Below are 112841 nucleotides of genomic sequence, written 5' to 3'. Positions count from 1 at the left end.
CAGTGACGGGCAGATTGTCCTGAACATTTCGCCGAGTGCCGTGCGGCACTTGCACATGGACAACGACGTTGTGACCTTCGAAGGTCGCTTCGGTGGCGTCCCGCACAGTCTGTACGTGCCGATTGCTGCAATCCTGGGGGTCTATGCCCGGGAGAACGGTCAAGGCATGGTGTTCGATCTGGAGTCGCCGATGGATGACGAAGACGAGATCGATCAGGATGACGATGTTCCGCCACCGGACAGCGAGCCACCGCGCCCAAGCGGCCGGCCAAGCCTGAAAGTGGTGAAGTAATAAAAAAGGCGATCCGGTTGGATCGCCTTTTTTGTGCCTGCGTTTTGCGGTCAGTCGATGTATTCGAACAGCTTCACAATCTTCTGCACACCGGAAACGCCCTGCACCAGATTGGTCGCCTGGGCGGCTTCCTGTTTGGTCAGCAGGCCCAGCAGATAGACGATGCCGTTCTCGGTCACGACCTTGATCCGCGAGCCGGGAATGCTGGCGTCGGTGAGCATCTGGGTCTTGATCTTGGTGGTCAGCCAGGCATCGTTCTGGCGGGCCAGCAGGGAGGAGGGCTGCAACACTTGCAGTTCGTTATGGACCTTTTTCACGCGCTGAACGTTGGCGGCGGCCTGTTCGGCCTTTTCCTTGAGGTCTGCGCGCGGGGTCTGGCCAGCCAGCAAAACGACGCCGTTGAAGCTGGTGACGACGATGTGCGAGTCGTTGTCCAGGGCCGGATCGGCCTTGGCCACGTTGACGCCGACTTTGGTTTCGATCAGCGAGTCATCGATCTTGCTGCCGAAAGTGCGGGTGCCGCGGTCGTCTTCGATCGGCGCTTCACGGCTGGCATTCACCACCGAGGTGCAGCCGCTGATGCCGAGGCACAGGGTCAAGGCCAGAAGGCCAAGGCGATTAGGGGTCATTCTTCACTCCCGAACAGTTGGCTGTCGATCAGATCGCAAAGGCAATGGATCGCCAGCAAGTGGACTTCCTGAATACGTGCGGTGACGTTGGCCGGTACGCGAATCTCGACGTCTTCGGGCAGCAGCAGCGAAGCCATGCCGCCGCCATCGCGTCCGGTCAATGCTACGACAATCATTTCGCGATCATGTGCGGCCTGGATCGCCTGAATAATGTTCGCCGAGTTGCCGCTGGTCGAAATCGCCAGCAATACGTCACCCGGCTGGCCGAGTGCGCGGATCTGCTTGGAGAACACTTCGTTGTAGCTGTAGTCGTTGGCGATCGAGGTGATGGTCGAGCTGTCGGTGGTCAGCGCGATCGCCGGCAGGCTAGGGCGCTCACGCTCGAAACGGTTGAGCAGCTCCGAGGAGAAGTGCTGGGCATCGCCGGCCGAGCCGCCGTTGCCGCACGAGAGCATTTTCCCCTCATTGAGCAGTGCGTTGACCATCACCTGGCTGGCTTGCTCGATGTGCGGTGCAAGTACGTCCATCGCCTGTTGCTTGGTGTCGATGCTGGCCTGGAAAAGCTGGCGAATTCGGGATTGCATGTCCATCTGTGTGACCTTAATTAGCGCGGCTGTCCGGCACGTGAATGTGCAGCCCGCAAAGCAAAGAGCAAAAGTGTTGAGTGAAAGTGTCCGGGTCGGAGCAGGCGGTCAACTGTCGAACGCATTCTGCAACCAGTTCAGCTGACCCTGGTGGCTGTCGATGGCCACCACGTCGAAGCGGCAGGGGGAATTGGCCCAACGCGACTCGCGCTGAAGAAAATACTGTGCGGCGAAAATCAGTTTCTGCCGTTTGCGCCCATCGATGCTGTCGAGTGCGCCACCCCATTGAGTGTTCTTTCGGTAACGGACTTCGACGAATACTACTGTATCGCCATCAAGCATGACCAGATCAAGCTCACCGCGTTTACATAACCAGTTCTGCGCCAGCAGGCGCAGACCCTGGTGTTGCAAATGCTCGAGCGCCTGACGCTCGGCATCCTTGCCGCTTTGCAGGTGTGACCTGTCGGGCATCAGCGTGGAGTGTCCGGCAGGCGCTGGATTTGACCGCTGACGAACTGTGCCCATGGCAACTGACGGACGACGCGTTGGGACTGGGTCATTCCCAGGCTGCCCGACTGGCCTTCGATGCGGCTGTCCGGCAATGCTTTCAGTTGATCCAGACGTGGCGCCAGACGATAGGCATCGACGCCCATCGCATACAAGCGACCGAGGCTACCGGCAGCTTGTGGCCATTGCGCGGTGACCTGCTGACGCAGCGGATCGCTGGTTTCCAGCAGCCACGGGGTTTCGCAGAAGCGCACGCCGTTCATGTCGTTGTACTGGTTCACGTCACCGCTGGCGCTGAACACGTGGGAGGTCGCATAGACCGGCACGTCACCGGCGTACTGAAAGTTCAGGGTCGGCTTGATCTGCTGCGCCTGCTGAGGAGTGGCGGCGAGGAAGATGAATTCGATGTCCTGGCGACGCGAAGGCTGGGCGGCAACGTTGGTGCCGGCAGCATTCTGCAGGCTCTTGGCGCGAGCTTCGCTCTGACGCAGCTGGAACATGTCGGCGATCTGCTGGGCCAGTTGCACCGGCTGGTCGACGCGTTCGGTGGCGACAATGCTGCCGCCGTTGGCTTGCCAGTCCTGGCTGAAAGCACGCAGGACGCGGTCGCCCCATTCGCCTTTCGGCACCATGATGGCGGCGCGATGCAGACCGTCGGCACGGGCGCGGCGTGAGACTTCGCGGGCTTCGTCTTCAGCGGCCAGACCGAACTGGAACAGCTGCGCCGGACCTTGATCGCCTTCGCTGTAGTTCAGGGCGAGGGTGGTGATCGGCAGTTGCGGGCGAGTGCTCAACTGTTTGACCAGCGGTTTCTCCAACGGGCCGACGACCAGTTGCACGCCATCGGCCTGGGCCTTGCGGTAGAACTCGTCGAGGTTGGTCAGTTTCGAGCTGTCATAGAACTCGATGGCCGGCGGTTTCTGACCGGCTTGCTGAGCCTGATAGTGCGCGGCCATGAAGCCGTCACGCAGGGCCTTGCCGACCGAGGCCAGTTGGCCGTCCTGCGGCAGGAGCAGGGCGATCTTGCTCAGGGGCTGGCTGGCCAGTTCCTTGAGTTTGGTCAGTGGCAGCGGCAGGTTGATTGCGGCTGGATGCTTTGGATGCTGGTTGCGCCAGTTGTCGATGGCGGCTTGCTGCTGTTCCAGAGTGCCGGCGGTTTTCACTGCCAGGGCCAGGCTCATCCAGCCGCCGAGGTCATCGGTGGTGTTCGCTTGCAGTTGATCGGCCGGCAGTGACGCAATCAGGGTCCAGATCGCTTCGTGGTTCTTGCTGGCAGCTTCGCCTTCCAGCATCGGCGCGATGAAGATGCGCTCGCGGGCGGCGGCCAGGGTCTGACCGTCGGCTTCAAGGGCGCGGGCGTGAACGGTGCCGGCGCGAACTTGCAGCGGTACCGACATTTCGCTCAGGCGTTGCAGGCTTGGATGGCTCAAGGCAGTCAGCGCGGCTTTCGGCTGGTTGCGAGTCATGGCCAGCTCAGCAGACAGCGTGCTGGCAAATGCCTGCTGGCCCGGCTGGAGTTGCTCCATCGGCACTTGCTGCAGGATTTGCGCGGACTGTCCGGCATTGCCCTGGCGGTATGCCATGTCTGCCGCACTCAGGCGCAGCAGAGCAGCCTTGTCCGGCGATTTGGCCTGGGCAGCCTGTTCGAGCAGTTGCTCGATGGTGGCATCCGGGGTCCGTGGAAGTTCGCCAAGGCTGGAGGAAGGGGAGCTGGCGCAAGCCGCCAGCAAGGCAGCGAGGCAGAGGGCAGTGAACAGCCGCAGGCAAGCGATCATGTAAGTGTTCCTGATACTCGATCAAATTAGCGTCGAATTGTACCCAAGCACTGGCCGGGGCGCGATGTTACTGGCGTGAAACCGTCAATTTAGCTGATACAAAGAGTGCGCAGCCTCACAATGGTGCGACAAACCGTGTCCGACCCGGACGCGTCGACCGGCGCACGACGCGCTACAATGGCGGCTTTTACCGATCATGAGGTGTGCGCTTTGACTGCTCCAGGTCCTTTGAATTCCGCTGCGGGCTCGCTTTATGTGGTGGCGACGCCCATCGGCAACCTGGATGACATCAGCGCCCGGGCGTTGAAGATCCTGCGCGAGGTGGCGCTGATCGCCGCCGAAGATACGCGCCATTCCCAGCGCCTGATGCAGCACTTTGGCATCTCCACGCCGCTGGCAGCCTGTCATGAACACAACGAGCGGGATGAGGGCAGTCGCTTCATTACCCGTCTGTTGGCGGGCGACAACGTCGCACTGATTTCTGATGCCGGTACGCCGCTGATCTCCGATCCCGGTTATCACCTGGTGCGTCAGGCGCGTGCGGCCGGGATCAATGTGGTGCCGGTGCCAGGTGCGTGCGCGTTGATCGCGGCGTTGTCGGCTGCCGGTCTGCCATCCGACCGCTTTATCTTCGAAGGTTTTCTGCCGGCCAAGGCTGTGGGGCGCAAAGCACGCCTGGAAGCCATTAAAGAAGAGCCGCGCACGCTGATTTTCTACGAGGCGCCGCATCGCATTCTGGAATGTCTGCGGGATATGGAAGCGGTGTTCGGCGCTGATCGTCCGGCATTGCTCGCTCGTGAAATCACCAAGACCTTTGAAACGCTCAAGGGCTTGCCGCTGAGCGAGTTGCGGGCATTCGTCGAGGCCGACAGCAATCAGCAGCGTGGCGAATGCGTCGTGGTGGTGGCGGGCTGGACCGCGCCGGAGTCTGAAGATGCCGTCAGCAGCGAGGCGATGCGCATCCTCAACCTGTTGCTGGAAGAGATGCCGCTCAAGCGTGCGGCGGCTCTGGCGGCGCAAATCACCGGTGAGCGCAAAAACGTGCTGTATCAGGTGGCGCTGGACCGGCAAAAAGACGCGTAACCCGTCGCGCAGACCGGTTTGCGGGCTATTAGCGCTTGTTCTTCGGCCGCTCTGCCGTTAACCTGCGCGGCGGAGAGTCGATCGGACAGTCGCTGCCCTCTATGAAAATTAGGGGGGGGAGGAAAGTCCGGGCTCCATAGGGCGAAGTGCCAGGTAATGCCTGGGAGGCGTGAGCCTACGGAAAGTGCCACAGAAAATAACCGCCTAAGCGCTTCGGCGCCGGTAAGGGTGAAAAGGTGCGGTAAGAGCGCACCGCACGTCTGGCAACAGTTCGTGGCTAGGTAAACCCCACTTGGAGCAAGACCAAATAGGGTCCCAAGGCGTGGCCCGCGCTGGGACCGGGTAGGTTGCTAAAGATGTCCAGTGATGGCCATCGTAGACGAATGACTGTTCAAGACAGAACCCGGCTTACAGATCGACTCTCCACCTTTTTCTTTTCCCTGCTTGAATTAAAGGCGACAGGGCTGTTTATTATCAGCAGGCCTGCGCTGAAACCGGCAGCGGCAAACGCAGTAATAGCCATTTCCCACCGTGCTTCAATCAACAGCAGAAGCGCTTTTGTAATACCGAAAAAATCTTACTCTTAACAAATTACTTTAACTTTCGAGCGCAGCTTTCAGTGCTGCTTCAAGTTATTGGATAAAAGCATCCGCCAGATTCTCGTTGCTCCTCCTTTTATGCTCCTAAATCTCCGTTCTGTAAGGGTTTTCCTTTAATCCGCGCCTTGACGGTGTGGTGGGCGCATTCCTATAGTGTGCGCAAGTGGCGGAAAGTGGCATGAAGTGGGTTTTTTGAGCTCAAAACGATAAAAATTGGAGAAACGCAGACGTGTTTCGCGGAGCTAACGCTATCAGTCTCGACGCAAAGGGCCGTCTCGCCATGCCGAGCCGGTACCGTGACGAGCTCGATTCGCGCAGTTCCGGCCAGTTGATCGTGACCATTGATGCCGTTGATCCATGTTTGTGTGTCTACCCGCTCGATGAGTGGGAAATTATTGAAACCAAGTTGCGCGCGCTCCCTTCGCTTCGCGAAGAGAACCGTCGTCTGCAACGTTTATTGATTGGTAATGCCGTTGACCTCGAGCTCGACGGCAGTGGTCGTTTCCTGGTGCCGCCGCGCCTGCGCGAATACGCGAAGCTCGACAAGCGCGCGATGCTGGTGGGCCAACTGAACAAGTTCCAACTGTGGGACGAAGATGCCTGGAATGCGGTTTCTGCCGCTGACCTGGCTGCCATACAACAACCGGGCGCCATGCCTGACGAACTGCGTGATCTGATCCTGTGACTATTGATAGCGGCTTTAACCACATCACCGTACTGCTTGACGAAGCCGTCGAGGCTCTCGCCGTACGTCCTGATGGCTGCTATCTGGACGGCACGTTCGGGCGCGGCGGGCACAGCCGGTTGATCCTGAGCAAGCTCGGGCCGGATGGTCGGCTCATCGGATTCGACAAGGATCCTCAAGCGATTGCAACCGGGCAAACGCTGGCGGCCGAAGACGGCCGCTTTGTCGTTGTGCAGCGCAGCTTTGCCGAGCTCGGTTCGGTGGTTGCCGAACAGGGGCTGGCCGGCAAGGTCAGCGGCATTCTGCTGGATCTGGGCGTCTCTTCGCCGCAGCTCGATGATGCCGAGCGTGGCTTCAGCTTCCTCAACGATGGCCCGCTGGACATGCGCATGGATCCGTCCCGTGGCATCAGCGCAGCCGAGTTCGTCAATACCGCGCCAGTGGAAGAAATCGCCCGTGTTTTCAAGGAATACGGCGAAGAACGTTTCTCCGGCCGCATGGCCCGTGCCGTGGCCGAACGCCGTGACATCACGCCGTTCGAGCGCACCGCCGATCTGGCCGAAGTCCTGAAAGTCGCCAACCCGGCGTGGGAGAAGGGCAAGAACCCGGCAACCCGCGCTTTCCAGGGCCTGCGCATTCACGTCAACAACGAACTGGGCGATCTGGAAGCGGGTCTTGTAGCCGCGCTCGAATGCCTGGAAGTGGGCGGCCGTCTGGTCGTGATCAGCTTCCACTCGCTGGAAGACCGTATCGTCAAACTGTTCATGCGCAAGCTGGTGAAAGGCGAAGCCGACAACCTGCCGCGCAACCTGCCGGTTCGCCACGTTGCGTTCGAACCGAAAATCAAAGTCCATGGCAAAGCGCAGACGGCCTCCGACGCCGAACTCAAAGCCAACCCACGTTCCCGTAGCGCCGTCATGCGCGTCGCGGAGAAGCTGCGGTGAGCAAGCTTTTCGCCAAGCCACTGCCCGGCGGCAGCTTTTTCATGCTGCTGCTGTTCATCGGCGTGCTCGTGTCGGCCATCGGCGTGTCTTACAGCGCCCACTGGAACCGGCAGTTGCTCAACACCCTTTACAACGAACTGAGCGTGCGCGACAAGGCGCAGGCCGAGTGGGGGCGCCTGATTCTGGAGCAAAGCACCTGGACCGCCCACAGCCGGATCGAAGTGCTGGCCACCGAACAACTGAAGATGCACATCCCAGGCGCAGCTGACGTGAAGATGGTGGCGCCATGATGAAACTCGAGGGGGCTCTCTTCCCGTGGCGCTTCCGTTTGATGGTGGCACTGCTCGGCGTGATGGTCGCGGCGATCTGCTGGCGCATCATCGACCTGCAAGTGGTTGACCGTGACTTCCTCAAAGGTCAGGGCGATGCGCGCAGTCTTCGGCACATTCCGATTCCGGCTCACCGTGGTCTGATTACCGACCGTAACGGTGAGCCTCTGGCCGTGAGTACCCCGGTAACCACGCTGTGGGCGAACGCCAAGGAAATGCAGACCGCCAAAGAGAAGTGGCCTGCGCTCGCTGCCGCGCTGGGGCAGGATCCGAAAGCCCTGGCCGAACGTCTCGAGGCCCAGGCCAACAAAGAATTCATTTATCTGGTGCGCGGGTTGACCCCTGAGCAGGGCCAGGCCGTGCTCGACCTGAAAGTGCCGGGCGTCTACGGCATCGAAGAATTCCGCCGGTTCTATCCGGCCGGTGAAGTGACGGCGCACATGGTCGGGTTCACCGACATCGATGACCACGGTCGTGAAGGCGTCGAACTGGCCTACGATGAATGGCTGGCCGGCGTGCCCGGCAAGCGGCAAGTCATCAAGGATCGGCGCGGACGGCTGATCAAGGATGTCCAGGTCACCAAAAACGCCAAGGCCGGCAAGCCCTTGGCGTTGTCGATTGACCTGCGTCTGCAATACCTGGCCAACCGCGAGCTGCGCAACGCGATCATCGAGAACGGCGCCAAGGCCGGCAGTCTGGTGATCATGGACGTGAAGACCGGCGAAATCCTCGCCATGGTCAACCAGCCGACCTACAACCCGAACAACCGTCGCAACCTGCAGCCGGCGATGATGCGTAATCGCGCGATGATCGACGTGTTCGAACCCGGTTCGACCATGAAAGCGATCTCGATGAGCGCCGCGATCGAAACCGGCCGCTGGAAACCGAGCGACACCGTCGAGGTGTATCCGGGCTCCCTGCAGATCGGCAAGTACACCATCAAGGACGTATCGAAGACCGAAGGTCCGGTGCTCGACCTGACCGGCATTCTGATCAATTCCAGTAACGTCGGCATGAGTAAGGTCGCGTTCGATATCGGCGGCGAAACCATTTTCCGCCTCGCACAGAAAGTCGGCCTCGGCCAGGACACCGGCCTCGGCTTCCCGGGCGAACGTGTCGGCAACCTGCCGAACTACCGCGAGTGGCGCAAGGCCGAGACCGCAACGCTGTCGTACGGCTACGGTATTTCGGTGACGGCAATTCAGCTGGTGCACGCGTTCTCGGCGCTGGCCAACAACGGTCGTCTCGCACCGCTGACTCTGATCAAAACCGACAAGGCGCCGCAGACCACCCAGGTGCTGCCGGAAGCCGTCGCGAAAACCATGCAAGGCATGCTGCAACAGGTGATCGAAGCCCCGCGCGGCGTGTTCCGTGCGCAGGTGCCGGCGTATCACGTGGGTGGCAAGTCCGGTACCGCGCGTAAAACGTCGGTCGGCACCAAGGGCTACGCCGAAAACTCTTACCGCTCGCTGTTCGCCGGTTTCGGCCCGATGAGCGATCCACGTTATGCAATCGTCGTGGTGATCGATGAACCGACCAAGGCCGGTTACTTCGGTGGTCTGGTCTCGGCGCCGGTGTTCAGCCGTGTGATGTCGGGCACTCTGCGCCTGATGAACGTCACCCCGGACAACCTGCCGACCACACAACAGGCCAACGCCACCCCGGCCGTTCCGCTGAAAGCCAATGGAGGGCGCGGCTGATGTCTCTGAGTCTGAACAAGATTTTCCCCCACGCCGGCCACGATCTGTTGATCCGTGAACTGGCGCTCGACAGCCGTAACGTTCGCGCGGGTGACCTGTTCCTCGCCGTGCCGGGCGGCAAGTTCGACGGGCGTGCGCACATCGCCGACGCCTTGCAGCGCGGTGCTGCTGCCGTGGCTTATGAAGTGGAAGGCGCCACCGTGCTGCCGATCACCGAAGTGCCGCTGATTCCGGTCAAGGGCCTGGCAGCGCAGCTGTCGGACATCGCCGGGCGTTTTTACGGTGAGCCGAGTCATCATCTGAATCTGATCGGCGTCACTGGCACCAACGGCAAGACCAGCGTGACTCAACTGGTGGCGCAGGCGCTGGACCTGCTCGGCCAGCATTGCGGCATCGTCGGCACTTTGGGTTCCGGTTTTCATGGCGCGCTGCAAAGCGGCCTGCACACCACGCCGAATCCGATTGCCATGCAAGCGACCTTGGGCGACCTGAAAAAGGCCGGCGCCAAGGCCGTGGCCATGGAAGTCTCGTCCCACGGTCTGGATCAGGGCCGGGTCACCGCGCTGGCGTTCGACGTGGCGGTGATGACCAACCTGTCCCGCGATCACCTGGATTACCACGGCACCATGGAAGCGTACGCCGAGGCCAAGGCCCGGCTGTTCGCCTGGAATGACCTGAAGTGCCGCGTGGTCAACCTCGACGACGATTTCGGCCGGCAACTGGCCGTTGAAAAGCGCGAATCGCGGCTGATCACTTACAGCCTCCTCGACAGCAGCGCCTACCTCTATGTGCGTGAAGCGCAGTTCGACGACCATGGCGTGCGCGCCACGCTGGTGACGCCGCAGGGCGAGCACCATCTGCGCAGTACACTGCTCGGTCGTTTCAACCTGAGCAACGTACTGGCCGCCGTCGGCGCCTTGCTCGGTCTGGACTACGCCCTCGACGAAATTCTCAAGGTGTTGCCGAAGCTCGAAGGCCCGGCCGGACGCATGCAGCGTCTCGGCGGTGGCACCCAGCCGCTGGTGGTGGTCGATTACGCCCACACCCCGGACGCGCTGGAAAAAGTGCTGACCGCGTTGCGCCCGCACGTAAAAGGCCAGCTGCTGTGCCTGTTCGGCTGCGGCGGTGACCGCGATCGCGGCAAACGTCCGCTGATGGCCGAAGTGGTCGAGCGTCTGGCCGACCGCGTGCTGGTGACCGATGACAATCCGCGCACCGAAGATCCGGCGGTGATTTTCGATGACATCCGCGCTGGCTTCACGGCTGTGGATAACGTGACGTTCGTGGCCGGCCGTGGCCAGGCCATCGCGCAACTGATTGCCGGCGCTTCGGCGGATGACGTGATCGTTCTGGCCGGCAAAGGTCACGAGGACTATCAGGAAATCAACGGCGAGCGCCATGCGTTTTCCGATCTGGTCGAGGCTGATCACGCCCTGACCGCGTGGGAGGTGGCCCATGCTTAAGGCCCTGAAACTCAGCGAACTGACCAACGCGCTTGACGCCCGTCTGGTCAGCGCCGACGCCAGTTTTGACGGCGTGAGCATCGACAGCCGCGCGATCAAGGCTGGCCAACTGTTTATTGCCCTGACCGGCCCGCGTTTCGACGGTCATGACTATCTGAATGAAGTCGCCACCAAAGGCGCCGTTGCGGCGTTGGTCGAGCGCGAAGTCGCCGACAGCACACTGCCGCAATTGCTGGTCAAGGACACCCGCCAGGCCCTCGGCCAGTTGGGTGCGCTGAACCGTGCCGCGTTCACCAAACCGGTCGCGGCCGTTACCGGTTCCAGCGGCAAGACCACGGTCAAGGAAATGCTCGCGAGCATCCTGCGCACGCGCGGCTCGGTGCACGCGACCCGTGGCAACCTGAACAACGACCTCGGCGTACCGCTGACCCTGCTCGAACTCGCCCCGGAACACAGCGCGGCAGTGATCGAACTGGGTGCCTCGCGCCTGGGTGAAATCGCTTACACCGTAGGGCTGACCAAGCCGCACGTGGCGATCCTCAACAACGCCGGGACCGCCCATGTCGGTGAGTTCGGCGGGCCGGAGAAAATCGTTGAAGCCAAAGGCGAAATCATCGAAGGGCTGGCGGCCGACGGCGTCGCCGTGCTGAACCTTGATGACAAGGCGTTTGGTATCTGGAAGACCCGCGCCGGCGCCCGCAAGGTGCTGACGTTTGCCTTGAGCAACACTCAGGCGGATTTTTACGCCAGCGACCTGGCCACCGATGCCCGCGGCTGCCCGGCGTTCAACCTGCACAGTCCTGAAGGTGTGGAACGGGTTCAGCTGAACCTGCTCGGCACCCACAACGTCGCCAACGCCCTGGCCGCCGCCGCTGCCGCTCACGCACTGGGCGTGTCGCTGTTCGGCATCGCCACCGGGCTTGGCGCGGTACAACCGGTCAAGGGTCGCACCGTCGCGCAACTGGCGAAAAACGGCATGCGCGTGATCGATGACACTTACAACGCGAACCCCACCTCGATGTGCGCGGCCGTTGATATACTCGCCGGCTTTTCCGGTCGCACCGTCCTGGTGCTCGGGGATATCGGCGAGTTGGGCGACTGGGCGGAGCAGGGGCACCGCGACGTGGGCGAATACGCCCGAGGCAAGGTTTCCGCGCTATACGCCGTCGGGCCGAACATGGTCCACGCCGTGAACGCATTCGGTAACGAGGCGCATCACTTCGGCACCCAAGCCGAACTGATCCAGGCCCTCGACGCCGAGCAGGACAAAAACACCACCATTTTGATCAAGGGTTCGCGCAGCGCAGCGATGGAAAACATCGTTGCGGCCCTGTGCGGGTCCAGTCTGGAGAAACATTAATGCTGCTGCTGCTAGCGGAGTATCTGCAACAGTTCTACAAAGGTTTCGCGGTCTTCCAGTACCTGACCCTGCGCGGGATCCTCGGTGTGCTGACCGCGCTGGTCTTGTCGCTGTGCTACGGCCCGTGGATGATCCGCACCCTGCAGAACCGTCAGATCGGCCAATCGGTTCGTAACGACGGCCCGCAATCGCACCTGTCCAAATCCGGTACGCCGACCATGGGTGGCGCGCTGATTCTGTCGTCCATCGGCGTCAGCACCCTGCTGTGGGCTGACCTGAGCAACCGCTACGTGTGGGTCGTGCTGCTGGTGACCCTGCTGTTCGGCGCCATCGGCTGGGTCGACGACTACCGCAAGGTTATCGAGAAGAACTCTCGTGGTCTGCCGAGCCGCTGGAAATATTTCTGGCAGTCGGTATTCGGCCTCGGTGCGGCGATCTTCCTTTATATGACTGCTGCCACTCCGGTGGAAACCACCCTGATCCTGCCAATGCTCAAGGACTACAGCATTCCGCTGGGCGCCGGCTTCATCGTGCTGACTTACTTCGTGATCGTTGGCTCGAGCAACGCGGTCAACCTCACTGACGGCCTCGACGGTCTGGCAATCATGCCGACCGTGATGGTCGGCGGTGGCCTGGGCATTTTCTGCTACCTCTCGGGTAACGTGAAATTCGCTGAATACCTGCTGATCCCTTACGTACCGGGCGCAGGCGAACTGATCGTGTTCTGCGGCGCACTGATCGGTGCCGGCCTGGGCTTCCTGTGGTTCAACACCTACCCGGCGCAAGTCTTCATGGGCGACGTCGGCGCACTGGCGCTGGGCGCGGCCCTGGGCACCATCGCGGTGATCGTCCGTCAGGAAATCGTCCTGTTCATCATGGGCGGCGTGTTCGTGATGGAAACCCTGTCAGTCGTCATTCAGGTTGCGTCCTTTAAGCTGACCGGTCGCCGTGTGTTCCGCATGGCACCGATTCACCACCACTTTGAACTCAAGGGCTGGCCCGAGCCGCGCGTGATCGTCCGTTTCTGGATCATCACCGTGATTCTCGTGCTGATCGGCCTTGCCACCCTGAAGCTGAGGTAGAACGAGTGTCTCTGATCGCTTCTGACCACTTCCGCATCGTTGTCGGCCTCGGCAAGAGCGGCATGTCCCTGGTTCGCTTCCTGGCGAACCGGGGCGTGGCGTTTGCCGTGGCCGATACGCGGGAAAATCCACCGGAACTGGCCACGCTCCAGCGTGACTATCCGCACGTGGAAGTGCGTTGTGGCGAGCTGGACGTCGAATTCCTGTGCCGTGCCGATGAGCTCTACGTGAGCCCCGGCCTGGCGCTGGCGACCCCGGCCCTGCAAGCCGCCGCGGCCCGTGGCGTGAAGCTGTCCGGCGACATCGAGCTGTTCGCGCGTAACGCGAAGGCCCCGATCGTGGCCATCAGCGGTTCCAACGCGAAAAGCACCGTCACCACCCTGGTCGGCGAGATGGCGGCTGCGGCCGGCAAGCGCGTGGCCGTGGGCGGCAACCTCGGTACGCCGGCGCTGGATCTGCTCAGCGATGACGTCGAGCTGTACGTGATGGAGCTATCGAGCTTCCAGCTGGAAACCACCGACCAGCTCAACGCCGAAGTGGCGACCGTGCTCAACATCAGCGAAGACCACATGGACCGCTACAGCGGTCTGCCGGCCTATCACCTGGCCAAGCACCGGATCTTCCGTGGTGCGAAGCAGTTCGTGGTCAACCGTCAAGACGCCTTGACCCGGCCGCTGATGGGCGAGGGCCAGCCGTGCTGGACCTTCGGCCTGACCAAACCCGATTTCAAGGCATTCGGCCTGCGTGAAGAGAATGGCGAGAAATACCTGGCCTTCGAATTCCAGAACCTGATGCCGGTGCGCGAATTGAAGATTCGCGGCGCCCACAACCAGTCCAACGCCCTGGCGGCGCTGGCGCTCGGCCACGCGGTCGGGCTGCCGTTCGACGCCATGCTGGCAGCGCTGCGCACCTTCGCCGGTCTCGAACACCGTTGCCAGTGGGTGCGTGATCTGGACGGCGTCGGTTACTACAACGATTCCAAGGCCACCAACGTTGGCGCCGCACTGGCTGCCATCGAAGGCCTGGGTGCGGACATCGACGGCAAGGTCGTGCTGATCGCCGGTGGCGACGGCAAGGGCGCCGACTTCAAGGACCTGCGCGATCCGGTGGCGGCCCATTGCCGCGCCGTGATCCTGATGGGCCGCGATTCCGACAAGATCGGCGAAGCGATCGGCGATGCCGTGCCGCTGATTCGCGCGACCACGCTGGTCGATGCGGTCGCCCAATGCCGCGCCGCCGCCCAACCGGGTGACGTCGTGCTGCTGTCGCCGGCCTGCGCCAGTTTCGACATGTTCAAAAACTACGAAGACCGTGGTCACCAGTTCGTCCGCGCCGTGGAGGATCTGGCATGAGCTTGAGAAACATCATCAAGCCATACCCGTCGCCGCTGATCACCGGACGCGGGATCGACCTCGACTTCCCGATGCTCGCCGGTTGCCTGGCGTTGCTCGGTCTGGGCCTGATCATGATCGCTTCGGCATCGACAGAAGTCGGCGCGGCGCAGTCGGGCAGTGCTCTTTATTACATGACCCGTCACCTGATCTACGTGGTGCTGGGCCTGGGCGCGTGCGTCGTCACCATGATGATCCCGATCGCCACCTGGCAGCGGCTGGGCTGGCTGATGCTGATCGGTGCGTTCGGTCTGCTGGTGATGGTGATCATCCCGGGGATCGGCCGTGAGGTGAACGGCTCGATGCGCTGGATCGGTTTCAGCTTCTTCAACGTTCAGCCGTCCGAGATCGCCAAGGTGTTCGTGGTGATCTACCTCGCCGGTTATCTGGTGCGTCGTCAGAAAGAAGTGCGCGAGAGCTGGATGGGCTTCTTCAAGCCGTTCATCGTGCTGCTGCCAATGGCGGGCCTGTTGCTGATGGAGCCGGACTTCGGTGCCACCGTCGTGATGATGGGCGCTGCGGCGGCGATGCTGTTCCTCGGCGGGGTCGGGCTGTTCCGGTTCTCGCTGATGGTGGTGCTGGCCGTCGGTGCGGTGGTATTGCTGATTCAGATGCAGCCCTACCGGATGGCGCGTCTGACCAACTTCGCCGACCCGTGGGCCGACCAGTTCGGCGCCGGTTATCAATTGTCGCAAGCCTTGATCGCATTCGGTCGCGGTGAATGGCTGGGCGTCGGCCTGGGCAACAGCGTGCAGAAGCAGTTCTACCTGCCGGAAGCGCACACCGACTTCGTGTTCTCGGTTCTGGCCGAAGAGCTTGGCGCCGTGGGTTCGCTGTGCACCGTGGCGCTGTTCGTGTTCGTGTGTATTCGCGGCATGTACATCGGTCTGTGGGCCGAGAAAGCCAAACAGTTTTTTGCCGCTTATGTTGCCTACGGCCTGTCGTTCCTGTGGATCGGCCAGTTCCTGATCAACATCGGCGTGAACGTCGGCCTGCTGCCGACCAAGGGCCTGACCTTGCCGTTCCTCAGTTATGGCGGCAGTTCCCTGGTGATCTGCTGCGCCTGCCTTGGCCTGTTGCTGAGGATCGAGTGGGAGAGTCGGACCCACCTGGGCAGTGAAGAGATGGAATTCCATGAGAGCGACTTCGCCGAGGAGCCGAACCATGGGCGCTAACGTATTGATCATGGCCGGCGGCACCGGTGGCCACGTGTTCCCGGCGCTGGCCTGTGCCCGCGAATTCCAGGCGCGCGGCTATACCGTGCACTGGCTCGGCACGCCGCGCGGGATCGAAAACGATCTGGTGCCGGCGGCGGGTCTTGAACTGCACCGTATCAACGCCACTGGCCTGCGCGGCAAGGGCAAGCTGTCGCTGCTCAAGGCGCCGTTCATGCTGCTGAAATCGGTGTGGCAGGCGCGGGCGATCATTCGCCGCTTGCGTCCGGTGTGCGTGGTCGGATTCGGCGGCTATGTGACCGGTCCCGGTGGTCTTGCCGCCAAACTGGCCGGCGTGCCGGTGATCGTTCATGAGCAGAACGCCGTGGCCGGCACCGCCAATCGGTTGCTGGTGCCGTTCGCCGCCCGGGTGTGTGAAGCCTTCCCCGACACCTTTACCCTGTCGGACAGCCGCCGTACCACCGGTAACCCGGTGCGCAGCGAGCTGTTCCTCGAAACACCGCGCCCGGCCCTGGCCGGACGCAAGGCGCGTTTGCTGATCCTGGGCGGAAGCCTGGGCGCAGAGCCGTTGAACAAGTTGCTGCCTGAAGCCCTGGCACAAGTCGCTGCCGACTTGCGTCCGGAAGTGTTCCATCAGGCTGGCAGAAACCACGATGAAGTGACTGCAGAGCGCTACCGCGCCGCCGGCGTGGATGCGCAGGTGCAGCCGTTCATCAAAGACATGGCCCAGGCCTATGGCTGGGCTGACCTGGTGGTGTGCCGCGCCGGCGCATTGACCATCAGCGAACTGGCCGCCGCCGGTCTGCCCTCGATGCTGGTGCCGTTGCCCCATGCGATCGACGATCACCAGACCCGCAACGCCGATTATTTGGCCCGTGAAGGCGCTGCCTTCCTGATGCCGCAAAGAACGACTGGTGCCGCGGACCTTGCCGCGCGCCTGACAGAGGTCTTGATGCAACCGCAACGACTCGAACAAATGGCCCAAGCGGCCCGCCGTCTGGCGAAACCCGAAGCCACCCGTAGCGTGGTCGATACCTGTCTGGAGGTGGCCCATGGTTGAGAATCAGAAAGCCATGCCGCAACCGGAAATGCGCCGCATCCGTCGCATCCACTTCGTCGGGATCGGCGGCGTGGGCATGTGCGGCATCGCCGAAGTGCTGCTGAACCTGGGCTATGAAGTGTCCGGTTCCGACCTGAAAGCTTCGCCGGTGACCGAGCGCCTGGAATCCTTCGGTGCGCAGATCTTCATCGGCCACCGTGCCGAGAACGCCGCTGCCGCCGATGTGCTGGTGGTGTCGAGCGCCGTCAATACTTCCAACCCGGAAGTGGCGACTGCGCTGGAACGCCGCATCCCGGTGGTGCCGCGTGCCGAAATGCTCGCCGAACTGATGCGCTACCGTCACGGCATCGCCGTCGCCGGTACTCATGGCAAGACCACCACTACCAGCCTGATCGCTTCGGTGTTCGCGGCCGGTGGCCTGGATCCGACTTTCGTCATCGGTGGCCGTCTGAATGCCGCGGGCACCAATGCCCAGCTCGGCACCAGCCGTTACCTGATCGCCGAAGCCGATGAAAGCGACGCAAGCTTCCTGCACCTGCAACCGCTGGTGGCCGTGGTCACCAACATCGACGCCGACCACATGGCGACTTACGACGGTGACTTCAACAAGCTGAAGAAAACCTTCGTCGAGTTCCTGCACAACCTGCCGTTCTACGGTCTGGCGGTGATGTGCCTGGACGATCCGGTGGTGCGTGAAATCCTGCCGCTGGTCAAGCGTCCGACCGTGACCTATGGCTTCAGCGAAGACGCCGACGTGCGCGCGATCAATGTTCGTCAGCAGGGCATGCAGACCTTCTTTACCGTGCTGCGCCCTGATCGCGAGCCTCTTGATGTGTCCGTGAACATGCCGGGCAATCACAACGTGCTCAATTCCCTGGCGACCATCTGCATCGCCACCGACGAAGGCGTCAGCGACGAGGCCATCGTTCAGGGCCTGTCCGGGTTCCAGGGTGTCGGCCGACGCTTCCAGGTCTACGGCGAACTGCCGGTGGACGGCGGCAGCGTGATGCTGGTCGACGATTACGGTCACCACCCGACCGAAGTCGCAGCCGTGATCAAAGCCGTGCGCGGTGGCTGGCCTGAGCGCCGCCTGGTGATGGTCTACCAGCCGCACCGCTACAGCCGCACCCGCGACCTGTACGACGATTTCGTCAATGTACTGGCCGATGCCAACGTGCTGTTGCTGATGGAAGTTTATCCGGCCGGCGAAGAGCCGATCCCGGGTGCCGACAGCCGCAAGCTGTGCAACAGCATCCGTCAGCGCGGTCAGCTCGATCCGATCTACATCGAGCGCGGCGTCGATCTGGCGCCGCTGGTCAAGCCGCTGCTGCGCGCCGGCGACATTCTGTTGTGCCAGGGCGCCGGTGATATCGGCGGCCTCGCACCGAAACTGTTGAAAAGCGAGTTGTTCGCCGGTGCCGTGGCGGCATCGGTCGAGGGGAAGTTGAAATGACTGCTGCCTACGCCAACCTGTTCTCCACCATCGCCCCGAAGGACTTCGGCCGTGTGGCCGTGCTGTTCGGTGGCCTGAGTGCCGAGCGTGAAGTCTCGCTGAAGTCCGGCAACGCCGTGCTCACCGCGCTGCAAAGCGCGGGTGTGGACGCGTTCGGCATCGACGTCGGCGCCGATATCCTGCAGCGCCTGCTGAGCGAAAAGATCGACCGCGCGTTCATCATCCTCCACGGTCGCGGCGGTGAAGACGGCAGCATGCAGGGCCTGCTCGAAGTGGCCGGCATTCCGTACACCGGCAGCGGCATCCTGGCTTCGGCGCTGGCGATGGACAAGCTGCGCACCAAGCAGGTCTGGCACACGCTGGGGATTCCGACGCCGCGTCACGCCGTGCTGCGCAGCGAGGCCGATTGTATTTCGGCAGCGACGGAACTGGGCTTCCCTTTGATCGTCAAACCGGCGCATGAAGGTTCAAGTATCGGGATGGCCAAAGTGAGTTCTGCGTCCGAGTTGATCGACGCATGGAAAGCGGCCAGTACCTACGATTCGCAAGTGTTGGTCGAGCAATGGATCCACGGTCCGGAGTTCACCATCGCCACCCTGCGTGACCAGGTGTTGCCTCCTATCGCCCTGGGTACGCCACACACGTTCTACGACTACGACGCCAAGTACATCGCCAACGATACCCAGTATCGGATTCCGTGCGGGCTCGATGCCGCCAAGGAAAAAGAACTCATGGACCTCACGGCGCAAGCCTGCGAGGCGCTGGGTATTGCCGGTTGGGGCCGGGCGGACGTGATGCAGGACGCCGACGGCAAATTCTGGTTCCTGGAAGTCAACACCGCTCCCGGCATGACCGATCACAGCCTGGTACCGATGGCGGCGAAAGCGGCCGGTCTGGATTTCCAGCAGCTGGTCCTGGCCATTCTGGCCGCCAGTGTCGATGCCGACGGCAAGAAAGAGGCGCGAGGTTAAGACCATGCAAGGCGCACAGCTCAGACATCAGCCACCCGCACCCGGCCGCAAGCCGGTGCCGCGGGGTGCCAGCCGAATGGTGGCCAAAGAGCCGATGTCCGCGCGCCTGCCAAAAGCCAACTTCGGCTTTTTGAAAGGTCTGTTCTGGCCGGTGCTGCTGGTGGCCCTGGGGTTCGGCACTTACGAAGGCGCACAGCGTTTGCTGCCGTACGCCGACCGGCCGATCACCAAGATCGCGGTGCAGGGCGACCTGAGTTACATCAGCCAGCAGGCGGTGCAACAGCGGATCGCCCCTTACGTGGCGTCGAGCTTCTTCACCATCGATCTGGCGAGCATGCGCACCGAGCTTGAGCAGATGCCGTGGATCGCCCACGCCGAAGTACGTCGGGTGTGGCCGGACCAGGTGGTGATCCGCCTCGAAGAGCAACTGCCGGTGGCGCGTTGGGGTGACGAGTCGTTGCTCAACAACCAGGGCCAGGCGTTCACGCCCAAGGAACTGGCGAATTACGAACACCTGCCGCAGCTGTTCGGTCCGCAGCGGGCCCAGCAGCAAGTGATGCAGCAATACCAGGTGCTGAGCCAGATGCTCCGGCCACTGGGCTTCTCGATTGCGCGGCTCGAGCTGCGTGAACGTGGCAGCTGGTTCCTGACCACCGGTGCCGGCAGTTCCGGCCCCGGGATCGAGCTGCTGCTGGGACGCGGCAACCTGGTGGAAAAGATGCGCCGCTTCATTGCCATCTATGACAAGACGCTCAAAGAACAGATTACGAACATTGCGCGCATCGATCTGCGCTACGCCAACGGCCTCGCTGTTGGCTGGCGGGAACCAGTAGCGCCGACGACAGCCCAACCCGCTGTCGCAAAGAATTAAGAAGAGGCAGGACCCATGGCAAACGTGCAAAGCGGCAAAATGATCGTCGGTCTCGATATCGGCACCTCCAAAGTGGTGGCGCTGGTCGGCGAGGTTGCGGACGACGGCTCGCTGGAAATCGTCGGGATCGGCACTCATCCGTCCCGCGGCCTGAAGAAAGGCGTGGTGGTCAACATCGAGTCCACCGTGCAGTCGATCCAGCGCGCGATCGAAGAAGCCCAACTGATGGCGGGCTGCCGCATTCACTCGGCGTTCGTCGGCGTGGCGGGCAATCACATTCGCAGCCTGAACTCCCACGGCATCGTGGCGATTCGTGATCGCGAAGTCAGCTCGGCTGACCTGGAGCGGGTACTCGACGCCGCCCAGGCGGTAGCGATCCCGGCCGACCAGCGTGTGCTGCACACCCTGCCGCAGGATTACGTGATCGATAACCAGGAAGGCGTGCGCGAGCCGCTGGGCATGTCCGGCGTACGTCTGGAAGCCAAGGTTCACGTGGTCACCTGCGCCGTCAACGCCGCACAGAACATTGAAAAATGCGTGCGTCGCTGCGGTCTGGAAATCGACGACATCATTCTCGAGCAACTGGCCTCGGCCTACTCGGTCCTGACCGACGACGAAAAAGAGCTGGGCGTGTGCCTGGTCGACATCGGCGGCGGCACCACCGACATCGCGATCTTCACCGAAGGCGCGATCCGCCACACGGCCGTGATCCCGATTGCCGGTGACCAGGTGACCAACGACATCGCCATGGCGTTGCGCACCCCAACCCAGTACGCCGAAGAGATCAAGATCCGCTACGCCTGCGCCCTGGCCAAACTGGCCGGTGCCGGGGAGACCATCAAGGTGCCGAGCGTCGGCGACCGTCCGCCGCGCGAACTGTCCCGTCAGGCCCTGGCCGAAGTGGTCGAGCCGCGTTACGACGAACTGTTCACCCTGATCCAGGCCGAGCTGCGTCGCAGCGGCTACGAAGACCTGATCCCGGCCGGCATCGTGCTCACCGGTGGTACCTCGAAGATGGAAGGCGCCACGGAACTTGCCGAAGAAATTTTCCACATGCCGGTCCGCCTGGGCGTGCCGCATGGCGTGAAAGGCCTGGATGACGTGGTACGCAACCCGATTTATTCCACTGGCGTTGGCTTGTTGATGTACGGCCTGCAGAAGCAGTCCGACGGGATCTCGTTCTCGGGCATCGGCAGCCGCGACAGCTACAGCAACGATGAGCCGCAGGCGCCGTTGCTGGACCGTTTGAAGAAGTGGGTTCAAGGCAACTTCTAACGCTTTACCGCAACACCGCAACAAACAGCAGTAGGCGAAAAAACTAGAGAATGTAAGGAGAGGGAAAATGTTCGAACTCGTAGACAACATCCCCGCAAGCCCGGTAATCAAAGTTATCGGTGTTGGCGGTGGCGGCGGCAACGCTGTCAATCACATGGTCAAGAGCAACATCGAAGGCGTGGAATTCATCTGCGCCAACACCGATGCTCAAGCGCTGAAAAACATCGGCGCGCGCACCATTCTGCAACTGGGCACCGGTGTGACCAAAGGCCTGGGCGCCGGCGCCAACCCGGAAGTCGGCCGTCAGGCTGCGCTGGAAGATCGCGAGCGCATCGCTGAAGTGCTGGCCGGCACCAACATGGTGTTCATCACCACCGGCATGGGCGGCGGTACCGGTACCGGTGCGGCGCCGATCATCGCCGAAGTGGCCAAGGAAATGGGCATCCTGACCGTTGCGGTCGTGACCCGTCCGTTCCCGTTCGAAGGCCGCAAGCGTATGCAGATCGCCGATGAAGGCATCCGCATGCTCTCGGAAAGCGTCGACTCGCTGATCACCATTCCGAACGAAAAACTGCTGACCATCCTCGGCAAGGACGCAAGCCTGCTGTCGGCTTTCGCCAAGGCTGACGATGTACTGGCCGGTGCCGTTCGCGGTATCTCCGACATCATCAAGCGTCCGGGCATGATCAACGTCGACTTCGCCGACGTACGCACCGTGATGAGCGAAATGGGCATGGCGATGATGGGCACTGGCTGCGCCAGCGGTCCGAACCGTGCACGTGAAGCGACCGAAGCGGCCATCCGCAACCCGCTGCTGGAAGACGTGAACCTGCAAGGCGCACGCGGCATCCTGGTGAACATCACTGCCGGTCCTGACCTGTCCCTGGGTGAGTACTCCGACGTGGGTTCGATCATCGAAGCCTTCGCTTCCGAGCACGCGATGGTCAAGGTCGGTACCGTTATCGATCCGGACATGCGCGACGAACTGCACGTGACCGTGGTTGCCACTGGTCTGGGCGCGAAAATCGAGAAGCCTGTGAAGGTCATCGACAACACCGTTCACACCTCGATGGCGGCTGCTCAGGTGCAGCAACCGGCACCCGCTCGTCAGGAGCAGCCAGCGGTGAATTACCGTGACCTGGACCGTCCGACCGTCATGCGCAACCAGGCTCAGGCCGGTGCTGCGACTGCCGCGAAGATGAATCCGCAAGATGACCTGGACTACCTGGACATCCCGGCTTTCCTGCGTCGTCAGGCCGATTGATGAAATGTATCAGGGGTATTCAGGTGATTGGTGTTCAGCAAAGGCTCGGTCTGCTATCATCGCCAGCCTTTGTTGATACCAGTTCGCAATTTGCGCTGAAGCGGCCCATGCCATGATTAAACAACGCACACTGAAAAATATTATCCGTGCCACCGGTGTAGGTCTGCACTCCGGGGAGAAGGTTTACCTGACCCTCAAGCCTGCACCTGTCGACACCGGGATCGTCTTTCGTCGTGCCGATCTCGATCCGGTTGTCGAGATACCGGCTCGTGCGGCCAACGTCGGCGAGACAACCATGTCGACGACGCTGGTCAACGGTGACGTGAAGGTAGACACGGTGGAGCACTTGCTCTCGGCCATGGCTGGCCTGGGCATCGATAACGCCTACGTCGAGCTCTCCGCGTCTGAAGTCCCGATCATGGATGGCAGCGCAGGACCTTTCGTATTCCTGATTCAATCGGCTGGCCTGGAAGAACAGGACGCCGCCAAGAAATTCATCCGCATCCTGCGTGAAGTGACAGTGGAAGACGGCGACAAGCGCGCCACTTTCGTCCCTTTCGAAGGGTTCAAGGTGAGCTTCGAGATCGATTTCGATCACCCGGTTTTCCGGGACCGCACCCAAAGTGCAAGCGTGGATTTTTCCAGCACTTCGTTCGTAAAAGAAGTCAGCCGCGCCCGTACTTTCGGTTTCATGAGTGACATCGAGTACCTGCGCAAGCACAACCTCGCACTCGGCGGCAGCGTGGAAAACGCGATCGTGGTCGATGCCGATGGCGTACTGAACGAAGACGGCCTTCGCTATGAAGACGAATTCGTGAAGCACAAGATCCTCGATGCGATTGGCGACCTGTACCTGCTGGGCAACAGCCTGATTGGTGAGTTCAAGGGCTTCAAGTCCGGCCACGCACTGAACAACCAGCTGCTGCGCAAGTTGATTGAGCAGAAAGATGCCTGGGAAGTCGTGACGTTCGAAGACGCCAGCACTGCACCAATCTCTTACATGCGCCCGGTTGCGGCGGTGTAAGTAAAAAACCTCTCTAGTTTTTTGAAGGCCACCTTTGGGTGGCCTTTTTTTATGCCTGTTTTCAGGCCACGACGACCCGGTTTCGCCCACCTTCCTTGGCCTGATACAACGCCCTGTCCGCCGCGAACAACAACTGCTCCAGGCTGATCTCGCTCGTCGCCGTCCAGGTGCTGATGCCGATGCTTACGGTCATAGGTGACTGGTCTTCATTCACGCTTGGCAGTTGTTCCACCGCTGCGCGAATGTGCTCGGCGATCTGCTGCGCCCCGACGCTGTCGGTTTCCGCGAGGATCACCGAAAACTCCTCACCGCCATACCGCGCCACCAGATCCGCCGGACGCCGCACATTGGCGGTGATCACTCTCGCCAGTTCACGCAACGCCTGATCCCCGGCCTGATGCCCGTGGCGGTCATTGAATGCCTTGAAGTGGTCCGCATCGATCATCAGCAATGACAGGGGTTGGCCCGAGCGTTGGGCGCGGAACCACTCGTGGCGCAGCGACTGGTCGAGCATCCGCCGGTTGGCGACCCCGGTCAGGGCATCGGTCGCCGCCAGTTGCGCCAGTTCGTGTTCGGCCCGTTGCCGCAGTCGCAGCTCCCGGGCCAGCAGCCAGGTCAGCCACAGCAGGCCGGCACACAGCACGCCGGTGGCGCCGCTGATCAGGATCGCCGTGCGTCGCCACGCGCCGAACACTTCCTCGCTGGACAGGGCAACGATCACCGTCAGCGGCAGATTGCCGACCCGCGAATAGGTGTACAGCCGTTGCTGATAATCCATGCTCGAAATGCTGTTGAAACTGCCATTGCCGTTGCTGTCGCGCAGAATCCGCACCACATTGGGCCGGGCAGCAAAGCTCTTGCCGATCGAATCGCTCTGCAGATAAGGCTTCTGCGCCAGCAGGATGCCGTCGTTGTTGATGATGTTGAGGGTGCTGTCGATGCCGATGTCGAGACTGTTGAACAGCTGATCGAAGTAATCGAGTTTCATCGACGCCACGGCCACGCCCAGAAACTCGCCGGTGTCCGAAGAGATGCGCCGGCTGAAACTGATCCGCCACTGGTTCGCGTCATCGCAGTCGCAGCGGGGTTTGAACGGACGGCTGATGAACATGCCGGTGTCGCGGTTGAAGGCGTGGGCGAGGAAGTAGTCGCGGTCGGCGAAATTGCCTGGCAGCGGATCGACCCGCGAGGAATCGGCGATCACCTCGCCATGCTTGTCGAGCAACAGGATGTCGCCCTTGAAGCGCGCGGTAGTAGAGCGATCGAACAACGCCAGATGGCGAATCTGCGGTGACACATCTTTCAGGTCGTCACGCTGGGCGGCAGCGATCAGCCCTTGCAGCGTCAGGTCATACAGCTCGACGGTGCGCAGCACGTCGGCGTCGATCAGCTGGGCGATGGTGGTGGCGCCGCGGGTGGCTGATTCCTGCGCGTTGGCGTGTTCGCGGATCAGCAGAAACGTCACGATGCACACAATCGCGATCACGCTCAGCAGACTGCCGAGGATCAGCAGCAGCTCGGAGCGTCCGGTCGTGCCGGGAACGGTAGGGGTGCGGCTCGCGATCATGGTTCGGTTTCGGTAAGGGATTCTTGTAAGCGTAGTCGTACCCGCTTCGCTGCCACAGGCAAGAAAAAGGCCAGCGCATCAGGCTGGCCTTTTACTGTAGCGCCGATCTTAGAAGACGTTGATCGGGTAGTCGATGATCACACGGTATTCATCTGTGTCCGTATCCAGCGCGCCGTAACCGTTGCCGCCACGGTTGGTCGCCCATTGCAGATGCACCGCGAGGTCTTTGGCCTGGCCGCTCTGCACCACGTATTTAAGATCGATGTCCCGCTCCCAATGCTTGGCGTTGCGGCCTTCGGCGCTGTACCAAAAGGCGTAACCTTTGCTGCCCGGATCGACCTTGGTCAGGTCCAGCGTGCCGCGCGAGTAAGACAGCGCCGAGGTCAGGCCCGGCAGGCCGACGCCGGCGAAATCGTAGGCGTACTTGAGTTTCCACGAGCGCTCGTTCGGGCCGTTGAAGTCCGAGTATTGCTGCGAGTTGTCGAGGTAAACGCTGTCACCCTGGCTGATGTAATCGAACGGCGTGTTGCCGTTGACCCGCTGGTATGCAGCGGTAACGCTGTGGTTGCCGATACCGACGGTGAAATGCAGGCTGTAGGTGTTGTTGTCGATATTGCCCAGCAGCGCGTCGCCGGTGTCTTGGGTGTGATAGAAGTGCAGGCCCGGGTTGAGGGTCACCCGATCATTCAGCGCCCAGGTGTAGTCGAGGTCGTAGTAGTACTGGTTCCAGATGTCCTTCAGCTCGGACGCGTACAGGCTGCTGGTCAGGCCTTCGACGCCGCTCCAGGCCACGCCGGCCCAGTTCAGGTGCTGGCTCTTGTCGCCGTCGGCGAGGGTGCCGTAAGAGGTGCCGATGCGTTTGTGGCCGCTCTGGTTGTAGGGCTTGGTGAAGCTGGCCTGGCCGCCTTCGATCATCCAGCCATCGAAGCTGTGGTTGGTCAGGCTGAGGCCGCGAAAGGTCTGCGGCAGCATGCGCGTCTCGCCACCGGCGATCACCGGGTTGGCGAGGAACAGATCGCCGGCCTTCAGCTCGGTATCGAACGCACGCATTTTCAGAGTGCCGCCCGCCGTGGAGAACGAGCCCGGCGCTTTGCCGCTGCCGTCACTGACCGGCAGGATGCTGGAGTTGTCGGTGCCGCCACCGCCATCAAGTTTGAGACCGAGCATGGCGTGGGCATCGATGCCGAAACCAACCGTGCCTTCGGTGTAGCCCGACTCGAATTTGCCGAGGAAACCTTGGCCCCACTCGATGTTGTCATCCGTCTGCTGCAGGCGGTTGCGGTTCATGTAGTAGTTGCGGGCGTTGAGGTTGAGACTCGCGCCTTCAACGAAACCCTGTTTCTCGGATTCGGCAGCGTGGGCGGCGGGGGCAATCGTTGCGGCAATTGCAATGAACAGCGGGGTGAAGCGAACTGGGTAACGCACGTGCGGTAAAGCTCCTTGGGGTCAACTGACACTTCAATGTCTTGAGGTGCGGGATGTTTCTAATTGTTAAAGACGAACCGGACAGCTTACAGACCACAACGAAAAAAGGCCGCTGAAAATCAGCGGCCTGCAAGGACGACGGTTGAACGGGAAGAGCCAAACAACCGCGTCGAGGGAAACGGAGCGGTGCGCGACTCAGCTCTCTTTCTCTGAAGCCTGAGTCTGGGAAGTTGCGGCCTGAGGGGCTTGCGTGGCGTCTTGAGCCTTGGCCATCACTTCTGCCTGATGCTGTTCGAATGCGTGAGCGCGAGCGGCGTTTTGCGCTACGAACGACTGCGATTCTTCAGCCATCGCCATCGGCGACAGGATCAATGAGGACAAAACGAAAGCGCTGGCAATACCCATACTGTTGGACATCTTGAAAACCTTCTTGCTTGGCAAGTGCTGTTTGGTGCGGGCAAAGATAAGGTTGCCGGGCGTTGGGAAACAGCGTGATTTTCATAAATGACTGTTACAGCAAAAGCAAAAGTCACCCCCTCATCGGAACGCCGCCCGCCCAGCCCTCTCCCCCAAGGGGGCGAGGGGGAAAGGGAGCCGATCTTCATGCTTTTCAAAGCCTGAGTTCGACTGGATTTTTCAGGTCGGCGTAACTCGAAAGAACAACTCGGTCAGTCCCCTCTCCCTCTGGGAGAGGGTTAGGGTGAGGGGGCTTTTCAGACCGGGAGGTGGATTCCGAAAGTATTCATCCCGCGATCACTGCGCACGAACACATCGCCGCCATGCATCAGCGCAATCGCCTTGACGATCGCCAGCCCCAGTCCGTGGTTGTTGCCGCTGTTGCTGCGCGACGCATCGACCCGGTAGAAACGCTCGAACAAGCGTGGCAAATGTTCGCTGGCAATCGGCGAACCGGGGTTGGCCACGCCGATGCTGACCTGATGTTCCTCGACCGCGATCTGCACTTCGATCACCTGACCGGGCGCGGTGTGTTGTACCGCGTTGCTCAGCAGATTGATCAAGGCCCGGCGCAGATGGGCGATCTCGATCTGTACCCGCGCGTCGCCGCTTACCTGCACCTGGACCTGCGCATCTTCGAGAATGAAGTCGAGGTATTCGAGGGTGGTCGCCACTTCATCGGCCAGCGAGGTGGACGTCAGTTTGGTGGCCTTGCTGCCCTGGTCGGCGCTGGCCAGGAACAGCATGTCGTTGATGATCGAGCGCAGGCGTTCCAGCTCTTCGAGGTTGGATTGCAGCACTTCGAAATAATGCTCGGCGGAGCGTCCGCGAGTGAGGGCGACCTGGGTCTGGCCGATCAGGTTGGTCAGCGGCGAGCGCAGCTCATGGGCGACGTCGGCGTTGAAGGATTCGAGCCGCGAATAGGCCTGTTCAACCCGCTCCAGCGTCGAGTTGAACGAGTCGACGAACTGCTCCAGCTCCGGCGGCAACGGCGACAGACGCAGGCGCCCGGCCCGCAACGGCGGCGCCAGACGCTGGGCTTCGTGGGACAGTTTGATCAGTGGTTTGAGGCCGATCCGCGCCACCCAATATCCCAATGCCGATGCCAGCAGCACGCCGATCACCGCCAGGCTGACCAGCGCGATCAGCAACTGATGCTGGGTCTGGTGAAAGGTCTCGGTATCGATGCCGATCATGAAGCGCAGCGGCGGGCGTTGATCCTTGGCTGGCAGTTCGGTGAGCAGCACTTTCAGCGGATAAGGATGGTCGGGCAGTTGCAGATCGCGCATGCCCAACGGGCCTTGGGCAAACGCGCGAATCAAGGCATCCGGCTCGCCGAACTCGTAGCCCGGATTGCCGCTGACCACCCAGAAACGGATGCGCTTGTCTTCTTCGCCCAGCAGCTTGAGCTTGGCGTTGATCTTCACCCAATGCTCGGGGGTGCCATAGCGGTTGAGCGCGGACTCAAGCACGCTGTAACGCGCATCGAGTTCCGCTTCCGGCAACAGACCCAGGCCTTTGTCCACTTGTTGATACAGCGCGCCGCCGATCAACAGGAACACCAGCAGCGCCACCAGCGTGAACATTCCGCTCAGGCGCAGGGCGATGGAATTACTGGACACCACGGCTCTCCAGCACATAACCCATGCCGCGGATCGTGTGCAGCAGTTTCTCGTCGAACGGCCCGTCGAGCTTGGCTCGCAGGCGTTTGATCGCGACTTCGACCACGTTGGCGTCGCTGTCGAAATTGATGTCCCAGACCATTTCCGCAATCGCGGTTTTCGAGAGGATTTCGCCCTGACGCCGGGCCAGCACGCTGAGCAGCGAAAATTCCTTCGCGGTCAGATCCAGCCGGGTGCCGGCGCGGGTGGCCTTGCGGCTGATCAGATCGATCCACAGGTCGGCGATGCTCACTTGGACCGGTTCATGACCGCCACTGCGCCGGGTCAGCGCTTGCAGGCGCGCCACCAGTTCGAGGAAGGAAAAAGGTTTGCCGAGGTAATCGTCGGCGCCGTCGCGCAGGCCGCGGATCCGGTCTTCGACCCGCTCGCGGGCGGTGAGCATGATCACCGGCGTCTGCTTGCGCGCACGCAATGCGCGCAGTACGCCGAAGCCATCGAGGCCCGGCAGCATCACGTCGAGGACGATCACCGCGTAGTCGCTTTCCAGTGCCAGGTGCAGACCCTCGACGCCGTCGCGGGCCCGATCCACGGTGTAACCCTGTTCCGTCAGGCCGCGGTGCAGGTAGTCCGCGGTTTTCTCTTCGTCTTCGATAATCAGAACGCGCATGACCCGCCTCAGTCTGTCGTTGCCAGCGCCGCGATGGGCGCAGGTTTGGGCTTGTGGAACAGCCGCTCAAGCCACAAGTATATGACCGGCGTGGTGAACAGCGTCAGCATCTGGCTGACCAGCAGGCCGCCCACAACCGCTATCCCCAATGGTTGGCGCAGTTCGGCACCGGTGCCGTAACCGAGCATCAGCGGCAGTGCGCCGAGCAGGGCGGCGAGGGTGGTCATGATGATCGGCCGGAACCGCGTGATACACGCCTCGAAAATCGCATCCTGCGGCGACAGCCCGCGATGACGCTGCGCTTCAAGGGCGAAGTCGATCATCAGGATGCCGTTCTTCTTCACGATACCAATCAGCAGCACCAACCCGATCAACGCCATGATCGAAAAGTCCTGGCCGCAGATCCACAGCATGATCACCGCACCCAGACCCGCCGCCGGCAAGGTCGAAATGATCGTCAGCGGATGGACGAAGCTCTCGTAGAGCACGCCGAGAATGATGTACACCGCCACCAGTGCCGCGAGAATCAGCCACGGCTGACTTTTCAGCGAGCTCTGAAACGCCTGCGCCGCACCCTGGAAGTTGCCGCTGATCGCGGTCGGCATGCCGATCTCGGCCTTGGCCTGATTGAGCAGGATCACCGCGTCGCCCAGTGCCACGCCGGGCGCCAGGTTGAACGACAGGTTGGCAGCCGGGAACATGCCGTCGTGGGCGATGGACAGCGGGCCGATGGTCGGCGCGTCGAATCGGGCCAGCGCCGACAGCGGCACCATCTCTCCGCTCAGCGGTGAGCGCAGGTAGAAATAGTTGAGGCTTTCGGCCTTGCCGCGCTGCTTGGTGTCCAGCTCCAGAATCACGTTGTACTGGTTGACCTGGGTCTGGAACTCGTTGATCTGCCGCTGGCCGAAGGCGTCGTACAGCGCCTCGTCGACATCACTCGCCGTCAGGCCGAAACGCGCGGCGGCGCTGCGGTCGATGCTGATGTGGGTGATGCTGCCGCCCAGTTGCAGGTCGTTGGAAATGTCACGGAACGCCGGGATGCTGCGTAGCTTTTCGGTGAGTTTCTGGGTCCAGGTGGCGAGGGTCGGCCCGTCGTTGCTCTTGAGCACGTATTGATACTGCGCACGGCTCGGGCCGGAACTGAGGTTGATGTCCTGGCCGGCGCGCAGGTAAAGCACGATGCCGGGGACTTTCATCAGTTGCGGACGAATACGGTCGATGAACTGGCTGGCTGAAACATCGCGGTCACCGCGTTTTTTCAGGGCGATCCAGAAGCGGCCGTTGGCGATGGTCTGGTTGCTGCCGGACACGCCCACCGAGTGGGAAAACGCCTGGACAGCCGGGTCGGCGGCGACGATTTCGGCCATTGCCAGGTGTTTTTTCACCATGTCGCTGTAGGAGATATCGGCGGCGGCTTCGGTGGTGCCGAGGACGAAACCGGTGTCCTGAACCGGGAAGAACCCCTTGGGGATAAACACGTAGCCGCCAATCGCCAGCGCAACGGAAATGCCGAACACGCCGATCATCAGTTTCTGGTGGGCGAGGGCGCGGCGCAGGCCTTTTTCGTACCAGCCGAGCAGGCGTTCGCTGAAGCCCGGTTTGTCATGGGCGTGATGCACCGGTTTGCGCATGAACAGCGCTGCCAGCGTTGGCGCCAACGTCAGCGAGACCACCACGGAAATCATGATGGTCGAAGTGGCCGTCAGGGCGAATTCCTTGAACAAACGCCCGACCACGCCGCCCATGAACAGCAGCGGAATGAACGCCGCCACCAGCGAGAAACTGATCGACACCACGGTGAAGCCGATCTCGCCGGCGCCCTTGATCGCGGCGTCGCGCATGCTGTCGCCGGCCTCGAGGTGACGGTGGATGTTTTCCACCACCACGATCGCATCGTCGACCACGAAGCCCACCGCCACCACGATGGCGACGAGGGTCAGGTTGTTCAGACTGAAGCCGAGTAAATACATTAAGGCGAAACTGGCAGTCAGCGACACGCCGAGCACCGCCGAGACAATCATCGTCGCCGACAGCTGGCGCAGGAACAGCGCCATCACCGCCACCACCAGCAGGATCGCGATCAGTAAGGTGATTTCCACTTCATGCAGCGAGGCGCGGATGGTCTGGGTGCGGTCGATCAGGGTTTTGACCTGCACCGAGGCCGGCAGCATGGCTTCGAGGCCGGGCAGGGCGGCCTGAATCCGGTCTACGGTTTCGACGATGTTGGCGCCGGGCTGGCGGGAGATCACCAGGTTCACGCCCGGTCGATCGCCGGCCCAGGCTTGCACGTAGGCATCCTCCGAACCGTTGACGACTTTCGCCACATCCTTGAGGTGAACCGGGGCGCCGTCCTTGTAGGAAACGATGAGTTGGCTGTATTCCTCGGGGTGGAACAACTGGTCGTTGGTCGACAGCGTGGAAATGCTCGAATCGCCGTACAGCGCACCTTTGGCGAGGTTGAGGCTGGTCTGCTGGATCGCCACACGAATATCGGCGAGGGTCAGGCCGATGGCCGCCAGTTTGTCCGCCGAAGCCTGAACGCGGATTGCCGGACGTTGCTGACCGGTGATGTTGATCTGGCCCACGCCGTCGATCTGACTGATCTGACGCGCGAGCAGGGTTTCCACAAGGTCGCTGAGTTCGGTGCCGGGCATTTGCGTGGAGCTGACGCTGAGGATCAGCACCGGGCTGTCCGCCGGGTTGACCTTCTTCCAGGTCGGCAGGGTCGGCATGTCTTTCGGCAGTTTGCCGGCGGCGGTGTTGATCGCGGCCTGCACTTCCTGGGCGGCGGTGTCGATGCTCTTGTCGAGGGTGAATTGCAGGGTCAGCAACGTGGAGCCCAGCGCACTGCTGGAGGTCATCTGGGTCATGCCGGGGATGGCGCTGAATTGCACCTCCAGCGGCGTGGCCACGGACGAAGCCATGGTGTCCGGGCTGGCGCCGGGCAGTTGGGCGGAGACCTGGATCGTCGGAAATTCCGCTTCCGGCAGCGGGGCAATCGGCAGGCGCGGGAAGGCAATCAACCCGACCAGTACCAGCGCGATGGTCAGCAGAATCGTCGCCACCGGGTGATCGATGCACCAGGTCGAAACGCCTTTGTGCTGCTTCATGGCTTGGGCTCCGCTTGCACCACCTGCGGCGGTTCGCTCATGACCTGCACGGTCGAACCGGGCTTGAGCCGCGACTGGCCGTCACTGACCAATAGGTCGCCGGGTTTCACGCCCTTGATGATGTCCTGGCCGCTGCCCTGATAAACCATTTGCACCTGCACGGCTTCAACCTTGTCGCCGTTGACCCGGTACACGAAGTGCTGATCGAGACCGCGTTGTACGACGGTGGGCGGAACCACCAGCGCATCTTTATCTAGCGCTGTCTGAATCTTTACCGTCACCAGCAGGCCGGGCCAGAGCTTCTGGTTCGGGTTGTCGAATTCGGCCTTGGCGCGGATGGTGCCGGTGTTGGCATTGATCTGGTTGTCGATCAGGGTCAGGTGACCTTCGCCCAGCAGGTTGCCGGTTTCGCCGTCGGTGTCGGCGCCGATGTACGCCTTGACCTGTGCGCGCTGCGGGTCGCTGATCAGGCCTTGCAGGGTCGGCAGCATTTGCTGGGGCAGGGAAAACTCGACGGCGATCGGGTCGATCTGGGTCACGGTGAACAGACCCTGGGTGTCGGTCATGCGCAGGAAGTTGCCTTCGTCGACCGTGCGAATGCCGACGCGGCCGGTGACCGGGGAGCGAATCTGGGTGTAGGAAAGTTGTACCTGTGCCGCGTCAATCGCGGCCTGATTGCCCTGGGCGGTGGCTTTGAGTTGGTTGACCAGTGCCTGCTGCTGGTCGTAGGTCTGCTTCGATACGCCGTCGTCGACGCTGAGCAGTTTGTAGCGCTTGAGGTTGACCAGGGCGACTTGCAGTTGCGCCTGGCTTTCGCCCAGTTGCGCCCGGGCCTGATCGAGGCTGGCGCGGATCGAGCGGTCGTCGATGGTGGCGAGCAGGTCCCCTTGTTTCACCAGTTGGCCCTCCTTGACCAGGAGCTTGGTGAGGATGCCGTCGATCTGTGGGCGCACCACGACGCTGTGCAACGAGAGGACCGAGCCGATGCCGCTGGTGTAGCGGGGGACGTCTTTTTCACTGACGGCGACGACTCGCACCGGGATGGCGGTGGGGGCGGCGAGTTTGGCCGGGGCGGGTTTGTATGCGTACCACAGACCGGCGGCTGCGAGGGCGATCAGCAGGGTGGCGAGCAGGGCTTTTTTCTTCTGGGTTTGCATGCTTGTGGGGCGCCAGGGGGGACGGGGTTTGGGCAGGTTTTGTCTTTATAAACTTGTTTGGGGGTCAGGAGGGTGACGGCTAACTGACGGCGCTGTCAGTTTCGGCTTTTGACTTGGCGGCCTTTGGGCCGGCCATGCTTTGGGTGTTTGGGGTGAATATCCGTTTTTTCGGGTGTTGCGGCTGGCGGTTCCGCTCTTACAGCGGGTCACTTTGGCAAACGCCCCAAAGTAACCAAAGGTCTGGGCCCCTGCGTTCGGCGCCTCGCTGTGGCTCGGCGTTCCTTCGTTCCGGGATTCATCCGGGGGCATCGCCTACGGTTTGCTTCGCTGCACCTCCTCTCGATGCATGCGGCTGCGCCGCACGGTCGCTGCGCTCCCACCCCCGTATAAATCCCTCCACTCAGCCTTCCGATGGGGCCGGCACGTCAAGAGCGGTACTCGAGCTAACGCTCATCGTTTTGAGTGGTGAAGAGCGTAGTGCGGTGCTGCTCAAAACTGGAGTTCAGCTCGGTGATTCAGGTCGGTGTATTCCGTATAAACAACACCGTCAGTTCCCTCTCCCTCCGGGAGAGGGCTAGGGTGAGGGGAGCTTTTGAGGTTGTTTAAATCTCAACAACTACACCAGATCCTTCCCACAAGGTTTTCAGGTTGTCCGTCGGAAGTGCGCTCTCTAGTCTTTGGCTGTCGCTGCCAATTCAGCGAACAGGTGTGGAAACCTGATTTCAAGTAGTTGCAAAGCATCTCCCCGTAATCGTTGCCGATGTCTTCTTTCGTCTGCAAACTGCGTCGCGGCGGCTGTGCGCAGGCAGACTTCGGTCTGGCCGGTTGCCTACTTATCGGTTTTCCACCCTGCGTACAGCTGCCACCTCTTGTCGTGTGGAAACGACAAGGGATGGCTCCATAGCCAAGTAGGAGTTTTTCATGGACAAACTGATACCCGACCCACCCCTCGAATCCACCCCACTCGAAGAGGCCATGCGCGCCGAAGACCTCGCCCGTAACCGCGAAGCCATCAAACGCGCCCTCGACTACTACCTCTGCCCCAACCCCACCAAACCGCGCCCGAGCACGATGTATATGGTCACTCCCAACGTCGACACCGAAAGCCTGCTGGCCAATGCCTGCGAGTCCCTGGCGTCGGCCAGTACCATCGCCAGCAATTTCGCCAATGAGCTTTCGGGCCCGCAGCGCAGTACGGCACTGGGAATCCAGCAGATCATCATGCTGGCGGAGCTGGCGGTGAACCGGGCGCTGGATCGGGTTGATCCGCAAACGTGATCCGCTAGTCGAAGAGTCCCGAAAAGGCACAGGTCGTACCCTTTTTGGGACTCTTTAAACTCCGCTCACGCAGGTATACTGCGCGCTTTCGCGGCTCGTCCACCGGGCCGGTCTTTTTGCTTCGCGGAGCTTTCATGACTTCCCCAATCGACAACGCTGTGAGCGATGTCCCGGCAGAGCTGGCTGAGGCCGGCGATACCAAGCCGACCATTCCTGCGTTCAAGTTCCCGTTCAAGCCAGGTGAGCTGGCGGCTGCCAAAGCGGCGAAGCAGCCGCAGTTCAAGGGCAAGGACGGTGATCGTCACGCCAAGATTCCGGGTGTGGCGCCTTCGGGTACTCGCCGTTCGATGGGCAAGCGCTGATTCCATCCCGCCTCGGCCGTCGCTGTGATTTTCGGTCACAGTGATGGCTAATTGCTCAGTTCCTGAGCCAGATCAACGTTTAACCAGTGAGTGCGCTTAGAGTCAGCAGCCCTGCCGACTCTTTCCAATAAAACGAGCGCGCTTTCCATGAAGATCAATCTCCCGGTGACCGGGCGCAATGTCGATGTTGCGCCGGATGCGAACATTCTCTCGACCACCGATCTGACCAGCGCGATCACCTACGCCAACGACGATTTCATCAGGATCAGCGGTTACAGCCGCGACGAGCTGCTGGGTGCGCCGCACAATTTGCTGCGTCATCCGGACATGCCGGCGCAGGCGTTTGCCCATATGTGGCAGACGCTCAAGCGCGGGCGGTCGTGGATGGGGCTGGTGAAGAATCGTTGCAAGAACGGTGATCACTACTGGGTCAGTGCCTATGTCACGCCGGTCACGCAGAACGGTGCGGCGGTGGAGTATCAGTCGGTGCGCACGCGGCCGGATGCGCGGCAGATGGCGGCGGCGGAGCGGGCGTATGCGCAGTTGCGTGAGGGGCGGGTGGCGCGGTGGCAGCGGCTGCCAAGCTTGAGTTTGCGGGCGAAGATCATGGCGTTGACCAGTTCGGTACTGGCGGTGGTGCTGGGGATTGAAGCCTGGCTGCGGCCGGAGTCCATCGGCATCGAGGCCGCTGCGCTGGTGGCCGGCAGTGGTGCGTGTGCGTTGGGCGTGGGTTGGTTGTTGCGGCCGCTGGAGCGTCTGACCGAGCGTGCCCGGCTGATTGCCGACAACCCGTTGAGTCAGGGCATTTATACCGGGCGGCGGGATCAGTTCGGGCAGATCGAGTTTGCGTTGCAGATGCTCGAAGCGCAGGTCGGCGCGGTGGTCGGGCGGATTGGTGATGCGTCGCAACGGCTGGCCGGACATGCGGCGCAACTGGTGGATCATCTGCATAGCAGTCACACCAGCACGTTGGCGCAGCAGGCGGAAACCGATCAGGTGGCGGCGGCGATTCATCAGATGGCGGCCAGTGTGGCCGAGGTCGCCAGCCATGCGCAGCAGGCGTCGGTAGCGGCGGATATGGCGGGGACGGAAACCCGTGAAGGTCATCTGTTGGTGGGCGAGAGTCGCAGTGCGGTGTTGCGGCTGGCCGAGGAGTTGGGGCGGGCGACCGAGGTGATTCATCAGCTCGAAGGTCATAGCAGCGAGATTTCCGGGGTGCTGGAGGTGATTCGCAGCATCGCCGAACAAACCAATCTGCTGGCGCTCAACGCGGCGATCGAAGCGGCGCGGGCCGGGGATGCGGGACGTGGATTTGCGGTGGTGGCCGATGAGGTACGCGGTCTGGCTCAGCGCACTCAACAATCGACCAACGAGATTCAACGGATGATCAGCACCCTGCAAAACGGCGCGCGGGATGCGGTGCTGGTGATGCAGCAGAGCAGCGAGCATGTGGATAACAGCGTCGAACAGGCGCAGCGTGCGGCCCAGGCCCTGGACGGGATCAGCGGGCGGGTCGAGCAGATTACCGAGATGAGCCTGCAGATTGCGGCAGCGGTCGAAGAACAGAGCGCGGTGAGCGAGGACATCAACCGCAACATCGTCAGCATTCGCACGGCGTGTGAGTTGACGGTGGATGAGGGGCGCCAGAGCCAGCTCAACTCACAGGATGTGGCGGGGCTGGCGGGGGATTTGCGTTCGCTGGCGCGGGAGTTCTGGGGGCGGCGGCAGGGCGCTTAGGCCGCGCGCAGTGAAATGAACGCGTAGGTCTGTGGCGGCTCGGACACCACTTGTGCCCCGGCCGCCCGTACTTGCCCGGCGATGTCGTCGCCGGAGACATGGAACAGCCATTCACTGGAAACTTCGCTCAATGGCTGCGCCGTGACCTGATCAATCACCGAGGCAAACGCGCCCATGTCCGGCAAGTAAGCGGTAAAGCCGTCGCCCTTGAGCGCGGTGGTGCGGATGCCGAGCAAGCCGCAGATCGCATCCTTGATCCGGATGTCGTCGCGATCCGCCTGACGGGAGCGCTGGATCAGCGTCACCAGTTCCTGATCCACCAGTTCTCCGCCGACGATAAGATCCGGCCCTTGCTCCCACGACTCCGGTGGGCAGTCCTTGGCCGCAGGATTCAACGGAATGTGCGGATTGATTTCGGCGGGATAGATGCGGCACACCAGCGGCCGGCGCTCGTAAATGCGGCACAGTTTGTTTTCGTCAAGATTCCGGCAGGGGCCGACGTTGTAGGCCGCGAAAGTGATCGCCACATGGGCGTCGGACATTCCGCTGCGCACCACCGCCGAACGCCGTTGCGCATGTTCGCGCTGCTGTTCCGGCAGGCCCAGGCCGTTGGCAAGAAACGCCTCCACCAGCACGATCACCTGACCGCCGTCAGCCGCCCACATGCGGGCTTCGGCCAGGGTCAGGGGCACGTGGTGATCGGTGCAGCATTTGCCGCAGCCTACGCAGGAAAAGGTCGTATTCATTGAGCGGGCAATCTTCAATCAGGGTGTGAATCGGCGACGTAAAGCCGCCGTACAGGCCCGGAGTGAAGCAAGTTGTGCGCCATGCGCTCAGGGTTTGGCGGTCGGGCGGATCGAGTCCCATTCGCTGACGAACGCGGTTTTCGACTTTTTGTTGTACAGGCACAGCTCGGTGCCTTGCTGGCCCTTCATGTGTTTTTGCGGGTACTGGCCTTGCAGCAACAGCGCGGTGTAGCCGACGCGATCATCGAATTGCGCGGCGTTGCCGACCGGTTTGGCGTTTTTCAGGCCGCTGGCCTTGGTGCAACTGGCGAGCACGGCTTTGTCGTAGGCCGCCCAGGCATCGGGGCTGGAGGCGTGGGCCAACGGGGCAATGAGGCAAAGCACGGAGAGGGCGAGGCGTTTCATGGTTCGGGCATCCTTGGAGGTTTGATCGCCAAGGTTGGAACATGCCGCAGGATTTTAGTTTGTCAGTCCGGCACCATTTCCCGGCGAACCACATACATTCCAGACATTTCGTACAAGCGCTGCGCTCGCTGATTGCTCTCCAGCACCTTCAGGTCGACAAATCCTTCGCGTCGATCCTGAAACGCCTTGAATGCATGAAGCAGCAAAGCCCGACCCAATCCACGTCCTTGGGCGCGAGGATGCACCACCAGGTTCTTGATGTAGGAACTGGTCCAGCATTGCGCCACCCCAATGACGCCTTCGGCATCGCTGGCGATGAAACACAGTGCCGGATCGTATTCCGGGTCGTTTTCAAACTGCTTTTGCCACACGTCCAGCGCCGGCACCCGGCCACCGCCTTCGCGGTAGCCGATCTGCATCAGTTCATGCACGGCGGATGCGTGTTCGGCGCTGTAGGTCGTGAGTTCGATGCCGTTCGGCCATTCGATGGCGGGCACGTCCTGGCTCAGGTCGCGCCGCATCAGGAAGCAGAACGTCTCGCTCAAGACTCAGTGACCCTGAGCAGCGACATGCTTGGCCGCTTCGATCAGGCAGTGGGTCAGCTCCGGTGAGGAGAACTTGGTCAGCACGCCGTTGGCGCCGGCGAGGCGGGCCTTTTCGCTGTTCATCGCGCTGTCCAGCGAGGTGTGCAGCAACACGTAGAGGTGGGCGAAGTCCGGGGTTTCGCGCAGGGTACGAGTGAAGGCGTAGCCGTCCATCTCGGACATTTCGATGTCGGAGACGATCAGGTTGATCTGCTGCGCCGTGCCTTGCAGGTCCAGCAGGCAGTCGATGGCTTCCTTGGCGCTGCGCGCAGTGTGGCATTGCAGGCCGAGGTTGCGCAGGGTGTGCACCGATTGCTGCAGCGCCACCTGGCTGTCGTCGACCACCAGAATCCGTGCGTTGCCCAGCACTTCGGCGTCTTCCATGCTCAGCTCGGTCGGGGCCATTTCGATCTGCGCCGGGGCGATGCCGTGGATGACTTTTTCGATGTCCAGCACCTGCACCAGCGTGCCGTCCACCGAGGTCACGCCGGTGATGTAAGCGCGCGAACCGCCGGAACCGAACGGCGGCGGTTTGATGTCGGTGGTCAGGCAATGCACGATCTTGCTCACCGCCTGCACGTGCAGGCCCTGTTTCGAACGGCTGACGTCGGTGACGATCAGGCAGCCGCCGTTCGGATCTTCCAGCGGCCGCTCGCCGATGGCGCGGCTCAGGTCGATCACCGACAGCGAAGCGCCGCGCAGGGTGGCGATGCCTTTGACGTGCGGGTGCGACTCCGGCAGCTTGGTCAGCGGCGGGCAGGGGATGATTTCACTGACCTTCAGCAGGTTGATCGCCATCAGCTTGCCGCTGCGCAAGGTAAACAGCAGAAGCGAAAGTGAATCTGCGCGGGCTTTGTTGGAAGACATAAAAACCTTCTGTGGAAAAAGGTGATGGGCGAGAGTGGAAATCGCCAGAAACTATTGATGCCGGGTTATCGGCGTCAAAAGGTTGGGCTTTAGGTTAGTTGTCGGGTGGCTTTGAGATCCAGAGCCCCTCTCCCCAGCCCTCTCCCGGAGGGAGAGGGGGCCGACCGAGGTGTCTGGCGTTGTACATCGACCTGAATGACCGAGTCGATCTGGATTCAGTAAAGATCGTTCACGTCGGCGGATTTCTGCAATATCCCCCAATCAGTCCCCTCTCCCTCAGGGAGAGGGCTAGGGTGAGGGTGTGCTTTTAGCCTTTCATCCCCAACCGCTTGGCCATCCGCGCCAGATTCGCCCGGTCCAGCCCCAGTTCGCGGGCGGCACTGGCCCAGTTGTCCTGATTGCGCTCAAGCGCCGCGCTGATCAACTGCCGCTGATACTGCTCGGTGGCGGTGCGCAGGTCACCGCTGATCAATGGCAGGGCGGCAGTCGCTTCGGACGGCACCGACGAGTTATCCACAACCTCGCGCGGCAGATCGAGGTCCATCGCGCTCAGGCTGAGAATCTTCGGCCGCACCTTGCAGTTGCCCAGCGCTTTCAGTGGACTGCGTCCGATCAAGTGTTCCAGTTCCCGCACGTTGCCCGGCCAGCTATAAGCCAGCAACGCCTCCTGGGCGTCGCTGTTCAGGCGCAGGCTGTTGAGGCCCATGCGCGAGCGGTTCTGTTCTAGGAAATAGCCGCTGAGCAGCAACACATCGCGACCCCGATCTCGCAGCGCCGGTACCCGCAACGGGTAGACGCTGAGGCGATGGTAGAAGTCGGCGCGGTAGCGGCCGCTGCGCACTTCTTCAGCCAGGTCGCGGTTGGTCGCGGCGATCAGGCGCACATCGACCTGGTGTTCCTTGTCCGAACCCAGACGTTGTAACTGGCCGCTCTGCAAAACCCGCAACAGCTTGGCCTGGACGGTCAGCGACAACTCGCCGACTTCATCCAGAAACAGTGTGCCGCCGTTGGCCAGTTCGAACTTGCCGCGCCGGTCGCTGGTGGCGCCGGTGAAGGCGCCGCGCACGTGGCCGAACAGTTCGCTTTCCACCAACGTGTCCGGCAGCGCCGCGCAGTTGAGGCTGATGATCGGTTTGTCGGCGCGCTTGGAGGCTGCGTGAATGGCCTGGGCCACCAGTTCCTTGCCGACCCCGGTTTCCCCAGTGATCAGCACGGTCAGGTCGCTGCCGCCGACCAGATTGATTTCTTCCACCAGCCGTTTGTGGGCCTTGCTCTGGCCGATCATTTCACGGTTTTGCTGACCGCTGGCCTGACGATAAACCTCGGCGCGCTGGTGTTCGTCTTCAGCGCGAATTGCCAGACGCTCGATGCGTTCAGCGGCATTCACAGTGGCCGATGCGAGACTGGCGAAGGCTTGCAGGGCGTCGAGCTCGATCGGTTCGAAACGCTCGGGATCGAGGGCGTCGAGAGTAATCAGGCCCCAAAGCTTTTCATCGACGAACAACGGACAGCCGAGGCAGTCGTGAACTTCAAGATGATCGTCGAGGCCGTCGACCAGTCCGTCGTAAGGATCGGGCAAGTCGCTGTCGGCGGCGAAACGCGTTGGCCCTTCGCCGGCCAGCAGCACTTCGAAGCGCGGGTGTTCGCTGACCTTGAAGCGTCGACCAAGAGTGTCGGTGCTCAAGCCATCCACCGCCAGCGGCACCAGCCATTCACCGTCAAGGCGCAACAGTGCGGCGGCATCGCAGGGCAGCAGGGCGCGCATGGCTTCGAGCAGGCGTCGATAGCGCTCGCCTTCGGGCAGTTCGCGGGACAGGTCGGAGACCAGTGGGAGCAGGGCGGTGAGCAATGATTTGGCGGACATAAGCTTGTAGTCAAAGAGACACGTTGTAGTCGAAGCGACTATAGAGGCACTTGTGTCGATCTGACTACATAATTTTCAAGCTATTGATTTGTATAGAAAAAATAGTTGGCACGAATACTGGAATGGATAAGGCACTTTTAGAGAAAGCTCAGGAGTCACCCTTATGCTTAGCGTCCAGGATCGTGCCATCGTCAAATCCACTGTGCCTCTGCTGGAAAGCGGCGGCGAAGCGCTGATCACCCATTTCTACCGCATGATGCTCTCCGAGTACCCGGAAGTCCGCCCGCTGTTCAACCAGGCCCACCAGGCCAGCGGTGACCAGCCCCGCGCCCTGGCCAACGGCGTGTTGATGTACGCCCGCCACATCGATCAACTCGACCAGTTGGGCGATCTGGTGGCAAAGATCATCAACAAGCACGTGGCCCTGCAGATCCTGCCGGAACACTACCCGATCGTCGGCACCTGCCTGTTGCGCGCCATCTCCGAAGTACTCGGCGAAGAAACCGCCACGCCGGAAGTGATGAACGCCTGGGGCGCAGCCTACGGTCAGTTGGCCGAGATCCTGATCGGCGCCGAAACCGCCATTTATGACCAGAAAGAGCAAGCCGTCGGCGGCTGGCGCGGGGCGCGGGAGTTCATCGTCGCGGCCAAGGTCGAGGAGAGCGCGGAAATCATTTCGTTCTACTTCGAGCCGGCGGACAAGGGCCCGATTCTCGCAGCCGAGCCAGGCCAGTACATCGGCATGAAGCTGATCCTCGACGGCGAAGAAATCCGCCGCAATTACTCGCTGTCGGCACTGGCCAACAAAGGTCAGTACCGCATCAGCGTCAAACGCGAACCGGGCGGCCGTGCCTCCAATTACCTGCACGATCAACTGCATGTCGGCGCCAGCATCCAGCTGTTCCCGCCATCGGGGGAGTTCACCTTGACGGCCAGCGACAAGCCGCTGGTGCTGATTAGCGGCGGCGTCGGCATCACTCCGACTTTGGCGATGCTGGAAGCGGCGCTGGAAACCGAGCGTCCGGTGTACTTCATCCACAGTGCGCGCAACGGCAGCGTGCACGCGTTCCGTGACTGGATCGACGGGCTGGCCGCGCGTCATCCGCAGCTCAAGCGCTTCTATTGCTACGCCGAAGATGATGGTGTGAGCCCGGCGGCGGACAAGGTCGGGTTGTTGAGCGAGGAACAACTGGGCGAGTGGCTGCCGGCGGAGCGTGATGTGGACGCCTACTTCCTCGGGCCGAAAGGCTTCATGGGGGCGATCAAGCGTCACCTGAAGGCGCTGGGTGTACCTGAGAAGCAGAGCCGGTATGAGTTCTTCGGGCCGGCTGCTGCTCTGGAATAATCCGGAACCGAGTCGCCTTCAATCGCGAGCAAGCTCGCTCCCACAGGATTTGTGTGCGACACAGATCCAATGTGGGAGCGAGCCTGCTCGCGAAAGGGGTCGGCGCGGTCCTGATTCTTAAATTCTGTTTAAAGGTTAATCGTTTCTTAACCGGTTTATCGTTTATTCCCCGATTCTGATGATAGGCGCTCGTTCGTTTACATGATCAGGATCGCCCCCATGTCGCACTTCGCCTCTTCCCGTCGTTTCAGCCTGGCCACTTTGGGCCTGTCGGTTGCCTTGTTGTCCAGTCCGTTCGCGTTCGCCGAATCCACCTTGATCGAACCCCAGACCCTGATCGTCGATCAGAGCCTGCCCAAGGCCCAGCGAGATGCAATGGAACTGGCGGCGCGGCGTTACGGCAGTTTCTGGAACACGGGTGAAGAGGCGTTGGCCACCGCCGCCCTGTCGCCGCAGTTCGTCGACAAGACCCCGCCGGAAGGCCGGGTGCAGGGGCCGACCGGGCCGCTGCTGGCGTCGAAGTTCTTTCGCACGGCGGTGCCGGACGTGAGTTGCGAGATCGAGCAAATGATCGTCGCCGGGGATCGCGTGGTGGTGCATCTGCACTTTCGCGGGCATTTCACCGGCACGTTCAAGGCTCTCAAAGGGCAGGGCCAGCGTGTAGACTTCCGGGCAACCGATATCTATCAGATCGACAACGGTCGCATCGCGGCCAATTGGCATATCGAAGACAACATCAGCCTGATGGCGCAACTGCAAGCGCAGCCGCCGGCCAGCTGAACCATGGACATGAAAGGGAAACGCGATGAGCGAGGAAACGATTCGATTGGGACGTGAGCGGCGCTATCTGGTGTTGCTGGGCATCATCTGCCTGGCGCTGATCGGCGGCGCGCTGTACATGCAGATCGTGCTGGGCGAGGCGCCATGCCCGCTGTGCATCCTGCAGCGTTATGCGTTGCTGCTGATCGCGCTGTTCGCGTTCATCGGCGCGGCCATGCGCACCCGGCGCAGCATCACGGTGTTCGAGGTGCTGGTGGTGATTTGCGCCATCGCCGGGGCCGGTGTCGCCGGGCATCACGTGTACACCCAGTTCTATCCGGCGGTGAGCTGCGGCATCGATGTGTTGCAACCGATCGTCGATGACCTGCCGCTGGCAAAGATCTTCCCGCTGGGCTTCCAGGTCGACGGTTTCTGCTCGACGCCGTACCCGCCGATCCTCGGCCTTTCGCTGGCGCAATGGGCACTCGTGGCCTTCGTGCTGGTGGTGATCCTGGTGCCGCTGCTGACCTCGCGTAACCGAAAAGCGTTGCGCTGAATCAACTTTTCGGCGCGTGCGCCGATAAAACAAACGCCTCGATTTGCGGTGACGCAGATCGAGGCGTTTTGCATTTCAGGGTCTGTGTGAAAACACCGTGACGAACGGCAAGGAAGGGTGCGACAGGTGTGCGACATGTTGTCACACAGGCCGTGTCGCAGCTCGTTTCACAGGCCCGGATTGGAGTGCTGTTACAAAAAAGGATTGGTCTGTTTCAGCGTTTTTCGGTTTTTGCACGCGTGTGCCGGATCAGGCAGTTTTAACAGACTCCGGCAGATGGCCAAAAGCCTTGGCATATCGGGCTTTGCGCGGATCGCGCCGTGGGAAAAACCCCTCGGAGCTGTCTGAACTGAGGCCGATAGACCTACATTTTTTGGTGTTTTTGTTGAGAATCGATTTCGATAACATGCGGAACTTTTGCAAAAACGGTGATGGATTGTTGCTCGGAGCGATAAAAATTATTTCGGGATAAGACATGGTGTATAGGGCGCTACCTATCTACAATCGCCCGCACTGAATTCCCGGCACTGTTCAGCCTTTATTAAGGAGGCGAGCAGGAAGTCGGGTGTCGAGCAGCCGAGAGGCTTGCGAGACACCCAGGTGTCGGTGCCTTCCAACTTTCCGCACCAAATGGAATTGGTCTGTAACAAGGCCTTTGACCACGAATTCGAATAAGAACTGACCGCTGTCCCAGGTTTTGTCGAGCGTCTGACGCGCGACGGGCGGCCCTTATTCAATCCAAAGAAAATGCCAACCCTTGGCAGGGTGAAGTGTTGGCGATCAAAACCCAACTGCATTGCGCAAGCTGCTTTAGAGGTCGTGAGATGAGTAAAAACAGGTACCCCAGATTACTAGGCCTAGTGCCGCTGCTCGGCACGTTGTTGCTGGGAGGCTGCAACATGACCTTGCTCAATCCAACGGGCCAGGTCGGCCTGGAACAGCGCAACCTGATCATCACCGCCACGCTGCTGATGCTGTTGGTCGTTGTGCCGGTCATCGTGATGACCTTCCTGTTCGCCTGGAAGTACCGTGCCTCGAACAAGAACGCCGTCTACACCCCGAAATGGTCGCACTCGACCAAGATCGAAGTGGCAGTCTGGACCATCCCGGTCCTGATCATCATTGCCCTGGGTTACATCACCTACAAGTCGACCCACTCGCTGGATCCGTATCGTCCGATCGAATCCGACGTCAAGCCTGTGACCATCGAAGTGGTCGCGCTGGACTGGAAGTGGCTGTTCATCTACCCGGAACAAGGCATCGCCACGGTCAACAAGATCGTGTTCCCGGCGCACACCCCGGTTAACTTCCGGATCACTTCGGACGCGGTGATGAACTCGTTCTTCATCCCGGGCCTGGGCGGCCAGATCTACGCGATGGCGGGCATGACCACCAAGCTGCACCTGATCGCTGACCGCAACGCTGAAATGGACGGTATCTCCGCCAACTACAGCGGCGCTGGTTTCACCGGTATGAAATTCAAAGCGATCGCAACTTCTCAGGAAGATTTCGACGCCTGGGTAAGTGAAGTCAAAAAGGCACCTAAACAGCTTGAAGCCGCTGAATACGCAGCCCTTGCCAAGCCAAGCCAGAACAATCCAGTCGAGCTCTACTCCTCGGTCACGCCGAACCTGTTCCAGACCATCGTCGACAAGTACGAAGGCATGAAACCGGGCAAGCCGCTGAAGCACGAGAAGAAAGAGAAAGAAGTGGCGGCAACGGATATGGACTCGAATTCGCATTCAGCTGCCGGGGCAGAGGAGTAAACGATGTTTGGTAAATTAAGTTGGGAAGCGATCCCTTTCCACGAGCCGATCGTGATGGTCACCATCTCGATGATCGCGCTCGGTGGTCTGGCGTTGTTCGCTGCAATCACCTACTTCAAGAAGTGGACTTACCTGTGGACCGAGTGGCTGACGTCGGTCGACCACAAGAAAATCGGCGTGATGTACATCATCGTCGCCATGGTCATGCTGCTGCGCGGTTTTGCCGACGCCATCATGATGCGTACCCAGCTGGCCATGGCCACCGAGGGTTCGCCTGGCTACCTGCCACCTGAACACTATGACCAGATCTTCACCGCTCACGGTGTGATCATGATCATCTTCATGGCGATGCCATTCTTCACCGGCCTGATGAACCTTGCAGTGCCGCTGCAGATCGGCGCGCGTGACGTTGCGTTCCCGTTCCTGAACTCCCTGAGCTTCTGGCTGCTGGTATCCGGCGTCGTGCTGATCAACCTGTCCCTGGGCGTCGGCGAATTCGCCAAGACCGGCTGGGTTGCCTATCCACCGCTGTCGGGTCTGCAATACAGCCCTGGCGTGGGGATGGACTACTACATCTGGGCGCTACAGCTATCGGGTCTGGGTACAACGTTAACGGGGGTCAACTTCCTCGCGACCGTGCTGAAAATGCGTACCCCAGGCATGAAACTGATGGACATGCCGATCTTCACCTGGACCTGCACCTGGGCAAACGTTCTGATCGTGGCTTCGTTCCCGATCCTGACCGCTACCCTGGCACTGCTGACCCTTGACCGTTACATGGATTTCCACATTTTCACCAATGAACTTGGTGGCAATCCAATGATGTACGTCAACCTGTTCTGGGCATGGGGCCACCCTGAGGTTTACATCCTGATCCTGCCGGCGTTCGGCATTTTCTCGGAAGTCATCTCGGCCTTCACCGGCAAGAAACTGTTCGGCCACCACTCGATGATCTACGCCTCGGGCGCGATCTCGGTACTGGGCTTCATGGTTTGGCTGCACCACTTCTTCACCATGGGTTCGGGTGCCAGCGTCAACGCCTTCTTCGGTCTGGCGACGATGCTGATTTCCATCCCGACGGGTGTGAAACTGTTCAACTGGCTGTTCACCATCTACCAGGGCCGTCTGCGCTTCACCAGCCAGGTTCTGTGGACCCTGGGCTTCATGGTGACCTTCGCCATCGGCGGTATGACCGGCGTACTGCTGGCCATTCCGGGTGCTGACTTCGTTCTGCACAACAGCCTGTTCGTGATCGCTCACTTCCACAACGTGATCATCGGCGGCGCGGTATTCGGCTACATCGCAGGCTTCGGCTTCTACTTCCCGAAAGCGTTCGGCTTCAAGCTGCACGAAGGCTGGGGTAAAGCAGCGTTCTGGTTCTGGATCTCGGGCTTCTTCGTCGCGTTCATGCCGCTCTACGCTCTGGGCTTCATGGGCATGACCCGTCGTCTGAACGCCACCACCAACCCTGAGTGGGTACCGTACCTGTACGTTGCCATGTTCGGTGCGGTGATGATTGCTGTGGGTATCGCCTGCCAGCTGATCCAGCTGTACGTGTCGGTGCGTGACCGCAACAAGCCGGAAAACATGTGCGAACACGGTGACCCGTGGAATGCCCATACCCTGGAATGGTCGACCTCGTCGCCACCTCCGTTCTACAACTTCGCTGTACTGCCAAAAGCAGACTGCATCGATCCGTTCACCGAGGCCAAGGAAAACGGTACTGCGTACAAGGCTCCGGCCAAGTACGAACCGATCCACATGCCGAACAACACCGCCACTGGCGTGGTGATGGGCGCACTGCTGACCGTGTTCGGTTTCGCGATGATCTGGCACATCTGGTGGTTGGCGATCGCCAGCCTGGCCGGCACTGTCATCTACTTCGTGATTCACGCAGCACGTGACGATCAGGGCTACATGGTGCCGGTTGAAACAATCGAGCGCATCGAAGCCGAGCAGCACAAGCGTCTGGTAGCGGCCGGGAAGATCCCTGCTTCCGCAACCCGTGTTGAAACCAAGTTGGAACAGGCTTAAACAATGTCGAACTTAGTGACCAATGCTGGACACGCCCATGGTCATGACCATGGGCACGATGACCATCACCACGACTCGGGCGAGATGACCGTATACGGTTTCTGGCTCTACCTGATGACCGACTGCATTCTGTTTGCGTCGATCTTCGCGGTGTACGCGGTACTGGTAAACAACGTCGCCGGTGGCCCGTCGGGCCACGACATCTTCGAACTGCCATACGTGCTGGGCGAAACCGCTCTGCTGTTGTTCAGTTCGATCACCTACGGCTTCGCCATGCTGGCGTTGTACAAAGGTAAGAAGCAGCAGGTTCTGGGCTGGTTGTTCATGACCTTCCTGCTCGGTGCAGGCTTCATCGCCATGGAGATCAACGAGTTCCACCTGCTGATCTCCGAGGGCTTCGGTCCTAGCCGTTCGGGCTTCCTGTCGGCGTTCTTCACGCTGGTCGGTACCCACGGTCTGCACGTGTCCGCCGGTCTGATCTGGATGGGCATCATGATGTACCAGGTCAACAAGCACGGCCTGACGGCGACCAACAAGACCCGTCTGAGCTGCCTGAGCCTGTTCTGGCACTTCCTGGACGTGGTGTGGATCTGCGTATTCACCGTTGTTTACCTGATGGGGACCCTGTAATGGCTAATGCACACTCCCATGACAGCCATGATGCTGGCCACGGCAGCGTAAAGTCGTACGCCATTGGCTTCATCCTGTCGGTAATCCTGACCGTCATCCCGTTCGGCCTGGTGATGTTCCCGACCCTGCCGAAGTCGACGACGCTGGCAATCGTCCTGCTGTTCGCCGTGATCCAGGTGATCGTTCACCTGTATTACTTCCTGCACCTGGACCGTTCCATCGCTCAACGTAACAACGTGATTGCGTTCGTCTTTACGGCCATCGTGATCGTGCTGCTGGTCGGGCTGTCGCTGTGGATCATGTTCAGCATCCACACCTACATGATGGCGAAGTGAGGTAAACCCGATGTCGCTCAAGCACTTTATCCAAATCACCAAACCGGGGATCATTTTCGGTAACGTGCTTTCTGTGGCAGGCGGGTTCTTCCTGGCCTCGAAAGGGCATGTCGATCTGGCCGTGTTTCTGGCAGCCATGATCGGCACTTCCCTGGTTGTGGCCTCCGGTTGCGTGTTCAACAACTGCATCGACCGCGACATCGACCTGAAGATGGAACGCACCAAGAACCGGGTGCTGGTCCAGGGCTTGATCTCCCTGAAACTGGCCCTGGTCTATGCGACCGTCCTGGGTGTCGCCGGCGTTGCGTTGCTGTACAAGGTGGCCAACCCGTTGGCTGCCCTGTTCGCCGTGATCGGCTTCATCATCTACGTCGGCTTCTACAGCCTGTACCTCAAGCGCAAGTCGGTTCACGGCACGCTGGTGGGCAGTCTGTCGGGCGCCATGCCGCCGGTGATCGGTTACGTGGCCGTGACCAACAGCTTCGACATGGCCGCGCTGACCCTGCTGGTGATGTTCAGCCTGTGGCAGATGCCGCATTCCTACGCCATCGCGATCTTCCGCTTCAACGATTACCTGGCCGCATCGATTCCGGTGCTGCCAGTGAAGCGCGGGATCCAGGTGGCCAAGAAGCACATCCTGATCTACATCCTGGCCTTCCTCGTGGCGACCTTGATGCTGACCTTCAGCGGTTACGCCGGCATGAGCTACCTCGCCGTCGCCGCGGCCATGGGCATGTACTGGCTGTACATGGCCTGGACCGGCTACAAGGCGGTGGATGACACGGTCTGGGCACGCAAGCTGTTCGTGTTCTCGATCTTCACCATCACCGCGTTGAGCGTCATGATGTCCCTGGACTTCAAGGTGCCGACCGAGCTGCTGCTGACGTACGCGCCGTAAGGTTCGAACGTTGTACGAGAAACCCCGTTCATCGAGAGATGAGCGGGGTTTTTTGTTGCTCGGATGATGGAGAAACGACGCCCTTTGTCGCGAACGGACTCTCTCCCAAAAGGGTGGGGTTATCAGCCATTCCCTCGAAACGACTAGCTAGAAATCGACAGGTTGCGGTCGATAGGCAAAAGCCCTAGATTCGGATCCAACTACATGCATCGATCTAGAGGCTGGGCGAAATGACTGAGAGGATGACCTGCGACGAGCGATTCATTGCCCTGGCAAAAGAGCTGAACTACGACATCAATGGCGAGAACACGGTGGGTGGCAATTACGCGCCGTTGATCCGTCATCGCGATGAGATCTACATCAGCGGCATGGTGCCGCGCACCGAGGGCAAGATTCAGTATCCGGGGCGGGTGGGGCAGGAGTTGACGCTCAAGGATGCGCAGGCCGCGGCGAGCATCAGCGCGATGCGGTGTCTGGCCTTTATCGTCGATGCAGTCGGTTCGCTGGACAAGGTCAGGTCGTTGTTGCGGGTCACGGTGTACGTGAAGTCCACGCCGGATTTCGTTGACCTCAGCGAAGTCGCCAATGGCGCGTCGGATGTGTTCAGTTATGTGTTGGGCGATGTCGGGCGACACACCCGCACCACCGTTGGCGTCTATCAGTTGCCGAAAAACGCAGCCATCGAAGTCGATATGATCGCCGCAGTGCATCCTTCGGCGTAATCGCTGAAAGCCGCACAACAAAAAGCCCCGCCTGAATTTCAGTGCGGGGCTTTTTTGTCAGCGCACGGTATTACTGGGCGGCGATGCTGTAGCCATCAAACGCGGTCTGCTGTTGCAGGGCGGTGATGATGTTCTTGCGATTGATGGCGTGTTCGGCGCCGGAGTTGTCGACGAACGTTTCGCCTTCGATTTCCGCCTCGTCGCCTTCGCCGACGAAGGTGAAGCCGAGGAATTCCAGCGCCTCGCGATCCACGCTCAGGCGCGAGCGCGGTGTGCGCATTGGCAGGGTCACGCTGATGCCGTCCTTGCTGATGCTGAACACTTCAACGTCTTTCTTGGCGCGTGCGGCCTTGCTCTTGCCGCCGCTCGGGTTGCTGATCGCCTGGTGGGTCTGGTTCAGAACCTTGAGGGCCAGGCCATAGACGATTTCCTGGAACGCCGGATCGTCCTTGAAGCTGGACAGGATGCGGCTGATCGGGAATTTGCTGCTCAGATCTTCGAGGGCGGCGATGTCGGCGGCTTCGGCGTCCTTCAGGCGCTTGAGTTCGCCCATCAGCTCATAGGCCTGGTCGTCATCGAAGCGGTCGTGTGCCTGACGGATCGCGGCGCGCAGTTCGCGGATCTGATCGCTTTCGCGGCTCGACTGGAACGCGTCCAGCACCATCTCGCTGATGATCTTCGCCTGTGGGATGTGTTGTGAAAGATTGATGGAGTTTTCGTATTCCGCTTTGGACGACAGAGTGACTACGGATTCAGCGGTGTTGAAATCGGACATTGAAATTTCACTACTTTTTTAACTTGAGATGAGACGAGAAAGCGCTGGGGGCTTTTTCAGGCCGACTAATTTAGGGGAGCGCGGCAGCGTTGTCACGGAGCAAGGGGCCGGTGGTGCCGATTATTTGTCCGGATGATTTGTGAAGGGCAACCAGGCACCGCGCGTGTCCTGTCTCATTCATTGGCGACAGCGTTCTCGGGTAGTCGCCGGGACGTCAGGCCACGCAGCGTCCAGTAGAGCTTCAACGAACGGGTACCGATCAGGCCGCACATGAAACCCGCAATGCCGGACTTGAGCAGCTGCATGTCCGGGGACGCGGAAATCTCCGGATTCACGTCATGCTGGTAACCGAAGTAGTAGTTCGCGGAAAAGAACATCAGGTACATGATCAGGATTTTTACCGTGCCCGGCATGATCAGCCCTGTCGCAGAGTCGTCGAGCACCACGCCCCGCCGCGAGAATACCAGCCAGGCCGAGAGACCGCCCAGCAACAGCGCGCCGAACCAGGTGCTGAAAAACAAGGCCGGGTTGATCGACAGGTTCAGGGAGTACAGCGACCATGCCAAAAACGCCGGGGGCGTTATCAGCATCGAGACACGACTCTCGCGTCGGGGAGAAAACGACTTGATGCCGAAATAAACCACCAGCAGAAAAATCAGGTAAACCCGTATCGGAGTGTTTTGCAGAATCGTGAGCATTGCGCAGCATCCATGCTGGAAAAGGAGGAGGGTGGAGCATAGTCGGGGTCACAGTAACCGTCGGCTATTTCAGTCGCAAACGCTCCATCGCGATCACCGACGTTTCAAACCCCAGGCTGGCAAAAAACGCTTCAGCACCTTCGCGCCCGGCACGCAGAACCCATGTAATGTCGGTGTTATCGCCTATCACATGTTCGACCAGCGCCCGCCCGATTCCCGCGCGCCGGTGTTGCCCGTCGACCACGACCATCGACAGGTAACCGTTGGACAAACCATCGGTGATGGCACGGGCGAAACCGACAATTTGCTGGCCGCTCAATGCCACAGCGCTGCGCTGAGAGTTCTGAACAAGCTGTGCGAAATGTTCGGCGGTGCCGGTGCGATGGCCCCAGCCGTGCGCCTCCAGAAACTGCCTTGCTGCCTCCACTTCCGTGGGCAGAAGGTCGCGTATTGAAATGTCTTTGTTCATTCGTTGATTCCGTCCTTGGTGTATTTCCAACAGTAGCCGCGTTGCTTACGGTCTGCCCCACATCTGCATGGCGAACTCGACGAAGCGACGCAGTTTCGGCAGCCGATAGCGATCCGGCGCGTAAAGCAGATGCATCGGGCGGTTCGGCGGCTGGTAGTCCGGCATCACCACGACCAGTCGGCCGTCGCGCAGGTCCTGTTCCACCAGCGCATCCGGCAGCATCACGATGCCCATGCCAGTGCGTGCGGCCTGATGCAGGCCGGCGGAGCTGTTGATCAGCATCGGGCCTTTGACGTCGACCATGATTTCCCCGTCCGGGCCGCTAAGGCGCCACTGTTTTTCCACCGATTGCCAGTCATCGCCGGCGGGGTAGGCGAAGGACAGGCAGTCGTGCTGACGCAGTTCTTCGGGCGTGAGCGGCATGCCGCGTCGGGCCACGTATTCCGGGGAGGCGCAGACGGTCAGGGTGTAGTCGATCAGCGGGCGGGCGATCAGGTTGGACTGGTCGAAGTGGCCCAGTCGGAAGGCCACGTCGAGGCCGCTTTCCAGCAGATCCGGACGGCGGTTGGTCAGGATCACGTCGAGTTTGACCTGCGGACATTGCAGGGAAAACTCACTGAGCGCCGGGGCCAGACGTTCGACGCCAAAGGTCAGCGGCGCGGTGACCCGCAGGATGCCGCGCGGTTCATCAAGCGTCTGCTCGGCGAGGCGTTCGGAGTCGGCGACCAGACCGAGTACTTCCAGACAGCGCTGGTAGTAAACGCTGCCGAACTCGGTCAGCCGCTGGCGACGGGTGGTGCGTTGCAACAGTTGCACGCCGAGCCGTTGCTCCAGCGCCCGCAGGTGATTGCCCACCATGGTCGTGGACATTTCGCACTGCAGCGCGGCCGCCGTCATGCTGCCGGACTCCACAACCTTGACGTACACGCTCATCGACTGGAACAAATCCATTATGAAGCCCGGCTTTTAAATGATTGAAGTTTTGCCGAGTTTATCCAGTTCAGGTGGATAACCATACTGCCAGCACCTCTCACCTCGCTGGAGTTTGCCGACATGACCGCCGCCCTGATGAATACCTATCAATCGCTGGACTTGAGCTTCATCAAAGGCCTGGGCACCCGACTCTGGGATCAGGCGGGCCGCGAGTATCTGGACGCAGTGGCAGGCGTGGCGGTGACCAATGTCGGTCACTCGCACCCGCGCATCGTGTCGGCGATCAGCGAGCAGGCGGGATTGTTGCTGCACACGTCCAATCTCTACAGCATCGACTGGCAACAATCGCTGGCGCAGAAGCTGACGCGGCTGGCGGGGATGGAGCGGGCGTTTTTCAACAACTCCGGTGCCGAGGCCAACGAAACCGCGCTGAAACTGGCGCGCCTGTATGGCTGGCGCAAAGGTATCGAACAGCCGCTGGTGGTGGTCATGGCCAACGCGTTTCATGGCCGTACCCTCGGCACCTTGTCCGCCAGCGATGGCCCGGCGGTGCGCCTGGGCTTCAATGAGTTGCCCGGGGATTTCGTCAAAGTGCCGTTCGGCGATCTTCAGGCGCTGGAGCAAGTGCAGCGCAAACATGGTCAGCGGATCGTGGCGATTCTGGTCGAACCGATCCAGGGCGAAAGCGGCGTGCAACTGGCGCCGCCCGGCTACCTCAAGGCCCTGCGTGAATTGTGCAACCATCACGCCTGGCTGCTGATGCTCGACGAAATCCAGACCGGTATCGGCCGTACCGGCCGCTGGTTCGCGTTTCAGCACGAAGGCATCGTTCCCGACGTCATGACCCTCGCCAAGGGCCTGGGCAACGGCGTGCCGATCGGCGCTTGCCTGGCACGGGGCAGGGCGGCGGATCTGTTCACCCCCGGCAGCCACGGCAGCACCTTCGGCGGTAATCCACTGGCGTGCCGGGTGGGTTGCACCGTGCTCGAGATCATTGAGGAACAAGGCCTGCTGGAAAATGCCAGGGTCCAAGGCGAGCGCCTGCTGACCCGCTTGCGCGCAGAGCTGGCGGACAATCCGAATGTGCTGGCGATTCGTGGACAAGGGCTGATGATCGGCATCGAACTCAAACAGCCGGTCCGCGACCTGACATTGATTGCGGCACGGGATCATGGACTGCTGATCAACGTCACTCGCGGCAAGACGATTCGGTTGCTGCCGCCGCTGACGATTGATGAGCGGGAGGTGGGGATGATTGTCAGAGGAGTTGGCCGTTCCCTGAGCCTTGTCTCATCCCCCGGTCAGTAGTGAAATCTGCAAGTTATGACGCAGATTTCGCCGTCTACGATTGCATAGACCAGGCGATGCTCGGCAGTTATCCGCCGTGACCAGAAGACGCTCATGTTGTGCTTGAGCGGCTCCGGTTTACCCAAGCCTTCAAAGGGTTGGCGCTGGATCGCTTTGATCAGAAGATTGATTCGTTTGAGACCGGCCTTATCGTTTTGTTGAAACCATAAGTAGTCTTCCCAGCCCGTTGGCGTGAACTGGATTTTTATTCTTCGAACAGCTGCCTGACTTTGGCTTTTCCAGCGCGCATTTCGCCAATCGATTTGATCAAGCGCTCGGCATTGGCCGGAGAACGCAGCAGATAAGCCGTTTCTTCCAGCGCGTTGTATTCGGCCAGAGACATCATGACTACAGGCTCGCCTTTTTGACGGGTTACCAACAATGGGGCGCAGTCTTCATTCACGCGTTCCATGGTTTCAGCCAAGTGCGCACGAGCTGTGGTGTAGTTGATAGTGTCCATCTCACACCTCGCTTGATACAAAGAACGTTCAGAAATGAGTACAGGGCGACAAGGCGATTCCTACCCGTGGTTGTGCCACAGACGGGCTGCCTGCGGTGTAGTGAGTATCACCGAAGTCTCATCGAGACGTTTCTGTGCCTTCTGTAAGCTGATTCCGACGAGCCTGCCATCCCTCTCACTCTCTACGTGAGATTTCTCTAATCAGGGTAGTCCGACAAATCCGGCGCCAGCATCCGGGTCTTCGGTGCGCCGTTCGCGTTGTGCTGGATGATGTCTTTCGGTTGCCCCTGTTGATTGAAAAACACCTGACCAATCCCCGCCGAATTCCACAGCCGTTCACCCGCTTCGGCGTGTTCCGGCACGTACGGGACGATGCGCATGCGGCGGCGTTTGGTCAGCCAGTTGAGCGGCGAGCGTGGTGAGTAGAGCCAGCGATTTAGGCGGTCGAACCATTCCAGCAGGGTGGGCGGGAACTCGTTTTTGATGCCGCTGCTGGTGATCTGCCAGATGCGCGGGCCGGCCTTGCGGTGTCGGATCAGGACTTCGTAGACGAAGGAATAATGCACGTCGCCTGACAGCACCACGTAGCTGCCCGGTGTACGCGAGTGTCGGAAAATGTTCAGGATCACTTGGGCTGCGCCGCGATGGGCCATCCAGTTTTCTGCGTCCACCAGCAGTGGATAACCGCACCAGCTGAATACTCTCTGCACGGTTTCGATCAGCTTCACACCGAAGATCGGTGCCGGCGAAACGATGATCGCTGAAGGGTGGTCGAGCAGTTCCTGCTGCAGTTCGCTCAAGGCTTCCCAGTCCAGCAAACCCGACGGTTGCTTGAGCGCCATCTCGCTGCGCCAGCGTCGGGTTCGGGTGTCGAGTACCACCAGCGCCGGACTGGTTGGCATTACGAAATGCCATTGCTGAAAGCGCAGAAGTTCCTCAATCAGTTCGTCCTGCACGGGAGTGTCAAGATAGCGGTCGTCACCGCTGGCGCTCAGGCCTCGGGTTTTCTCCAGTACAGCGCTGAATGCATCCGGATTGTTGCCCCAGCCCTGACACAACATGTAGGCGATCAGCGCGTTGCCGATGATGCGTTTGGAGAACGGGTGGCCGTAGGCCGTTTCCTCCCATTGCGCGGACAGGTTCCAGTCATCGGTGATGTCATGGTCGTCGAAAATCATGAGGCTCGGCAGATGCGCCAGTGCCCGGGCCACCTGGCCGAGGCCGGCCTTGAACCCGTCGATGCGGGTCTGTTCGAGGGCATAGCGCTTGAGGCGTTCCGGCGTCAGTGCCGGCGGCTGCGGATTGACCAGTGTCCAGGGCGTTGGCGACCACACCAGTAAATACATCGCCATGACTTCGGCAAACGTCACGAGGTGATTGTCGGCGCTGCTGCTGGTGAAAATCGGCTTGCGCGCACCCCCGAAAAAGCGCTCGCGCAATGTCTCGTTGCTTTCGAGTGCCGGCAGCAAATCCGCGCGGTGGTAGTAGCTGGCCGGGTGTTCGTAGAGTTTGGCGCTGTCGCTGACCACCGCGCCTTCGAGGTGCTCACCGAACAGACCGAGGCGCTCGATCAGGGCATGAATCGCCCGCAACATCGGACCGGCCACGTCGTCGGCGTAAACCTGATCGCCGCTCATCATCAACAGGGCGGGACGTTGCTGCGGATCGGTTTCGGCGGCCAGCAACCGATCAACGCAGAGCAGACCGTCGGCGGCCGGGTGATGGGGCTTGCGGCAGGAACCGTGGAGCAACTGGTCGATGCGCGAACGCAGGACGAAGTTCGGGCTGGTGGCGTTGTCGTAAAGCAGGTGTGGCGCCCAATCGGCGATGGGCTGCTGGCCATCGTTCAACAGGTCGTAGTCGATGCGGGTGTCGCAGGGCAGGGCCGTCTCGAGGGGGACATCGATCAGGTGAACAAATGCCCGGTTGCCTACCGGAATGACCGTGCATTTCCCGGCATCCAGTGGAATGTCTCCTACGCCTTGCAGGCGCAAGGTCAACGACAGCTCGCGGCTGCCGACCAGCCAAAACACTAAGCGTGTCGGTTCCAGTCGGCGCAGCAGTGGGCCGGCCAGAACAGCAGGCAACGGGCTCAGGTCATCAGGTGTCGGAGGCATCGGGGGAAAAGCTCAAGGCGCACAGGCCGGCGATGATAGCGCAGCCGGCGCCTCGAACCCTTAAACCAGGCTTAAGAGCCCGTTTTTTCCAGCTTCAGCGCCAGCAGGCGCCATTCGGCAGGTGTCGCGTCGACTCTCGGCTGTTCCTGTACGGAGCAGTCGAAGCGGTAGGTCACGTCGTCTCCATTCATGTTCCGCGCGGTGACGGTGTTGCTGAAGGTGTAGACCTGATCCTTGAAGCGTTGCGGCGTCAGGCTTTTGCTGTCGGCAAACCGGGCAGACGCGGGGAAGCGCAAGGTGCTGGTCACGAACGGGCTGCACATGACATACGCGAGCATCGACTTGTCGCCCTGCGCGTCGGCGCGCAATTTTTTGCTCAGCACTGTCAGGGCCTTACGCCCCTCATCGTCACTCTGGTCGATCACGGTTTGCACCGACATCGTCTTCGGCGCGCGACTGGCGTAATTCGGCAGCAACGCGGAGTCCGCTGGAGAGGGTGTGTTGTCCGGCTCGATAGCGGCGAACACCGGCGCGTCTTTCAGTGAAGCAGGGCTTGCAACCGCCTCGGCTTCCGGCAGCAACGAGGTCGGTTCGGCTTCCTGCTGTGCCACGACCTTTTCAGTCTGCGCGGCGTCGTAGCGATGCGCCGACGGGAACAATGAAAAAGTGATCGCCAGCACCACCATCGAAACAATGAAACCGCCTGCTACACCGACCAGGTTGGCGTAAAACAGATTCCAGCTGCCGCGGTTTTTCACTACCCAGCGCCACATGAAACCCCAGGCCGCGACAAATGCCAGAAAACGCAGAAACTCCATTCGATCCTTTCCTTAAACCTGCTGAAGCCGGATATCAGCGCCGTTCCGATAACGAGCACTGAAAGATGGGCGGCAAGATATCAAAATAGATTTCTGGCGCCACAAGAACCTTCACACGCCGTGTCGATACAGATCACTTGAGCGCAAAAAACGCCAGAGCGGTAATGCCGGCCACTGTGCCGCAAAGGCCTGCCAGCAGCTGCCGCGCAATCAGGGGCTCGACTTGCGAGCGTCGGGCGACCAGCATCCATACGCCGACCAGCGCCGCGGCGGTCGTCATCATTTCCAGCAATGTGGTCGTCAGACCGGTTACGTGCGGACGGCTCGACCCGAACAGACCGATGTAGAACTCCGAGACCACCAGACCTACCAGCATGCCGCTGGCAGCGCCCAGCAGGTTGGCGAGGAACAGGTTCCAGGTGCCACGATGTTTGACCACCCACACCCACATGGTCACCCAGGCTAAAAGACAAAACGCTGCATCCATCGCACCCCTCCTTTTGAATCAGTTTCGTCAGGCCCATGGCTCCCGGGCCGACACTGGACGGCAAGATAGCAAAATAGTAGCTTCGCGCCACTTTCCTGATTCCTGTAATGGACTACTCATGTCAAAAGTCGCCCCTGCTCTGCGTCTGCTGTGTGCAATCACTTTCGCCAGCGCCATGACCCCGGCATTCGCCGCCTGGAAAGAGCACCCGGAAAACAGCTGGAAGTATTACCTCGCCAATTGTCAGCGCATGCAGGAAAAAATGGCCGACGTCCAGAGCGGTCGCGTGCCCGGCGCCTTTGAGGTGATGGGCGATTTGGAGAACAGCCAGGGGAGCATGAATGAGCACCGCCCAAACCTGCCTCCCCAATACCTCGCCTCCGGGGAATTCGCTCAATGCGAAAACGTGGCGGCCGAGGCCGATGCGATGATTGCCCGTGGCAAAGCCGAGTTCGCCGACAGAATGAACCAGGCCGCCGAGCAAGGCCGGATCGCCCACCAGAACTCCCCCGAATACCAACGCGCCCGTTCACTCGGCTACAGCGATGTCGGTGAAATCTCCTTCCTCAAACTTCACGAAGACATGGACGGCGAAGCGCGCCTGAAAACCATGATGATTACCGTCGATGAAGTCTGCGGCCAATACTTTCGTGCCACGCAATATGTGAAGCCGTATGTGATCTACACCGTGCGGCCGTCGGATGGCGGATGTGGCGAGGAAAAACGCGTGGCGATTGTCGGCGGCAGGTCGGTGGAGAAGGGTGATTACATCGATGAGCGGGGCGAGTTTCAGTATGTGGGCTGGAAGAAACTGGTGGGGGCGGATGGGTTTCCTACTGAGATTCGGGTGTTGAAGGCTCGGCGCTGACCGCAAAACAGTAACGCCGTCCAGTCACGTGTGGGGGAAGTAATTCACAGCAAGAAACAGCAGGGTCGCCATGCCGGCGACCAAGCCACACACCGCGCCGAGCAACTGACGTGCAACCGGATGTTCGGGTTGACGGCGATTGGCAATCCACAGCCATACCCCCGCCAGAACGCCCGCGCTGGTGATGAACACCACCAGACTGCGATGCAGGTTGGGTGTCGCCATCGACGTACCAATGACTGCGTCGTAAATCAGCGTGAACACAATGCCGGTAACCACGCCACTTCCGGCGCCGGCAAGGTTGGCCAGCAACAGGTTCCACTCACCCCGTTGCTTCACCACCCAGAGCCAGGTTCCAGCCATCACCAGCAAGCACAACACCGCATCCATTTTGGTTCATTCCCGAGTGCGCGATAACAGAGGCGGTTGACAGGCCTCTGGCGAGTGGACGGCAAGATATCAAAATAGAAGCTGCGCGCCACTTTCTTCATCTGCGTAGCTTAAAGAATGTCCTTCAAATAACCCTTGAGCGCGAGGAGCGGCTGATCCAGCTGCTCCAGCGACTGCGCCTGACTGAAGTCGGTCGACAACTTGTGCAGCTCCCGCCCCAACGGTTTCTCGACGCCACCCAACGCATCCATCGCCAGCGCCAGGCACTCGTTCATCTTGAGCTGGATCGTCTCGACATCACCCCGGCGCACCAGCAGTTCGAACACGTCTTTCTGATAGTCGCCCATGACCATGTCATCGCGCAGGATCGGGCTCAGGCCTTCCTCCTCATACGCGAGTTTGAGGGAGAACAGGGCGACGGTTTCCAGTGACGTTTCCATGGAGTGAACCTGTGTGAGATCTCGCCGGAGGGCCAGCGGCACTTTCCGACAGACGAAAAAAAAGGCCTTGCTAAGCAAGACCTTTTCTAATTTTGGTGCCCCGAGGGAGACTGTAGTAGTCCAGTAAACTCAAGGCCTCCAGAGAGGTTTGCTGTTCAGGGATACATGTAGGGATACATGCCCGCCATTGCTAGGCCGGCATGATACCCGGATGGTCGTTCCAGTCACAAACGCCACAGCTCAGATACGAGTCCCCGTCGGGAGCGATATCGACATCGTAGAACTTGCGGATTTCGCGAGACTTGCAAACCGGACAGTGATCAGTCCTGTCCTGCTCTTCACGTTTGAGAATCTGCATCATGTGGCCAACAACTGTCTGGCAAGTGTGAATGGCAATGGACGACGCTGTTTTACTGGCGCTCTTGGTGTGTGTCAGCCAATTCGATAGTTGCCAAGCCTCTTTGGCTAGGTTCTTCAAATGCTGCCGCAGTTCCTTATTGCTACCGCCACCACAGAGATGATTCATCAACAAGTCGATCCATGCGATGAAATTGGCATCTTGAGGGCGGTCGACGTCTTGAGGGATATCGCTCAGTCTTCTGACGGCGCCCATAAGCGAGACCAATGCTTCGCGCAGGAGCATGCCTACAGCTTGAAAGTCTTCAGCTTCGACTGCTGCGTCATGGCGAGCGTCTGCCTGATCCATGCGTCGAAACACTTCATCGAAAGGTGTGGGGTCTGAGCTATCGATCCGATCTGGACGACTCCGCAAGCGCATCATCAGCCCTATGTGGAAAGAGATCGTGTAGTCGAGTGTGGGGAAGTGCTTCTGGGAATAAAGATTCGTGAGGTTGGTAATGACCCACCACCGATCCTTATCCGTCGTTACGTCCCAAATTTCGTATGTGTCACCCAGGACGATTTCCTTTTTTATGCGCTCGACGTGCTGAACAACTTCATCACGTGCCTGGGTCTCAACATAGATAGCGATATCTCGCTCCGCATGGAGGTCGCTTTCCACGCTATAACGCGAAAGCTCGTCGGCCGGAACCGGGTGCGAGTGAATGGTGCATTCCCCTTCAGTCGGCAAATCCTGTTCATCATTCATCGTACTTTCCTTTCAGTCTGCACCACGAGAGCGCTGGTGAATCGAGTATGTCAGAGGAGTACGGCGGCTGAGGCACCGAAATGTGCTGGGGACCCTGAGAGATTACCGATGGTACGGGGTCGGAAACCCGCGGGATCTTGCTAGTGGGAGATGCTCCAGCTTATTAAAATTTCAACGTTGAAAATTGAAAGAATCTTGAAAAAAAGGTCAATCGTCACCGTATCGGCAATAGTGGTCCCTAGGGCAAATGCACTGGTGAACAGGCTGATCAGCGGATCCACCTGTTTACTAAGATCGAAGTTCTCCAGATGACATGGTCTGCTGGGGGGGCGACCCCTATTCCAATCTGAGTCTCAGGGGGGAGGCAGGCTCCAAATTTGCCCCTGATTCCGCTGACGGCATTCATGCTCCCTGGGGGGCGGGGAATATGCCCCGCAAATCAGGTGTTACTAATGTTACCGGTGTAACATTCAATATTAACCTGCTGTATTTGCTGAGGATTCTATGAGTAACATCGTTTTTGTGCGCTTGCAATGACAGGTGTTACCAAGCTATCTCGTGTAACAGTCGGCAATGCGTACTCGTTCTTGCCAGGAGGCGATCAGTCAACGCTCTCGTCAATTGTAAGGTGGCCTGTCGGCAGGTCCGTTTCTTGTCGGTGTAGTGGAGCAATGAATTGGATAGCTTGCGACTACTCGGATGTCTAGCTTTAGAACACGTATAGGAATAATGCTAATCTGTGGGTTAAAGCTTATAGGCAATCGGGCTATCCAGTTGGCAAATAAATTGTATTCCTCAAAAACACGAAAGTTTTAATCACTAGTTTACAAGATTGGGCGGCACCATATAGATCCGGGTTGATTGTTTGCATGAATTTGTGTTATATAGCGAAATGCCATGATAAAGGGACTTAAAAGTGATAGCTAAATTTTCCGGGAAAAATTACAAAGCATTTGAAAGCTTTGACTTGGAGTTGCGTCCGTTAACCATATTGCTAGGGGCGAATAGTAGTGGGAAAAGTGCATTAATCAATTCGCTACTGATGCTATCTCAGTCCGCTGAGTCTTCCGCAATTACCGAGTCACCGCTCCGCATGAACGGGAACAAGACAGGTATGGGGGAGACTCTTAATATTATTAGAGATAAAAATCCTCTTAATAAGCTGAGCTTTACCTTTGAGTTTGGTCCGAAAGATAACCTTAGAAAAACACTAAGCCAAATAAAGTCTGTTGCAATTCAGAATCATGAAACTGTTATTCGGTGGATGGCTCATGTCATGCACGCGACCGGAACCAAGTCGGCTAGTTTTAATCGACTTACAGCCAAAGTTGATCAATTGCTCCCGGATTTACATGATCACTCAAAAATTGCTGATTTTAAGAAAAATTATATTAAGCTAATTAAGGCATATCGCGCCGTAATTCCAAAGGAAAAGAAAGGAAGGAATTGGCCGGCTGATTTTATTTCGTTTACAGAAGAAACATCGATACAGAAAATTGAAGACTGTTTGGATGCCTTTTTTGGTGTTCAGCTTAGCAGGCTTATTCCTGCGAAAGTTACGTATTCCTTTTCATATAATAAGAGGAAAGAGCTTCTATTTGTTAGCGAGTACGCGCAGCATAATAAGTTTGGAAATCTTATTTTTAGTTTTAAAAAAGAAGGTAATAATTCAAGGATAAACTCTGAGATTCTAGGGCTGTCAATTATTGGTCGTTCTAGGTCTGAAATCTTAAAATCTTTAACTCTTGACTCGTTGCAAATTGCTGCTGGGGCAAGCGCCGCATCTAATGGATATGGGAACTTTACAAGTATATCGGGTAGTTCCAGTCCTGTTGCCAGCTTGTTGGGCGTGTATCTGAACTCTACATCCAAACACTTGCTGCAGAGCTTGGCAGGGCTGCAGGTTAACCATGTGAGTCCGTTGCGAGCTTTTCCTCAGCGTTATTATGTACTTGATAAGTCGATTCACCATCGAAAACTTAATGCTCTAGACGGCACTGAGCTAGCTGAAATTCTAAAAAACAATCCTACAATTAAAGATGAAATCAATGTTTTGTTTGCGAAATTCAATATCGGAATTGATGTTGAAAAAGTAAATGATATTATTTATAAGATTGTAGTGAATCAGAATGATGTTAACTTGGAGCTAACTGATGTTGGTTTTGGTATTTCTCAAGTGCTACCAATTTTGGTACAGGCATATTTGTCTCCAAAAAACTCTCTAACTATTATCGAGCAGCCTGAGATTCATTTGCATCCGAATATGCAAGCGTGGCTCACGGATGCGTTGATCTTAATTGCATTGCAGAGTGAGAAGCGGTTTCTTATAGAAACACATAGTGATGCATTAATTCGAAGGATTCGTCTGCGGATTGTAGATGAAAGTTCAAAGCTCTCAGAAGATCATGTGAAAATCTATTATCTCCATAGGAATAGTGCACAGAGATGCACGTCTATGGATGAAATCGAAGTTAACGACAATGGTGATGTAAAATGGCCTAGAGATTTTATGGATGTTGAGATTAAAGACACCATCGAAATTCAACAGCTAAAGTTTGCCAAGGTAAGTAAAGAAAGAGAAATTCATAAATCCTCCTCGGATCGAGACTCTGAGGTAGGCCTTCAATGAAAATGTCCCATTGCATTTGCCCTTCGTTTTTATCCAAAAATATTGGAGATGATTCCGTTTTTTATACTGTTTTCCTAGAGCGACTATTGATGTCAGAAGATCAGATAGTTCTGGACAGAGAAGAACGGTTGGCCACTTCGTATGTAGAGTCAATACAAGAGGATCGCGGAGCGCTAGAGAATTACTTTACATGGAAGAAAATGCTAGATCGTAGAGACTCTGGCAAAACACTTATATCATCTTCGGGGAATGCGACATCTTTTGGAAGTATCGTATATAGCACTATTTCAAGTGCGGCAACAGCTTTCAAGAAAGTAATTATTGCTGAAGACAATAATCACTACTCTACCTTCATTCAAGAAATAAATCGTCAGCGGATACAGCTCTATAATTTGCAGAATTTGACATCTTCCAAGTGCGCAGTGTCGAAAAAGAAACCAGATTATACCGAATTGGAAGAGGATCTGGAGTGGGTTTTACATCGATTAGGGCGCAGAGCTAAAAAGGATGATTCAGAAGATTATAATAATGACTACTTGCGAGACATGCTTTCATCTAAGGATTATGAGATAAAAGACCAAACTCGAGAAGGGAAATCCATGTCTGGATCCGGAGCGGGGGAGCTGGATTTGGTTGTGGAAGATGATGGCTATCTGTTTACTCTGATAGAGGCAATGAAGTTGACATCTGTTGATGTCGGTTATATAGAAAAGCACTACCTGAAATTACTGCATAACTACAATCCTTTGGAGGTAAAGCGTACATTTTTAGTTAGTTATTATAGCGGGTCAAACTTTTCAAGTTGGTGGGATAAGTACAAGGATTACGTCGTAGGTTTAAATATGTCAAAGCTAGTGCATCCTGATTATAGTACTTCTTCGAAAGTTGATGAGCAAGAAACTCCCTACGGCTCCGTAAAAAAGCTACATCACCATTTAAATGCCGGTGGTGAACATTGCTTGTGCACTCATTTTGCTATACGAATAGGGAGATAGATTTGTATGTTTAGCTGTCGGCTAGTTAAGTTAATTTTTTTGGGTTGACAGTCTTTCATTGCTAAACAGCTCCTAGGTTTAGTGTGGTTAAGCTGGATTTTCGAGTTGGAAATGTTGTGATGTATAGTTTTAATTAGGTTGAATATTTAAATTGCTGGAAGGTTGCCCTGGGTTATTGCCGGTTTGTGATCGTCTGACGATTAATGGTAAACTTCCAGTGGTTTTTGAGATTGGAGATTTTAATCGGGATTTATATTTGTCGCTTGTTGCTTTAAAGGATTGGTCGAGTTTTATGATTAGGCGTGAAAATGATTTTAATTTTTTTCGCGCTTTTTTTGCCATTTCATGCACGAGTGTCAGTATGGCTGTCATCCTAAACCGTAGCTTTCGGTCGAAGTTGTTCGCGCAAATCTAATAAGGCTTCTTGCTAGTGTCGCGTTAAGTGCTGAGATTTTGCGAAATAATGGTATCTGTGGGTGGGTGTATTAAGAGAATTTAATTGTGGTTAAAGATGAAATGCTGCGCGATTAAATCATACTGGGTCGCACCTTTCTACTAATGTGGCTGATGGGGGTGATCCAAAATAATAATTAAGCTATTGGAAATAAAAGTGACTTCATCTAACATCAAATTATTAGATTCAGACAATAAGATTTCTGAGCATGTGTCAGCAGAGCCAGTGCAGCTAAAACCCTATGACTATAAAGTGGGTTGCATTGATAATGATGGGGAGCTCGTAGTAAAAATTTACGCAAAATTAAAAGGATATGTGATTTATAGGACAAAGAATGCAATTCGCATTGATATTAATGATGAGCATCCGAAGTGTGATGAATATACGGATAATCATTTCAAAATTGGTGTGGAGTTGGCAAGAATATATTCTTGGCTTCCAGAAAATCTTTCTTGGTCAGAGCCTATAAATAGACAGATTGCTCGAGCGTTGTCTACCAATGCAAAAGGATACTATGAAGACGCAAAGAAGATGTTGCTACACGCTGAAGAGAGAATTATTAAGCTGAAAACGATAAAGGGGAGGCTGCAGTATGCCGCAGGCGCATTCATTCTTGCCTTAATTGTGTTTTTCATTGCGATGTATCAAAGTTTAGAGTCGTACTCAATTTTTTATTATATTGTTTTTTTTGGCAGTCTAGGTGGGGTTTTATCGATTGCAATAGGTTTTTCCACATTAGAGATAGATATAGATGCAAATCAAACAACGAATTATCTAATTGGGGTTTCGAGGATTTTAATTGCGATGACAGCAGCAGTTTTTTCCTATTTTGCAATAAAGTCTCAAGTGGCTTTTTCTTTTGTTGGGAATGTGCAGGGGGATTATGGAGTTTATATGATTGCAATGGTCTCGGGTTTTGTGGAGATGCTGATTCCTAATATAATGAGTAATGTGGCAAAGGAAAATTCATCATCAAAAAAAACTAGGCCTAGTGAGGTGCTAAAATAGAAGTGTTTCATGGGTCAAGATCTTTAATTACAGTGTAAAGCATCTGGCAAAAAGGCTAAAGGCTTTCGTGGTATTAGCGAGTGCTGCAGCTTTATATCGCCTGGTGCTGTTTTTTTAGTTTGATATGAAGGCAGATGCGTGACGTGGTCTCGAAATTGTAATGCAAGAAAGTAAGAATGAATAAAGATAAAGGCCTCAAAGGGACTTTTTATCGTGCTGGGGCTAATGTATTAGCAAGCTTTAGACGTCGTAGTTGAGCTCATTCTTAAAATTATGCAGTTTTGAGTGAGTGCCTCCTTTGGTTTCTAAATGTTTGTCGGTGTTTGGGTGTTCTTAGTTTGGGTGGTTTACAAAAAAATGGCGAAATTATTGATGCTGGAACTCAGTTGTTGATTTGCTTTCGAGTATGTTGACTATATGCATTAAACAAAGTTTATTTTGATCCAGCAATAATCGGAGCTTGGTCTCTAACTTGATTTCTTTCGTAGGGCATGATTCTTCAATTCCTCCGGTACTGAGGCTGCTCAACCAGATAATTTCTATGCTGAAAGTATCCTGAGAAGCATGTGTTTCCCTAGTGTGTTTAAAAGATACCCATCTGAACTGTATAACGGTTACCGGTTCTATCGTTAGATACGGCCTTTCAAATTGCTTTCCAAGTAACTAATTCATCCTTGATCAAATTGACGGTAAGCGTCTGGAGTGTCGTTGTTTTTCCGGTTTTAATGTCAATGTTTTTCAGCAGCGAGGCCAAATTCGCTTTGCGCGCTTTCAAAGTGTCGCTCCAGCTCTCGCTGCTTCGGAGTTGAGTGATCATGATCTTCTTCCTGAAGGTTTTCTAAACAGCCTACGTGTGTAGGCTGTTTCAGGTGGCTTAGTGAGTTAAGACGAGAGGATATTTTGTATGTCGTACTGGCCGGATCGCTCCGACAACTCTCGGCTACCCCATGCGTCGAAACCTTCACCTTCTTTAGGCAGCACCAATCTTCTTAGGCTGAGTTGATCACCGCCGAGCATCCGTTGGACAGCCCACAGCTTTGCGCCAAAATCTATCAATTCCTGGGCTTTCTCGTTCCATTGCTCTTCTAATACTTTTTCGGCGAGAAACAAGGCTGTTCTCTGAATGGCAAGGTATTCCCTTTGCGCTTCAACAATGTGCAGGTCGACTGTGGCCAGTTCCTGTTCAAGTGCAGTAATGATCAGGTGTTGACGACGATTGTGTTCGGTCGCCATAGCGAGGTTTTTCGCGGCCTTCTGCGCGTCGGCATTGGCATTCTTTTCGCCCTCGGTGTCGCCCCAGGCCACTGCCTGGGCATAAGCGGTGGCCGCATCGGTTTCGGCCTGCCGTGCCTTGGCTATGTCCTCTTCCGCTTGCAGCTGGATTTGTGCCAAGCGAGTGCTGAGGCTGCAGCGTTTTTCGTTCAGCTCTAGCTCGTCGGCTCTCCAATTCACCATCGAGTCGTTGTAACCCGCCATCAAGGTTTCATGATTAAGCAGTTGCTCGCGTCGACTGATCTTTGCATCGAGCAGCCATGCACGGTGCTTGCTGGCGTCGTATGGAACTTTCAGGCTGCTGTGCTCCTTGCGGATTTCGGTCAGCCGTTCCTCCTCGATGACTTCGTCGCCTTCCAATAGCGCCTCCAGCGGCGCCATCTTCGCGTGGTGCTGTTCAGCGTCGTTCAGGTGTTTATCGCGTTGTGCGGTCAGTTGGTTGATCTCATCGATCAACCGTTGCTTCTTGTCGCAATGACCGGTCGCGGCAGTGCTGTCCGAAACCACCTGCGTTAGCCCGGCGGGCTCTCGGGTGGCCAGCAGTTCGTGTTGTTCGGTAAAAGCTTGGAATTCGTTCATCTGTCTTGTTCCTTCAAAATTGGGTTTGGGTTGAATGAGCGGCTGGCGAGGCCGGGAGTAAGCCGGCGCTACCTCGATCAGCAGACGTGCCTTCAGGCAGCCCGAGCCTCGCTCTCATCCGTTCCTGGAATCCTCTTCACGATGTAGCAGCGCTGGGGTCCTAGGCCGGGCAATCGGACCAGACTCGATGCCTTGCCATCGCTGGCCGGCTCCAGCACGCCGCGCTGCAACAGCTCCTTGTTCACGGCGTTGATGTTCATGCCCCGGAAGATCTCGGAGCGCCATGCCTCCGGCAGCACGTAATAGGTGTTGGTGGTGTGCATGGTGTCGCCCATGCCGTGCTCCAGCGTCTTGCGAAAGCCCAGGCGGTCGATGGTGCGCGGGCCGTGCTCGTCGATCTTGGCCGCCGCCGATTCCCAGCGGGTGAAGCGGCTTTCACCGAAGCGCTCGATGACCTGGCGCAGCCGCGCCAAAATCGCATCGCCCTCGAAGTTACCGGCGCCGCCGCGCTCGTGGAGCCAGGCGTTCAAGCAAACCCGTGCGGCGGTGGTGGCCGTGCCGTCCGGCCAGCCGGTGATTCCCATCGCGGTGGCCAACTCGCCCGCGGCCGCTGCAAGGCCGAAGCGCGCCGCCGCACGGTGTGCCTGACCACTGGCAGAGGCGGGTAGCGCTTGGGCAATAAAGCCCTCCAGCGTGCGGCGCAGGATTGCCGCCCAGCCGTGGCGTTTGCCGGGTTCGCACAGCGCAGTCAGGAACGCGGTGAGCGGCGTGCCGTAATAGTTCGCTACGCGAGCCTTGAGTGCGTCGGACAGAGCGGCCGCATCTTCGAAGCCGTTGAGCGTGTCGAACATGCCAAGGCCTTTGCTGGCATCGGCCGGGACGGCGAGCATCCGCACCTCCATACCGGCTTTCAGTTCCTTGTTGGCTTCGGCCATGTGCTGGGCCAAGGTTTTCTCGCCGGTGGAGAGAAACAGCAGGCGCCATTCCTGGACCTGTCGGCCCGCTTGGCCTCGATCATTGGCGCGGGCCTTGCCGGTGCCGTTGCCGAGCATGTACACCGTCTCGCCGATGATGCGGGCATCACACATGCCGATTTCATCGAGCACCAAGAGCCCATCGGAATGCGCAGCAGCAATCGACTCCAGCGCGTTGTCGGTCGAGCGCCACGAACGCACCAGACGCGGCCCGCCGTAGATCGAAGCGGCAACTTGCAGGTGCGTGGTCTTGCCGCCGGAGCTGTCGCCGTACAGGTGAAAGCCGCCCGACTCGTGGCCGAGCATGTGCAACAGGGGGCCGGCGAAGGCCACACCGACGACAAATGCCAAACGATGATTGCCGATGCACAGCGCGCCGATCTGCTGTTGCCATTGTTCGAGCGTGCCCGCTTCGCTGATCGGCGGAAGCTGCGCGCCGGCCTCATAGAAGTGCAGGTGTTCCGCGTGCGTGCCGACCTGCTGTTCGGGCAACAGAAAGGCGTTGTCATGCCAGCCCAAACGGGTGACCAGTCGCGCACGTTGAGCACTGTCGAAGCCGCCCAGGTAACTCTGCAAATCGTTGCGAGCGTTGCGCCCCGAACGACTGCCGGCAAGACGCAACCCCATGTCCACCAAAGGGCCGAGTACATCCTTACCGAAGTCACCGGTCATTGTGCGCGCCGGGATGTTCCAGCGTTTCTTGGTGCCGTCGGGGTCATCGAACTCGACCAGCAAACCCCAGTTGTGGCCCTTCTCGTCACGGGTACGCGCAAGGATTGCCAGCGGCGAACACACCGGGCGTGCTTCGCCGTCGTCGCCGGCATAAAACACACCTTCGGGCGTCAGGCGAAAGCCACCGGGCATCAGGTCATTTTTCGATTTTGCCGGGCGCTTGGCTGCTGCTTTGGGTTTCGGTTCTGGCTCTGGTTCCGGCTTGGGTTTGACCTGGGCAACCATCGGTTTTTCTTCGATCACACCGAACAGCTCGCCGCCGCTTTCCAGCGCGGTGAAGTGGCCGGCGGTCCAGCCTTTGGAGAGTGCATCGGCGGCATCGTCGCCGTCATCCCATTGACCACCCTTGGCAAACACGGCGCGGTCGTTTTTCAGCGTCGGCTTGCGTTTGAACACCTCCAGCGCGATGACCCGGACCGAAGCGGCGCCGATTTCGCGCAGCTTTTCGGCGACGGTGGCCATGCAGGCTTTACCGCTGTCATCGTTGTCCGGCCACAACAAAACGTCGCGTCCCTTGAGCTGCGTCAGGTCGGCTTTGTGCCAGGAGTTGGAGCCGTTCGGCCAGCAGGTGGCCACGTAGTCCGGCAGCAACTCGGCGGCGGCATCTGCAGCTTTCTCGCCTTCGCACAGAATCACCGGTGCGTCAGCGCGCTGGGCCAGTTCATCAAGGCGCAGCAGCGGACGTGGATCCGGCAGACCTTGCCAGCGCCATTGCTTGGTTTGGCTATCGGCGCGCTGACACCACGTCAGCGGCGCAAAGACCTTCTTCGGCTTGCCGTCTTCATCCGGGCCAAGGTCGAAGCGATACAGCGCCATGAGCGGCTGACCCTGTACGTCGCGGTAGATCCACACCTTGGACGGCACACCGTGTTCACGGTGCTTGGCCGGGCACTTGTTCATGGCCTCGGTCGGGATCGGCTGGATGGCGTTCCATGTTGCTGCCTTGGGCTTGCTCGGAGCGGCCATAGTCTTGGCGGCACCGGGCGCAACGTTCAGCCAGTCCGCCAGCTTGTGGCACGCTTCGACGTCGGTACCGCCGTCCAGATAGCGCACCAGATCGATCAGGTCGCCGCCTTTGTCGCCGGTGGCAAAATCCGCCCAGGTGCCTTTGCTCAAACTGACCTTGAGCGAACCGGCGCGCTTGTCGCTGCGGGTCGGATTTGGAGCGGTGTATTCCTTGCCGCCATCCACGCGCTTGCCGTTGGGCAGCCAGTGCGACAAGACACGATCAATGTCTTTCAGCGCAGCTGCTTTCACGTCGGCAAAGCTCGGGCGTTTAGCGTTGTTCGGTCGTTGGCTCATGTGTCAGCCCTCGGCAGAAACAGCGCATCGTTGATGTCGTCGATCAGCGCTTTGGCCATCTCGCCCAGGTACAAGGCGGGCCAACTGAAACGCTCGCCGTGGTCGCTCATGGCCGCGTCGAAACTGAGCTGGTTCGCGTGATGCTGCAGCAATGACACCATCTCCAGTGCGTCTTCGACGGGCACACCGGCGTTGACGCGAAACAGCTTGAGGTCGGTGGCGTTAACGCGAGAAAAGGTAGCGTGACCCAGCGTGGTGGAGGTGGTCATAGCGCACCGCCTTTCTGCACCGCAGGTGTCGAAGTGTTGTCACCGTGCATGGCCAGCGTTTTGATCAGACCGAGGGTGCCGCGCACGTCCCAGAGGACGGCGGCAATGACGTGATTGGCAAGGCGTGAGGATTCGTTTTCGAAGTGGTCTTCCAGCAGCGTCAGCACCGAGTCAGCGCGGTCAATGGCGCAGGTGATGGCGTCGATGGGTACACCGGCTTCTGCGGTCGGATTCACGCAGAGCAGATCTTCGGGCAGGGCGAAACTCAGGGCGTTATTCATTGGGCACCGCCTGCGGTTTCGAGTGCTCGGGCTTTGGCCATGTGAGCGTTGTAGCGGGAGAGGCGTGTGGCGAGGCTGGAATTGGCGTGTAAAGCGGCGAGAGCCATTGCACGATGTGCAGCGGCGCGAATTTTGGACGGATTGAGGGCATGCATGGGTGGAGCTCCTTCTTAAGTGGGAACTGCCACGATTCGTCGCCAAACGAATTGGGGTGGCAGCTGTGCGCAGGTTGGCGAACCGGGTAAGAAGGAACCCGGCAGACCCGAAGGTCTCCCACGCACAGCCGCCATAAAGCAGGAATGCGGGCACAAAAAAAGCGCCTGCAATCGAGATGGGGGCGCCTGTGCGCCTTCTTAAACTCGGGTCGCCAAACCCGGTCGCTGATTTTGCAGCGACGGCCAGAGAGTAACGTCCGTTTTTCGAAAGTGCAACTGCGCTGATGGCTTGCGGATTTTTCAGGTGCGGCATAAATTGTTCGTGCATGTAGATTGACCTCAACGCCTCCGGATCGCCCCCGGAGGCGTTTTCGTTTCAGGCGTGGGCTTCCCAGCGCAGGTAGAGAAGGGGTAGAAAACCGCCGCTGAGCATGGAGTGGGCGTCTTCGTAGGCGTCGACCTGCTGGCCTTCGTCGACGACAACGGCCCCAGTCTTTTCGCAGTGGAGGGAGAGGGCGCACCAGGTGCCGTCGGCCCAACTGAGCACACTAACCACTCGACCTTGCTTGTCCTGTTGGCTGCGGTAGCGTTCAAGACGCTGCATGACGCAGGGCGAAAAGCCGACCCGACGCAAGACGGAAAAGGGGTGCATCAAGGCGTTGTTCGCGATCTCTTGGCTCATGCTGCCTCCTGCACGCTGGCGAACAGAGGTGGCGGTGTTTCGCCTTTCAGCCATGCCAAAATCTTGCTGTCCTCTACGCAGCGACGACGGTGCTGTTCAGCCATATGCTCACGGCGTTGCGCAACACACTCATCCACGTAGCCGGCTAGATCCGAGGTCAAGCGCCTGTCGTGATGAGCGCGCTCGCTCGCCGTTTTTTCAACCGCAAGATCTTGTTCGGTGATGCGTTGCCACACTGCTGGATCGTTCGCGTATCCGCCCGACTGATCCACCAGCCAATAGGTGACCCAGTCGGTCATGCCGAGAGATTTCAGCGAAGCGAGGCGGCCAATTTTCATGGCGAAGTGTCCGGTGCCATGAACACTGGCGAACTCTCTGCGCACCGCGTTACGGCGAATCAGCTCTGGCAGTTCCCACGGGTTGGCTGTCAGGGGTAGAGCGAGGCCGTCGGGATTGAAAAAGAACGCTTCCTGGTCATTGCCGTTCCAGCTCACACCCGCGATGGTGCGATGCCGCCAGTTGATCGCTCCGGGAGCGTAGAGACGAAATCCGATGGCGTAGGTGTCATGAAATGGCCCATTGAATGGGCTGTAGTTGCGCTTCATGCGGCCACCTGATCACGCGCCTCGATGCGGCTGCGTGCCCAAGCTTGCACCTCGGAAAGAACCCAAGCGACAGGGGCGCCGCGTGCGTTACTGGTGCTCAGTTTGACGGGCTGCGGAAAGCCGCAGTCGGTGCGCTGCATCAGTTTGTAGATGGTCGAACGCTTCATCCCTACGATGCCTTCCACTTCACGCATGCGGATCAACGTCGAAGATGCATCAAAAAGGGATGGAGAATCGGTGGGCGTCTTGCGGGAAAAATCGGTAACAGAGGTGTTCATAGGTATTGCTCTCGATTGATTTGGACTGACGAGAGCAATGATCTAGGCGATGAATTCTTTGAAGGAGTTCAGTTCCATTTGAAATTTCAGGTGAACTACACGTTGTGTTGTTTAAGGATCTCATCTACGCGCTTGCGGGAGAGTGCCTTGTCCGTTTCTAAGGCAATCCATTCGGGTCGTAGCTTGCGCGGCTTGGCGACTTGTTGTGTAAACCAGCGGTGTACTTCGGTTGTCACGTGGCGTCGTGACATGCCGTCCAGCTTTAGAGCACGAGCCTTTGCGACAAGGGCCGAATCGCGTTCACTCATCTCGTCGACTCGGTCTTTGCCGCTGAGGATGCCGGCCTTTCGCCGGGTCGCTTCTCTGATTGCGCTGAGTGCGAAAGGTCTCAATTCATCGCGACGTAACGCAGGCAGAACGGTGATCGGTTCTAAATAAATAGCGTACAGTTCCAGCGCATCAATGCGGTCAGCTTCGTTAACCTGACTTTCTATGTACTCGCAATAAACGTCCCGCGACAGGTCTGAAATAGATGTTCCCCTAGGCAGGGCGCTTTGCTCGACATCACGCATCCAATCATTCAAAACCTCCAAGGCTTTGACCGCGCAGGCCATGATGTACACAGCGTATGCCTGATCGTCTGTGACGAGATCGCATCGACCATATTGGCGAACAGCGCGCGCTAGAAATTCGGGAGGGGCTGACATGGCGTTTTGTGAAATCGTTTCCTCGTGCTGCGTCACCTTAATACACATGGAAGTGAGGGCGTTGTTGATGCTGGCCTGGTGAAGGCGTAGACGGCATCGATCGATCAACTGACAGGCATGCAGGATCTGTTCGCGGCAGAGGGGATACAGCGGCTGGGCTGATAGGTACTCAATCAAACCGGCCGTTGAGCTTGGCCAATGAATGCTTTCGCCGATCTCGCTCGCATTCATTGGCATTGGCGTCGCCCCAAAGCATTTGGATCAATCCCGCGCCCTGTGCAACGCAGTCTAATCCAGCGGCATGCGCCTAACCCTAGGTCTGCCCGCAGCGAGTGAAGGGTCGCTCTGGCGTTACACCTTTGGGCGGCGTCACACGTGGTGTACGGAAAGTCGCTCGTGAGTGTAACGGGCTGGAAAACCAATGAGTCCGGGCGTTTGGCCAAGATCGTTACACGAGTAACACCGGTAACATGGATTTTGAAGGGGATATGGATATGCGTAGTCATACCGCTTTCCCGAACTTGCCATTGATCACTTTTCCACTTGCTAGAGCATCAAGGTGATCTGCGTACCACTGCATCATCTTCACCCGGTGCTCAAGGTATTGAGCCTTGTTGTATACCCCAGATATTCCCTCTTCTTTGTGAGCAAGCTGCGCTTCGACATGTTCTTTCGGCCAGCCGTGCTCCCTGAGCAGAGTGCTGGCGGTGTGACGAGTACCATGACCAACCAAGCGACCTTTGTAACCAATCGTCGCGAAGACCTTATTGATGGTGTTTTCGCTAATTGTTGGATTCTTAGCACCTACACCAGGGAACAACCAGCGACTACGACCTGTGAGGGAATGAAGTTCTTGGAGAGCAGACAGAGCTTGCTTAGGGAGTGGGCACACAAAGTCCCTGCGCATTTTCATCTTGGCGGCAGGCGTCGTCCATATCGCTTTAACTAGGTCAAACTCTTTCCATTCAGCTAACCGAACCATGCCCGGTCTAGATGCGGTCCAGATACAGAGCCATGCAGCAGTTCGGGCTGTCAGCCTGCTGGGGGTGTTTTTGAGTGCTTGGAGGAACTCTGCCAATTCAGGCTCCAGCAAATGAGGATGCTGCTGAGTCTTCGGGGCTTGAGCTGCAATATCTCGCAGACGGCTACCTGGATCGTTTTCCGTAAGGCCTAGACCGATGGCTCGCCCGAATATCTGATTGATCCACGTGCGACACTTCTCGGCCACGTTGTGTGCATCCCGGGCTTCGAGAGATGCTTGAAGATCTGCACAGTCAGTACGAGTGATTTCGTCAAGGGGCCTATCTCCCAGCGCCGGGAGTATGTCTTTGTCGAGGTAGGTGCGGATTTTGTTAAGCGTGGACGGGGCGAGGCCCTTTTCTTCTTTGGCCTTGAGCCAGGCTTCAGCAGCAGCTCGGAAGGTCCGAGTCCTGGCAGCATCAATGGCTGCTTTGGCAGAGCGTTTCTGTTCGAGAGGATCGGCCCCGCTGCTAACTACCTTGCGCAGTTCCGCAGCTTTGTCTCGTGCCAACGCACCACTTACTTCCGGGTAACCCCCGAGCCCCATCCAAGCCCAATTGCCCGCCGGACGTTTGTAGCGAAGCTGCCAGGATTTACCACCATCAGGTTTAACCCTGAAGTAGAGGCCGCTTCCGTCCAGCTCTCTGTATTCCTTTAACTCCGGCTCCAATCCCGCAAGCGTAGTGTCAGCGAGAGGGCGGCGCTTGATGTCTGCGCGCTTCATCCTTGTATCCCAAAGTTCGGTATTTTTCTCAGGATACAAGCAGGGATACAGGGATACAACGGATAAGGGGAGACAGGGGTAGATAGACAGGCACAAAAAAACCGGCCAAATGGCCGGTTTATCTGGGTCTGAGAGGCTGGTAGAGACTCTCAGATACTGCTATGTGGTGCCCCGAGGGAGACTCGAACTCCCACTCCTTTCGAAAACGGATTTTGAATCCGCCGCGTCTACCAATTCCGCCATCAGGGCTCAATGGCGGCGAAGTATAGAGAGGTGCCTACCGTTGGTCAATCACGTTTCATGGTCAATTTTCGATATTTCCGCTAGACTTTCCGGCCCTGCTAGACGAACCCCATCATGCGCGTTGCTGACTTTACCTTCGAGCTTCCTGATTCGCTGATTGCCCGCCATCCTTTGGCCGAGCGTCGCGGTAGTCGCCTGTTGACCCTGGATGGGGTCAGCGGCGCCCTGGCACACCGTCAATTCACTGATCTGCTTGAGCATTTGCGCCCGGGCGATCTGATGGTGTTCAACAATACCCGGGTGATTCCGGCGCGCCTGTTCGGGCAGAAGGCCTCCGGCGGCAAGCTGGAAATCCTCATCGAACGCGTGCTCGATACCCACCGCGTGCTGGCCCATGTGCGTTCCAGCAAGTCGCCGAAGCCGGGTTCGAAGATCCTGATCGACGGCGGCGGCGAAGCCGAGATGCTGGCGCGTCACGATGCGCTGTTCGAGCTGGGGTTTGCCGAAGAAGTGCTGCCGCTGCTTGATCGCGTCGGGCACATGCCGTTGCCTCCTTATATAGACCGCCCGGATGAAGGTTCGGATCGCGAGCGCTATCAGACCGTGTATGCCGAGAAACTCGGCGCGGTGGCGGCGCCGACGGCGGGGCTGCATTTCGATCAGACGCTGATGGAAGCGATCGCCGCCAAGGGCGTCGAGACTGCGTTCGTCACGCTGCACGTCGGCGCCGGCACGTTCCAGCCGGTGCGCGTCGAGAAGATCGAAGATCACCACATGCACAGCGAATGGCTGGAAGTCGGTCAGGACGTGGTCGATGCAGTCGCCGCTTGCCGTGAGCGCGGCGGTCGAGTCATCGCTGTCGGCACCACCAGCGTGCGTTCGCTGGAAAGCGCCGCCCGCGATGGCGTGCTCAAGCCGTTCAGCGGCGACACCGACATCTTTATCTTCCCGGGCCGGCCGTTCCATGTGGTCGATGCGCTGGTCACCAATTTCCATTTGCCCGAATCCACGCTGTTGATGCTGGTTTCGGCATTCGCCGGTTATCCGGAAACCATGGCTGCCTACAAAGCCGCGGTCGATAACGGATACCGCTTTTTCAGCTACGGTGATGCGATGTTCATCACCCGTAATCCCGCCCCCCGCGGCCCAGAGGAATCCGTATGAGTCGCACCTGTCGTATGTCTTTCGAGTTGCTTGCCACCGATGGCAAGGCTCGTCGTGGTCGTCTGACCTTCCCTCGTGGCACCGTCGAGACCCCGGCCTTCATGCCGGTGGGCACCTACGGCACGGTCAAGGGCATGTTGCCGCGTGACATCGTCGCCACGGGCGCGGAGATCATTCTGGGCAACACCTTCCACCTGTGGCTGCGCCCGGGTACCGAAGTGATCAAGGAACACGGCGACCTGCACGATTTCATGCAGTGGAAAGGCCCGATCCTGACCGACTCCGGCGGTTTCCAGGTGTTCAGCCTCGGCGCCATGCGCAAGATCAAGGAGGAGGGCGTGACCTTCGCCTCCCCGGTCGACGGCTCGAAAGTGTTCATGGGCCCGGAAGAGTCGATGCAGGTCCAGCGCGATCTGGGCTCGGACATCGTGATGATCTTCGACGAATGCACCCCCTACCCGGCTGACGAAGACGTGGCCCGTGTGTCCATGGAGCTGTCGCTGCGCTGGGCCCAGCGTTCGAAGAATGCCCATGGCGACAACACGGCGGCGCTGTTCGGTATCGTTCAGGGCGGCATGCATCAGGACCTGCGCATGCGCTCGCTGGAAGGCCTGGACAAGATCGGCTTCGACGGCCTGGCCATCGGCGGTCTGTCGGTGGGCGAGCCCAAGCATGAAATGATCAAGGTGCTGGACTACCTGCCGGGCATGATGCCGGCTGACAAACCTCGTTACCTTATGGGCGTTGGCAAACCGGAAGATCTGGTTGAGGGTGTGCGCCGCGGTGTGGACATGTTCGATTGCGTGATGCCAACCCGTAATGCCCGCAACGGGCATCTGTTCATTGATACAGGCGTGCTGAAGATCCGTAACGCGTTCCATCGCCATGATGATTCGCCGCTGGATCCGACCTGCGATTGCTATACCTGCCAGAACTTCTCCCGCGCTTATCTGCATCATCTGGACAAGTGCGGCGAAATGCTCGGCAGCATGCTCAATACCATCCACAATTTGCGCCATTATCAGGTGCTGATGGCTGGTTTGCGCGAGGCTATTCAACAGGGTACATTGGCCGCCTTTGTCGATGCCTTCTACGCCAAACGCGGGCTTCCCGTTCCGCCTTTGGACTGAGTTTTCTGACCCCAAGATTCAACATTTGCAACTGGAGTGCTAAATGAGCTTTTTTATCTCTAATGCCATGGCTGACGCGGCTGCACCGGCTGCAGCGCCTATGGGCGGCGGCTTCGAGTGGATTTTCCTGGTCGGCTTCCTGGTCATCTTCTACCTGATGATCTGGCGTCCACAGGCCAAGCGCGCCAAAGAGCAGAAGAACCTGCTGAGCAGCCTGCAGAAGGGCGACGAAGTGGTCACCACCGGCGGCATCGCCGGCAAGATCACCAAAGTGGCCGATGACTTCGTGGTTCTGGAAGTTTCCGACACCGTGGAAATGAAGTTCCAGAAGGGCGCCATCGCCGCCACGCTGCCAAAAGGCACGCTGAAAGCGATCTAAGGTTCCAACTTCTACTCAATCGACGGGGCGCGCAAGGCGCCCCGCGTTCATAACGGGCGGCGTGATGCTGAACAAATATCCTCTGTGGAAATACATTCTGATCCTGGCGGTGCTGGCGATCGGTCTGATTTATTCCGCTCCGAATCTATACCCCGATGACCCGGCCATTCAGATCAGCGGCGCCAGCACGGCCCTGCAGGTCAATCAGGCCGATCTGGATCGCGTGAGCACCGCGCTCAAGGAATCCGGGATCAACGTCAAGGCATCGAGCCTGGCTGCGAACGGCAAGGGCGGTCTGATCCGTCTGACCAAGGCTGAAGACCAGTTGCCGGCCAAGGACGTTGTCCGCAAGGCATTGGGTGATGACTACGTCGTCGCGCTGAACCTGGCACAAACCACCCCGCAATGGCTGCGCAGCGTTGCCGCGCACCCGATGAAGCTGGGTCTGGACTTGTCCGGTGGTGTGCACTTCCTGCTGGAAGTGGACATGGACAAAGCCCTCGACGCCCGCCTGAAAGTCTACGAAGGCGACGTCAAGAGCCTGTTGCGCAAAGAGAAACTGCGTTATCGCAGCCTGCCGCAACTCAATGGCGCCATTCAGCTGGGCTTCAGTGATGCTGATTCCCGCGAACAGGCCCGTGCGCTGATCCGCAAGAATTTCAACGATTTCGACATTGTTCCGGCCGACCTCAACGGTCAACCGGTGCTGCGTCTGGCGATGACCCCGGCCAAGCTGGCGGAAATCCGTGAATACTCCATCAAGCAGAACTTGACCACGGTACGTAACCGCGTCAACGAGCTGGGTGTTGCCGAACCGATCGTCCAGCGTCAGGGCGCCAACCGAATCGTGGTTGAGCTGCCGGGCGTGCAGGACACTGCCGAAGCCAAGCGTATCCTCGGCAAGACGGCCAACCTGGAGTTCCGTCTGGCTGCAGAGCCGGGTGCTTCGAAAGCCACTTCCGAAACTTTCGAATTCCGCGAAGGCAATCGTCCTCCTGCCCAGATCGAGCGTGGCCTGATCATCACCGGTGACCAGGTGACTGACGCCAAGGCCGGTTTCGGCGAGCACGGCACGCCTGAAGTGAACATCCGTCTGGATGGCCACGGTGGCGAGCTGATGAGCCGCGCGACCCGCAGCAACGTCGGTCGCAGCATGGCGGTGATCTTCATCGAGCAGCGCCCGGTCACCACTTACACCAAGCAAGTGGTCGATGGCGTCGAGAAAGACGTCGCGGTGCAGACCTTCAAGGAAGAGAAGAAGATCATCAGCCTGGCGACCATTCAGTCGCCGCTGGGTGCTCAGTTCCGTATCACCGGCCTGAACGGCCAGGGCGAGTCGTCCGAACTGGCGCTGCTGCTGCGTGCCGGTGGTCTGGCTGCTCCGATGTACTTCGCTGAAGAACGCACCATCGGCCCGAGCCTGGGTGCGGACAACATCACCAAGGGTATCGATGCATCGCTGTGGGGCATGCTGTTCGTCTCGCTGTTCATCATCGCCATCTACCGTTTCTTCGGCCTGATCGCCACCGTTGCTCTGGCGGTGAACATGGTGCTGCTGCTGGCGCTGATGTCGCTGCTGGGCGCCACGCTGACCCTGCCGGGTATCGCCGGTATCGTGTTGACCATGGGTATGGCGGTCGACGCCAACGTACTGATCTTCTCGCGGATTCGTGAAGAGATCGCCGCCGGCATGACCGTGCAGCGTGCAATCAACGAAGGCTTCGGTCGGGCATTCACTGCGATTCTCGACGCCAACCTGACCACCTTGCTGGTCGGCGGCATCCTCTTCGCCATGGGCACCGGCCCCGTGAAGGGCTTCGCAGTAACCATGTCCCTCGGGGTTCTGACTTCGATGTTCACGGCCATCATGGTCACCCGCGCGATGGTCAACCTGATCTTCGGCGGTCGTGACTTCAAGAAGTTGTGGATTTAAGGGGCTGCCATGTTACGTACAATCAACTTCATGGGCGTCCGCAACTTTGCGTTCGGCGTCACTGTATTTCTGACCTTGCTGGCAATCTTCAGTGTGTTCCACAAGGGCATGAACTGGGGTCTGGACTTCACCGGCGGTACGCTCATCGAGCTGACCTACGAGCGTCCGGCCGATGTCACCAAGGTGCGCGAGCAACTGGTTTCTTCCGGTTATCACGAAGCCGTGGTGCAGAACTTCGGCGCGACCACCGATCTGCTGGTGCGCATGCCGGGTGAAGACCCGCAGCTGGGCCATCAGGTGGCGGAAGCGCTGCAGAAGGTCGGCGGCGACAACCCGGCGACCGTCAAGCGCGTCGAGTTCGTCGGCCCGCAGGTCGGTGAAGAGCTGCGCGACCAGGGCGGCATGGGCATGCTGCTGGCGCTCGGCGGCATCCTGATTTACCTGGCTTTCCGCTTTCAGTGGAAGTTTGCGGTCGGCGCTATCGTGTCGCTGATTCACGACGTGATCGTGACCGTGGGTATCCTGTCGTTCTTCCAGATCACCTTCGACCTGACGGTGCTGGCGGCGGTACTGGCGATCATCGGTTACTCGCTCAACGACACCATCGTCGTGTTCGACCGGGTGCGTGAGAACTTCCGTGTTCTGCGCAAGGCCACGCTGATCGAGAACATCAACATCTCGACCACCCAGACCCTGCTGCGGACCATCGCGACCTCGGTTTCGACCTTGCTGGCGATCGCGGCACTGCTGTTCTTCGGCGGTGACAACCTGTACGGCTTCTCCCTGGCGCTGCTGGTGGGTGTTCTGGCGGGTACCTACTCGTCGATCTACATCGCCAACGTGGTGCTGATCTGGCTGAACCTGTCGACGGAAGACCTGATTCCGCCGGTCAACACCGAGAAGGAAGTCGACGACCGTCCATAACGGCCATCGTTTTCCCGGTTGTCAGTCAAAAAAGACGCGAGTTGAACTCGCGTCTTTTTTTTTGCTCCAAGGCTGGGAGAAGCGCGGGCGCGTCCCGCATGTGATGGTCAGGAGGTTCATGTGAACAAGTCGTTGCTGGTTGGTGCGGTATTGGGTGCTGTCGGTGTGACTGCCGGGGGTGCTGTTGCCACCTACAGCCTGGTTAAAAGCGGCCCTGAGTATGCGCAAGTGCTGGCCGTAGAACCGGTCAAAACACAGATCAAGACTCCACGTGAAGTGTGCAAGGATGTGACAGTGACCCGGCAGGCGCCGGTGAAAGATCAACACCAGATCGCCGGCACCGTGGTCGGTGCGCTGGCGGGTGGTCTGCTGGGTAACCAGATCGGCGGCGGCACCGGCAAGAAGATTGCCACGGTGGCCGGTGCAGTCGGTGGTGGTTACGCCGGTAACAAGGTTCAGGAGGGTATGCAGGAGCGTGATACCTACACCACGACTCAGACTCGCTGTAACACGGTGAATGACATCAGCGACAAGGTCGTGGGCTATGACGTCCGGTATTCGCTGGACGGCAAGGAAGGCAAGGTGCGGATGGATCGTGATCCGGGCAACCAGATTCCGGTCGACAAGGAAGGCAAGCTGATCCTGTCGCAGAACGAGCCGGGCCAGTGACTGGTTGATGGCTTATAAGAAAAGCACCCCTCGGGGTGCTTTTTCATGCCCATAAAAAAACACCCCGAAGGGTGTTTTTTTGGTTTCGCGAAGCGCTTAGCGCTTCAGCGAGGCCGGCAGGTGCGGCTGGATCGCCGTCAGAACTGCCTTGAAGCATTTGGTGTTGCCGGCAACGACGTGGCCTTTTTCAAGGAAGTCGTGACCGCCGGTGAAGTCGCTCACCAGGCCGCCTGCTTCCTGAATCAGCAGGGCGCCAGCAGCCATGTCCCACTCGGACAGACCCGACTCCCAGAACGCGTCGAAACGGCCGGCGGCCACGTAAGCCAGATCCAGGCTTGCCGAACCGGCGCGGCGGATGCCGGCAGTCTGGCCAACCAGGGCGCGGAACATGCCCAGGTAGTTGTCGAGGTTGTCCATCTGGTCGTCACGGAACGGGAAGCCGGTGCCGAGCAGAGCGCCGTCCAGGCTTGTGCGACCGCTGACACGTAGGCGGCGACCGTTCAGTTGAGCGCCGCGACCACGGCTGGCGGTGAATTCTTCCTGGCGAACCGGATCCAGAACAACGGCGTGTTCCAGGCGACCACGGTATTTACAGGCAATGCTGACAGCGAAGTGAGGAATGCCGCGCAGGAAGTTGGTGGTGCCGTCCAGCGGATCGATGATCCACAGGTATTCTTCGCCTTCGATGCCGGTGCCGGCGTGCAGGCCGGTCTCTTCACCCATGATCGAGTGATTCGGGTAAGCCTTGCGCAGGGCGTCGATAATTTTCTGTTCGGCGGCGCGATCGACCTCGGATACGTAATCCTTGGCGTCTTTTTCGTCGACCTTGATGGTATCCAGGCGCTCGATGGAGCGGAAGATCAGTTCACTGGCGCTGCGGGCGGCGCGCAGCGCGATATTCAGCATGGGCTGCATGGATGTGTCACCTAAGGTTGTTAAAGAAAGCCGCGCATTCTATCAGAACTTTTCTTCAGGTGAAGGTCGCTGTTCGCTTTCATAGCTTAACGGTAGGCTGTTCTGTAAGATTTGCACCCCTTTGCCGAGTCCGAGAGCGCCCGCCGTGCTGCAAAATATTCGTGTCGTCCTGGTCAACACCAGCCATCCGGGAAACATCGGCGGGACCGCGCGCGCCATGAAAAACATGGGCCTGTCGCGCTTGGTGCTGGTTGATCCGCGCGTCTTTCCGCATCACGAAGCCGATGCTCGTGCTTCCGGTGCCGGTGACATCCTTGAAAACGCGCAAGTCGTCGCCACCTTGGAAGACGCCTTGGTCGGTTGCAATCTGGTGCTTGGCACCAGTGCCCGTGACCGGCGTATTCCCTGGCCATTGCTGGACCCGCGCGAGTGCGGGACCAAAGTGGTCGAGGAGGCAGGGCAGGGCGCGGAAATCGCGCTGGTGTTCGGTCGTGAAGATTCCGGACTGACCAACGACGAGCTGCAGCGATGTCACTATCACGTGCACATCCCCTCCGATCCTGAGTTCAGCTCGCTGAACCTCGGGGCGGCGGTGCAGGTGTTGAGCTATGAAGTGCGCATGGCGTGGCTGGCTGCACAAGGTCAGCCGACGAAGATCGAGAAGGAAGAAGTGGCCTCCGTGAAAAGCGCAGAGCTTGCGACCATGGATGAGCTGGAGCGGTTCTATGAACACCTGGAACAGACCCTGGTGGCCATCGAATTCCTCGATCCGGAAAAACCGCGGCACTTGATGGCGCGCCTGCGCCGGTTGTACGGACGCAGCTCGGTCAGCCGGGCGGAAATGAATATTTTGCGTGGCATCCTCACGGAAACCCAGAAAGCGGCCCGTGGCGAGCTCCTTAAGCGGAAGGATTAATGATGTTCGAGCGTTTGCGTGAAGATATCCAGAGCGTATTCCACCGAGACCCGGCGGCGCGTAACGCTTTTGAAGTCCTGACCTGCTACCCCGGCATGCATGCAATCTGGATTCATCGACTGGCCGGCATGCTCTGGCGCAATGATCTGAAATGGCTGGCGCGGCTGGTGTCGAACTTTGGTCGCTGGCTGACCGGGATCGAGATCCATCCGGGTGCCAAGGTCGGTCGACGCTTCTTCATCGACCACGGCATGGGCATCGTGATCGGCGAAACCGCTGAAATCGGCGATGACGTGACGATCTATCAGGGCGTCACCCTGGGTGGTACCAGCTGGAACAAGGGCAAGCGTCACCCGACACTCGGCGATGGCGTCGTGGTGGGGGCGGGCGCGAAGGTGCTCGGTCCGTTCACTGTGGGTGCCGGCGCCAAGGTCGGGTCCAATGCCGTGGTCACCAAGGAAGTGCCACCGGGTGCCACCGTGGTGGGGATTCCGGGCCGGATCATCGTCAAGTCCGATGACGAGGCTGACGCCAAGCGCAAGGCGATGGCCGAGAAGATCGGCTTTGATGCCTACGGCGTCAGTGAAGACATGCCCGATCCGGTGGCGCGCGCCATCGGCCAGTTGCTCGATCACCTGCAAGCGGTGGACGGGCGTCTGGAGGGAATGTGCGGCGCGCTGAAGGATCTGGGCAGTAATTATTGTGCGAAAGATCTGCCCGAGCTGCGTGAAGAAGACTTCGCCTGCGTCAAGGGCAAGGACGAATCCAAGCTCCACTGACGCACTTGCAGGGCTGCTGCCGACCGGTGTGCCATTAGGCCGCAGACCCTGCTATCATTCGCGCGCTCTTTTGCGGGTAAACCCGACTAAAGCACTAGGTCTTATAGTTGACTTAAATGCTCGGGAATTGCATACTCCCGCCCATTCCGAACTCCGTGGTAATTGTCCATGCGACTGACTACAAAAGGCCGATACGCCGTGACCGCCATGCTTGACCTGGCGTTGCACGCGCAACACGGGCCGGTGTCCCTGGCCGATATCTCCGAGCGCCAAGGCATCTCCCTGTCCTATCTCGAACAGCTTTTCGCCAAGCTGCGCCGCAGTAACCTGGTTTCCAGTGTTCGCGGTCCGGGCGGTGGCTACCAGTTGTCCCGCGACATGCAGGGCATTCAGGTGGCTCAGGTGATCGATGCGGTGAACGAATCGGTCGATGCAACAAAATGCCAGGGCCAGGGCGACTGCCACTCCGGTGACACCTGCCTGACCCATCACCTGTGGTGCGACCTGAGCCTGCAGATTCACGAATTTCTCAGCGGTATCAGCTTGGCCGACCTCGTAACTCGCCGTGAGGTGCAGGAAGTGGCCCAGCGTCAGGATCAGCGTCGTTGCAATGGCAAGGCGCCGCGCCTGGACAAGATTGAAGCGTCCGCCGTCGAATGACAGCCAGAGAGCTAGCGGCACGCCAGCCAGCCTGATTTAGGAGATAGTCCATGAAATTGCCGATTTACCTTGATTACTCTGCGACCACCCCGGTCGATCCGCGCGTTGCGCAAAAAATGAGTGAATGCCTGCTGGTCGACGGAAACTTCGGTAACCCGGCGTCCCGTTCCCACGTGTTCGGCTGGAAAGCCGAAGAGTCCGTCGAAAACGCCCGTCGTCAGGTGGCCGATCTGGTCAACGCCGACCCGCGTGAAATCGTCTGGACCTCCGGTGCCACCGAGTCCGACAACCTGGCAATCAAGGGTGCGGCACATTTCTACGCCTCCAAGGGCAAGCACCTGATTACCTCCAAGATCGAACACAAGGCTGTCCTCGACACCATGCGCCAACTGGAGCGTGAAGGTTTCGAAGTCACCTACCTCGATCCGACCGAAGATGGCCTGATCACCCCGGCCATGATCGAAGCCGCGCTGCGCGAAGACACCATCCTGGTATCCGTAATGCACGTGAACAACGAAATCGGCACCGTCAACGATATCGCTGCCATCGGCGAGCTGCTTCGTTCCAAAGGCATCCTGTTCCACGTCGACGCCGCTCAGTCCACCGGCAAGGTCGAAATCGACCTGCAGAAACTGAAAGTCGACATGATGTCGTTCTCCGCCCACAAGACCTACGGCCCTAAAGGCATCGGCGCGCTGTACGTCAGCCGCAAGCCGCGTGTGCGCATCGAAGCGACCATGCACGGCGGCGGTCACGAACGTGGCATGCGTTCCGGCACCCTGGCGACTCACCAGATCGTCGGCATGGGCGAAGCGTTCCGTGTGGCCAAGGAAGACATGGCTGCCGAAAACGTCCGCATCAAGGCGTTGAGCGACCGTTTCTACAAGCAGGTCGAGCACCTGGAAGAGCTGTACGTCAACGGCAGCCTGACCGCCCGCGTTCCGCACAACCTGAACCTGAGCTTCAACTACGTTGAAGGCGAGTCGCTGATCATGGCGCTCAAGGATCTGGCGGTTTCGTCCGGTTCGGCCTGCACCTCGGCGTCGCTTGAGCCTTCGTACGTACTGCGCGCCCTGGGCCGCAACGACGAACTGGCACACAGCTCGATCCGTTTCACCTTCGGCCGTTTCACCACCGAAGAAGAAATCGACTACGCCGCGCAGAAAGTCTGCGAGGCCGTTACCAAGCTGCGCGCTCTGTCGCCGCTGTGGGACATGTACAAAGACGGCGTCGATATCTCGAAGATCGAGTGGGCGGCACACTAAATATAGAAGCCGCCGGATACAGATCCTGTAGCGACGCGGCGGTTTACGCAGCGCAGTTGCAGGGTCTCAAGAGCGGCCCTGATGAGTGAGGATTGAGAATCATGGCTTACAGCGAAAAGGTCATCGACCACTACGAAAACCCGCGCAACGTCGGCAAGATGAACGCGGAAGATCCTGATGTCGGCACCGGCATGGTCGGCGCTCCGGCGTGCGGCGACGTGATGCGTCTGCAAATCAAGGTCAACGATCAGGGCGTTATCGAAGACGCCAAGTTCAAGACCTACGGCTGCGGTTCGGCTATCGCCTCCAGCTCCCTCGCTACCGAGTGGATGAAGGGCAAGACCCTGGACGAAGCTGAAACCATCAAGAACACTCAGCTGGCCGAAGAACTGGCCCTGCCACCAGTGAAAATCCACTGCTCGGTTCTCGCTGAAGACGCCATCAAGGCGGCCGTTCGCGATTACAAGCAGAAGAAAGGCTTGATCTGACTTTCAAGATTTGGCGACGAGTAAGGAGTCAACGATGGCTATCAGCATGACAGAAGCGGCTGCTCGACACGTGCGGCGCTCCCTCGACGGGCGCGGCAAGGGTGAAGGGATTCGTCTGGGTGTTCGCACCACGGGCTGTTCCGGCCTTGCCTACGTGCTGGAGTTTGTCGACGAGGTGGTTGCAGAAGATCAGGTGTTCGAGAGTCACGGCGAAAAAGTGATCATCGACCCGAAGAGCCTGACCTACCTCGACGGCACCGAGCTCGACTTCGTCAAGGAAGGGTTGAACGAAGGCTTCAAGTTCAACAACCCCAACGTACGCGGTGAATGTGGCTGCGGCGAAAGCTTCAACATCTGAGGCTTGTCGTGGGTATTCCTTGTCATTTCGCTTTATTCGAGCTGCAACCGGGCTTTCGTCTGGATCTCGAGCAGTTGGCCACGCGCTATCGCGAGTTGGCGCGCGGCGTTCACCCTGACCGCTTTGCCGATGCTTCCGAGCGCGAGCAGCGGTCGGCGCTCGAGCAGTCTGCGCGGCTCAACGATGCCTATCAGACGCTCAAGAGTCCGGCCCAGCGTGCACGCTACCTGCTGACCATCAGCGGGCATGAAGTGCCGATGGAAGTCACCGTCCACGATCCCGAGTTTCTTCTGCAGCAGATGCAATGGCGCGAAGAGCTCGAAGATCTGCAGGACAGTGCCGATCTGGACGGTGTCGCGGCGTTCAAGCGTCGCCTGAAAACCGCCCAGGAAGAGCTCAACGAAAGCTTCGCAGCCTGTTGGGATGATGCAGCGCAACGCGAGCAGGCCGAACGCCTGATGCGGCGCATGCAGTTCCTCGACAAGCTCACCTACGAAGTGCGCCAGTTAGAAGAGCGCCTCGACGATTAACCCAGTGCCGCTCCGGTCGCACGCCTGATATACAGATAAGTCCTGATCACGATGGCCCTACTGCAGATCGCCGAACCCGGCCAAAGTCCTCAACCGCACCAGCGTCGTCTGGCTGTGGGGATCGACTTGGGTACTACCAATTCGCTGGTCGCTGCGTTGCGCAGTGGTCTTTCCGAACCGCTGGCCGATGCCGAAGGGCGGGTCATCCTGCCTTCCGCCGTGCGTTACCACGCCGATCGCGTCGAAGTCGGCGAGTCAGCCAAACTGGCTGCGTCCTCTGATCCCCTGAACACCGTGCTGTCGGTCAAGCGCCTGATGGGGCGTGGTCTGTCCGACGTCAAGCAATTGGGCGATCAACTGCCGTACCGCTTTGTCGGTGGCGAATCGCACATGCCCTTCATCGACACAGTGCAGGGCCCGAAAAGCCCGGTCGAAGTCTCCGCCGATATCCTGAAAGTATTGCGTCAGCGCGCTGAAGCCACCCTTGGCGGTGAGCTGGTGGGCGCGGTGATCACCGTTCCGGCGTATTTCGACGATGCTCAGCGCCAGGCTACCAAGGACGCGGCGAAACTCGCCGGTCTGAACGTGTTGCGTCTGCTCAACGAGCCGACCGCTGCGGCGGTGGCATACGGTCTGGATCAACATGCCGAAGGCCTGGTCGCGATTTATGACCTGGGCGGCGGCACATTCGATATTTCGATTCTGCGCCTGACTGGCGGTGTCTTCGAAGTGCTGGCCACTGGCGGCGACAGTGCGCTGGGTGGCGATGATTTCGATCATGCGATTGCCGGCTGGATCATCGAGAGCGCCGGTTTGTCCGCCGACCTCGATCCGGGCGCACAACGCAGCCTGCTTCAAACCGCCTGCGCCGCCAAAGAAGCCCTGACGGACTCTGACAGTGTTGAAGTTGCCTACGGTGACTGGAAAGCGCAACTGACCCGCGAAGCCTTCGATGCGCTGATCGAGCCAATGGTCGCCCGCAGCCTGAAAGCCTGCCGCCGCGCCGTCCGCGATTCCGGCGTCGAGCTGGAAGACGTGCACGCCGTGGTCATGGTCGGTGGTTCGACCCGCGTTCCGCGTGTTCGTGAAGCCGTCGCCGAAGCCTTCGGTCGTCAGCCGCTGACCGAAATCGACCCGGATCAAGTGGTGGCCATCGGTGCCGCGATCCAGGCCGATACGCTGGCTGGCAACAAGCGCGATGGCGGCGAACTGTTGCTGCTCGACGTGATTCCGCTGTCCCTGGGGCTGGAAACCATGGGCGGCCTGATGGAGAAGGTGATTCCGCGTAACACCACCATCCCCGTCGCTCGCGCCCAGGACTTCACCACTTATAAAGATGGCCAGTCGGCCATGGCGATCCACGTATTGCAGGGCGAGCGTGAGCTGATCAGCGATTGCCGCTCCCTGGCTCGCTTCGAATTGCGCGGCATCCCGGCGATGGTGGCCGGTGCGGCGAAAATTCGCGTGACCTTCCAGGTCGATGCCGACGGCCTGCTCAGCGTCTCTGCCCGTGAACTGGGTTCGGGCGTCGAGGCAAGCATTCAGGTCAAGCCGTCCTATGGCCTGACCGACGGCGAAATCGCCAAGATGCTGAAAGATTCGTTCCAGCACGCCAATGACGACAAGGTCGCCCGCGTTCTTCGCGAGCAGCAAGTCGATGCTCAGCGCCTGATCGAAGCGGTGCAGGGCGCTCTTGAGGCGGATGGCGAGCGTTTGCTCGACGCCGAAGAGCGCATGGTCATCGATCTGCAGGTGCAGGAACTGACCGAACTGATGAAAGGCACCGATGGCTACGCCATCGAGCAGCAGACCAAGCGTCTGTCGCAAGTGACCGATGCTTTTGCAGCCCGTCGTATGGATCAGACGGTGAAAGCCGCTCTGTCGGGGCGCAATCTGAATGAAATCGAGGATATCTGATGCCGCAGGTCATTTTTCTGCCCCACGAGAAGTTCTGCCCTGAAGGCATGGTCGTTGACGCTGCGCCTGGCACGTCGATCCTCGAACTGGCTCACGAACACCACATCGAGATGGAAAGCGCCTGCGGCGGCGTCTGCGCCTGCACCACTTGTCACTGCATCATCCGCGAGGGTTTTGACTCGCTGGAAGAAGCTGACGAGTTGGAGGAAGATTTCCTTGATCGTGCCTGGGGTCTGGAAGCCCAGTCGCGCCTGGCTTGTCAGGCGATCGTCGGTGAAGAAGATATCACCGTAGAAATTCCGAAATATTCGCTTAACCATGCGGCCGAAGCGCCGCACTGACTGGTAAGACTGTCATGAGCTACGGTTGGAATGATGTTCAACGTATTGCAGAAGAGCTGGCGGAAGCCAAGCCGGGTGTAGATCCGTATTCTGTCAACTTCGTCGAATTGCAGCAGTGGATCAAGGAACTGCCGGATTTCGACAATGCCTCTGGTCGTGTTGGCGAGAAGGTGTTGGAGGCGGTTCAGACTCTCTGGGCTGATGAATTGGACTGATCGTCCTCGCAGGTTAGGCAATACCCAAGAACCCGCGTATAATTCGCGGGTTTAATTTTTCGCAAATTACCGTTTCTGGAGTTACACCATGGCTGTTCAACGTACTTTCTCCATCATCAAGCCTGACGCCGTTGCTAAAAACGTGATCGGCGAGATCACCACTCGTTTCGAAAAAGCCGGCCTGCGCGTTGTAGCTTCGAAACTGAAGCAACTGTCCAAAGCCGAAGCCGAAGGCTTCTACGCTGAGCACAGCGCTCGTGGTTTCTTCGGCGACCTGGTTGCCTTCATGACTTCGGGTCCTGTTGTTGTTCAGGTTCTGGAAGGCGAAAACGCCATCGCTCGCAACCGTGAGCTGATGGGCGCTACCAACCCTAAAGAAGCTGCTCCAGGCACCATCCGTGCTGACTTCGCTGAATCGATCGACGCCAACGCTGTTCACGGTTCGGACTCCGAAGCCGCTGCTGCTCGCGAAATCGCTTACTTCTTCGCAGCTACTGAAGTAACCACTCGCTAAGCATTGGCTTAAGAGTGAAGGTGAATCCATGACGACATCGACTGTTAAAACCAACCTGCTGGGTCTGACCCAGCCGGAAATGGAAAAATTCTTCGACTCAATCGGGGAGAAGCGTTTCCGTGCCGGTCAGGTAATGAAATGGATTCACCACTTTGGCGTCGATGATTTCGACGCCATGACGAACGTCAGCAAGGCCTTGCGCGAAAAGCTCAAGGCTGTTGCTGAGGTCCGTGGTCCCGAAGTGGTCAGCGAGGACATTTCCAGCGACGGCACCCGCAAGTGGGTGGTGCGCGTGGCGTCCGGCAGCTGCGTCGAGACCGTTTACATTCCCCAGGGCAAACGCGGCACTCTGTGCGTTTCGTCCCAGGCAGGCTGTGCCCTGGACTGCAGTTTCTGCTCCACCGGCAAGCAAGGCTTCAACAGCAACCTCACCGCCGCCGAAGTCATCGGTCAGGTGTGGATTGCCAACAAATCCTTCGGCAGTGTTCCGGCTACCATCGACCGCGCCATCACCAACGTGGTGATGATGGGCATGGGCGAACCGCTGCTGAACTTCGACAACGTCGTGGCCGCCATGCATCTGATGATGGATGACCTGGGCTACGGGATCTCCAAGCGCCGCGTGACCCTGTCCACGTCGGGTGTGGTGCCGATGATCGATGAGCTGGCCAAGCACATCGACGTATCCCTGGCGTTGTCCCTGCACGCACCGAATGACGCATTGCGTAACCAATTGGTGCCGATCAACAAGAAATATCCGCTTAAGATGCTGCTCGAGTCGTGCCAGCGCTACATGTCTGAACTGGGCGAGAAGCGCGTGCTGACCATCGAGTACACCTTGCTCAAGGACGTCAACGACAAGCTTGAGCACGCCGTGGAAATGATCGAGCTGCTGAAGAACATTCCGTGCAAGATCAACCTGATTCCGTTCAACCCGTTCCCGCATTCCGGGTACGAGCGGCCGAGCAACAACGCCATCCGCCGGTTCCAGGATCAGCTTCACCAGGCCGGTTTCAACGTCACCGTGCGCACCACCCGTGGTGAAGACATCGACGCGGCTTGTGGTCAATTGGTAGGGCAGGTGCTGGATCGCACCCGTCGCAGCGAACGTTACATCGCCGTCCGCGAATTGAGCGCCGACAGCGATCTGGCACAGAACGCCGCGAACACTAACTAAGAGAGGATCTCTATGTCCCTGCGCTTTGCGCTGCTGTTGCTGTTGGCCAGCCTGTGTGCTGGTTGTGTCCTGTCGGGCGATTACAACCCGATGAAGACCAGCAAGGGCCGTGACGAAGCGCGGGCTGCCTACGTGCAGCTGGGGCTGGGATACTTGCAGCAGGGCATGACCGAGCGGGCCAAGGTTCCACTGAAGAAGGCCCTGGAGCTGGACGGTTCGGATCCCGACGCCAATGCCGCGCTGGGGCTGGTGTTCCAGGCTGAAATGGAACCTGCGCTTGCTGACGAACACTTCCGCAAAGCCTTGTCCTCCCGTCCCGCCGATGCGCGCATCCTCAACAACTACGGCAGTTTTCTCTACGAAGAACAGCGTTACAAGGAAGCCTACGAGCGTTTTGAACAGGCGGCCGCCGATACCCTGTATCCTGAGCGTTCGCGGGTGTTCGAGAACCTCGGCATGACGGCGGCGAAGCTTGGGGAGCGTGATCTGGCGCAGCAGCAGCTGGAAAAAGCGCTGCGTTTGAACCGTCAGCAGCCACGTGCATTGCTGGAAATGGCTGAGTTGTCATTCGAAGACAGGCATTATGTGCCCGCGCGTGACTATTACGACCGTTTCAGCCAGCTCTCCGAGCAAAATGCACGTAGTCTGTTGCTCGCCGTTCGGTTGGCAAAAGTATTTGAAGATCGCGACAAGGCCGCCAGTGCGGGCCTGCAATTAAAACGACTCTATCCCGGTACGCCGGAATATCAGCAATACCTGTCGGAGCAATGATGAAAGCGGCGCATCCCGAAGTTGTAGCAGCGAATCGCGTTAACCCCGGTGAGACCCTGCGCCAGGCCCGCGAAAGCAATGGCTGGTCGCTGGCCGAAGTGGCCCTCAAGCTCAACCTCACCGTGACTTCCCTGAGCAATCTTGAAGCCGGCGCATTCGACAAGTTGCCCGGGCATACCTTCGCTCGCGGTTACATTCGCGCCTACGCCAAATTGCTCGGCATGGATCAGACCGTTCTGGTCCAGCAATTCGATCAGTCTACCGGCACCGATTCCCAGGGCAGCAACGTCCACGCTCTGGGCCGTATCGAAGAGCCGGTACGGGTTTCCCACACCATTTTGCGTATCGTCAGCCTGTTGCTGCTGATTGCGGTCATCGGCGGTGGATTCGTCTGGTGGCAGGATCAGACTTCGCAGCGCACCAAGGACCTGATTGGCCTGGCCCCGGAGCACGTCGAAGTCGAAGGCGCCGACGGCACCACCCAGATTCATCCGCTCGACGAGCCGGAAGACCAGGCCGTCGCGGAAGGCGAAGCCGAGGGCTCGACCGCTCTGGCACTGCCTCAATCGGAAACCACGGCTGAATCGACTGGCGCCGAGACCGAAGCTGCAGCTCCAGCCACCGCACCGGTTGCTCCGGCACCTGCTGCGCCAGCCGCTACTCCGGCTGCACCGGCTCATACGCCGGCGCCTGTGGTTGCTGCTCCAGCGAATCCGGCGCCAGCCGCTCCGGCCACGCCTGCACCGACCGTCACTGCCCCGGCAGCCCCGGCCGTCGCTGCACCCGCGCCGACAGCGCCCGTTGCTCCGGCCGCAGGTCAAGGCCAGGTTCAAGTGCAGTTCATCGCCGATTGCTGGACTCAAGTGACCGATGGCAGCGGCAAAGTGCTGTACAGCGGCCTCAAGCGTAAGGGCGACAGCCTGTCTGTCGTTGGCAAGCCTCCGTTTGCCGTGCGTCTGGGCGTTGCCCGTGGCGCGCAGGTCAGCTACAACGGCCAGCCGGTCGATGTCGCTCCGTTCACCAGTGGCGAGACCGCTCGCCTGAAGTTGGGTCAATAAGTCATGCACGGCGAATCTCCAATCAAACGTCGCGAATCGCGCAAGATCTGGGTCGGTAACGTGCCTGTGGGCGGCGATGCCCCTATCGCTGTGCAGAGCATGACCAACAGCGACACCAATGACGTCGCTGCCACCGTCGCACAGATCAACCGTCTGGAAGCCGCCGGCGTCGACATCGTCCGCGTGTCGGTACCGGACATGGATGCCGCCGAGGCGTTCGGCAAGATCAAGCAACTGGTCAAGGTGCCGTTGGTTGCCGACATCCATTTCGACTACAAGATCGCTTTGCGCGTGGCCGAACTGGGTGTGGACTGCCTGCGCATCAACCCGGGCAACATCGGTCGCGAAGACCGCGTGCGTGCGGTGGTCGATGCCGCCCGTGACCGCGGGATCCCGATCCGCATCGGCGTCAACGCCGGTTCCCTGGAAAAAGACCTGCAAAAGAAATACGGCGAGCCGACCCCGGCCGCGCTGGTCGAGTCCGCCCTGCGTCACGTCGAACACCTCGAACGCCTGAATTTCCAGGACTTCAAGGTCAGCGTGAAGGCTTCCGACGTGTTCATGGCCGTTGAAGCCTACCGTCTGCTGGCCAAGGAAATCGTCCAGCCGCTGCACCTGGGCATCACCGAAGCCGGCGGATTGCGCTCCGGTACAGTGAAATCCGCCGTGGGCCTAGGTATGCTGCTCGCCGAGGGGATTGGCGATACTATCCGCATCTCGCTGGCGGCCGACCCGGTCGAGGAAGTGAAGGTCGGTTACGACATTCTCAAGTCTTTGCATCTGCGTTCCCGTGGCATCAACTTCATCGCCTGCCCGAGTTGCTCGCGGCAGAACTTCGATGTGGTCAAGACCATGAACGAGCTGGAAGGGCGCCTTGAAGACCTGCTGGTGCCGCTGGATGTCGCGGTGATCGGTTGCGTGGTCAACGGCCCCGGCGAAGCCAAGGAAGCCCATATCGGCTTGACCGGCGGCACGCCAAACCTGATTTACATCGACGGCAAGCCGTCGCAGAAACTGACGAATGACAATCTGGTGGACGAGCTGGAAAAGCTGATCCGCGAGAAAGCGGCCGAGAAGGTCGAAGCTGACGCAGCGGTTATCGCGCGCGGCTGATCGAACGAATTAAGGAAATTCTGTGAGCAAGTCTCTGCAAGCCATTCGTGGCATGAACGACATCCTGCCGGAACAGACGCCGGTATGGCGTTATTTCGAAGGCACCGTTTCGCGTCTGCTGGATAACTACGGTTACAAGCAGATCCGCATGCCGATCGTCGAGTTCACCGAGCTGTTCAAGCGCTCGATCGGTGAAGTGACCGACATCGTCGAAAAAGAGATGTACACCTTCGAAGACCGCAACGGCGACTCCCTGACCCTGCGTCCGGAAGGCACGGCTGCGTGCGTGCGTGCGGTGCTCGAGCACGGCATCACCGGCGGTGGCCAGGTGCAGAAGCTCTGGTACATCGGCCCGATGTTCCGTCATGAGCGTCCACAGAAAGGCCGTTATCGCCAGTTCCACCAGATCGGTCTGGAGGTGTTCAACCTCGACGGTCCGGACATCGACGCCGAACTGATCATCATGACCTGGCGCCTGTGGGGCGAGCTGGGCATTCGCGATGCGGTCAAGCTCGAACTCAACAGCCTCGGCACCAGCGAGTCCCGCGGCCGTTATCGTGAAGCGCTGGTCGAGTACCTCTCGGCGCACCACGACAAACTGGACGAAGACAGCCAGCGTCGCCTGAAAACCAACCCGCTGCGCGTGCTCGACACCAAAAATGCCGACACCCAGGCCGTGCTGGTCGATGCGCCGAAAATGGCGGATTACCTGGATGACGAATCCCGTGCCCACTTCGAAGGGCTGAAGGCCCGTCTGGATGCCGTCGGCATTCCTTACGTGCTCAACCCGAAGCTGGTGCGTGGTCTGGATTACTACAGCAAAACCGTATTCGAATGGGTCACCGACAAGCTCGGCGCCCAGGGCACTGTCTGCGCGGGTGGGCGCTATGACGGTCTGGTCGAGCAGATGGGCGGCAAGCCGACCCCGGGCGTCGGTTTCGCCATGGGTATCGAGCGTCTGGTGCTGCTGCTGGAAACCCTGGAGCAGATCCCGGAAGAAATCTCCCGTCAGGTCGACGTCTATCTCTGCGCCTTCGGCGAAGAAGCAGAGCTGGCCGGTCTGGCCCTGGCCGAGCGTGTACGCGACCAACTGCCCAACCTGCGCCTGCAAGTCAATGCCGGCGCCGGCAGCTTCAAGAGCCAGTTCAAGAAAGCCGACAAGAGCGGTGCGCTGTACGCACTGATCCTCGGTGACGACGAAATGGCCCAGCAAGTGGTAGGTTTCAAACCCCTGCGTGGCCAGGGCGAACAACAAAGCATTGCCTGGGATGCGCTCGCTGCACACCTGGCCACCTGCGTCGTGCAGGGTTGAAGCTGTCCAAACAGCCGATTTAGCGATTAAGGAGTATTGGGGTGTCGAGTACCGAAGACGAACAGTTGGCGGATTTGAAGGACTGGTGGACACGCAACGGCAAACCTCTGGTCACCGGCGGCCTGTTGGCGCTGGTCATCGTGTTCGGCTGGCAGGCTTATCACAAGTATCAGAGCAACCAGTCGCAAGGCGCCTCGGTGCTCTATCAGCAATTGCTGGAAACCACGCTGACCCCGGATGGCAAGCCTGACGCCGCGCGTGTTGCGGATCTGGCCGGCAAGCTCAACAGCGAATTCGGCGGTTCTGCCTACGCGCAGTACGGCAGCCTGTTCGTGGCCAAGGTCGCGGTCGACAGCGGCAAGCTGGACGACGCGGCGACCGAACTCAAGGCCATCGTTGCCAAACCGGCCAACCCGGCGCTGGGCGAAATCGCCCGTCAGCGTCTGGCGCAGGTACTGGGCGCACAGAACAAGGCCGACGAAGCCCTGAAACTGCTCGAAGGCGATGCCGACAAGTCGTTCCTGGCCACTCGCGAAGAACTCAAGGGCGACCTGCTGGTACAGCTGGGCCGTACCGACGAAGCGAACGCGGCGTATCAAAAAGCCAAGGCGGCACTGTCGGATGAAGCGGCGGTCGGTGGCCTTCAAATCAAGCTGGACGACCTGGCCAAAGGGGATGCGTGACGTGATCCGTTGGAAGCATGCAGCATTGCTGGCTCTGGCCATTCTGGCCGCGGGTTGCAGCAGCAACAGCAAAAAAGAACTGCCACCGGCCGAGCTGACCGACTTCAAAGAAGAAGTGGTCCTGCACAAGCAGTGGAGCCGCTCGATCGGTGACGGTCAGGGCGAAACGTACAACATGCTGGTACCGGCGATCGACGGTGACACCATCTACGCAGCCGACGTGACCGGTATCGTGATGGGCCTGGATCGCGGCAACGGCGACGTGAAATGGAAGAAAGACCTTGAACTGCCTGTGTCCGGCGCCGTTGGCGTGGGTTACGGTCTGGTCATGGTCGGCACCCTGCGCGGTGAAGTCGTTGCCCTCGACGCCATCAACGGTGAAGAGAAGTGGCGCTCGCGCGTCAACAGCGAAGTCCTCGCGCCACCGGCCAACAACGGTGACGTGGTGGTGGTACAGACCCAGGACGATCGTCTGATCGGTCTGGACGCGTCCACCGGCAATCAGCGTTGGGTGTATGACAGCACTCCGGCCGTACTGACCCTGCGCGGCACCAGCGCACCGATCGTCACCAACCGCCTCGCGGTGGCGGGCCTGTCGACCGGTAAAGTGGTCGCTCTCGACATTTCCAACGGCGTGCCGGTCTGGGAACAGCGGATCGCGATTCCACAAGGTCGTTCGGAACTGGAGCGCGTGGTCGACATCGACGGCGGTCTGCTGTTGTCCGGCGGTACCCTGTACGTCGCCAGCTATCAGGGTCGCGTTGCGGCACTGGATCTGGAAAGCGGCCGTCAGCTCTGGCAGCGCGACGCGTCGAGCTACGCCGGTGTTGCCCAGGGTTTCGGCAACGTCTACGTAAGCCTGTCGTCGGGCACCGTTGAAGGCGTCGACGAGCGTTCCACCACAGCACTGTGGAGCAACGACTCGCTGGCCCGTCGTCAACTGTCGGCGCCGGAAGTGTTCTCCAGCTACGTTGCAGTCGGTGACCTGGAAGGTTACCTGCACCTGCTGAGTCAGGTGGACGGTCGTTTCGTCGGCCGCGAGCGCATCGACAGCGACGGCCTGCGTGCCCGTCCGCTGGTGGTGGGCGACACGATTTATGTGTATGGCAACAGTGGCAAACTGGAAGCCCTGACCATCAAGTAACAACTATGCTTGGGGTTAACTCCCCAGGCGGCCTTGCTTCTGCAGGGTTTGCAGCACCCACGGGTGTTGCCCCGAGCACCAGCCGCTGCCTCGCAGCGGCTTTTGTATTTTCTGAAATAACGAAGTGGAGAGCCGCATGGTTCCCGTAATCGCCCTGGTGGGCCGACCGAACGTCGGCAAGTCCACCTTGTTCAACCGCCTGACCAGGACTCGCGACGCCATCGTCGGCGACTTGTCCGGTCTGACCCGTGATCGCCAGTACGGTGAGGCCAAGTGGCAAGGGCGTTCCTACATTCTGATCGACACCGGCGGTATCTCCGGTGACGAGCATGGTATGGACGAAAAAATGGCCGAGCAGTCGCTGCTGGCCATCGAAGAAGCGGATGTCGTTCTGTTCCTGGTAGATGCCAAGGCCGGTTTCACCGCCGCCGACCAGATGATCGCCGAACACTTGCGCAAACGTAACAAGCGTTCCCACGTGGTGGCCAACAAGGTCGACAACATCGATCCGGAAATGGCCCGCGCCGAATTCGCCCCGCTGGGCATGGGCCACGCGATCCCGATCGCCGGCGCCCACGGTCGCGGCATCACGCAATTGCTGGAAGCCGCCCTGAGCGACTTCCCGCGCGATGATGACGAACCGGCCGAAGGTGAAGAGGAAGAAGTGGTCGCCGAAGGCGAGGAAGCCAAGCGCATTCCTGGCCCGAGCGAAAAAGACGGGATCAAGATCGCCATCATCGGCCGTCCGAACGTCGGCAAGTCGACCCTGGTCAACCGCATGCTCGGTGAAGACCGGGTTATCGTCTATGACCAGCCCGGCACTACCCGCGACAGTATCTACATCCCGTTCGAGCGTAACGACGAGAAGTACACGCTGATCGACACCGCCGGTGTGCGCAAGCGCGGCAAGATCCACGAAGAAGTCGAAAAATTCTCCGTGGTCAAAACCCTGCAGGCGATCAAAGACGCCAACGTGGTGATCTTCGTGATGGACGCCCGCGAAGGCGTGGTCGATCACGACCTCAACCTGCTGGGCTTCGCCCTTGAAGCAGGTCGTGCGCTGGTGATCGCGATCAACAAGTGGGACGGCATGACGCCGAGCGAGCGTGACTTCGTGAAGGTCGAGCTGCAGCGTCGGTTGTTCTTCGTTGACTTCGCCGATATCCACTTCATCTCGGCACTGCACGGTACCGGCGTGGGCAACCTTTACGCCTCGGTGCAGAACTCGTTCAAGTCCGCGGTCACCCGCTGGCCGACCAGCCGCCTGACGCAGATTCTCGAAGACGCGGTCAGCGAGCACCAGCCGCCGATGGTCAACAGCCGCCGGATCAAGCTGCGTTACGCTCACCTGGGTGGTGCGAACCCGCCGATCATCGTGATCCACGGCAACCAGATCGAGAAAGTGCCGAAGTCGTACGTGCGCTATCTGGAAAACACTTACCGCCGTGTGCTCAAACTGGTCGGTACGCCGATCCGTATCGAGTTCAAGGGCGGCGAGAACCCGTACGAAGGCAACAAGAACACGCTGACCGACCGCCAGGTCAACAAGAAGCGTCGCTTGATGTCGCACAACAAGAAGGCTAGCAAGAAGCGTCGCGACAAGAAGTAAAAAGAGCAGCTGCGGGTTTCGAGCTGCAAGCTTCAAGTTAAAGTGTGGAAGTAAAGAAGGGCTCTGTTCAGAGCCCTTTTTTGTGGGCGATGGATTGATGCTTGAAACTTGTCGCTTGCAGCTTGAAACTTGCAGCTCACCTGCAAGGGGCTCCCGATGATCACCAGCAAGCTGCCGAATGTCGGCATCACTATTTTCACGCAGATGTCTCAGCTCGCGGCGCAGACCGGAGCGATCAACCTTTCCCAGGGTTTTCCCGATTTCGACGGCCCGCAGGCACTGCGCGACGCGGTTGGTCGACACATTGCCAGTGGCCATAACCAGTATTCACCCATGACCGGCCTGCCGGCGCTGCGTCAGCAGATCGCGGCGAAAATCGCCCGCAGTTATGGCGCCAATGTCGATGTCGATAACGAAGTGACCGTGACCCCGGGCGCGACCCAGGCAATCTTCTGTGCGATCCAGGCGGTTATCCACAGCGGCGACGAAGTCATCGTGTTCGACCCGGCTTACGACAGCTACGAGCCTGCAGTAGAGCTGGCCGGCGGGCGCTGCGTGCATGTGCAGTTGGGCCTGAAAGATTTCTCCATCGACTTCGACAGACTCAGCGCAGCCCTGAGCCCGCGCACGCGGATGATCATCCTCAACACCCCGCATAATCCAAGCGGTGCATTGATCAGCCGTGCCGAGCTGGATCAACTGGCAGCGTTGATCCGTGATCGCGACATCTACGTGATCAGCGACGAAGTCTACGAACACCTGGTATTCGACGGCGTGCCGCACGTCAGCGTGCTGGCCCATGAAGAGCTGTATCAGCGCGCCTTCGTGGTCAGCTCGTTCGGCAAGACCTATCACGTCACCGGCTGGAAAACCGGTTACGTTGTGGCTCCGCCGGCCCTGACGGCGGAGCTGCGCAAGGTGCACCAGTACGTCAGTTTCTGCGGCGTGACCCCGTTGCAGTTTGCTTTGGCCGATTACATGGCCGAGCATCCGGAACACGTCGAAGAGCTGCCGGGCTTCTATCAGGCCAAGCGCGATCTGTTCTGTGATCTGCTGGCGCCGTCGCGATTCAGCTTCACCCGTGTCACCGGCACCTATTTCCAACTGGTCGATTACTCGCAGATTCGCCCTGACCTGAACGATGTCGAGATGGCGATGTGGATGACCCGCGAGCACGGCGTGGCGAGCATTCCGGTGTCGGTGTTCTACCAGAATCCACCCGAAGGCCAGCGCCTGGTGCGCCTGTGCTTTGCCAAACGTGAGGAGACGCTGCGGGAAGCGGCGGCCAAACTATGCGTGATCTGAGTGCGTTGCCCGATCTCAATCTGGCGCTGATCCAGACCAGCCTGGCCTGGCATGATCGTCAGGCCAATCTCGAGCATTTCGACGCTTTGCTGGAGCAGGCGCGCGGTGCGGATCTGATTATCCTGCCGGAGATGTTCACCACCGGATTCTCCATGGAGTCCGAAACCCTGGCCGAAGCCGAAAACGGCCCGACCAGCAAATGGCTGCGGATCCAGGCGGCAAAACTGAACGCGGTCGTCACCGGCAGCGTGATCATCCAGGCCGCCGACGGCAGCCACCGCAACCGTTTGTTGTGGGCGCGGCCGGACGGCGAAGTGCTGCATTACGACAAGCGTCACCTGTTCCGCATGGCCGGCGAGCACAACCACTACACCCCCGGCGAGCGCCAGGTGCAGTTTGAGCTCAAGGGCTGGCGGGTGCGGCCGCTGATCTGCTACGACCTGCGCTTCCCGGTGTGGAGCCGTGATGCGCAGGACACCGACCTGCTGCTGTACACCGCCAACTGGCCGGGTGCGCGGCGTCAGCACTGGAACCGGTTGCTGCCGGCCCGGGCGATCGAAAATCTGTGCTATGTGGCGGCGGTCAACCGCGTTGGCACCGATGGCAAGGGTTTCGCGTACACCGGCGACAGTCAGGTGCTGGATTTTCAGGGCGAGACGTTGCTTGCGGCGGGGGAGGCTGACGGGGTGTTCAAGGTGGTTCTGGAAGCGGCCTCGCTGGCGGCTTACCGCGAGCGGTTTCCGGCGAATCTTGACGCGGACACCTTCGAGTTCACTTAATAGCCCAAGTCGCCCAGATCGTTCCCACTTCGAGGCGTCGAACCGTCCGCGTGGGAATGCCTCAAGGGACGCAGAGCGTCACGAGCTGCATTCCCACGCAGAGCGTGGGAACGATCAGAAATTGCAGGCAAAAAAAAGGCCCCGGAGTTCGCACTCCGGGGCCTTTTGCATTGCAGCGGTCAGTTACGCCGCTTTGGCTTCCGGCTGGCTCAGCGAGCGATTCAGCGCGCTGAACAGGGCCTTGAAGCTGGCGGTGGTGATGTTTTCATCGATGCCCACGCCGTGCACCGCACGTTCGCCGTTCACACGCAGCTCGATGTAGGCCGCCGCCTTGGCGTTGGTGCCCGCGCCGATGGCGTGTTCGTTGTAGTCCATGATCTCCACCGGAATCGGCAGACCGGCCACCAGCGCTTCCAGCGCGCCGTTGCCCTTGCCGCGCCAGTGCAGGTTGGTTTCGCCCTGACCCTTGCTCGCCACTTCCACTTCGACGGCGCTGTTGCCGTTTTCTTCCTGCAGGCGATGGCTGACCAGCGCGTACGGGGTGTTGGCTTGCAGGTATTCGCTGTGCAGCAGCGCGTGGATTTGCTGCGCGGTCATCTCCAGGCCCAGGCGATCGGTTTCACGCTGCACGACCTGGCTGAATTCGATCTGCATGCGACGTGGCAGGCTGATGCCGTATTCCTGTTCCAGCAAGTAGGCGATGCCACCCTTGCCCGACTGGCTGTTGACGCGGATCACCGCCTCGTAGCTGCGGCCGATGTCGGCCGGGTCGATCGGCAGGTACGGTACTTCCCACAGTGCATCGGACTTCTGCTGGGCGAAGCCCTTGCGGATCGCGTCCTGGTGGGAGCCGGAGAACGCGGTGTGGACCAGGTCGCCGACGTACGGGTGACGCGGGTGAACCTGGATCTGGTTGCACTCTTCGACGACCTTGCGCACGCCGTCGATGTCGGAGAAGTCCAGTTGCGGGTCGAGGCCCTGGGTGTACATGTTCAGTGCCACGGTGACGAGGTCGACGTTGCCGGTACGCTCGCCGTTGCCGAACAGGCAGCCTTCGACGCGGTCGGCGCCGGCCATCAGGCCCAACTCGGTGGCGGCCACGCCGGTGCCACGGTCGTTGTGGGTGTGCAGGCTGATGATCACGCTGTCACGACGGTTGATGTTGCGGTGGAACCACTCGATCTGGTCGGCGTAGACGTTCGGGGTCGCGCATTCAACGGTGGCCGGCAGGTTGAGGATGATCTTGTGCTCAGGCGTCGGGTTCCAGACCTCGATCACCGCGTCACAGACTTCCTTGGCGAATTCCAGCTCGGTGGCGCTGAAGGTTTCCGGCGAGTATTCGAAGGTCCACTCGGTGTCCGGCTGCATGGCTGCGTATTTGACGAACAGCTTGGCAGCGTTCACGGCGATGGCCTTGATCCCGTCCTTGTCCTGGTTGAAGACGATGCGACGGAAAGAAGGAGAGGTGGCGTTGTACAGGTGAACAATCGCTTTCTTCGCCCCGCGCAGGGATTCGAAGGTGCGCTCGATCAGGTCTTCACGGCCCTGGGTCAGCACCTGGATGGTGGTGTCGTCCGGGATGTGGCCGTCCTCGATCAGGGTACGCACGAAGTCGAAGTCGGTTTGCGAAGCGGCCGGGAACGAGGCTTCGATTTCCTTCACGCCCACCTGCACCAGGGTTTTCCAGAAGCGCAGCTTTTTCACCGCGTCCATTGGCTCGATCAACGACTGGTTGCCGTCACGCAGGTCGGAGCTGCACCAGATCGGCGCGGCATCGATGGTCTTCGACGGCCAGGTGCGATCCGGCAGGTTGATCACAGGAAACGCGCGGTATTTCGAAGACGGGTCTTTGAGCATGCTCATCGGGAAATTCCTTATTGTCTGGGCCGAAAAGAGGCGGCCTGCCGGTGGAACGAACGTTCTTGGAAAAGCGTGGGACGAGGCGCAGCGATTCAGCCCGGCAGTCGTGCGCTGACAAGGCACAGGCTGCGGTGCTGGCGAAGCTGAATGAGGGTGTGAGAGGTTTTCATGCCCTCAACCCTAACCGCGGGGGGAGAGGATGGCAAGCAGTCGAAAAAAATTGAGAGGAATACCCGGAAAGCGGTTTTTTCCGAGATTTTATTCTTGATATGGCACTAATTGTTGGTGGGGGTTGCGCGGACCATTCGTCGTGCGCAATCCCTGCTGGAAGGGCTTCAGCCTGAAATCAAGGCTGGAAAGCCCCAATGAAAATCGCCGGATCGACCCGCGCGTCGTTCAGGCTGACGTTCCAGTGCATGTGCGGCCCGGTCGCCCGACCTGTAGCGCCCACCTTGCCCACCACCGCACCGCGCGCCAGTTGTTGGCCGTTCTGCACATCAATCTTCGACATGTGACAGAACATGCTGATAAAGCCCTGGCCGTGGTCGACGAACACGGTGTTGCCATTGAAGAAGTAGTTGCCGATCAGGATTACCTTGCCGGCTGCCGGGGTCTTGATCGGCGTGCCGGCCGGCACCGCGAAGTCCAGACCTGCGTGCGGATTGCGCTCTTCACCGTTGAAGAAACGGCGCACGCCGAACTTGCTCGACAGCGGCCCGTTGACCGGTTTGTCCAGCAGCAGATTGCTCGGCGTATTCGGACTGAAACTGCGGTAGGCCTTGATCTGCTCGGCCAGTTCGCCCTCGATGCGCTTGAGGTTGGCCGGGTTCGGATTGACCTGCTGGGTGTTCTTCAGGGTGATGTGCTGTTCCGGGTATTTCTTGTTACCGACATTGAAGTTGAGGTTGCGGCCGCCACTGCTGATCTGCTGAACGCCGGGTTTGACGGTCAACGGAACGCCGACAATCGCCAGCCAGTTGTTCTGTTCCTTGACCACCAGCACCGGTTTGCCCTGATACGTGGCTTTCGGCGCTTGCGCAGCGGTCCCAAGATCGACGACAGCCACGCCGCCCGGCACCGGTTTGTTCAGCAGGCGGGTGATGTAACTGTCGGCGTGGGCGTTGAAGGTCAGGCAGAGCAACAGCAGCGGAGCGAGAAAACGCGGCATGGATCAGTCCAGTAAAGAGAGAGTGACAGGCGTCAGGTGATTGTCCTCGACGCGCACTTGCAGTTCGCCTTCGCCCAGTCTGGCCTTGAGGCGCTGGCCGGTGTGGGTCTGCGCGGCGTTGCGGATCGCGTTGCCACGCTCATCCAGCAGAATGCTGTAGCCACGGCCGAGGGTCGCCAGCGGGCTGACCACGTGCAGGGTCTGCATCTGGCTTTGCAGTTGTAAACGGCGGCGTTTCAAACCTTCGTTCATGGCACGTGGCAAGCGTTCAGCGAGACTGTCCAGGCGCTGGCGCAACAGGGCCAGTTGGCGTCCCGGATGTTGCCCGGCGAGACGGGTTTCCAGGCGGATCAGGCGTTCGCGGCGGGTATTGAGCTGGCGCTCGAACGCTCGGCGCATGCGCATGTCCAGATCATCCAGACGTTGTGCCTGCTGGCGCAGACGCTCGCCGGGATGGCGCAGGCGGCGGGTCATGCCTTCAAGGCGCAGGCGATCGCGCATCAGGCGGTCACGCATGCGCATCACCAACCGACGATGCAGGCTTTCGACCTGCCGGATCAGGTGGCTGGAATCCGGGGCAAGCAGTTCAGCGGCGGCGGACGGTGTCGGTGCGCGCACGTCCGCCACGAAGTCACTGATCGACACATCGGTTTCATGGCCGACCGCACTCACGATTGGCGTAACACAGGCATCGACCGCCCGGGCCACGGCTTCTTCATTGAAGCACCAGAGGTCTTCCAGCGAGCCGCCGCCGCGAGCCAGGATCAGCGCGTCGAAACCACGGGCATCCGCCAGTTTCAGGGCGCGGACGATCTGTGCGGTGGCTTCTCGGCCCTGAACGGCGGTCGGAATCAACGTCAGTTGCACCTGCGGCGCGCGGCGGCGGAACACGCTGATGATGTCGCGTATCACGGCGCCGGTCGGCGAACTGATGATGCCGATGCGCTGCGGGTGTGCCGGCAGCGGCACCTTGCGCTCGGCACTGAACAGGCCTTCGGCGCTTAACTTTTCCTTCAAGGCATCGAAGGCCAGGCGCAGGGCACCGTCACCGGCAGGCTCCACGGTGTCGAGGATCAACTGATAGTCGCCACGCCCTTCGAACAGCGAGACCTTGCCGCGAACCTTGACCGCCAGACCGTCCTTCAGCGCCTGACGCACCCGCGCGGCATTCTGGCGGAACAGTGCGCAACGCACCTGCGCGCCGCTGTCCTTGAGCGTGAAATACACGTGGCCGGACGCCGGGCGGGCGAGGTTGGAGATTTCGCCTTCGACCCAGATGTTGCTGAACACGTCTTCGAGCAACACTCGCGCGCGGCCGTTGAGCTGGCTGACGGTCAGGACTTCGCGGTCGAGGCCGAGTCTTGCAAAGGGATCTTTAATCATGGGGCGCAGTTTAAAGGCATTCGCCGGTGAATGTCTGGAGGAAGTGTTGCACCAGAGGTGTGGGATTTTGCCGAGATGCGAAGGCGACAGTGCTCTGGCAATCGCCGCTCAGCGGCAGAAATCTCACACCAGCGGGCGCGATGTCCTGCATTGATTCCGGCAGAAGAGCGATGCCAAATCCGGCCTGGATCAATTGCAATTGCGTGGTCTTGCGCGACATCACCCGCGCAGCCTGGGGGAAGAAGCCGTGACGCATGCACAGGTCGGCGCACAAATAACTCAGCCCGCCGCGCTGCGGATGCGGGATGGAGATGAACGCTTCGTCCTTCAATTGCGCCAGATCGACCGCCTCCGCCAACGCCAGTCGATGATCCGCCGGCACGGCAAGCAGCAAGCGTTCGGTATAGAGCGGCACAACCTGAACACCCTCGCGCTGGCGCAGCACCGGTAGGCGCAGAAGACCGATATCGAGCCGGCCCTCGGCCAGTTCTTCAAGTTGTGCCTCCGAGGAGAGCGTGCCGATGTCCAGCGAGACACCGGGTTGCTGCTGCAGATATGCGCTCATGTCGCGCAACAGTCGGCCGCTGATCGGCACGGTGCTGGAGTGACACACGCGCAAAGTGCCGCGCTGCCCTTGGCCAATTTCCGTGGCCAGGGTGCTGGCCTTGTTCAGTTCATTGAGCAGGTTTCTCGCCCGGGGCAGGAACGCTTCGCCAGCGGCGGTGAGCCGGGGCTGGCGCGCGGTGCGTTCGAACAGTGACGTTTGCAGGCGGGTTTCCATGTCCTTGATCTGCCGGCTCAAGGCCGATTGAGCGATGAACAGCCGTTCAGCTGCCGCACTGAAGCTGCCGCTCTCGGCGATTTCCACGAAGTAGCGCAATTGACGGGTTGAAAGCACGAGGCATGCCTTTTTGAGATGGCTTGGCGGTTTGGATAATATTAGTCGCAACCCTCGGCGCTGGCTAAAGTCATCGCAGGCTTATAAAGGAAGCGAGCGAATGAGCGTGGCGGGGTTGTTGAGCGAATGGTCGTGGGGTGCGCAGGGCTGGGTGGTGATCGGACTGGCCATCGCGCTGGCCTACATCGTGTTCGGGATTGCCGGTTTCGGCACGGCGCTGGTGGCGGGGCCGATCCTGATCCTGTTCATGCCGCTGTCGAAGATCGTGCCGTTGCTGGTGCTGCTGGATTTCGTCGCGGCGTTCGGCAATCTGCTGCCGTCGCGGCGTGACGTGGCGAAACCGGAATTGCTGCGGCTGCTGCCGTGCATGGCGGTGGGTTGCACGCTGGGGGTGATTTTCCTGCTTAACCTCAAGTCCGATCTGCTGTTGCTGCTGATGGGGCTGTTCATCAGCGTGTACGCGATCTACAGCTTGTGGATCAAGGCGCGACCGGCGCAGTTGTCCGCCGTATGGGCGTTGCCGATGGGCACCGTGGGCGGGCTGTTCGGCGCGCTGTTCGGCAGTGGCGGCTTTCTTTATGCGATCTACCTCAACAGCCGACTGCCGAAGGACGCAGCCCGGGCCACGCAAAGTGCGCTGATCAGTTGCAGCACGGTGGTGCGTTTGAGCCTGTTCGCCATCGCCGGGGTGTATGCCGAGCTACCCTTGTTGATGCTTGCGCTGTGCCTGTTGCCGGCCATGGCGCTGGGCTTGTGGGTCGGGCGGCGGTTGACCATGCGCCTGTCCCGCGAGGCCTTCGTGCGGTTGGTGACCTGGCTGGTGCTGGCGAGCGGGATTGCGCTGATCGGCCGCTATTTAAGCACTTGACCGGATTTTGTCAGGGATTAAGCTGCCGGCCGCGTTTGTCGCAGAACATCCTTTGACGCAGCAGGCTTGCATCATGAACTCCCAAAGCATCATCGTCCCGAAAATCTCCAACCTGCCGGTGCACGAGCCCCGGGCCCGGGCGATCCTGCGCTGGCTGGTGCGCAAGAACATCGTCAAGGAAGAGCTGAGCACGTGCGGACGTACCGGCAATCGCATGGCCTACGCCATCGCCGATGGTGCCCGTGCGGTGGTGCTGCACCCCGAGGCGCTGCCGTTTGGCGAGCCGATCAACGGTCTCGAGGTCATCACTAAGCGCTGCATCTATACCCCGGCCAAGGGGTTTCTCGGAGAAGCCGGGTGCGCCGAATGCCGTCAGGAGATCGGCGAAGCGTTGTTCGAAAGCCTGGAAGACTGGATGCCGGGCCGCACCGACAACTTCACCTGTCCTGAGTGCGGGCATGAAGACGACATCAACGGTTTTCTGTATTTGCAGGAATGCGGGTTTTCCAACCTCGGTTTCATCTTCAACAACTGGCTGGAGGCGGGGTTCAAGCAGAGTTTCATCGACGAATTCGCCGACTGGCTGGATCAACCGGTGAGTTGGGTCAAGGTCGAGTTGTAAGGGGTGTTTTTTCCGTACATCAGCAACATTGATATAAGACAAGTTTTACATTGAGCCCGGTAGGGTGTCTGAGTATAATGGCGCGCTTCCATTTTCCCGCTCGGGAGCCCCCGCGATGCTGCGTATCAGCCAAGAAGCTCTGACCTTCGACGACATTCTTTTAGTGCCTGGTTATTCCGAGGTGCTTCCTAACGAAGTCAGTCTGAAGACCCGCCTTACCCGTGGCATCGAGCTGAACATTCCTCTGGTTTCTGCCGCCATGGACACCGTTACTGAAGCCCGTCTGGCAATCGCCATGGCTCAGGAAGGTGGCATCGGCATTATCCACAAGAACATGACCATCGAGCAGCAAGCTGCCGAAGTTCGCAAGGTCAAGAAGTTCGAAGCCGGTGTGGTCAAGGACCCAATCACCATCGAGGCTGACGCCACGGTTCGTGATCTGTTCGAACTGACCCGCATGCACAACATTTCCGGCGTTCCGGTTCTGCACGATGGCGACCTGGTCGGCATCGTCACTTCCCGTGACGTGCGTTTCGAAACCCGTCTGGAAGCCACTGTTCGTGAAGTGATGACGCCCAAAGAGCGTCTGGTCACTGTTCGCGAAGGCGCCGACAAGAACGAAGTCCGCGAGCTGCTGCACAAGCACCGCCTGGAAAAAGTCCTGATCGTTGACGACAAGTTTGCCCTCAAAGGCATGATGACCGTCAAAGACATCGAGAAAGCCAAGGCCTACCCGCTGGCCAGCAAGGACGATCAAGGTCGTCTGCGCGTCGGCGCTGCGGTCGGTACCGGTAAAGACACTGGTGACCGCGTTGCCGCCCTGGTCAATGCCGGCGTGGACGTGGTGGTGGTCGACACCGCTCATGGTCACTCCAAAGGCGTGATCGACCGCGTTCGCTGGGTCAAAGAGAATTTCCCTGAAGTGCAGGTGATCGGCGGCAACATCGCCACCGGCGCAGCCGCCAAGGCTCTGGCCGAAGCTGGCGCCGACGCGGTCAAGGTCGGTATCGGCCCTGGCTCGATCTGCACCACCCGTATCGTCGCCGGTGTCGGCGTTCCGCAAATCAGTGCCATCGCCAACGTTGCCGCTGCCCTCGAAGGCACCGGCGTTCCGTTGATCGCCGACGGCGGCATCCGTTTCTCCGGTGACCTGTCCAAGGCCATCGTTGCCGGTGCTTCCTGCGTGATGATGGGCTCGATGTTTGCCGGTACCGAAGAAGCACCGGGCGAGATCGAACTGTTCCAGGGCCGTTCGTACAAGGCTTATCGCGGCATGGGTTCGCTGGGCGCCATGTCCCAGGCTCAAGGTTCCTCCGACCGTTACTTCCAGGACTCCTCGGCAGGCGCCGAGAAACTCGTTCCGGAAGGTATCGAAGGCCGTGTTCCTTACAAGGGCACCCTGAGCGCGATCATTCACCAGTTGATGGGCGGTCTGCGTTCCTCGATGGGTTACACCGGCAGCGCCAACATCGAAGAAATGCGCACCAAGCCCGAGTTCGTGCGGATCACCGGTGCCGGCATGGCCGAATCCCACGTCCACGACGTGCAGATCACCAAAGAAGCGCCAAACTACCGCGTAGGTTGAGGCTTCAAGCAAAACGTTAAATGACCGGGGCTGTTTTATTCAGCCCCGAGTCGTTTCTGAATCAAAGACTGTTTCTGAATTACTTAGACGAGACTGAATCATGGCCCTCGACATTCACGCTCACCGCATCCTGATCCTCGACTTCGGTTCGCAATACACCCAACTGATCGCCCGCCGCGTGCGCGAGATCGGTGTGTACTGCGAACTGCACCCGTTCGACATGGACGAAGATGCGATCCGCGAATTTGCGCCAAAAGGCGTGATCCTCGCCGGCGGTCCCGAGTCCGTGCACGAAGCCAACAGCCCGCGCTGCCCGCAAGCGGTATTCGACCTGGGCGTACCGGTCTTCGGTATCTGCTACGGCATGCAGACCATGGCCGAGCAACTGGGCGGCAAGGTTGAAGGCTCCGAACTGCGTGAGTTCGGTTATGCCCGCGTTGACGTGGTGGGCAAGAGCCGCCTGCTCGACGGCATCGAAGACCACATCGACGCCGACGGCCTGTTCGGCCTCGACGTGTGGATGAGCCACGGTGACAAGGTCACCAAGATGCCAAGCGATTTCCACATCCTGGCCAGCACCCCGAGCTGCCCGATCGCTGGCATGTTCAACGACGAGCGCGCTTACTACGGCGTGCAGTTCCACCCGGAAGTGACCCACACCAAGCAGGGCGGTCGCATCCTGTCGCGTTTCGTTCTCGACATCTGCGGCTGCGAAGCCCTGTGGACTCCGTCGAAGATCGCCGAAGACGCCATCGCCAACATCCGCGCACAAGTCGGTACCGACAACGTGCTGCTGGGTCTGTCCGGCGGTGTGGACTCCTCGGTGGTTGCGGCGCTGCTGCACAAGGCCATCGGTGATCAACTGACCTGCGTCTTCGTCGACAACGGCCTGCTGCGTCTGCACGAAGGCGAGCAAGTGATGGCCATGTTCGCCGAGAACATGGGCGTCAAGGTGATCCGCGCCAACGCGGAAGACCAGTTCCTGAACAACCTGGCCGGCGAAGCCGATCCGGAGAAGAAGCGCAAGATCATTGGCCGCACCTTCATCGACGTGTTCGATGCCGAATCCTGCAAGCTGGACAACATCAAGTACCTGGCTCAGGGCACTATCTACCCGGACGTGATCGAGTCGGCTGGCGCGAAAAGCGGCAAGGCCCACGTGATCAAGTCGCACCACAACGTGGGCGGCCTGCCGGAAGAAATGAACCTGAAACTGGTCGAGCCACTGCGCGAACTGTTCAAGGACGAAGTCCGTCGTCTGGGCCTGGAACTGGGCCTGCCGTACGACATGGTCTACCGTCACCCGTTCCCGGGCCCGGGCCTGGGCGTGCGCATCCTTGGTGAAGTGAAGAAGGAATACGCCGACCTGCTGCGTCGCGCCGACCACATCTTCATCGAAGAACTGCGCAAGGCCGACTGGTACCACAAGGTCAGCCAGGCCTTCGTAGTGTTCCAGCCAGTGAAATCGGTTGGCGTGGTCGGCGATGGCCGTCGTTACGCCTGGGTCGTGGCCCTGCGTGCCGTGGAAACCATCGACTTCATGACCGCGCGTTGGGCACACCTGCCTTACGAGCTGCTGGAAACTGTCAGCGGCCGCATCATCAATGAAATCGAAGGCATCTCCCGCGTCACTTACGACGTGTCGAGCAAGCCGCCGGCGACCATTGAGTGGGAGTGATCCTGCACAAGCCCTGATGGCTTGAGGTCAGGACCAACAAAAAGCCGCGTGAAACGATGTTTCACGCGGCTTTTCTGTTTCTGGCTTTCAGTGGCTGATTACAACGGTCTGGACCAACCCGCCAGTTTCATGCCTCGCTCATCAAGCGCCTTGAGCAGCGCCTTGATACTGGCGAAGCGCTTTTCATGGACGCTGGGCCATTCGGGGCGCTCGATGAAAACGCGGTTGGATTCGAAGTGGATATCGGTGCGCACGATCGCATTGGCGCGGCTGCGATGAACCAGAAAGGTTTCCCGCAATTCCCTTTTCAAGGTGTACAGACCCGGTCGGGAAAGTAGCCGTTCGATGTCTGGGGTCGTCCGGGCGTACCACGGTGTTTCGACTTGCAGGCGCAGGTCACCTTTTACGAATGCCTGGTTCTTGCCCATTTGATCGGCAAGACTTTTACCGGGATCCGCTTCGATACCGCCGGATTGACCTTCAGCAACATCTTCGGCGCGCAGA

Annotated in this window: 111 protein-coding genes, 1 tRNA gene, 1 other RNA gene and 1 pseudogene (2 of these 114 cut by a window edge); 68 read left to right on the top strand and 46 right to left on the bottom strand. The window is 59.4% G+C overall.

Annotation, left to right across the window (positions count from 1 at the left end; all coding sequences use genetic code 11):
• Window positions 1-292, top strand: the 3' portion of a protein-coding gene (locus CAF74_RS03945; RefSeq protein WP_085745356.1) for a ClpXP protease specificity-enhancing factor. Its footprint begins 122 nt before the window's first position; only the last 292 of its 414 coding nucleotides appear in the window; the start codon falls outside the window, past its left edge; its stop codon occupies window positions 290-292.
• Between the two features lie 50 nt (window positions 293-342).
• Here CAF74_RS03945 and CAF74_RS03940 read toward each other — a convergent pair whose 3' ends face one another.
• The 4 genes from CAF74_RS03940 to CAF74_RS03925 form a co-directional block, all read right to left on the bottom strand.
• The gene (locus tag CAF74_RS03940; protein WP_011335871.1) at window positions 343-921 is read right to left on the bottom strand and encodes a BON domain-containing protein; all 579 of its coding nucleotides are present in this window, start codon (window positions 919-921) and stop codon (window positions 343-345) included.
• Window positions 918-1511, bottom strand: a complete 594-nt coding sequence (locus CAF74_RS03935) for a phosphoheptose isomerase (protein ID WP_007928463.1) — start codon at window positions 1509-1511, stop codon at window positions 918-920. Before CAF74_RS03935 ends, CAF74_RS03940 begins: the two co-directional genes overlap by 4 nt.
• Window positions 1512-1613: 102 nt before the next feature.
• Window positions 1614-1976, bottom strand: coding sequence for a YraN family protein (locus CAF74_RS03930; protein ID WP_007956783.1), 363 nt, complete (start codon window positions 1974-1976; stop codon window positions 1614-1616).
• Window positions 1976-3787 carry a penicillin-binding protein activator gene (locus CAF74_RS03925; RefSeq protein ID WP_064599306.1) on the bottom strand — a complete coding sequence of 604 codons (1812 nt, stop codon included), beginning with the start codon at window positions 3785-3787 and terminating at the stop codon, window positions 1976-1978. The genes CAF74_RS03930 and CAF74_RS03925 overlap by 1 nt, the downstream gene beginning before the upstream one ends.
• 177 nt (window positions 3788-3964) lie before the next feature.
• On the opposite strand from CAF74_RS03925, the gene rsmI reads away from it, so the two are divergent.
• From rsmI to lpxC, 18 genes are all read left to right on the top strand, one after another.
• On the top strand, window positions 3965-4870 hold the full coding sequence (gene rsmI / locus CAF74_RS03920) for a 16S rRNA (cytidine(1402)-2'-O)-methyltransferase (protein WP_085745355.1): 906 nt from the start codon (window positions 3965-3967) through the stop codon (window positions 4868-4870).
• 73 nt (window positions 4871-4943) lie between these two features.
• An RNA gene (gene rnpB, locus CAF74_RS03915) (RNase P RNA component class A) lies at window positions 4944-5297 on the top strand.
• 401 nt (window positions 5298-5698) lie between these two features.
• The gene (gene mraZ / locus CAF74_RS03910) at window positions 5699-6154 is read left to right on the top strand and encodes a division/cell wall cluster transcriptional repressor MraZ (protein ID WP_007917012.1); all 456 of its coding nucleotides are present in this window, start codon (window positions 5699-5701) and stop codon (window positions 6152-6154) included.
• Entirely contained in the window at window positions 6151-7098 is a 948-nt protein-coding gene (rsmH, locus tag CAF74_RS03905; RefSeq protein ID WP_085745354.1) for a 16S rRNA (cytosine(1402)-N(4))-methyltransferase RsmH, read from the top strand. Before mraZ ends, rsmH begins: the two co-directional genes overlap by 4 nt.
• Window positions 7095-7388: a cell division protein FtsL gene (ftsL, locus tag CAF74_RS03900; RefSeq protein ID WP_007956777.1), complete on the top strand. Its 294-nt coding sequence runs from the start codon at window positions 7095-7097 to the stop codon at window positions 7386-7388. The genes rsmH and ftsL overlap by 4 nt, the downstream gene beginning before the upstream one ends.
• Complete coding sequence (locus CAF74_RS03895) at window positions 7388-9127, top strand: penicillin-binding protein 2 (protein ID WP_170929382.1); 1740 nt, start codon at window positions 7388-7390, stop codon at window positions 9125-9127. Before ftsL ends, CAF74_RS03895 begins: the two co-directional genes overlap by 1 nt.
• Window positions 9127-10590: a UDP-N-acetylmuramoyl-L-alanyl-D-glutamate--2,6-diaminopimelate ligase gene (locus CAF74_RS03890; RefSeq protein ID WP_085745353.1), complete on the top strand. Its 1464-nt coding sequence runs from the start codon at window positions 9127-9129 to the stop codon at window positions 10588-10590. Before CAF74_RS03895 ends, CAF74_RS03890 begins: the two co-directional genes overlap by 1 nt.
• Window positions 10583-11950, top strand: a complete 1368-nt coding sequence (murF, locus tag CAF74_RS03885) for a UDP-N-acetylmuramoyl-tripeptide--D-alanyl-D-alanine ligase (protein WP_085745352.1) — start codon at window positions 10583-10585, stop codon at window positions 11948-11950. Before CAF74_RS03890 ends, murF begins: the two co-directional genes overlap by 8 nt.
• Complete coding sequence (mraY, locus tag CAF74_RS03880) at window positions 11950-13032, top strand: phospho-N-acetylmuramoyl-pentapeptide-transferase (RefSeq protein WP_015096766.1); 1083 nt, start codon at window positions 11950-11952, stop codon at window positions 13030-13032. Before murF ends, mraY begins: the two co-directional genes overlap by 1 nt.
• Window positions 13033-13037: 5 nt before the next feature.
• Entirely contained in the window at window positions 13038-14384 is a 1347-nt protein-coding gene (murD, locus tag CAF74_RS03875) for a UDP-N-acetylmuramoyl-L-alanine--D-glutamate ligase (protein ID WP_039766248.1), read from the top strand.
• On the top strand, window positions 14381-15598 hold the full coding sequence (ftsW, locus tag CAF74_RS03870) for a putative lipid II flippase FtsW (RefSeq protein ID WP_007956765.1): 1218 nt from the start codon (window positions 14381-14383) through the stop codon (window positions 15596-15598). The genes murD and ftsW overlap by 4 nt, the downstream gene beginning before the upstream one ends.
• On the top strand, window positions 15588-16658 hold the full coding sequence (gene murG / locus CAF74_RS03865) for an undecaprenyldiphospho-muramoylpentapeptide beta-N-acetylglucosaminyltransferase (protein WP_011335863.1): 1071 nt from the start codon (window positions 15588-15590) through the stop codon (window positions 16656-16658). The genes ftsW and murG overlap by 11 nt, the downstream gene beginning before the upstream one ends.
• Entirely contained in the window at window positions 16651-18111 is a 1461-nt protein-coding gene (gene murC / locus CAF74_RS03860; RefSeq protein WP_085745351.1) for a UDP-N-acetylmuramate--L-alanine ligase, read from the top strand. The genes murG and murC overlap by 8 nt, the downstream gene beginning before the upstream one ends.
• The gene (locus CAF74_RS03855; RefSeq protein WP_007956758.1) at window positions 18108-19082 is read left to right on the top strand and encodes a D-alanine--D-alanine ligase; all 975 of its coding nucleotides are present in this window, start codon (window positions 18108-18110) and stop codon (window positions 19080-19082) included. Before murC ends, CAF74_RS03855 begins: the two co-directional genes overlap by 4 nt.
• Before the next feature lie 4 nt (window positions 19083-19086).
• On the top strand, window positions 19087-19953 hold the full coding sequence (locus CAF74_RS03850; protein ID WP_007956757.1) for a cell division protein FtsQ/DivIB: 867 nt from the start codon (window positions 19087-19089) through the stop codon (window positions 19951-19953).
• A 15-nt stretch (window positions 19954-19968) separates the two neighbouring features.
• On the top strand, window positions 19969-21228 hold the full coding sequence (gene ftsA, locus CAF74_RS03845; RefSeq protein WP_007956755.1) for a cell division protein FtsA: 1260 nt from the start codon (window positions 19969-19971) through the stop codon (window positions 21226-21228).
• A 67-nt stretch (window positions 21229-21295) separates the two neighbouring features.
• Window positions 21296-22492 carry a cell division protein FtsZ gene (ftsZ, locus tag CAF74_RS03840; protein ID WP_007956754.1) on the top strand — a complete coding sequence of 399 codons (1197 nt, stop codon included), beginning with the start codon at window positions 21296-21298 and terminating at the stop codon, window positions 22490-22492.
• Between the two features lie 112 nt (window positions 22493-22604).
• Entirely contained in the window at window positions 22605-23516 is a 912-nt protein-coding gene (gene lpxC, locus CAF74_RS03835) for a UDP-3-O-acyl-N-acetylglucosamine deacetylase (protein ID WP_007956752.1), read from the top strand.
• A 61-nt stretch (window positions 23517-23577) separates the two neighbouring features.
• Here the strand turns inward: lpxC and CAF74_RS03830 are convergent, their stop codons facing one another.
• The 7 genes from CAF74_RS03830 to CAF74_RS03800 form a co-directional block, all read right to left on the bottom strand.
• Window positions 23578-25083: a sensor domain-containing diguanylate cyclase gene (locus CAF74_RS03830; protein ID WP_085745350.1), complete on the bottom strand. Its 1506-nt coding sequence runs from the start codon at window positions 25081-25083 to the stop codon at window positions 23578-23580.
• Window positions 25084-25191: 108 nt separating this feature from the next.
• Window positions 25192-26508, bottom strand: coding sequence for an OprD family porin (locus tag CAF74_RS03825; RefSeq protein WP_085745349.1), 1317 nt, complete (start codon window positions 26506-26508; stop codon window positions 25192-25194).
• A 195-nt stretch (window positions 26509-26703) separates the two neighbouring features.
• Complete coding sequence (locus CAF74_RS03820; RefSeq protein ID WP_085745348.1) at window positions 26704-26925, bottom strand: hypothetical protein; 222 nt, start codon at window positions 26923-26925, stop codon at window positions 26704-26706.
• Between the two features lie 296 nt (window positions 26926-27221).
• Window positions 27222-28586 (bottom strand): heavy metal sensor histidine kinase, encoded by a 1365-nt coding sequence (locus tag CAF74_RS03815; protein ID WP_085745347.1) that lies wholly within the window; start codon window positions 28584-28586, stop codon window positions 27222-27224.
• Window positions 28576-29253 (bottom strand): heavy metal response regulator transcription factor, encoded by a 678-nt coding sequence (locus CAF74_RS03810; protein WP_011335857.1) that lies wholly within the window; start codon window positions 29251-29253, stop codon window positions 28576-28578. The genes CAF74_RS03815 and CAF74_RS03810 overlap by 11 nt, the downstream gene beginning before the upstream one ends.
• 8 nt (window positions 29254-29261) lie before the next feature.
• Window positions 29262-32363, bottom strand: a complete 3102-nt coding sequence (locus CAF74_RS03805; RefSeq protein ID WP_085745346.1) for a multidrug efflux RND transporter permease subunit — start codon at window positions 32361-32363, stop codon at window positions 29262-29264.
• On the bottom strand, window positions 32360-33520 hold the full coding sequence (locus tag CAF74_RS03800; protein ID WP_085745345.1) for an efflux RND transporter periplasmic adaptor subunit: 1161 nt from the start codon (window positions 33518-33520) through the stop codon (window positions 32360-32362). The genes CAF74_RS03805 and CAF74_RS03800 overlap by 4 nt, the downstream gene beginning before the upstream one ends.
• Before the next feature lie 921 nt (window positions 33521-34441).
• Between CAF74_RS03800 and CAF74_RS03795 the strand changes: the two genes are divergently transcribed.
• From CAF74_RS03795 to CAF74_RS03785, 4 genes and pseudogenes are all read left to right on the top strand, one after another.
• Window positions 34442-34798: a DUF6124 family protein gene (locus CAF74_RS03795; RefSeq protein ID WP_085745344.1), complete on the top strand. Its 357-nt coding sequence runs from the start codon at window positions 34442-34444 to the stop codon at window positions 34796-34798.
• Between the two features lie 134 nt (window positions 34799-34932).
• Window positions 34933-35160 carry a hypothetical protein gene (locus CAF74_RS03790; RefSeq protein ID WP_085649354.1) on the top strand — a complete coding sequence of 76 codons (228 nt, stop codon included), beginning with the start codon at window positions 34933-34935 and terminating at the stop codon, window positions 35158-35160.
• A gap of 147 nt (window positions 35161-35307) precedes the next feature.
• A pseudogene (locus tag CAF74_RS29560) lies at window positions 35308-35589 on the top strand (PAS domain-containing protein); the annotation flags it as partial.
• Between the two features lie 204 nt (window positions 35590-35793).
• Window positions 35794-36897 carry a methyl-accepting chemotaxis protein gene (locus CAF74_RS03785; RefSeq protein ID WP_371857321.1) on the top strand — a complete coding sequence of 368 codons (1104 nt, stop codon included), beginning with the start codon at window positions 35794-35796 and terminating at the stop codon, window positions 36895-36897.
• Here CAF74_RS03785 and CAF74_RS03780 read toward each other — a convergent pair.
• The 5 genes from CAF74_RS03780 to norR form a co-directional block, all read right to left on the bottom strand.
• The gene (locus tag CAF74_RS03780; protein ID WP_085745342.1) at window positions 36894-37643 is read right to left on the bottom strand and encodes a YkgJ family cysteine cluster protein; all 750 of its coding nucleotides are present in this window, start codon (window positions 37641-37643) and stop codon (window positions 36894-36896) included. The genes CAF74_RS03785 and CAF74_RS03780 overlap by 4 nt on opposite strands.
• 87 nt (window positions 37644-37730) lie before the next feature.
• Entirely contained in the window at window positions 37731-38048 is a 318-nt protein-coding gene (locus tag CAF74_RS03775) for a hypothetical protein (RefSeq protein ID WP_085745341.1), read from the bottom strand.
• Window positions 38049-38110: 62 nt separating this feature from the next.
• Window positions 38111-38569 carry an N-acetyltransferase gene (locus CAF74_RS03770; protein WP_085745340.1) on the bottom strand — a complete coding sequence of 153 codons (459 nt, stop codon included), beginning with the start codon at window positions 38567-38569 and terminating at the stop codon, window positions 38111-38113.
• Between the two features lie 27 nt (window positions 38570-38596).
• Window positions 38597-39499: a chemotaxis protein CheV gene (locus tag CAF74_RS03765; protein ID WP_011335848.1), complete on the bottom strand. Its 903-nt coding sequence runs from the start codon at window positions 39497-39499 to the stop codon at window positions 38597-38599.
• Between the two features lie 307 nt (window positions 39500-39806).
• A complete protein-coding gene (gene norR / locus CAF74_RS03760) occupies window positions 39807-41363 on the bottom strand; it encodes a nitric oxide reductase transcriptional regulator NorR (RefSeq protein WP_085745339.1) in 1557 nt (518 codons plus the stop codon).
• Window positions 41364-41526: 163 nt separating this feature from the next.
• On the opposite strand from norR, the gene hmpA reads away from it, so the two are divergent.
• From hmpA to CAF74_RS03710, 9 genes are all read left to right on the top strand, one after another.
• Complete coding sequence (hmpA, locus tag CAF74_RS03755) at window positions 41527-42708, top strand: NO-inducible flavohemoprotein (protein ID WP_085745338.1); 1182 nt, start codon at window positions 41527-41529, stop codon at window positions 42706-42708.
• 219 nt (window positions 42709-42927) lie between these two features.
• Complete coding sequence (locus CAF74_RS03750; protein WP_085745337.1) at window positions 42928-43488, top strand: ester cyclase; 561 nt, start codon at window positions 42928-42930, stop codon at window positions 43486-43488.
• A 25-nt stretch (window positions 43489-43513) separates the two neighbouring features.
• Window positions 43514-44023 (top strand): disulfide bond formation protein B, encoded by a 510-nt coding sequence (locus CAF74_RS03745; protein WP_007956723.1) that lies wholly within the window; start codon window positions 43514-43516, stop codon window positions 44021-44023.
• An 824-nt stretch (window positions 44024-44847) separates the two neighbouring features.
• Entirely contained in the window at window positions 44848-45789 is a 942-nt protein-coding gene (gene cyoA, locus CAF74_RS03735) for a ubiquinol oxidase subunit II (RefSeq protein ID WP_011335843.1), read from the top strand.
• Window positions 45790-45792: 3 nt separating this feature from the next.
• Entirely contained in the window at window positions 45793-47823 is a 2031-nt protein-coding gene (gene cyoB, locus CAF74_RS03730) for a cytochrome o ubiquinol oxidase subunit I (protein ID WP_007956721.1), read from the top strand.
• Window positions 47824-47826: 3 nt separating this feature from the next.
• Complete coding sequence (locus CAF74_RS03725; protein ID WP_007956720.1) at window positions 47827-48453, top strand: cytochrome o ubiquinol oxidase subunit III; 627 nt, start codon at window positions 47827-47829, stop codon at window positions 48451-48453.
• Entirely contained in the window at window positions 48453-48788 is a 336-nt protein-coding gene (gene cyoD, locus CAF74_RS03720; protein WP_007956718.1) for a cytochrome o ubiquinol oxidase subunit IV, read from the top strand. Before CAF74_RS03725 ends, cyoD begins: the two co-directional genes overlap by 1 nt.
• 10 nt (window positions 48789-48798) lie before the next feature.
• A complete protein-coding gene (gene cyoE / locus CAF74_RS03715; protein ID WP_007956716.1) occupies window positions 48799-49686 on the top strand; it encodes a heme o synthase in 888 nt (295 codons plus the stop codon).
• A 230-nt stretch (window positions 49687-49916) separates the two neighbouring features.
• A complete protein-coding gene (locus tag CAF74_RS03710; protein WP_011335841.1) occupies window positions 49917-50408 on the top strand; it encodes a RidA family protein in 492 nt (163 codons plus the stop codon).
• Between the two features lie 70 nt (window positions 50409-50478).
• Here the strand turns inward: CAF74_RS03710 and CAF74_RS03705 are convergent, their stop codons facing one another.
• From CAF74_RS03705 to CAF74_RS03690, 4 genes are all read right to left on the bottom strand, one after another.
• Window positions 50479-51183, bottom strand: coding sequence for a hypothetical protein (locus CAF74_RS03705; RefSeq protein WP_085745336.1), 705 nt, complete (start codon window positions 51181-51183; stop codon window positions 50479-50481).
• 173 nt (window positions 51184-51356) lie between these two features.
• A complete protein-coding gene (locus CAF74_RS03700; protein ID WP_085745335.1) occupies window positions 51357-51881 on the bottom strand; it encodes a hypothetical protein in 525 nt (174 codons plus the stop codon).
• Window positions 51882-51945: 64 nt separating this feature from the next.
• Entirely contained in the window at window positions 51946-52350 is a 405-nt protein-coding gene (locus CAF74_RS03695) for a GNAT family N-acetyltransferase (RefSeq protein WP_085745334.1), read from the bottom strand.
• A 45-nt stretch (window positions 52351-52395) separates the two neighbouring features.
• Window positions 52396-53301 (bottom strand): LysR family transcriptional regulator, encoded by a 906-nt coding sequence (locus CAF74_RS03690; RefSeq protein WP_007956710.1) that lies wholly within the window; start codon window positions 53299-53301, stop codon window positions 52396-52398.
• 102 nt (window positions 53302-53403) lie between these two features.
• On the opposite strand from CAF74_RS03690, the gene CAF74_RS03685 reads away from it, so the two are divergent.
• Window positions 53404-54591, top strand: coding sequence for an aspartate aminotransferase family protein (locus tag CAF74_RS03685; RefSeq protein WP_085745333.1), 1188 nt, complete (start codon window positions 53404-53406; stop codon window positions 54589-54591).
• Here CAF74_RS03685 and CAF74_RS03680 read toward each other — a convergent pair.
• From CAF74_RS03680 to CAF74_RS03660, 5 genes are all read right to left on the bottom strand, one after another.
• Window positions 54585-54839, bottom strand: a complete 255-nt coding sequence (locus tag CAF74_RS03680; RefSeq protein WP_085745332.1) for a Txe/YoeB family addiction module toxin — start codon at window positions 54837-54839, stop codon at window positions 54585-54587. The genes CAF74_RS03685 and CAF74_RS03680 overlap by 7 nt on opposite strands.
• Window positions 54836-55090 (bottom strand): type II toxin-antitoxin system Phd/YefM family antitoxin, encoded by a 255-nt coding sequence (locus CAF74_RS03675; RefSeq protein ID WP_085684641.1) that lies wholly within the window; start codon window positions 55088-55090, stop codon window positions 54836-54838. The genes CAF74_RS03680 and CAF74_RS03675 overlap by 4 nt, the downstream gene beginning before the upstream one ends.
• Window positions 55091-55287: 197 nt before the next feature.
• Window positions 55288-57207 (bottom strand): alkaline phosphatase D family protein, encoded by a 1920-nt coding sequence (locus tag CAF74_RS03670; RefSeq protein ID WP_085745331.1) that lies wholly within the window; start codon window positions 57205-57207, stop codon window positions 55288-55290.
• 71 nt (window positions 57208-57278) lie between these two features.
• Window positions 57279-58025 (bottom strand): hypothetical protein, encoded by a 747-nt coding sequence (locus tag CAF74_RS03665; RefSeq protein WP_085745330.1) that lies wholly within the window; start codon window positions 58023-58025, stop codon window positions 57279-57281.
• 133 nt (window positions 58026-58158) lie between these two features.
• Window positions 58159-58512, bottom strand: a complete 354-nt coding sequence (locus CAF74_RS03660; RefSeq protein WP_085745329.1) for a hypothetical protein — start codon at window positions 58510-58512, stop codon at window positions 58159-58161.
• A gap of 118 nt (window positions 58513-58630) precedes the next feature.
• On the opposite strand from CAF74_RS03660, the gene CAF74_RS03655 reads away from it, so the two are divergent.
• A complete protein-coding gene (locus tag CAF74_RS03655; RefSeq protein ID WP_085745328.1) occupies window positions 58631-59380 on the top strand; it encodes a hypothetical protein in 750 nt (249 codons plus the stop codon).
• Between the two features lie 24 nt (window positions 59381-59404).
• Here CAF74_RS03655 and CAF74_RS03650 read toward each other — a convergent pair whose 3' ends face one another.
• The 3 genes from CAF74_RS03650 to CAF74_RS03640 all read right to left on the bottom strand — a co-directional run bounded on the left by CAF74_RS03650 (window position 59405) and on the right by CAF74_RS03640 (window position 61318).
• The gene (locus CAF74_RS03650) at window positions 59405-59770 is read right to left on the bottom strand and encodes a hypothetical protein (RefSeq protein ID WP_085745327.1); all 366 of its coding nucleotides are present in this window, start codon (window positions 59768-59770) and stop codon (window positions 59405-59407) included.
• Window positions 59771-59880: 110 nt separating this feature from the next.
• Window positions 59881-60210 (bottom strand): hypothetical protein, encoded by a 330-nt coding sequence (locus tag CAF74_RS03645; protein WP_064599251.1) that lies wholly within the window; start codon window positions 60208-60210, stop codon window positions 59881-59883.
• A 190-nt stretch (window positions 60211-60400) separates the two neighbouring features.
• Window positions 60401-61318, bottom strand: coding sequence for a gamma-glutamylcyclotransferase (locus CAF74_RS03640; RefSeq protein WP_085745326.1), 918 nt, complete (start codon window positions 61316-61318; stop codon window positions 60401-60403).
• 916 nt (window positions 61319-62234) lie between these two features.
• Between CAF74_RS03640 and CAF74_RS03635 the strand changes: the two genes are divergently transcribed.
• The 3 genes from CAF74_RS03635 (at window position 62235) to CAF74_RS03630 (ending at window position 66404) form a co-directional block, all read left to right on the top strand.
• Window positions 62235-63947 (top strand): AAA family ATPase, encoded by a 1713-nt coding sequence (locus CAF74_RS03635; RefSeq protein WP_085745325.1) that lies wholly within the window; start codon window positions 62235-62237, stop codon window positions 63945-63947.
• The gene (locus tag CAF74_RS28910) at window positions 63944-64942 is read left to right on the top strand and encodes a hypothetical protein (RefSeq protein ID WP_139832880.1); all 999 of its coding nucleotides are present in this window, start codon (window positions 63944-63946) and stop codon (window positions 64940-64942) included. Before CAF74_RS03635 ends, CAF74_RS28910 begins: the two co-directional genes overlap by 4 nt.
• Before the next feature lie 610 nt (window positions 64943-65552).
• Window positions 65553-66404 carry a hypothetical protein gene (locus CAF74_RS03630; protein WP_139832879.1) on the top strand — a complete coding sequence of 284 codons (852 nt, stop codon included), beginning with the start codon at window positions 65553-65555 and terminating at the stop codon, window positions 66402-66404.
• Window positions 66405-67047: 643 nt separating this feature from the next.
• On the opposite strand, the gene CAF74_RS29200 is transcribed toward CAF74_RS03630, so the two are convergent.
• The 12 genes from CAF74_RS29200 to CAF74_RS03580 all read right to left on the bottom strand — a co-directional run bounded on the left by CAF74_RS29200 (window position 67048) and on the right by CAF74_RS03580 (window position 76233).
• On the bottom strand, window positions 67048-67221 hold the full coding sequence (locus CAF74_RS29200; protein WP_176240465.1) for a hypothetical protein: 174 nt from the start codon (window positions 67219-67221) through the stop codon (window positions 67048-67050).
• A 65-nt stretch (window positions 67222-67286) separates the two neighbouring features.
• Window positions 67287-68255, bottom strand: coding sequence for a chromosome segregation protein SMC (locus CAF74_RS03625; RefSeq protein WP_256578338.1), 969 nt, complete (start codon window positions 68253-68255; stop codon window positions 67287-67289).
• 92 nt (window positions 68256-68347) lie between these two features.
• Window positions 68348-71263 carry a DUF927 domain-containing protein gene (locus tag CAF74_RS03620; RefSeq protein WP_085745324.1) on the bottom strand — a complete coding sequence of 972 codons (2916 nt, stop codon included), beginning with the start codon at window positions 71261-71263 and terminating at the stop codon, window positions 68348-68350.
• Complete coding sequence (locus tag CAF74_RS03615) at window positions 71260-71532, bottom strand: DUF3077 domain-containing protein (protein WP_085745323.1); 273 nt, start codon at window positions 71530-71532, stop codon at window positions 71260-71262. Before CAF74_RS03615 ends, CAF74_RS03620 begins: the two co-directional genes overlap by 4 nt.
• On the bottom strand, window positions 71529-71813 hold the full coding sequence (locus CAF74_RS03610; RefSeq protein ID WP_085745322.1) for a hypothetical protein: 285 nt from the start codon (window positions 71811-71813) through the stop codon (window positions 71529-71531). Before CAF74_RS03610 ends, CAF74_RS03615 begins: the two co-directional genes overlap by 4 nt.
• A complete protein-coding gene (locus tag CAF74_RS29195; RefSeq protein ID WP_170930078.1) occupies window positions 71810-71968 on the bottom strand; it encodes a hypothetical protein in 159 nt (52 codons plus the stop codon). Before CAF74_RS29195 ends, CAF74_RS03610 begins: the two co-directional genes overlap by 4 nt.
• A 376-nt stretch (window positions 71969-72344) precedes the next feature.
• Window positions 72345-72650: a hypothetical protein gene (locus CAF74_RS03605; RefSeq protein ID WP_085745321.1), complete on the bottom strand. Its 306-nt coding sequence runs from the start codon at window positions 72648-72650 to the stop codon at window positions 72345-72347.
• Complete coding sequence (locus CAF74_RS03600; RefSeq protein WP_085745320.1) at window positions 72647-73255, bottom strand: hypothetical protein; 609 nt, start codon at window positions 73253-73255, stop codon at window positions 72647-72649. The genes CAF74_RS03605 and CAF74_RS03600 overlap by 4 nt, the downstream gene beginning before the upstream one ends.
• Window positions 73252-73533 (bottom strand): AlpA family transcriptional regulator, encoded by a 282-nt coding sequence (locus CAF74_RS03595; protein WP_085745319.1) that lies wholly within the window; start codon window positions 73531-73533, stop codon window positions 73252-73254. The genes CAF74_RS03600 and CAF74_RS03595 overlap by 4 nt, the downstream gene beginning before the upstream one ends.
• 95 nt (window positions 73534-73628) lie before the next feature.
• Complete coding sequence (locus CAF74_RS29360; protein WP_256578337.1) at window positions 73629-74477, bottom strand: hypothetical protein; 849 nt, start codon at window positions 74475-74477, stop codon at window positions 73629-73631.
• A 265-nt stretch (window positions 74478-74742) separates the two neighbouring features.
• A complete protein-coding gene (locus tag CAF74_RS03585; RefSeq protein ID WP_085745318.1) occupies window positions 74743-75984 on the bottom strand; it encodes a tyrosine-type recombinase/integrase in 1242 nt (413 codons plus the stop codon).
• Window positions 75985-76148: 164 nt separating this feature from the next.
• Window positions 76149-76233: transfer RNA gene (locus CAF74_RS03580), tRNA-Leu, on the bottom strand.
• A gap of 108 nt (window positions 76234-76341) precedes the next feature.
• Between CAF74_RS03580 and queA the strand changes: the two genes are divergently transcribed.
• The 6 genes from queA (at window position 76342) to CAF74_RS03550 (ending at window position 82426) form a co-directional block, all read left to right on the top strand.
• Complete coding sequence (queA, locus tag CAF74_RS03575; protein ID WP_085745317.1) at window positions 76342-77391, top strand: tRNA preQ1(34) S-adenosylmethionine ribosyltransferase-isomerase QueA; 1050 nt, start codon at window positions 76342-76344, stop codon at window positions 77389-77391.
• A gap of 14 nt (window positions 77392-77405) precedes the next feature.
• Window positions 77406-78521, top strand: coding sequence for a tRNA guanosine(34) transglycosylase Tgt (gene tgt / locus CAF74_RS03570; protein ID WP_161794909.1), 1116 nt, complete (start codon window positions 77406-77408; stop codon window positions 78519-78521).
• 43 nt (window positions 78522-78564) lie between these two features.
• Window positions 78565-78900, top strand: coding sequence for a preprotein translocase subunit YajC (gene yajC / locus CAF74_RS03565; protein WP_007956696.1), 336 nt, complete (start codon window positions 78565-78567; stop codon window positions 78898-78900).
• A gap of 64 nt (window positions 78901-78964) precedes the next feature.
• Complete coding sequence (secD, locus tag CAF74_RS03560; RefSeq protein WP_039765691.1) at window positions 78965-80833, top strand: protein translocase subunit SecD; 1869 nt, start codon at window positions 78965-78967, stop codon at window positions 80831-80833.
• A gap of 9 nt (window positions 80834-80842) precedes the next feature.
• Window positions 80843-81757 carry a protein translocase subunit SecF gene (gene secF, locus CAF74_RS03555; RefSeq protein ID WP_007956694.1) on the top strand — a complete coding sequence of 305 codons (915 nt, stop codon included), beginning with the start codon at window positions 80843-80845 and terminating at the stop codon, window positions 81755-81757.
• Window positions 81758-81877: 120 nt separating this feature from the next.
• Window positions 81878-82426 carry a glycine zipper 2TM domain-containing protein gene (locus CAF74_RS03550; RefSeq protein WP_007956693.1) on the top strand — a complete coding sequence of 183 codons (549 nt, stop codon included), beginning with the start codon at window positions 81878-81880 and terminating at the stop codon, window positions 82424-82426.
• A 96-nt stretch (window positions 82427-82522) separates the two neighbouring features.
• On the opposite strand, the gene suhB is transcribed toward CAF74_RS03550, so the two are convergent.
• The gene (suhB, locus tag CAF74_RS03545; RefSeq protein WP_007941397.1) at window positions 82523-83341 is read right to left on the bottom strand and encodes an inositol-phosphate phosphatase; all 819 of its coding nucleotides are present in this window, start codon (window positions 83339-83341) and stop codon (window positions 82523-82525) included.
• 145 nt (window positions 83342-83486) lie between these two features.
• On the opposite strand from suhB, the gene trmJ reads away from it, so the two are divergent.
• From trmJ to CAF74_RS03440, 21 genes are all read left to right on the top strand, one after another.
• Complete coding sequence (gene trmJ / locus CAF74_RS03540; protein ID WP_007956692.1) at window positions 83487-84257, top strand: tRNA (cytosine(32)/uridine(32)-2'-O)-methyltransferase TrmJ; 771 nt, start codon at window positions 83487-83489, stop codon at window positions 84255-84257.
• 2 nt (window positions 84258-84259) lie between these two features.
• Window positions 84260-85036, top strand: coding sequence for a serine O-acetyltransferase (gene cysE / locus CAF74_RS03535; protein WP_007956691.1), 777 nt, complete (start codon window positions 84260-84262; stop codon window positions 85034-85036).
• 168 nt (window positions 85037-85204) lie between these two features.
• On the top strand, window positions 85205-85696 hold the full coding sequence (gene iscR / locus CAF74_RS03530) for a Fe-S cluster assembly transcriptional regulator IscR (RefSeq protein WP_007956690.1): 492 nt from the start codon (window positions 85205-85207) through the stop codon (window positions 85694-85696).
• A gap of 50 nt (window positions 85697-85746) precedes the next feature.
• Window positions 85747-86961: an IscS subfamily cysteine desulfurase gene (locus tag CAF74_RS03525; RefSeq protein WP_007956689.1), complete on the top strand. Its 1215-nt coding sequence runs from the start codon at window positions 85747-85749 to the stop codon at window positions 86959-86961.
• A gap of 101 nt (window positions 86962-87062) precedes the next feature.
• Window positions 87063-87449, top strand: a complete 387-nt coding sequence (iscU, locus tag CAF74_RS03520; protein ID WP_003227907.1) for a Fe-S cluster assembly scaffold IscU — start codon at window positions 87063-87065, stop codon at window positions 87447-87449.
• Window positions 87450-87483: 34 nt separating this feature from the next.
• Entirely contained in the window at window positions 87484-87807 is a 324-nt protein-coding gene (iscA, locus tag CAF74_RS03515; RefSeq protein ID WP_010565230.1) for an iron-sulfur cluster assembly protein IscA, read from the top strand.
• An 8-nt stretch (window positions 87808-87815) separates the two neighbouring features.
• Window positions 87816-88337 carry a co-chaperone HscB gene (gene hscB, locus CAF74_RS03510; RefSeq protein WP_007956687.1) on the top strand — a complete coding sequence of 174 codons (522 nt, stop codon included), beginning with the start codon at window positions 87816-87818 and terminating at the stop codon, window positions 88335-88337.
• Between the two features lie 51 nt (window positions 88338-88388).
• Window positions 88389-90254 (top strand): Fe-S protein assembly chaperone HscA, encoded by a 1866-nt coding sequence (hscA, locus tag CAF74_RS03505; protein ID WP_085745316.1) that lies wholly within the window; start codon window positions 88389-88391, stop codon window positions 90252-90254.
• Complete coding sequence (fdx, locus tag CAF74_RS03500; RefSeq protein WP_007956685.1) at window positions 90254-90595, top strand: ISC system 2Fe-2S type ferredoxin; 342 nt, start codon at window positions 90254-90256, stop codon at window positions 90593-90595. Before hscA ends, fdx begins: the two co-directional genes overlap by 1 nt.
• 14 nt (window positions 90596-90609) lie before the next feature.
• Window positions 90610-90810 (top strand): Fe-S cluster assembly protein IscX, encoded by a 201-nt coding sequence (gene iscX, locus CAF74_RS03495; RefSeq protein ID WP_085745315.1) that lies wholly within the window; start codon window positions 90610-90612, stop codon window positions 90808-90810.
• A gap of 88 nt (window positions 90811-90898) precedes the next feature.
• Window positions 90899-91324 carry a nucleoside-diphosphate kinase gene (gene ndk, locus CAF74_RS03490; RefSeq protein ID WP_085745314.1) on the top strand — a complete coding sequence of 142 codons (426 nt, stop codon included), beginning with the start codon at window positions 90899-90901 and terminating at the stop codon, window positions 91322-91324.
• Window positions 91325-91352: 28 nt separating this feature from the next.
• A complete protein-coding gene (rlmN, locus tag CAF74_RS03485) occupies window positions 91353-92501 on the top strand; it encodes a 23S rRNA (adenine(2503)-C(2))-methyltransferase RlmN (protein ID WP_007956683.1) in 1149 nt (382 codons plus the stop codon).
• A 12-nt stretch (window positions 92502-92513) separates the two neighbouring features.
• Window positions 92514-93272 (top strand): type IV pilus biogenesis/stability protein PilW, encoded by a 759-nt coding sequence (pilW, locus tag CAF74_RS03480; RefSeq protein ID WP_085745313.1) that lies wholly within the window; start codon window positions 92514-92516, stop codon window positions 93270-93272.
• Window positions 93272-94330, top strand: coding sequence for a RodZ domain-containing protein (locus tag CAF74_RS03475; RefSeq protein WP_085745312.1), 1059 nt, complete (start codon window positions 93272-93274; stop codon window positions 94328-94330). The genes pilW and CAF74_RS03475 overlap by 1 nt, the downstream gene beginning before the upstream one ends.
• A 3-nt stretch (window positions 94331-94333) precedes the next feature.
• Window positions 94334-95443, top strand: coding sequence for a flavodoxin-dependent (E)-4-hydroxy-3-methylbut-2-enyl-diphosphate synthase (ispG, locus tag CAF74_RS03470; RefSeq protein ID WP_007956680.1), 1110 nt, complete (start codon window positions 94334-94336; stop codon window positions 95441-95443).
• A gap of 22 nt (window positions 95444-95465) precedes the next feature.
• The gene (gene hisS / locus CAF74_RS03465; RefSeq protein WP_064383908.1) at window positions 95466-96755 is read left to right on the top strand and encodes a histidine--tRNA ligase; all 1290 of its coding nucleotides are present in this window, start codon (window positions 95466-95468) and stop codon (window positions 96753-96755) included.
• 41 nt (window positions 96756-96796) lie between these two features.
• The gene (locus CAF74_RS03460) at window positions 96797-97438 is read left to right on the top strand and encodes a tetratricopeptide repeat protein (RefSeq protein WP_011335807.1); all 642 of its coding nucleotides are present in this window, start codon (window positions 96797-96799) and stop codon (window positions 97436-97438) included.
• On the top strand, window positions 97431-98582 hold the full coding sequence (gene bamB / locus CAF74_RS03455) for an outer membrane protein assembly factor BamB (RefSeq protein WP_039765728.1): 1152 nt from the start codon (window positions 97431-97433) through the stop codon (window positions 98580-98582). The genes CAF74_RS03460 and bamB overlap by 8 nt, the downstream gene beginning before the upstream one ends.
• A gap of 136 nt (window positions 98583-98718) precedes the next feature.
• Entirely contained in the window at window positions 98719-100191 is a 1473-nt protein-coding gene (gene der / locus CAF74_RS03450) for a ribosome biogenesis GTPase Der (protein ID WP_007956675.1), read from the top strand.
• Between the two features lie 156 nt (window positions 100192-100347).
• Window positions 100348-101496, top strand: a complete 1149-nt coding sequence (locus CAF74_RS03445; protein ID WP_085745311.1) for a pyridoxal phosphate-dependent aminotransferase — start codon at window positions 100348-100350, stop codon at window positions 101494-101496.
• Window positions 101484-102275, top strand: a complete 792-nt coding sequence (locus CAF74_RS03440) for an amidohydrolase (RefSeq protein ID WP_085745310.1) — start codon at window positions 101484-101486, stop codon at window positions 102273-102275. The genes CAF74_RS03445 and CAF74_RS03440 overlap by 13 nt, the downstream gene beginning before the upstream one ends.
• 183 nt (window positions 102276-102458) lie before the next feature.
• On the opposite strand, the gene leuA is transcribed toward CAF74_RS03440, so the two are convergent.
• The 4 genes from leuA to CAF74_RS03415 all read right to left on the bottom strand — a co-directional run bounded on the left by leuA (window position 102459) and on the right by CAF74_RS03415 (window position 107584).
• A complete protein-coding gene (leuA, locus tag CAF74_RS03435; protein WP_007956672.1) occupies window positions 102459-104138 on the bottom strand; it encodes a 2-isopropylmalate synthase in 1680 nt (559 codons plus the stop codon).
• Between the two features lie 343 nt (window positions 104139-104481).
• Window positions 104482-105303, bottom strand: a complete 822-nt coding sequence (locus CAF74_RS03425) for a peptidoglycan DD-metalloendopeptidase family protein (RefSeq protein ID WP_039765736.1) — start codon at window positions 105301-105303, stop codon at window positions 104482-104484.
• A gap of 3 nt (window positions 105304-105306) precedes the next feature.
• Complete coding sequence (gene xseA / locus CAF74_RS03420; RefSeq protein WP_007956669.1) at window positions 105307-106686, bottom strand: exodeoxyribonuclease VII large subunit; 1380 nt, start codon at window positions 106684-106686, stop codon at window positions 105307-105309.
• A gap of 10 nt (window positions 106687-106696) precedes the next feature.
• Complete coding sequence (locus CAF74_RS03415) at window positions 106697-107584, bottom strand: LysR family transcriptional regulator (RefSeq protein ID WP_085745309.1); 888 nt, start codon at window positions 107582-107584, stop codon at window positions 106697-106699.
• 100 nt (window positions 107585-107684) lie between these two features.
• On the opposite strand from CAF74_RS03415, the gene CAF74_RS03410 reads away from it, so the two are divergent.
• The 4 genes from CAF74_RS03410 (at window position 107685) to guaA (ending at window position 112337) form a co-directional block, all read left to right on the top strand.
• Window positions 107685-108452, top strand: a complete 768-nt coding sequence (locus CAF74_RS03410; RefSeq protein WP_085745308.1) for a sulfite exporter TauE/SafE family protein — start codon at window positions 107685-107687, stop codon at window positions 108450-108452.
• A gap of 73 nt (window positions 108453-108525) precedes the next feature.
• Complete coding sequence (locus CAF74_RS03405) at window positions 108526-109074, top strand: sugar ABC transporter ATPase (RefSeq protein ID WP_085745307.1); 549 nt, start codon at window positions 108526-108528, stop codon at window positions 109072-109074.
• Between the two features lie 115 nt (window positions 109075-109189).
• Window positions 109190-110659, top strand: a complete 1470-nt coding sequence (gene guaB / locus CAF74_RS03400; RefSeq protein ID WP_034156270.1) for an IMP dehydrogenase — start codon at window positions 109190-109192, stop codon at window positions 110657-110659.
• Between the two features lie 100 nt (window positions 110660-110759).
• Entirely contained in the window at window positions 110760-112337 is a 1578-nt protein-coding gene (guaA, locus tag CAF74_RS03395) for a glutamine-hydrolyzing GMP synthase (protein ID WP_011335797.1), read from the top strand.
• 98 nt (window positions 112338-112435) lie between these two features.
• Here guaA and CAF74_RS03390 read toward each other — a convergent pair whose 3' ends face one another.
• Window positions 112436-112841: the end of a membrane-targeted effector domain-containing toxin gene (locus tag CAF74_RS03390; RefSeq protein ID WP_085745306.1), read on the bottom strand. Its footprint extends 3899 nt past the window's final position; only the last 406 of its 4305 coding nucleotides appear in the window; its start codon lies beyond the right edge, outside the window; it ends in the stop codon at window positions 112436-112438.

The sequence above is a fragment of the Pseudomonas sp. R45(2017) genome, assembly GCF_002112305.1.
GTDB classification, from domain to species: Bacteria; Pseudomonadota; Gammaproteobacteria; order Pseudomonadales; family Pseudomonadaceae; genus Aquipseudomonas; species Aquipseudomonas paraglycinae.
This window is presented reverse-complemented; position numbering and strand designations above follow the sequence as displayed.

What these genes read in the sequence shown, in the direction of transcription:
- CAF74_RS03940 (WP_011335871.1), bottom strand. Translation starts at nt 921, where the DNA reads ATGACCCCTAATCGCCTTGGCCTTCTGGCCTTGACCCTGTGCCTCGGC.
- CAF74_RS03935 (WP_007928463.1), bottom strand. Translation starts at nt 1,511, where the DNA reads ATGGACATGCAATCCCGAATTCGCCAGCTTTTCCAGGCCAGCATCGAC.
- CAF74_RS03930 (WP_007956783.1), bottom strand. Translation starts at nt 1,976, where the DNA reads ATGCCCGACAGGTCACACCTGCAAAGCGGCAAGGATGCCGAGCGTCAG.
- CAF74_RS03925 (WP_064599306.1), bottom strand. Translation starts at nt 3,787, where the DNA reads ATGATCGCTTGCCTGCGGCTGTTCACTGCCCTCTGCCTCGCTGCCTTG.
- rsmI (WP_085745355.1), top strand. Translation starts at nt 3,965, where the DNA reads ATGGCGGCTTTTACCGATCATGAGGTGTGCGCTTTGACTGCTCCAGGT.
- CAF74_RS03895 (WP_170929382.1), top strand. Translation starts at nt 7,388, where the DNA reads ATGAAACTCGAGGGGGCTCTCTTCCCGTGGCGCTTCCGTTTGATGGTG.
- CAF74_RS03890 (WP_085745353.1), top strand. Translation starts at nt 9,127, where the DNA reads ATGTCTCTGAGTCTGAACAAGATTTTCCCCCACGCCGGCCACGATCTG.
- murF (WP_085745352.1), top strand. Translation starts at nt 10,583, where the DNA reads ATGCTTAAGGCCCTGAAACTCAGCGAACTGACCAACGCGCTTGACGCC.
- mraY (WP_015096766.1), top strand. Translation starts at nt 11,950, where the DNA reads ATGCTGCTGCTGCTAGCGGAGTATCTGCAACAGTTCTACAAAGGTTTC.
- ftsW (WP_007956765.1), top strand. Translation starts at nt 14,381, where the DNA reads ATGAGCTTGAGAAACATCATCAAGCCATACCCGTCGCCGCTGATCACC.
- murG (WP_011335863.1), top strand. Translation starts at nt 15,588, where the DNA reads ATGGGCGCTAACGTATTGATCATGGCCGGCGGCACCGGTGGCCACGTG.
- murC (WP_085745351.1), top strand. Translation starts at nt 16,651, where the DNA reads ATGGTTGAGAATCAGAAAGCCATGCCGCAACCGGAAATGCGCCGCATC.
- CAF74_RS03855 (WP_007956758.1), top strand. Translation starts at nt 18,108, where the DNA reads ATGACTGCTGCCTACGCCAACCTGTTCTCCACCATCGCCCCGAAGGAC.
- CAF74_RS03850 (WP_007956757.1), top strand. Translation starts at nt 19,087, where the DNA reads ATGCAAGGCGCACAGCTCAGACATCAGCCACCCGCACCCGGCCGCAAG.
- ftsA (WP_007956755.1), top strand. Translation starts at nt 19,969, where the DNA reads ATGGCAAACGTGCAAAGCGGCAAAATGATCGTCGGTCTCGATATCGGC.
- ftsZ (WP_007956754.1), top strand. Translation starts at nt 21,296, where the DNA reads ATGTTCGAACTCGTAGACAACATCCCCGCAAGCCCGGTAATCAAAGTT.
- lpxC (WP_007956752.1), top strand. Translation starts at nt 22,605, where the DNA reads ATGATTAAACAACGCACACTGAAAAATATTATCCGTGCCACCGGTGTA.
- CAF74_RS03830 (WP_085745350.1), bottom strand. Translation starts at nt 25,083, where the DNA reads ATGATCGCGAGCCGCACCCCTACCGTTCCCGGCACGACCGGACGCTCC.
- CAF74_RS03820 (WP_085745348.1), bottom strand. Translation starts at nt 26,925, where the DNA reads ATGTCCAACAGTATGGGTATTGCCAGCGCTTTCGTTTTGTCCTCATTG.
- CAF74_RS03810 (WP_011335857.1), bottom strand. Translation starts at nt 29,253, where the DNA reads ATGCGCGTTCTGATTATCGAAGACGAAGAGAAAACCGCGGACTACCTG.
- CAF74_RS03805 (WP_085745346.1), bottom strand. Translation starts at nt 32,363, where the DNA reads ATGAAGCAGCACAAAGGCGTTTCGACCTGGTGCATCGATCACCCGGTG.
- CAF74_RS03800 (WP_085745345.1), bottom strand. Translation starts at nt 33,520, where the DNA reads ATGCAAACCCAGAAGAAAAAAGCCCTGCTCGCCACCCTGCTGATCGCC.
- CAF74_RS03795 (WP_085745344.1), top strand. Translation starts at nt 34,442, where the DNA reads ATGGACAAACTGATACCCGACCCACCCCTCGAATCCACCCCACTCGAA.
- CAF74_RS03790 (WP_085649354.1), top strand. Translation starts at nt 34,933, where the DNA reads ATGACTTCCCCAATCGACAACGCTGTGAGCGATGTCCCGGCAGAGCTG.
- CAF74_RS03780 (WP_085745342.1), bottom strand. Translation starts at nt 37,643, where the DNA reads ATGAATACGACCTTTTCCTGCGTAGGCTGCGGCAAATGCTGCACCGAT.
- CAF74_RS03775 (WP_085745341.1), bottom strand. Translation starts at nt 38,048, where the DNA reads ATGAAACGCCTCGCCCTCTCCGTGCTTTGCCTCATTGCCCCGTTGGCC.
- CAF74_RS03770 (WP_085745340.1), bottom strand. Translation starts at nt 38,569, where the DNA reads ATGCGGCGCGACCTGAGCCAGGACGTGCCCGCCATCGAATGGCCGAAC.
- CAF74_RS03765 (WP_011335848.1), bottom strand. Translation starts at nt 39,499, where the DNA reads ATGTCTTCCAACAAAGCCCGCGCAGATTCACTTTCGCTTCTGCTGTTT.
- norR (WP_085745339.1), bottom strand. Translation starts at nt 41,363, where the DNA reads ATGTCCGCCAAATCATTGCTCACCGCCCTGCTCCCACTGGTCTCCGAC.
- hmpA (WP_085745338.1), top strand. Translation starts at nt 41,527, where the DNA reads ATGCTTAGCGTCCAGGATCGTGCCATCGTCAAATCCACTGTGCCTCTG.
- CAF74_RS03750 (WP_085745337.1), top strand. Translation starts at nt 42,928, where the DNA reads ATGTCGCACTTCGCCTCTTCCCGTCGTTTCAGCCTGGCCACTTTGGGC.
- CAF74_RS03745 (WP_007956723.1), top strand. Translation starts at nt 43,514, where the DNA reads ATGAGCGAGGAAACGATTCGATTGGGACGTGAGCGGCGCTATCTGGTG.
- cyoA (WP_011335843.1), top strand. Translation starts at nt 44,848, where the DNA reads ATGAGTAAAAACAGGTACCCCAGATTACTAGGCCTAGTGCCGCTGCTC.
- cyoB (WP_007956721.1), top strand. Translation starts at nt 45,793, where the DNA reads ATGTTTGGTAAATTAAGTTGGGAAGCGATCCCTTTCCACGAGCCGATC.
- CAF74_RS03725 (WP_007956720.1), top strand. Translation starts at nt 47,827, where the DNA reads ATGTCGAACTTAGTGACCAATGCTGGACACGCCCATGGTCATGACCAT.
- cyoD (WP_007956718.1), top strand. Translation starts at nt 48,453, where the DNA reads ATGGCTAATGCACACTCCCATGACAGCCATGATGCTGGCCACGGCAGC.
- cyoE (WP_007956716.1), top strand. Translation starts at nt 48,799, where the DNA reads ATGTCGCTCAAGCACTTTATCCAAATCACCAAACCGGGGATCATTTTC.
- CAF74_RS03710 (WP_011335841.1), top strand. Translation starts at nt 49,917, where the DNA reads ATGACTGAGAGGATGACCTGCGACGAGCGATTCATTGCCCTGGCAAAA.
- CAF74_RS03705 (WP_085745336.1), bottom strand. Translation starts at nt 51,183, where the DNA reads ATGTCCGATTTCAACACCGCTGAATCCGTAGTCACTCTGTCGTCCAAA.
- CAF74_RS03700 (WP_085745335.1), bottom strand. Translation starts at nt 51,881, where the DNA reads ATGCTCACGATTCTGCAAAACACTCCGATACGGGTTTACCTGATTTTT.
- CAF74_RS03695 (WP_085745334.1), bottom strand. Translation starts at nt 52,350, where the DNA reads ATGAACAAAGACATTTCAATACGCGACCTTCTGCCCACGGAAGTGGAG.
- CAF74_RS03690 (WP_007956710.1), bottom strand. Translation starts at nt 53,301, where the DNA reads ATGGATTTGTTCCAGTCGATGAGCGTGTACGTCAAGGTTGTGGAGTCC.
- CAF74_RS03685 (WP_085745333.1), top strand. Translation starts at nt 53,404, where the DNA reads ATGACCGCCGCCCTGATGAATACCTATCAATCGCTGGACTTGAGCTTC.
- CAF74_RS03675 (WP_085684641.1), bottom strand. Translation starts at nt 55,090, where the DNA reads ATGGACACTATCAACTACACCACAGCTCGTGCGCACTTGGCTGAAACC.
- CAF74_RS03670 (WP_085745331.1), bottom strand. Translation starts at nt 57,207, where the DNA reads ATGCCTCCGACACCTGATGACCTGAGCCCGTTGCCTGCTGTTCTGGCC.
- CAF74_RS03665 (WP_085745330.1), bottom strand. Translation starts at nt 58,025, where the DNA reads ATGGAGTTTCTGCGTTTTCTGGCATTTGTCGCGGCCTGGGGTTTCATG.
- CAF74_RS03660 (WP_085745329.1), bottom strand. Translation starts at nt 58,512, where the DNA reads ATGGATGCAGCGTTTTGTCTTTTAGCCTGGGTGACCATGTGGGTGTGG.
- CAF74_RS03655 (WP_085745328.1), top strand. Translation starts at nt 58,631, where the DNA reads ATGTCAAAAGTCGCCCCTGCTCTGCGTCTGCTGTGTGCAATCACTTTC.
- CAF74_RS03650 (WP_085745327.1), bottom strand. Translation starts at nt 59,770, where the DNA reads ATGGATGCGGTGTTGTGCTTGCTGGTGATGGCTGGAACCTGGCTCTGG.
- CAF74_RS03645 (WP_064599251.1), bottom strand. Translation starts at nt 60,210, where the DNA reads ATGGAAACGTCACTGGAAACCGTCGCCCTGTTCTCCCTCAAACTCGCG.
- CAF74_RS03640 (WP_085745326.1), bottom strand. Translation starts at nt 61,318, where the DNA reads ATGAATGATGAACAGGATTTGCCGACTGAAGGGGAATGCACCATTCAC.
- CAF74_RS28910 (WP_139832880.1), top strand. Translation starts at nt 63,944, where the DNA reads ATGAAAATGTCCCATTGCATTTGCCCTTCGTTTTTATCCAAAAATATT.
- CAF74_RS29200 (WP_176240465.1), bottom strand. Translation starts at nt 67,221, where the DNA reads ATGATCACTCAACTCCGAAGCAGCGAGAGCTGGAGCGACACTTTGAAA.
- CAF74_RS03625 (WP_256578338.1), bottom strand. Translation starts at nt 68,255, where the DNA reads ATGAACGAATTCCAAGCTTTTACCGAACAACACGAACTGCTGGCCACC.
- CAF74_RS03620 (WP_085745324.1), bottom strand. Translation starts at nt 71,263, where the DNA reads ATGAGCCAACGACCGAACAACGCTAAACGCCCGAGCTTTGCCGACGTG.
- CAF74_RS03615 (WP_085745323.1), bottom strand. Translation starts at nt 71,532, where the DNA reads ATGACCACCTCCACCACGCTGGGTCACGCTACCTTTTCTCGCGTTAAC.
- CAF74_RS03610 (WP_085745322.1), bottom strand. Translation starts at nt 71,813, where the DNA reads ATGAATAACGCCCTGAGTTTCGCCCTGCCCGAAGATCTGCTCTGCGTG.
- CAF74_RS29195 (WP_170930078.1), bottom strand. Translation starts at nt 71,968, where the DNA reads ATGCATGCCCTCAATCCGTCCAAAATTCGCGCCGCTGCACATCGTGCA.
- CAF74_RS03605 (WP_085745321.1), bottom strand. Translation starts at nt 72,650, where the DNA reads ATGAGCCAAGAGATCGCGAACAACGCCTTGATGCACCCCTTTTCCGTC.
- CAF74_RS03600 (WP_085745320.1), bottom strand. Translation starts at nt 73,255, where the DNA reads ATGAAGCGCAACTACAGCCCATTCAATGGGCCATTTCATGACACCTAC.
- CAF74_RS03595 (WP_085745319.1), bottom strand. Translation starts at nt 73,533, where the DNA reads ATGAACACCTCTGTTACCGATTTTTCCCGCAAGACGCCCACCGATTCT.
- CAF74_RS29360 (WP_256578337.1), bottom strand. Translation starts at nt 74,477, where the DNA reads ATGCCAATGAATGCGAGCGAGATCGGCGAAAGCATTCATTGGCCAAGC.
- CAF74_RS03585 (WP_085745318.1), bottom strand. Translation starts at nt 75,984, where the DNA reads ATGAAGCGCGCAGACATCAAGCGCCGCCCTCTCGCTGACACTACGCTT.
- queA (WP_085745317.1), top strand. Translation starts at nt 76,342, where the DNA reads ATGCGCGTTGCTGACTTTACCTTCGAGCTTCCTGATTCGCTGATTGCC.
- tgt (WP_161794909.1), top strand. Translation starts at nt 77,406, where the DNA reads ATGTCTTTCGAGTTGCTTGCCACCGATGGCAAGGCTCGTCGTGGTCGT.
- yajC (WP_007956696.1), top strand. Translation starts at nt 78,565, where the DNA reads ATGAGCTTTTTTATCTCTAATGCCATGGCTGACGCGGCTGCACCGGCT.
- secD (WP_039765691.1), top strand. Translation starts at nt 78,965, where the DNA reads ATGCTGAACAAATATCCTCTGTGGAAATACATTCTGATCCTGGCGGTG.
- secF (WP_007956694.1), top strand. Translation starts at nt 80,843, where the DNA reads ATGTTACGTACAATCAACTTCATGGGCGTCCGCAACTTTGCGTTCGGC.
- suhB (WP_007941397.1), bottom strand. Translation starts at nt 83,341, where the DNA reads ATGCAGCCCATGCTGAATATCGCGCTGCGCGCCGCCCGCAGCGCCAGT.
- cysE (WP_007956691.1), top strand. Translation starts at nt 84,260, where the DNA reads ATGTTCGAGCGTTTGCGTGAAGATATCCAGAGCGTATTCCACCGAGAC.
- iscR (WP_007956690.1), top strand. Translation starts at nt 85,205, where the DNA reads ATGCGACTGACTACAAAAGGCCGATACGCCGTGACCGCCATGCTTGAC.
- CAF74_RS03525 (WP_007956689.1), top strand. Translation starts at nt 85,747, where the DNA reads ATGAAATTGCCGATTTACCTTGATTACTCTGCGACCACCCCGGTCGAT.
- iscU (WP_003227907.1), top strand. Translation starts at nt 87,063, where the DNA reads ATGGCTTACAGCGAAAAGGTCATCGACCACTACGAAAACCCGCGCAAC.
- iscA (WP_010565230.1), top strand. Translation starts at nt 87,484, where the DNA reads ATGGCTATCAGCATGACAGAAGCGGCTGCTCGACACGTGCGGCGCTCC.
- hscA (WP_085745316.1), top strand. Translation starts at nt 88,389, where the DNA reads ATGGCCCTACTGCAGATCGCCGAACCCGGCCAAAGTCCTCAACCGCAC.
- fdx (WP_007956685.1), top strand. Translation starts at nt 90,254, where the DNA reads ATGCCGCAGGTCATTTTTCTGCCCCACGAGAAGTTCTGCCCTGAAGGC.
- iscX (WP_085745315.1), top strand. Translation starts at nt 90,610, where the DNA reads ATGAGCTACGGTTGGAATGATGTTCAACGTATTGCAGAAGAGCTGGCG.
- ndk (WP_085745314.1), top strand. Translation starts at nt 90,899, where the DNA reads ATGGCTGTTCAACGTACTTTCTCCATCATCAAGCCTGACGCCGTTGCT.
- rlmN (WP_007956683.1), top strand. Translation starts at nt 91,353, where the DNA reads ATGACGACATCGACTGTTAAAACCAACCTGCTGGGTCTGACCCAGCCG.
- pilW (WP_085745313.1), top strand. Translation starts at nt 92,514, where the DNA reads ATGTCCCTGCGCTTTGCGCTGCTGTTGCTGTTGGCCAGCCTGTGTGCT.
- CAF74_RS03475 (WP_085745312.1), top strand. Translation starts at nt 93,272, where the DNA reads ATGAAAGCGGCGCATCCCGAAGTTGTAGCAGCGAATCGCGTTAACCCC.
- ispG (WP_007956680.1), top strand. Translation starts at nt 94,334, where the DNA reads ATGCACGGCGAATCTCCAATCAAACGTCGCGAATCGCGCAAGATCTGG.
- bamB (WP_039765728.1), top strand. Translation starts at nt 97,431, where the DNA reads ATGCGTGACGTGATCCGTTGGAAGCATGCAGCATTGCTGGCTCTGGCC.
- der (WP_007956675.1), top strand. Translation starts at nt 98,719, where the DNA reads ATGGTTCCCGTAATCGCCCTGGTGGGCCGACCGAACGTCGGCAAGTCC.
- CAF74_RS03445 (WP_085745311.1), top strand. Translation starts at nt 100,348, where the DNA reads ATGATCACCAGCAAGCTGCCGAATGTCGGCATCACTATTTTCACGCAG.
- CAF74_RS03440 (WP_085745310.1), top strand. Translation starts at nt 101,484, where the DNA reads ATGCGTGATCTGAGTGCGTTGCCCGATCTCAATCTGGCGCTGATCCAG.
- leuA (WP_007956672.1), bottom strand. Translation starts at nt 104,138, where the DNA reads ATGAGCATGCTCAAAGACCCGTCTTCGAAATACCGCGCGTTTCCTGTG.
- CAF74_RS03425 (WP_039765736.1), bottom strand. Translation starts at nt 105,303, where the DNA reads ATGCCGCGTTTTCTCGCTCCGCTGCTGTTGCTCTGCCTGACCTTCAAC.
- xseA (WP_007956669.1), bottom strand. Translation starts at nt 106,686, where the DNA reads ATGATTAAAGATCCCTTTGCAAGACTCGGCCTCGACCGCGAAGTCCTG.
- CAF74_RS03410 (WP_085745308.1), top strand. Translation starts at nt 107,685, where the DNA reads ATGAGCGTGGCGGGGTTGTTGAGCGAATGGTCGTGGGGTGCGCAGGGC.
- CAF74_RS03405 (WP_085745307.1), top strand. Translation starts at nt 108,526, where the DNA reads ATGAACTCCCAAAGCATCATCGTCCCGAAAATCTCCAACCTGCCGGTG.
- guaB (WP_034156270.1), top strand. Translation starts at nt 109,190, where the DNA reads ATGCTGCGTATCAGCCAAGAAGCTCTGACCTTCGACGACATTCTTTTA.
- guaA (WP_011335797.1), top strand. Translation starts at nt 110,760, where the DNA reads ATGGCCCTCGACATTCACGCTCACCGCATCCTGATCCTCGACTTCGGT.